The following is a 115,343-nucleotide window of genomic DNA, read 5'->3' on the forward strand; positions in this document are numbered from 1 at the left end:
GATAACAGAAGGAATCGGAGTGGATTCATCTGTCTGAACCTTCACGCGAACGCGCAAGTTCTGAACGGGGGAAAGCAGGTGGTACACAACGTCGAAACGTTTTTCCCGAGCTGGCCAGTCCACACCGCAAATATCAACCAATGCTACAAAGCCGCACCGCGCGTCATCGCGCAGGAAACGCAAAACATTGATAATCTGATCATGGGACACATTAAGAGCCAGGTCGCCATAAGCAACCGACCAGCTCTTAACTTTGTCTCCAAGCGTTAGCTCGATAAATTCACCGAGTTCGCTAAGCGTCTCGTCCATTACCTTGTTTCCTATAGGTTGGACATCTCACAAATGGCAAGGAACCCCATGCCAGCAATGTCGATAAGGCCGCGCACCACGAAAGTGCACGACCTGTAATTTATCTTTCAATCGTACCCGTGCGGCGGATCTTCTTCTGCAGCAGCAGCACACCGTAAAGCAGCGCTTCAGCAGTTGGAGGACAACCCGGCACATAGATGTCAACGGGAACAACCCGGTCACATCCGCGTACAACAGAATAGGAATAGTGGTAGTAACCGCCGCCATTTGCACATGATCCCATGGAGATCACATAGCGAGGCTCTGGCATCTGGTCGTAAACCTTACGCAGCGCAGGTGCCATTTTGTTGGTCAGTGTTCCTGCAACAATCATCACGTCAGACTGACGTGGGGAGCCACGAGGAGCAAAGCCGAAACGCTCTGCGTCATAACGCGGCATCGACATCTGCATCATTTCCACTGCACAACAGGCAAGACCAAACGTCATCCACATGAGTGAACCGGTACGTGCCCACTGAATCAGACTTTCACTGGAAGTAACCAGAAAACCTTTATCAGAAAGCTCGTTGTTCACATTCATGAAGAACGGATCATTTTCGCCCACCGGGCGACCTGTGTTGGGATCAATGATCCCTTTTGGAGCTTCAGAGACAAGAGGCTTGGAGCCGTCAGAGATCAATCCCATTCTAGCGCTCCCTTCTTCCATTCATAGATGAACCCAATCGTGAGCACGCCCAGGAAGATCATCATGGAAACGAAGCCAAACCAGCCCAGTCCGCCATAAGCAACAGCCCACGGGAAGAGGAAAGCAACTTCGAGATCAAAGATGATGAAGAGGATCGATACCAGATAAAACCGGATGTCGAATTTCATACGCGCGTCATCAAAGGCATTAAAGCCGCACTCGTAAGCGGAGAGCTTCTCAGAATCTGGATTCTTGAAAGCTACGATAAACGGGGCAATGAGAAGCGCGAGGCCAATAACGAGGGCAACACCGATAAAGACGACAATCGGGATGTACTCCCTGAGGAGGTCTTCCATTTGTATATCCGTCCCTGGACGTAACAGGTCATGCGACCAATAAAACTCTTGGTGCACTGCACACACGGCAGAAAGTAGGGCGTAAGATTTGGAAGGACACCCTAGGATCCGGTGTATCTAGTCGCACCGCAACGCACGATTAGCTTAGCCCCACCATCTGCGCAAGACCTTACAACGGAGTAAATCGGGTTGGAAAGAGTGCCTTACGCCGCGAGAAGGTCACATTCTCGAGAGGCGGGCACTAAAAAGCCGCTAAAAACCTAGAGATATATATTATGAGTAAAATACTCATATTAAAATAGAAAAATGACGTTTTCTAACAATTGCTTGGGAAAACTACTCAAGACTTAAAATCGGACAATAAAATTGGTGCATTTTCCTGCGTAGTTCTGCGTAAATAGTCAAAATGTCTCAATTGAAGAGTCGCGGGGCAATACCCATGAGCCTGCACTACTTGCTACATTTTAAGTCCATGCCCGCAAAAACTTGTCCGCTAAATCCGCGATTTAAGACAGCTCCCCTACCCTAATTATAAGACAGCAAAGCTTTGGCAAAAGACATGGGCAGATAATGCAATAAAGCCCAGAGAAGATGAGCCAGAATACACGAAAGCACGGTGCGCTATTTAAAGCGAACACCGTGCTTTTCGTAGTAAATGAAAGTGGCGCGAGTGACGGGACTCGAACCCGCGACCTCCGGCGTGACAGGCCGGCACTCTAACCAACTGAGCTACACCCGCAACTCTCATTTATGTGTTTGTTATAGCAGCTACTTCTCAAGGAGAAGTGGCGCGAGTGACGGGACTCGAACCCGCGACCTCCGGCGTGACAGGCCGGCACTCTAACCAACTGAGCTACACCCGCAGCTATAACAGTTTGCTTGGACTGAACATCTCTTCCCAAGGGAAGTGGCGCGAGTGACGGGACTCGAACCCGCGACCTCCGGCGTGACAGGCCGGCACTCTAACCAACTGAGCTACACCCGCTCAATCCAAACTACCTTCAACAACACTTTGCTTTCCTGCGCCGCTTCTCCTAAGGAAAAGTGGCGCGAGTGACGGGACTCGAACCCGCGACCTCCGGCGTGACAGGCCGGCACTCTAACCAACTGAGCTACACCCGCTTGGGTCAGCAACGTTGTGTCGTTGTTGGTGGCGCTGATTTACGGCGGGGGCGGGTCCAAGTCAAGCGAAGTTGGATCGACTTTGCGAGTTTTTCCTGAATAACTTGTTTTCACTGTGAAAATCGGCCTCGAAATGCGTTCAGATGTGGAAAACAGGACTGCATATCACCCATTTTATCCCCTTCTGGACTCAAGGACTTTTTGGCTAGCCCTGAAAAAAATCTTATTCGCCATCAATGAAAATTCGAAAACCGCCTCAAAAAAGTCAAATCTCGTAATTCTACTTAGCGCGGGGCGGCTCCTGCGATAAAGTCAGGAACAATCATCTCAATCAAAATACAAAAAAGTCGACAGTCCAATTCATTTCAAGGACCGGTTTTATGGGCACATTTTTCAAAGCGCTTGCTCTCGTAGCAACAACAGCTGTCGCAATCCCCTCACCCACTCGGGCTGATACAGGGGACTTCATCATCGGGCTCGGTGTAAGAGCGATCGGAAACACGATCATAGATCACACCGCAGCTCAACAACCGACCCCACATGTCGTCACCGCACAATCGCAGCAGGCGCGCAGCATTCCCCGCATCGCAACTCAGCATACAGTGGCTCTCAGTCGCATTCAGCTGAAGGACGTCCAGTATCGCCTCAACCTGCTCGGCTACAACGCCGGGTTTCCAGATGGTGTAGCTGGTAAACGCACCTTGCGCGCAATAGGCAGGTTTCAAAGCACCCTTGGTTATGTGGCAACCGGGCGGCTTACACAGTCTCAACTGGAAGAGCTTTACACCCGCACGCAAAAGAAACGCTATCAGAAAACCCAGATTGATCAGGCGCAACCAACACCAGCTCAACCGCCCCTCCCCCAATCCAATCCCGGCGGGTACTCGGAGGCGGAAAAAGCAACAGTCAGGATCCCAAAAGAAAACAAGCTTGCGCTAGACCCCAAAAATCCACCTAACATTTATGGTCTGATCACTGGCATGCGCAGTGACGAAACTGCGGGCTTTCTAAAAACAGAAGGCTATGAGGAATGCGTAGAGACAACCGGACTGACCATCTGCAAGAAAGCAACCAAGAACCTTGAGGAAACCGTCAGCGTCAATAAGGTTGGAAACATCATCTACGGACTGAGCCGCACTGTGAGCTTCAAGACTGCCGCTCCAAGATCTGCAGTCCTAACCAAACTGGCAGAGGCCTACCCCAACCTCACCCGCTTCAAAAAGATGGCAACGTCCAGCTCCAAAACCTGCTTGGAGCACCACACTGGCGATGGGGCTAGTTTATTAGCACCTGCAGAGGCCAATCCATCCGACCCTGAAACGCTTCTGACACTTACAGAAAACTGCCGCAACTTCTACGCCATTGAGCTAGAAGGCACCCGCAACCTCAAGACCATGCGCATCACCCTCTACGACGGCCACCCCATCCAACTTGCAGAAGAAGAGCAAACCGGCATTTTCCAAACCAAATCCGAAGCCGCGGATGAGCTAAAGTTCTGATCAGCCTATGCCTTTGTATTGGCCTCAGATAATTTGGGGCCAATACAGCAGATGCCTCCAACCTCGTCAGGATTCACTCCCCACAAGTGAGAGATTATTCCTGCTACATACACAGTTAAAGTAGCCTCAAAAATTCATTTCTGTTCACCCGCAAATTTGTCCTTTTGGGAGCTCCAGAATGTTCAAAGCAAAAGCGCTCGCCCTGCTGGCTGCACTGTGTCTGTGCGCAACATCAGCCACTTCAGCCTCACTGCATAAACTCGAAGAATTCAAACCTCACGTCTCGTATGAAAAGACATCCTATACCTTTCCGTTTCTCGCCAAAGAAATTGAAGCGGCAAGCTATGATGCTAACGGATCTCTTGGATACATCCTCGTCGCATCAGACTCAGCAGATAATCTCGTTATCTCTACATGGCAGTCCAATGTCACAACACCAGTAGATCTGGTCAATCGAGGCAAAGCGCGCAGTGTTTCCGTCGCAAAGATCGACGACACCCACTTCATCACGCCCGTCATTGATGGAGGCAACAAGCTCAGGGTCATTCTCTGGAAGATCACAGGAGACGGCACGATAACTTATCGTAGTTTTCTTCTAGGGCCAGAGGTGACAGAAGTCACCTCTGCAAGTTCCGGCTCGGCTGCCATGATTGTTGCTCAACGCAAAAATGGCACTTTGTTTGCCAGAGCCTACAAGTTGAAAAACGCCAATAATTCGCCGGAAAAAGTACTAGACGAAAAAGGAACATACAACTTCGCAGGCGCAGCCGACCAACTCACCTTAAGTGACGGAACTGCAAATCTCCTCGCCTTCCGCGATGGTGATGGAAAACTGAGAGTTACCCGCCTTCGCAAACGCCAGAACGCATCCGTAATTGAACGCGGACCAACACTTGTAAGCATGGGCCAAATTCAGAAAGCCGCAATTACTGCTGCCGATGGCACTCCGAATGGCCGATGGATCACCCTATCAACAAGCAAAGGCCCCAGCGAGTTCAAAACAGGGCATAAATGTTTGGGCCAGACCATACACAAAGAACCCCATGGGCGTGGCAAGCTAATCGAATGGGATATCGGAACCGACGGCACCCAGTACCTCCGCCGAAGGGCTGAGCGTGAGTTTCAGGGCAGCGGAGGCGTCGCGAAGGAAGTCGCCGTAGAAGTGATCGGCAATGGCAACTATCTGGTCAGCAGCCACCTGGGCTTTGACACCTTCTGCAAACGAAACCCAAAAAACCGTGGCAAGCAGCGAATGGAGGTCCACTTATGGGATCACGCTGGCACCACCTATGACAAAGACGTCTCAGGCCGCATCAACGGCAAATACTACGACGTCGCCATCGCTGAGTTTCGCCCCATTCAGAACTACAACGCAAACTTCGTCGTAGCCCTCATCGGCGAAAACGAACAAGTCAAACTGACCATCTGGGGTGTGAAGTAGCTCAATCCTGAACCATCAAGGCAATTCAAGAGCTACCAGACAAAGAAGGCAGCCTCTTCAGGGAAGCTGCTTTTTTGTGCATCAACAAGTCTCCAGGGGTTTGCTTCAGTGCCTTTTCAGAGTGCCAACACCTTAAATCATTGCCTGAAACAAACCTTCTCGCATGAAGTACATTCACGGAAAGCTTACAAGAAACATCAGATAGGCATCGAACTTACCCGCATACCCAAAAATATCAGCATTTAAAAATCTCAACCTAGGAGTGAAATAATTAATTTATTTCAACTTACATTTTTTAGAGTTTGAGATAAATTTGCTGCAAGCGGATCTTTCCCGTCTTTCTTTTGATTTTATAAGTGTGCAAGGCAACAAAATGCGCAAAATGACTAAGCTTACTTCTGCTCTCTGCCTCTCTTTAGCAATCAGCACCACCGCCGCCCGTGCAGGCTCTGAGGATTTCATCTTCGGCCTCGGTGCAGGCATTATTGGTAGCGCTATTGTAAACGGTGCTAAAAAGAGCGCCCCAGCTCAGACGCAGAAACGAACAACACGGAAAAGAAGTAGTTTTTCAGCTGAGACACAGGACATCCAGCTACGCCTGAGCATGCTGGGCTTTGATGTGGGCACACCAGACGGCGTTTCAGGCCGCCGCACACGCAACGCCATACGCCAATTCCAAATTTCCATCGGCGCTTATGCAAATGGTAAGCTCGATAACAGACAAATTGCCAAGCTCTATGAACAGACAACACCACAACAGCCAGCAGCGCCAACACCTGTCGCAACCTCTGCCCCAGCGCCGGTTGCAGCCACGGCCCCAATACCTGTGGCGATCGTTGCACCAACGCCAGTAGTAGCACCAGTTGCAACAGCCGCACCATCGCAGCAAATCAACATTACAATACCTGTCACCCCCGGTTCAAACGCAACCAACAACGCTCAGGTGGTAAATGTCACTCCAAACGTGTCTCCCAAAAACGAGACACAAGTCGCGGTGACCACCTCGAAGCATCCCGCTCTTGATCCGGCCAATCTCCCGTCAATTCACGGCTTAACCGTTGAGCGCTTTGAGCATGACGTGCAAGGCCTGCTGGAAAAAGTCGGATACCAGGGGTGCGTAGTGGATGAAACGAAGACTGTGTGTTCACTGGAGAAAGACACACTCTCTGAAACCGTAAGTGTGCTTACTCAGGATGAAAACATCTACGGCTTGCAACGTGAAGTCAGCTTCAAAAACCCGGCTCCCCGCGCTGCAATCATGGGCAAGCTGCTGGACGCCTACCCGGTGCTCACGCATTTTGAGAATATGACTGCCACACAGGATAAAACCTGTCGCATTACTTACGTCAACAACAGCGGCGAGCTCCTGAAGCAGGCTCTGGAGAAACCATCCAACGCAGAAGCGCTGCGCCAGCTGTCAGACAACTGTAATGACTACCACAGCCTGGAAGTCTTTGGAGAAGACACTGTGAGTGGCATACGCCTCGTGTTTTACAGCAGCAAGCCAATCAAGGATGCGATTGAAAACCGCAAGGGTGCGTTCCAGATTTCCTCAAAGCCAGCACAAGACCTGACCTTCTAATGCTCCATCTAAGCTGAGCACCAATACGACACAAGCCAAACAAAAAAGGCAGCTTCCTCAGGGAAGCTGCCTTTTATTTTGCATCAAAGCTTTAAGAAGCTCACCAGTCATGGCGAATGCGTACGATCAGGGCGGTCATGAAGCCAAAGAACGCTGGAAGACCAGCATGTTCCAAACCAAACCAGGAGCAGCCAACAAGCATCTCCTTTTGTAGGCCTTTCAAAAGTTCCAAAAACAGGAAAAATCGACCCTCTGCACAACAGCATTAGAAGCTCCTCAAGATCTGATTTCACAATTGCGTGTCAAATCGGCCCTTCGGGGAGCTTCTTGCGTTTGGATTGGCCCTCCTCCTGCAGCACTCACTACGCATTCACTGCTCTGCCAATATTCGAGTCACTTGCGGCACACCCAACGCGGCCACGAACGCTTAAGACAAAAACTGAAAACCAAATCATGCAGCTGCAAAGCAAGGCATGCTTTACCAAGAACAATGAGGGATTCTGCGATGAAAACTGCCACAAAATTTCTACTGGCTACGACAACAAGCTTGTGCCTGCTGACCACACAGTCAAACGCCAGTGAGGAAGATTTTCTGCTCGGTCTTGGCCTCGGCGTTGCGGGCGCAATTGTGGCAGATGAAGCGATCAGCGATGACGTCTACGTGGAGGAAGTCTATATAGAAGAGGTCTATATAGACGAACCAGACCTCTATGTTGATGACAACGGAGATATCTATGTCGACGACTACGATGACTTCTATGAGGAGGATATCTACGTAGACGAAATCTATGTAGAGGACGTTTATATAGAAGTGCCGCACGTTGTAATCCCTCAGGCCACTCCCCGTCACCAACCCGCACAGACCCAAACACGCAAGCCATCCCAAAACCAACGCAAGGTCGGTTCACCTCAAACTCGTGGTATTCAGGTTCGTTTGAATAGTCTTGGATACAACGCAGGGAAACCCGATGGCATTCCTGGCAAAAAAACACGCAATGCGATCTCCCGCTTCCAAACCTCCCTCAATCATCCCGCCACAGGAAAACTAACTAACGTAGAGATTGCTGCTCTGGTTGAAAAAACTTCGAACCTCAATTCGAAAAAACAGCCTCAGAAAACTGACCAGCCAGCAAAGGAAGCAAGAAAAAAAGATCCTGTGAAGACCGCTGGAAAAATGCCAAGCATTCACGGGATGACCACAGGCGCTCCATTTGCAGGAACTGCGGAAAATCTGACAAAGAAAGGCTACTCCAACTGCCAGATTAAAACTGGCACTGTGAGCTGTACCCGCACAACAAAAAGTTTGAAAGATCAGATCACCGTCGGTTCAATTGACGGATCTGTCTATGCAATCCAGCGTTCCGTTCATTTTATTGAACCTGTTCCGCGGAAAGAAATTGAACATAGAATAGCCTCTGCTTATCCAAATCTCATCAATCAAAACAACATGATCCAGGCAAGCTCAGCCCACTGTCTCACAAACTATCAGCAAAGTCCTTCATCTCTGGCTCTGTCAACACTGAAGACACCACGGGAAGTGCAGCAACTTTTAGCCGCAGCAAAGTCATGCTCTTACCTCTATGCAATCGAGATTGACGATAAAGACCCGGCGAGTAGATTGGATATTGTGCTTTATTCAGCCAAACCAATCCAGTCCGCCCTCCATAAGAAGACAGATATCTTCGGTGCAACGACCGAAAAAACCAAAGACTTGACCTTCTGACAACATCCTTGAAGCCAAAACTGGCTTAGACACAAAAAAGGCTCTGATATTTTCATATCAGAGCCTTTTCTTAGTTCAGCTTAAAACTGCCGTTACCAGCCGTGGCGAATGCGCACGATCAGGGCGGTCATGAAGCCAAAGATCATGTGACCAACCAGAGACGCCCATGTCAGCTGAATGAAGCCGAGGAACGGTGGAAGACCAGCAAAGATGTGCGCCATGATGTAAAGCGCGAACACCCAAAGACCAACGCCATAGCAAAGACCAACAACCCACCATGGCAGCGGCGGAATGATCACACGTGCCAGCGGACGAGCAATATAGAGGTATCCGATAGGATAAAAGACGACGCCAACGACGGCGTGGATGACTTCAGCCCAGAAAAGGCTTCTGAAACCAAAGACCGACTGCACAAGTGCAGCTGGCTGTAGTGGACCACCAACCCAGAACGGCGTGATATAGCGCGCCCAGATCTCCCAGCTTACATCTGCAACGATGCCTGCCAGAAGGATGGTGACCAGAGTGTGCCACACAAGTGGCGGACAGATAGGGTGCTTATGACTTGAACCACTCATACGGCGCATGCCTCCACGTAGTTATACTTGATTGCCACGCGGAGTTAAAAACGATCTCAGTCATACAAGCTGTTATCTACGGCACACTTAGCAGCGCAATAACGGCTCTTGAGCAGGTCCTACACGATTGTTTCCAACCGAACACCAGGACTTCACTCATTTAAGGGCAAAGCGGCTCTCAAAAAGTTGACAAAACGAGAGCACGCTAAGCGAATAAGCTCCACAGGCTATTGCAGCAAGCTTAGCTATAAGATCCTGAGATCACCCTTTGGTTTTCGCTCAGATTAGCACCCTGCCCTACAGCCTTGAGAAACCAATTGCCGAAACGCCGCCTTAAGCTTAACAGCGCCGTCCTCGGTAATTTTCAGGAGAGTAAACAACAAAAAAGCCTCCGCGGATCTCCGGGAGACTTGAAATCCTCTAAGAGGAATGGTGGGCGATGAGAGACTCGAACTCCCGACATCTTCGGTGTAAACGAAGCGCTCTACCAACTGAGCTAATCGCCCCCGCAGGGTGGTACGCCGTGTGGCGTGGGGAGCTATTTAGCCGCCCTCCCTACCCTTGGCAAGGCCTGAGATTGAAAAAAACGACATTACCAGCAAAAAACTTGGAGCTGCCATCCATCCTGTGAATTACCTGATTAAACAAAGGCTTGTCGTCACAGTAAAAAACCGACAACCCATCAGAAATGAGCGCATAAAAAAAGTCCCTGCCGCTCCAATGAACAACAGGGACTTTTAAACCCAAAACGAACAAGCCCAATTAGGCGTTGACCGCGTCCTTCAGGCCTTTACCAGCTTTAAATTTCGGCGTCTTGGAAGCCGGAATCTGAATGGTTTCGCCTGTGCGTGGATTACGGCCTTCAGTTGCCGCACGAGCGGAAACGGAAAAGTTGCCAAATCCGATGATCCGAACTTCATCGCCGCTCTTCAGGGTTTCAGTGATTGCTTCGAAAGATGCTTCTACTGCTTCGCCTGCCTGTGCTTTGGTCAAGCCAGTTTTTTCCGCAACGGCCCCGATCAGATCATTCTTGTTCATGACAGTCCCTTTCTAAAATAACGTGGGGAATGCTTTAGATTCGCGCTGCACTCCTGAATCGGACATTCGTGCGAAATTGCGTTCAAATCAAGCCGCGAACCGCAGAAAACGGCCATTTTCTGTGTAGTATCAACCAAAAAAAGCCCCGGAACTTGTCCGAGGCTTTTGTATCCACAAGCAGACGCTCTGGTTCAGTGTGCGACGACCCCTGAACCCTTGTCATCTTTGACCAGTGCTTCAGAGCTGGACTTTTCTTCCTCTTCGCTCCATTCGATGGCTTCAGGCATACGAACAAGAGCATGTTCAAGCACTTCGTCCATGCGAGCGACTGGAATAATTTCCAATTCATTCTTCACATTGTCAGGAATATCAGCCAGATCCTTCGCGTTATCCGCTGGGATCAGAACCTTCTTGATGCCACCACGAAGAGCAGCCAGAAGCTTCTCTTTCAGACCACCGATTGGCAGCACGCGGCCACGCAGTGTGATCTCACCTGTCATCGCCACATCACGACGAACCGGAATACCGGTCATCACGGAGATAACAGTTGTCGCCATGGCGATACCAGCAGATGGACCATCCTTTGGAGTAGCTCCTTCTGGAACGTGAACATGCAGTTCGCGCTTTTCGAAGAGCGGAGGCTCAATGCCGAAGTCTTCTGAACGGGAACGAACGTAAGAGGCAGCAGCCGAGATGGACTCTTTCATCACATCACGCAGGTTGCCGGTTACGGTCATCTTGCCCTTACCTGGCATCATGACACCTTCAATGGTCAGCAACTCGCCGCCCACCTCAGTCCATGCCAGACCGGTGACAACACCAACCTGATCTTCGTCTTCAACCTGACCGAAGCGGAAGCGAGGCACACCGAGGTATTCCTCAATCAGCTCTTCATCCACTTTGATGGTCTTCTTGTCGTTGACCAGAATGTCCTTCACAGCCTTACGGGCCAGAGTGCTCATCTCACGCTCAAGGTTACGCACACCAGCTTCACGGGTGTAAAGACGGATGGTCTTCTGCAAAGCGCCATCAGACACTTCGAACTCACCATCCTTCAGACCGTGGTTCTTCACAGCCTTTGGCAACAGGTGACGACGGCAGATCTCGATCTTCTCATCTTCAGTGTAACCAGCAATACGGATGACCTCCATACGGTCCATCAGTGGACCCGGAATGTTCAGCGTATTGGCTGTGGTCACAAACATGACGTCGGATAGGTCGTATTCCACTTCGAGGTAGTGATCCATGAAGCTACCGTTCTGCTCAGGGTCAAGAACCTCAAGCAGAGCAGAAGACGGATCGCCACGGAAATCCATACCCATCTTGTCGATCTCATCGAGCAGGAACAGCGGGTTGGACTTCTTCGCTTTCTTCATTGACTGAATGACCTTACCCGGCATAGAGCCGATGTAAGTGCGGCGGTGACCGCGAATTTCAGCCTCATCACGCACGCCGCCAAGAGACATGCGCACAAACTCACGTCCGGTTGCTTTCGCGATAGATTTACCAAGAGACGTTTTACCTACGCCTGGAGGGCCAACAAGACACAGGATAGGACCGCGCAGCTTATTCGCGCGCTTCTGCACTGCAAGGTACTCCACAATGCGTTCCTTGACCTTCTCAAGGCCAAAGTGGTCGGTATCCAGAACCTTCTCAGCAAGCGTCAGATCATGCTTGACCTTGGACTTCCTGCTCCACGGAATGCCGATCAGCCAGTCAAGGTAGTTGCGAACCACAGTCGCTTCCGCAGACATCGGGCTCATCTGCTTGAGCTTCTTCAGCTCAGCATTCGCCTTCTCGCGAGCTTCCTTGGACAGCTTCGTCTTCGCAACGCGCTCTTCCAGCTCAGCAAGTTCATCACGACCATCTTCACCATCGCCGAGTTCTTTCTGAATGGCCTTCATCTGCTCATTCAGATAGTACTCGCGCTGGGTTTTCTCCATCTGGCGCTTCACGCGGGAGCGGATGCGCTTTTCCACTTGCAGAACGGAGATCTCGCTCTCCATCATGCCCAGCACCTTCTCAAGGCGCTCGGTAACAGCCACAGTGCCAAGCAGTTCCTGCTTGTCCTGGATCTTCACAGCAAGGTGGGATGCAATGGTATCAGCAAGCTTCGAGAAGTCGTCAATCTGATTAACGGCGCCGAGAACCTCAGGAGACACCTTTTTGTTCAGCTTCACGTAATTCTCGAACTCGGAAATCACTGAACGGCCAAGAGCCTCGATCTCAACTTCGTCACCGCCAGCTTCATCAAGAATAACGGCTTCCGCTTCATAAAGGTCTTCGCGATCAGTGAACTTGCCGATTTCAGCACGAGCCCCACCTTCAACCAAAACCTTTACGGTGTTATCTGGCAGCTTCAGCAGCTGCAAAACTGTTGCAAGGGTACCGACTTTGTAAATCTGATCGGTATCCGGATCGTCATCCGCCTCGTTCATCTGGGTCGCAAGCAAAATCTGCTTATCAGACTCCATCACCTCTTCCAGAGCACGGATCGATTTCTCGCGCCCTACAAACAGCGGCACGATCATATGAGGGAATACGACGATGTTGCGCAGTGGGAGAACAGGAAAAACAGAGTTTTCTGTCTCTTCTTCCGGGCGCATTTCATTGTCAGCCATCTCTATTCCTTTCAAATTGCAGCTTTCCAACGAAAGCTACGAAAAAGCGCAACATAAAAATCGACTAAGGCCCTTAGGGCATTCGTAGAATTTCGAGGGCCGAATTCACTCGCCCCAAAACGGGCACAAACAAATTCGCCAAGCTGCGAACTAGACCTATTAGGTGGAGACACCGCCTCCAAGTGTCAAGCACTCCGCTTCCAAGTCTTTCAGCGATCTGTTGATATTATAAGCTTTTTTCCTGTTATCAGGAGCGTATAACACCGTTTGGTCGCCCTCACACTTAAGCTGGAACACCATCCTTCCCGGTCTTGGTTCGCGTTTACGCAGAACACTCATACGCATCATCATGCTAGACACATGAGACAAAAAATGGGCGGCACTTTTTTCAAGAAGTTACCGCCCAAATTAAACTCAATACCCGTGAGCGAAGCCTACTGGCTCATCAGTCCCCATCGCCTTACGCGCTGGTTGCTGAATTTTCCGCACGATCCTCGTAAATGTACAAAGGACGCGCATCGCCGTCGACCACCTCACCGGAAATTACAACTTCCTTCACACCCTTAAGGCCAGGAAGCTCGTACATGGTTTCCAGCAGAATTGCTTCCAGAATAGAACGCAGTCCGCGAGCACCGGTCTTACGTTCAATCGCACGTCGGGCAACTGCCTTCAGAGCGTCTTCATGGAAGGTCAGCTCTACGTTTTCCATTTCGAACAAACGCTGGTACTGCGCAACAAGCGCATTCTTAGGTTCACTCAAGATGGACACCAAAGCGTCTTCATCCAGATCTTCAAGAGTTGCAATAACCGGCAAACGGCCAACAAACTCAGGAATAAGACCAAACTTCAGCAGATCTTCTGGCTCAAGCTCAGAGAACAACTCACCGGTCTTGCGATCTTCAGGTGCAAGCACAGAAGCAGCAAAGCCGATAGAGGTTTTGCGACCACGGTCAGAAATGATCTTGTCCAGACCAGCAAATGCACCACCGCAGATAAACAGAATGTTTGTTGTATCCACCTGCAGGAATTCCTGCTGCGGATGCTTACGACCACCTTGCGGCGGAACAGAGGCAACAGTCCCTTCCATGATCTTCAGCAGTGCCTGCTGAACACCTTCACCAGAAACGTCACGGGTGATGGATGGGTTTTCTGCCTTACGGGTAATTTTGTCCACCTCATCGATGTAGACAATACCGCGCTGCGCACGCTCAACATTGTAGTCTGCGGACTGAAGCAGCTTCAGAATAATATTTTCAACGTCTTCACCAACGTAACCCGCTTCAGTCAGCGTGGTTGCGTCAGCCATCGTAAACGGAACATCCAGAATTCGGGCGAGCGTTTGTGCCAGATGGGTTTTACCACATCCGGTAGGACCAACCAGAAGGATGTTGGACTTAGCAAGTTCAACATCGTTGTTCTTGGAAGCATGATTCAGGCGCTTGTAGTGGTTATGAACCGCTACAGACAGAACCTTTTTGGCTCGGCCCTGACCAATCACGTAATCATCAAGAACACCACGAATTTCCTGAGGTGTCGGAATCCCATCACGAGACTTCACAAGCGAAGATTTGTTTTCTTCGCGAATAATGTCCATGCAGAGTTCGACGCACTCATCGCAGATGAATACGGTCGGACCCGCAATCAGCTTACGGACCTCATGCTGGCTTTTTCCGCAAAACGAGCAGTAAAGCGTATTCTTGCTGTCGCTGCCGCTGGCTTTGCTCATGAGATATAACCCCGCATCGTTTCAAGGGACACAGCCCCTGTTAGAATTCTTAGTTCGACAGCGATACTTTCGCCGCGACGTTCTACTGACTTATCGCGTTTTGTGTTCCGCTTCCAGAGGGAAGCTTTGGAAATCACTAATAGCCATTCTCTTATGCGATATTTGGCTCGCAATAATCAACATTCCTTTAAGCCTCGCACGCAAAGTTCATTCCCTGTTAAAAAAACTTGCGCGCGAGTTACTTTATAAAACCGGCTTTAAGCTGGTTCGATAACGTTCAAGCTCTCGCGATTTTCGATAACGTTATCAATCAGACCGAACTCTTTCGCCGCATCTGCACTCATAAAGTTATCACGTTCAAGCGCTTCTTCAACAGCGTCAAGAGTCTGACCTGTATGAGAAACATAGATCTCATTGAGGCGACGCTTCAGCTTCAGAATTTCCTGTGCATGCAGCATAATGTCTGCCGCCTGCCCGCGGAAACCGCCGGAAGGCTGGTGAACCATGACGCGGCTGTTTGGCAAAGAAAAGCGCATACCCTTTTCACCAGCAGCCAAAAGCAGGGAACCCATGCTTGCAGCCTGACCGATACAAAGAGTTGAAATCTTCGGACGGATAAACTGCATAGTGTCATAAATAGCAAGACCACTGGTCACAACACCACCCGGGGAATTGATATAAAGTGCAATTTCTTTGTTCGGGTTTTCCGCTTCCAGATAAAGCAACTGGGAACACACCAGTGTAGCCACAGTATCTTCCACAGGACCGGTCAGGAAGATAATACGTTCCTTCAACAACCTTGAGAAGATATCATAGGCCCGCTCACCCCGGTTGGTTTGCTCTACAACCATTGGCACCAGGCTGTTCGTGAAATACTCAACAGGATCGGTCATGCGTCATCCATTTTAAATATGCAGAAAGCTTCGTGAAGCTCGGTAACTTATCCGGCATTCCGGTAAGCCTGCAAGAAACTTATGTCGAAAAAAGCGCCACGCCCACCCACGGGATGTCGCCCTTGTCTTAAAGGCACTTGCCAAAAGGTAAAGCCACAAGGTTTATGGAGTGTTTCCATAAGACCCGATAGTCTTATCCCAATTATAAGGGAGCTTAAAGACCACATTGGGCCTATGCACTTAAGACGGCTTCAGATATTTCGGCTTTCCACCTCAAAATTCAAGATGTCAAAAAAGAAAAAGGGGGCACAAGGCCCCCTTTCCGAAATTCTTGGGTAATCCCAACAATTATGCTTCGTCTTCGTCCTGAGCCATCAGCTCTTCTTTAGACACAACTTTGTCGGAAACTTTCGCGAGTTCCAGAATGTAGTCCACAACCTTCTCTTCGTAGATTGGGGCACGCAAGGAAGCGAGAGCCTGTTCGTTGTTCTTGTAGAATTCGAACACCTGCTGTTCCTGACCTGGGAACTGACGAACGCGGTCGAACAGAGCCTTCTGAACTTCTTCGTCGGTAACCTGAACTTTGTTCTGCTCACCAACTTCAGAAAGAACCAGACCAAGGCGTACACGACGCTCAGAGATCTTGCGGTATTCAGCTTTAGCTTCGTCTTCGGTTGTTTCTTCGTCTTCGAAGGTTTTACCGGACTGCTGCATGTCAGCTTCAACCTGCTTCCAGACACCGTCAAATTCTGTTTCCAGAAGTTTCTCAGGCAGCTCGAAGGAGTACTCTTCGTCCAGCTTGTCCAGCAGAGCGCGCTTTACTTTCTGACGGGTAGCTGCACCGAACTGGCTTTCAATCTGGCCACGAACGATTTCTTTCAGCTTCTCAAGGGATTCAAGACCCAGCTTGGTTGCCATTTCATCATCAATGGAAACTTCGCCAGCAGCTTCAATGCCTTTAACGTCGATGTCGAAGGTAACTGCGCGACCAGCAAGGTTTGCGGCGCCGTATTCTTCAGGGAAGGTCACGTCGATGACTTTTTTGTCACCGATTTTCATGCCAACGATCTGCTCTTCAAAGCCAGGAATGAACTGACCAGAACCCAGAACCAGCTGACCGTTCTCATCTTCACCACCTTCAAATGGCTCGCCGTCAAGCTTGCCGAGGTAATGCATGGTAACGCGGTCACCGTCTTCAGCAGCAGCACCTTCTTCGCGCGCTTCAAATGGACGGTTGCTTTCTGCGATCTGCTTAACCTGCTCGTCAACTTCGTCTTCGGAAATTTCAACGATTGGGCGTTCAAGTTCAATCGCAGAGAAATCTACGATGTCGAACTGTGGCAGAACTTCATAGGAGATGGTGTAAGCGAGATCTGCTTCACCAGCCAAAACTTTCTCAGCATCATCGTCAGAAAGATCGATTTCTGGCTGAAGAGCTGGCTTTTCTTTGCGCTCTTCAATGGTCTTAGCAGTGGTTTCGTTGATCAGGTTACCGATCAGCTCACCCATTGCCTGACGGCCATGAACTTTCTTGAGATGAGAAACTGGAACTTTACCCGGACGGAAGCCGTTAATGTTTACCTTTGACTTCATGTCATTAAGATATTCATCGAGGCGGGTCGCCAGATCCGTCGCCGGGATAACGACTTTGAGTTCGCGCTTTAGGCCCTCGGCCAGGGTTTCTGATACCTGCATGGTCTTTGCTTCGTCCTTGATTTAGGACGCGTACCGACAAACCAATATGGTTTGTCCCAGCACGGTAAACATAACACCAATTTCGAAGGGGGGAAAACGCTTCGGGAGAAAATCCCTCAGCTCTTATCCGCCTGACGAAAAGGTGAGCATAAACCGAACCTCGACAACGCCCTCAACTTTTCCGTTTCCGATAAGCTACGGTCGTTTATTTATGCACCGTATCACCGGGGATATGGTGCGGCTGGAGGGACTCGAACCCCCACGGTCTCCCGCTAGAACCTAAATCTAGTGCGTCTACCAATTTCGCCACAGCCGCGTTGGAGGGGTAGCTAAATGGGAACCTAAGAGAAGTCAACCACCTAATACGCTGTTTATGCCCAGTTCTCGGTTTTCCACGCCATTTCTACCTATGAAACTGTGCATTACGACAATCCGGGGCTTATTTCTCACGGAGGAGATCGCATCACATCCTTTTTCTTTTCTGGCTCGTGCATTGCCAGCCAGCAAGCCACTCCGCTCACTCACAAAGTGGCGTCAGAACCCGCTGCATAAAAGCCGCGCCTTTTTCGGTCAGATACAACTCCCGGCGGCGACCATCCGTTTTATCCGCCTCAACACGGGCATAGTTATGTCCGCCACGCACATCCTTGTGCCCTTCGCACCAGTAATAGATGTTGCGGGTCGCAGTTCCTGATTGGTAACCAATCTTCTTTTGAAGGCCATGAGGATGGATCGTCACCCCCTCCTCCTGATGAACGGCAATTTCAAGCAATGTCAAAACCGTCGAGACCTGCATTTTAGCATCATGGTCTTTAAACGGTGCCAGCGCCTCGATGATCTGGCGGAGTGCTGCAGAGTGCTGTGTCGTCTTGCTCATAAGAATATCCGTAATATCGTCCCGAAGGCGAAGACGATCACACGTTTTACGCGCAACCCTCCCCCTTCTCTCGTCTGCCTATCGCATTGCTTGTCTCACTAAATGATACGCATGACGTTTCGTAGATCAATTATCACAAATATTGATGATTCCCACCAGATATCTCAGCAGCTAAACCCATCCCTTGGGCGGGGAAGCTTTAAAAATCACCCAAAAATTGAACCAGCTCGGTGAGCACATCCGGAATATGCGAAACCAGATCTTCCGCAATAAGCCCGGCTCCGGCAATTTCAGCGGCCCGGCCATGCACCCAAACACCTTTCGCAGCGGCCTCATAGCCACCAAGTCCTTGCGCCAGATATCCGGCAATCACACCCGCCAGCACATCACCAGACCCAGCTGTTGCAAGCCAGGGTGTGCCACTGGCATTGATGGACACATGCCCCTCAGGGTCTGCAATCACCGTATCCGCCCCCTTCAGCACAACCACAGCACCAGCCTGTTTCGCGGCCTTCTTGGTGCGCTCCACTTTGCAATCTGTGGACGTGGGATCATACAAATCAGGAAACAAACGCCGGAACTCACCCTCATGAGGTGTGAGCACAACACGCCCAGCGCAGTCAGAATCCGCAATGTAGGCAAACAAGTGCTCCGGCTTTTCCTCAAAGGACGAAAGCGCATCCGCATCCAAAACCACACCGCGCGCTCCGGAAAGACACTCAGCAACCCGCTCCTGCGTCTCGCGGCCAATACCGGCTGCCGGTCCGATCACCACGGAGTTGAGCCGCTCATCTTCCAAAATACGTTCAAAGTCGGCAATACGCTCAGCCGGGCGGATCATGATACTCGTCAGATGCGCTGCATGGACCAGAGCCGCCTGCTCCCGCGCCACCACAGTCACAAGCCCGCTGCCCGCCCGCTGTGCGCCCAGCGCAGCAAGACGGCTCGCACCAGTGGCAAACTTGGGACCACTCACAACAACAGTGTGCCCCCTGTTATATTTATGCCCTGCCACAGCTGGCTGATCGGGAAGATCTCCCCAAATCTTGTCGCAGTTGTAAAAAGCGGTTGGCCCAATCTTCTCTAAGACAGCATCCTCCAGCCCGATCTGCTCAATAACGATCTCACCGCAATGTCCCCGGCCCGGATAAAGGTAGTGCCCCGGCTTGGCACGAAAGAACGTCACTGTCATATCTGCATGCACTGCCTCACCCAGCACAGCGCCGCTGCGGCCACTCACACCGGAGGGCAGATCAACTGCGACACATTGCGCCGGACTGTCATTGATGTGCTGCACAAGCGCCAGAACTTCATCATCTAAAGGACGAGAGAGACCCGCACCAAACAAGGCATCAACAATAACGTCGTCCTCACCCAGCTCTTCCAGCGCGGCCCGCATGTTATCCATTGAGGTTAAATCAAGATCCATCTCATCATAGGCAAGCTCCGCATCGCCTTCGAGAGTCTCCGGGTCACACACCAGCCCGACAGAAACATTAAAGCCCTCATTGTCCGCTAGCTGCGCAACAACAAAGCCGTCTCCGCCGTTGTTTCCCGGGCCGCAAAACACAAGAACCCGCGAATAGGGATGCAGAATCTGGCGCATCACCTCAAACACAGCCTTGCCTGCATTATGCATCAACTCAATACCGGGAAAGCCACCCTCGATGGTCAGGCGATCTGCCTTCTTCATCTGCAATGGTGTCAATAACTCATGCATAAAGCTCTCCATTTCCCTATTCGTCAGGCTCTGAGAAATTTATTACCCATTATCCCTAAGAAATTGGTTCATCATTACCCAGCTGCCGCGACGTTTTTTCGATCACGAAAAATCACAAAACATAAGCTAGTGCTAAAAGGCACAGATTTAAGAGGCACTTCCTGAGTAAATGTTGATACCAGCGCACCACTTTGGGAAAACTACGAAAACATGCACGAGAGACGAGCCCACTACGACCAGCTAATGACTGCTTTCGCACGACGTCTGGGTATGGCCACCCAGCCTGATACTGGACTATTTCTTATTGAAGAAGCAAACGGAAGTCGTTGGTCGGTCGAACTCAATGAAAGCTCGGATCTCATTTATATAAGCACCAGCCTCCTTCTTGCAGAAGATAAAAACACACTGAAGGCGGCTTTGGAGCTCAATCAGGATGTGGACCTCCTCCGCGGAGCGTTCCTCGGACTGTCTCAATCTGGTGACTTGCAACTGAATGCTCAGGCCACACTCCGGTTCACAGATGACCTTGCACTGGAGAACACACTGGTCAACCTGATGCAAATTCGCGAGCAGGTATGCGCACGGCTTTCTGAAACGAAATCCACCCAAACCTCCAAAGCCGTAGAACCGGACTGGAGCACGACGTCTATTCGCCTGTAAAGGTCTCTCACCCATGCATTCCGTCAACTCTCCCAAGCATACTCCAGTTGATCAGAGCCAACTCCAGAACGACGTAAGTGCACAACAAAACTCTGCGCCAAAAAAATCAGAGAAGTTGGAAGCGCGCGGCGTGTCTGTTGAGACCCAAAAGGGCTCAACACCGCCAACAACAAGCAATACGAAGCCCCTCGACACCGCTTCAACTGAAACGCTCGCAAACCGGATAAAGCCACCGAGCCAAACCAGTTCAGAAAGTGTAACGCAGGAGGCGACCGCCCCTTTTGAAGCAGACCGCACCGCGCTTGAGCAAAACGCCAAGCGCCTTGGTGCTGGGGCCAATGGTGACGTTTATCTTGTCAATCAGGACGGCAAGTCCTTCGCGTTTAAAGTCGCAAGCACCGAAGCCGGTTGGCACGCCCTGCAGCAAGAAGCACAGGTCTACAGCAAACTTGCCCAGATCGGCCCTCACGATAATATCGTCAAAAGCATGGGCATCGTCGAAGTTCAGGGCGTACAGGGCCTCGCCCTTGAGCATGTAGAAGGCTACGAAGCAGGCAAGCTCTTCACCACTGCCGAAAAGCTTTACACAAACAACAAGCTCAGCCATTCCCAGTACTGGGGCACCGTGCAGTTCATTATGCGCGACGTTTTGAGCGGCGTGCACCATCTGGCACAGGCAGGCATCAGCCACAGCGACATAAAGGGTGGCAACCTCCTTTATGACAAGGAAAGTCAGGCGATTAAAATCGTCGACTTTGGCAGCGCTGCAAAAATCGGTATTGATCCTGTCACTATTGGCACTCCGGACCATTCAGCTCCGGAAGCTCTTTTGTCTCTTCCACACAAAGATGGAGACAAACCACGCGCCAATGAGAAGCAGGACACCTTCGCCGTTGGTCAGATGACCTACCGCGCAGGCGAACATGCCGAGAATTTATTTGGTGCACAAAATACTGGTGAGCCAGCCGCACTTGGCTTTGCAATGCATTCCAAACTTCGAGATATCGAGCGCCGCGGTGAGACCATTGAGTATCAGGCGCTCAATCAGGCCGATGACCCAGCCGTTGCAGGCACACCGGGCCATTTCGGCAAGGGCGGCGAAACTGCTTATGTTGAGTTCGTCAATATCTCAACCCTGCTGGACATCGATGTGCGTGGCACCGCAGAAGAGCTCCTGAAGACCAACTTCATCTCTGACCCTTTGTGTCAGCCAGACGAAGCCCGTCAGGTGATCTCAGGCCTCATGACCAAGATGGAAGAAGACCACAAGGCAGAACTCGCAGCTCTCATGCAACAAACCTGATCTGCTCCTTGCAATGATAACCATCAGAAAGCCGGCCTCGTGGTCGGCTTTTTTGCTGCACCCCTTCAGGGACATTTTAATCACATCTCTCCATTTCGATACACCTTAACAACATCGCCTCTGTTTACAGTGGAGTGAGCAAACGATCGCAAACAGCTCAAGACCTGTAACATGACAAAGTCGCCTCGCCCTCTTCAGAACCCGTCGAATGATCCATCAACTCAGGATGCCCAGATCAGCGCGTGGGCAGACAATGTCATCACCCTGCTGGGCCTGAGTGAAAGTTCGGCAGAGGACGGCCAGACAGAACCAGATTTCGACCATCCCCACATGGCCACCAGCAGCCGGTTCACCGTCAGCGACGTCGAAGAAATCAGCTTCTCAGAAGACGAGGAGAGCGATAACGAGCTGGAGCAACCACCACTCACCGCAGTCCCACCCGTCAACAGGTTCACAGTCAGTAGCGTCAGCGAACCAAGCTTCTCCGAGGATGAAGAGAGCGACACAGAGCCGGAACAACCACAGCCCGCCGCAAGCAGGTTTGAAGTCAGCAATGTGGACGAGGACAGCCCCTCAGAAGATGAGCTGGAGCAACCACCAACACCCACAGCCCCGCCTACCAACAGATTCACAGTCAGCAGCGTCAGCGAACCAAGCTTCTCCGAGGATGAAGAGAGCGACACAGAGCCGGAACAACCTCAGCCCGCCACAAGCCGGTTTGAAGTCAGCAATGTGGACGAGGACAGCCCCTCAGAAGATGAGTTGGAGCAATCACCAGCGCCCACAGCTTCCCCCACCAACAGGTTCACAGTCAGCAGCGTCGACGAGCCAAGCCTCTCCGAGGATGGAGAGCGCGCGGAAACACCAGCAGCAATGCCTCTCCCCTCCGACAATCTCAAACGCGCCAAACGACTGGGCGCAGGATCTTTTGGAGAAGTGAGTTTGTACACGGACGAAAAAAGCGGAAAATCCATCGCATTCAAGACCGCACGGTCACAAAAAGGCAAAGACGCCTTGCAAAAAGAAGCCCAGATCTATGGGAAGCTGATGGCCGCAGGCCCGCACAAGAACGTTGTACAGTGCTACGGAATACACGAGATCGACGGCGAAACCGGCCTTGCCATGGAATACGTGGAAGGCTGTGAAGCAGGTGACCTCTTCGAAGGAGCCGAAGAACTCCTCCAAGAGAACAAGCTCAGCCACTCTCAATATTGGGGCGCCTTACAGTTCATGGCGAATGAAGCGATTGACGGACTGAAGCATGTCAACGCGGCAGGCATCAGTCACAACGACATCAAGGGAGGCAACATCCTGTTCGACAAGAACAGCCAATCCCTCAAGATCGCTGATTTTGGTTTTGCAGGCACCATTGGAGAAGACCCACTGGACTTCGGTACCCCGGAATATTCCAGCCCGGAAGCCATCGCCGCTGCATTCAAAGACGCAGAGGATCGTGACCGCCTGGACGATAAACAGGACGGTTATGCCATTGGCCAGATGGTATATGGCGGAGGTGAAGGTGAAGCCAATCTTCTGGGCGCGCCGGATTGCGACAGCCCTTATGCATTCGCCCTCCATGTTGTGCGCAAACTGAGCAACTCAAAATCTCAAACCGGCGAAGAAAACAGCCCGGAGAAAGCCCTCACGCCAACAGATGATCCTGATCTGGCTGGAGAGCCTGGTTATTACAACGAGAGTTACGAGTCCGAGTACGCCCGCTTCGTCAACAATTCCATGCAGATCGATCCGAAGAAGAGAAGCAGCCTGGACGACATGCAGCAAAGCCAGTTTTTACAGGATCCGCTCCTGCAACCGGACGAAGCGAAAAAAGTCCTCGACTACATCATGCAGCAAACCAGCTCCAAATCTGCATAGGATAAAAGCTAGCTTCATACGATCAGAGCTGGGCAACACGCCTAGCGATTGGACTTTGGCGGCTTCTTCTTCACATTCCTGGCAGCCTCCCGCTCATCACTGGCAATCACCACATCCTGAGGCTGGGAAAGCTCAATCAGGTTGCCGTCAGGGTCGCGAATGTAGACAGACAGGATCGGCGAACTGGCACCTGTGCGGAACACAGGCCCCTCCACAATCGTCACGGCAGCAGCACTCAGCCGCGCAATGGCCGAATCCAGACTCTCAACCAGAAAGCAGAGATCTGCGGTCCCCGGCACCTGTTCCTGCGCGATCGGAGTATGATCCACATCGATGGGCTGAAGGTTGATCTTCTGCTGCCCAAAATGCAGGGCCCGCCGCCCGCCTCCGAATATGATCTCCTCCATACCCAGTACATCCTGATAAAAACGACTGGTACGTTCAACATCATGAACGGTAAGCACGACATGGTCGAGAGAAACCAACCTCATCACTCGCTCCTTCAAGCGCATGCCAAAAACTGACTGTCAGCTTCCATAGGAACGCGCAAAATCTGCAACAGCTTTTTCACGACCAACATAACCCTGCCTTGCACAAGGAACCAACTCCTAGTTTCAGGCGAGATGAACAAAAGGTACACTGCCTATTTTTTAACCATTATGCGCAGTGTTTGTGCACCAGATATATTTCAGATGCAGTTTCCCATTATTATTAAGGGAGCAAACTGCCCGCTTTCGCGGCTTTTTAAGAAAATTTCAAAACTGGCACGGTTTCTGCATTCATATTTCCGTAAGTTTTGAATCGCGAACTTTCTGCACACGCGCTGATCATTTTTAAGAGCATGCCAGATCAGCAGCGCACGCAGATACAAGACGAACTGAGAGTGTGAAGACCATGAAGAAAATTGAGGCGATCATTAAGCCGTTCAAACTGGATGAAGTGAAAGAAGCACTTCAGGAGGTTGGTCTTCAGGGGATCACCGTTACCGAAGCAAAAGGATTTGGCCGCCAGAAGGGTCATACAGAACTCTATCGTGGCGCCGAGTACGTGGTGGACTTTCTGCCAAAGGTTAAGGTGGAAATCGTACTCAACGATGATCTTGTAGAAAAAGCTGTAGAAGCCATTCGCGACGCCGCACAGACTGGCCGCATTGGTGATGGCAAAATTTTTGTCTCCAGCATCGAAGAAGCAATCCGTATTCGTACGGGAGAGACGGGCGAAGACGCTGTTTAACCCAGAGTTTCACTAGGAAATCACGAGGACTGAATGAGTTAGGGGCAACGATCCCACACGCTTGGTCTTCCAGTTTACAACACTGCGCCACTGGCGATTTTAATAAGAGGAATAGGAAGTTATGACAACCTCCGCTGATGTCTTGAAAGAAATCCAGGAAAAAGACGTAAAGTTCGTAGATCTTCGTTTTTCTGATCCGCGCGGCAAGCTGCAGCACGTCACCATGGATATCTCCCAGGTGAACGAAGACATGTTCGCAGAGGGCGTCGCATTTGACGGTTCTTCTATCGGTGGTTGGAAAGCAATCAACGAATCCGACATGATGCTGATGCCAGATCCGGAAACAGCTCATATCGACCCATTCTTCGCGCAGTCCACCATGTCCATCTTCTGTGACGTTCTCGACCCACGCACAGGCGAAGGTTACAACCGTGACCCACGCATGACAGCCAAGCGCGCTGAAGCCTATGTAAAAGCATGTGGCGCTGGCGACACCGTATTCGTTGGCCCGGAAGCTGAATTCTTCATCTTCGACGACGTTCGCTTTGCAGCAGACCCGTACAACACCGGCTTCAAGCTGGATTGTTCCGAACTGCCATCCAACATGGACAGCGAGTACGAGTCCGGTAACCTCGGTCACCGTCCACGCACAAAAGGCGGCTACTTCCCAGTACCACCAATTGACAGCGCGCAGGACATCCGCTCCGAAATGCTGACCGTCATGTCCGACATGGGCGTTAAGGTTGAAAAGCACCACCACGAAGTGGCAGCAGCTCAGCACGAACTCGGCATGCAGTTCCAGACCCTGACAACCTGTGCTGACCACATGCAGATCTACAAGTACGTGGTTCACCAAGTTGCACACGCTTATGGCAAGTCCGCGACCTTCATGCCTAAGCCAGTCTTCGGCGACAACGGCACCGGCATGCACTGCCACTTCTCCCTATGGGAAGACGGCAAGCCAACCTTTGCTGGCAGCCAGTATGCTGACCTTTCCGAGAATGCTCTGTACTTCATCGGCGGCATCCTGAAGCACGCGAAATCTCTGAACGCATTCACCAATGCGTCCACCAACTCCTACAAGCGTCTGGTACCGGGCTACGAGGCTCCAGTTCTTCTGGCATACTCTTCCCAGAACCGTTCTGCATCCTGCCGTATTCCATTCACATCTTCTCCAAAGGGCAAGCGTGTAGAAGTTCGCTTCCCGGATCCTTCTGCAAACCCATACCTGGCGTTTGCTGCACAGCTGATGGCTGGTCTTGATGGCATCAAGAACAAGATCCATCCTGGTGATGCAATGGATAAGAACCTGTACGATCTGCCAGCAGAAGAACTCTCCGAGATCCCAACTGTTGCAGCATCTCTGCGTGAAGCTCTGGAATGCCTCGATGCAGACCGTGAATACCTCAAAGCAGGCGGCGTATTCGATGACGACCAGATCGACGCATACATCGAACTGAAGATGGAAGAAGTCATGCGCACAGACATGACCCCTCACCCAGTTGAGTTCGACATGTACTACTCCGTCTAAGTTATGAAGGGACTGCTTTAACTCCAATGCACCTATGGCGTATCCATAAGACGAGCTTCGGCTCAAATCAGGATACGCCTTTCAAAAGCAGTCCTCTCATCTAGGCACAATAAAACCCCGGCTGGTCTCAGTCGGGGTTTTGTTGTTCCATCACCCGGATCTCATCTGGCGATACAAACCTGCATCAGCAAAGCAGAGAGCTTACCAGCCGCCCTCTCTCATCTCCGCAGAGATCTCAAGACGCACGCGATCACTGGTCAATGGCGCAAACTTACCAACACCAAAGTCACTGCGCAAAATCGCTCCCTTGCCCTCTACACCGATCCACTGCCCCTGATAGTAATCAAAGTAGCTTCCCAGCGGATGCGGGCCATTGTGTTTGAGCTGAAAGTCCAGTTCCACCGGATGCTTTTGGTCCCTGATGGTCAGATCCCCCACCAATGTCACAGCTGTTGCTCCGGTTTGTTTGACGGATGTGGAAACGAAGGTGATTTCAGGAAATTTCTCCGCGTCAAAGAAGTCAGAGCCTTTCAGATGCTCATCCAGCGGCTCAACACCCGTATCCACGCTTGCCGGATCAATGGTCACACTGACTTTCGTTTCTTCAATCTTTGCCGGATCAAACTCCACTTCCCCGCCAACAACCTTCCACTCACCAGATTGTTCTGTCAGTCCCGCATGATTGTAGTAAAACCGAACCTCGGTATGGGTCGGATCAAATTTGTAGCTCGCGGCCTGCGCTGACGCTGTGAATGCAAGCGATGCCGCAACAACGGCGAATTTCGTGAAATGCCTCATGCTTTTCCTGCCTCATATCCCTGTTTGTCACATAAAAACTGCAGTTTCCTGCAAATACACATTCATTAAACTATTGATTTTTATCATGTTAATATATATGCATGTATATACATCTAAATGAATGAAAACCATTTTCAAGAGCGGAATGCGCAAATAACGAGGATGTGATGTCTGTCAGCAAAGAATCAGTTTCTCTCTGGATCGCTCTCAACAGAGTGCAAAAGACCATCTACACCGATATCGAGAGCGCCTTCAAAGCAGAGCGTTTCCCCCCTCTCTCCTGGTATGACATCCTCTGGGAACTGGAGAACGCACCCGATGGCCTGAGGCAATTCGAGCTGGAGCAACGCGTCCTCTTCCAGCAGGCCAACCTCTCACGTGTTATCCAGTCGCTCACCAAGGCTCAGCTGGTCGAGAGCAAACCCGCCCTCAAGGACAAGCGCGGCAAGACCCTCTTCATCACCTCAAAGGGAAAAGATCTCCGCGCCCAGATGTGGCAAACCTATGAGCGCATGCTGGAAGAAAAACTTGATACAAAAATCAGCAAGGAAGGCGCGACCCAACTCGTAGCAGCCTTAAAGGCGCTAGTTTAGATTATTTCATCGACCAGTGGGTCGTGACAGTAAACAATGGCTTTACGCGCAACACAACGCCTCTACACAGCAACGCAAGAAAACACGAAAGAACGCAAACCAACGCACATTAGAGCGCAAAGGGGATATGTCATCACCACGTCACGAAACTGCGTTTAAGTGCAATGAGGTTATCAGTATCTGACCGTGCTGATTAGACCCGCATACTCTTCAAAGGCGATCCTCTCGGATCGCCTTCTTTTTTGCGCTTTCTTGGAAAAATGGAGCGTCTTCACTAAGGCAGCACTAACTATTTTCTCCCCCATCCCTTGAAAGAAAACCCAAGCGTTCCTAAGTTAGGTACAGGTCAACAAAAGGAGAGCCAATGACTCCACCGGACCTGCATGTTGTACGGTTTTTATGAAGGCAATTAGGTACTTATGAAGACCCTCTGCAAGATGCTACAATATAGCAAGACTACAGAACGGCCTGAGCGACCGAGCGTCATCAGACGGTAAGCACGGATCGAACCCGGACGTACACGGGCGGAAATCATATCAAACGCCCCAGCATATAGCCTTGAAACGGTAAATCGCGGCGATCCGACTATAAAAGCAAAACCCCGTTTAGACCTTCGAGAAGGACGCGGGGTTTTCTTTTGGCCATTGCAATGTAGTCCGCACCCTCTAAAATATACCAATTACATTCATATTTTAGAGAAAACAATGACTGCAGCAGCCGACACAATTGAACTTCTCCCCACACTTCCTTCCCTCAACATTCAGGAAACAAAAGCGTTTTACGCAGACAAGCTCGGCTTTACCAACGTCGTTTACGAACAGGACGACTTTCTGATTCTGCGTAGAGACACTTTAGAAATCCACTTCTGGCTCACCACAGAAAAGCACTTGTGCAACAACAGCAGCGTTTATTTCCGTGGAGGGCCCGTCGTCGACCTTCACGAAGAATATCGCAAACTCGGCCTTCCAGAGGACGGCAAGAGCGAACCCCGCTTCACGCAACTCACCAGACGCCCCTGGGATATGGAAGAGTTTTACATCCACGACCCTCACGGCAACCTGTTGAAATTCGGTCGCATTCCGCTCTGAGCCAAACAAGCAGGAAACATCCTTGCATTCTGGTGATGCCATCCAGCAAGCCCAAGTGCCAAATTCTCAGCGCAATCCCAAATCCGCAGCATAGCATTTGGGCTTTCCAGAAAAAACGAGTGAATCCCGCTGAAAACTCAGGTATAGACCTTTCAACTTGGAAATACTCAGTAATTTGAACAGGCTTGACCAATGAGCTCATATAAATCCGAATTTATGCGGACAATGGAAGAACGCGGCTTCCTGCACCAACTCTCTAACGCCGAAGGTCTGGACGAACTTTGTGCGAAAGAGACCGTAACCGCATATATTGGCTTTGACTGTACAGCCTCCAGCCTGCACGTTGGCTCCCTTGTACAAATTATGATGCTGCATTGGTTCCAGAAGACCGGCCACCGTCCGATTACCCTCATGGGCAGCGGTACAACACGCGTTGGCGACCCGACCGGTAAAGACGAGAGCCGCAAAGTTCTGACCGATGAAGACATCGAAGGCAACAAAAACGGCATCAAACAAGTCTTTGAAAAGTTTTTGCAATTCGGTGACGGCCCATCTGATGCAATGATGATGGACAACGCCGACTGGCTGCTCAAACTCAATTACATGGACTTCCTGCGTGATGTTGGCCGCTATTTCTCCGTCAACCAGATGATCCAGCGCGACAGTGTGCGACTGCGTCTGGAACGTGAGCAGCACCTGTCCTTCCTCGAGTTCAACTACATGCTTCTGCAGGGCTACGATTACCTCGAAATCCATCGCCGCACAGACTGCCGCCTGCAGATGGGTGGCTCTGATCAGTGGAGCAACATCCTCTCTGGCGTAGACCTTGGTCGCCGTCTTGCAGACAAAGAACTGTTCGCCCTCACCACCCCGCTGCTCACCACAGCATCCGGCGCAAAGATGGGCAAGACCGCAGCAGGCGCAGTATGGCTCAACGCAGACATGCTCAGCCCCTACCATTATTGGCAGTTCTGGCGCAACACCGAAGATGCTGACGTTGAGAAGTTCCTGAAACTCTTCACCATTTTGCCAATGGACGAGATCAAACGTCTGGCAGGAATGGAAGGCGCTGAGATCAACGAAGCCAAGAAGGTGCTGGCAACCGAAGCCACCGCCCTGCTCCATGGCCGTATCGAGGCTGACAATGCTGCTGAGACAGCTCGTAAGGCGTTTGAAGAAGGTGCCAATGCCGCTGGTCTGCCAACCATCGAGATTGCTGCTACAGAGCTGAAAGAAGGCCTCGGCATCCTCAACGCTTTCGTAACCGCTGGCCTGTGTTCTTCCAACGGAGAAGTCCGTCGCAACATCAAAGGCGGCGCTGTACGCATCAACGATAAGGCGGAGCAGGATCATAACCGCTCTATCACCGACGCTGATCTGACCGATGATGGCGTGATCAAGCTTTCCCTTGGCAAGAAAAAACATGTTCTTGTAAAGCCTGTCTAACAAGCTGACATCACAGTGATTTTAACAAGGCCGGGTCATGCACCCGGCTTTTTCTTTGCCTGCAAAACACTGCAAGTTTATGCAATTGCAGCCAGTCAACTGCACCTCGAACTAGCCCTGATAGCCTAAACTGCTGCCCTTGTATTCAGGAGCAGCCCCATGGCGATGCAGGATTGGAACGCACAGCAATACTTGAAGCACGCAGCCTATGTCGCAGGCTTTGGGCAAGACGCACTTGAGTTGCTCGCTGTGCAGCCCGGAGAAAGCATTTTGGACCTGGGATGCGGTGAAGGCACGCTGGCCCAGGAAATTCAAAATCGAGGTGCAATCGTAACCGGCGTCGACACAGCAGAAGACATGCTCCTGCAAGCGAATGAGAAAGGCATCAAGACCTGCCTCATACCTGCGGAAAACCTCAATTTTGACAAGGAGTTCAACGCAGTTTTCTCCAACGCAGCCCTTCATTGGATGCAGGATTACAAGGGCGTCATCCGCGGTGTTGTGAAAGCTCTTAAACCGGGAGGTCGGTTTATTGGTGAAATGGGATGCGATCGAAACTGCCGCATCATCCGGTCTGCAATGGAGAACGTGTTCGCCGAAAACCCTGCTTTCGGCCCCTACAAGAGCCCCTGGATTTTCCCACCACCCGAAACGTACATGCGCGCGTTGAAAGAAGCAGGTTTCTCAGTCACCTACCATACAGAAATCGAACGCAGGACACCGCTGGAAACAGGAATGAAGGGATGGTTGCAACTCTTTACCAGCAGCCTCACAGAGCAGCTGAGCGAGACCCATAAGAAGCGATTTTACAAAGAGACTATCAAGCATCTCAAACCGCTACTTTATTCGAGAAGCAGAGGATGGGAAGCAGACTACGTTTGCATGCGCTTTGCAGCCTACCTCCCTGTGGCCTCTACTTGAATTCAAAGATACGGCGGAACACACCTGGTGCGATTGCAGAGACTGGATTAACCTGGAACTTAGGCTTCTCAAAGGTGCCATCCAGCTTATAGGTCACTCCAAACAGCCCTTCATCAGAAGAACCTCCACCCAGGATGAGACCAATCACCGGCAGTTTCGCAAACAGGTTGTTCAAGGCATAGGCAGGAACAAACGTACCAGCCATATCCAGCTGACGGCTCTTCAGATTTGCATTCCCGCTAAAGGTCCCACCAATGATAGCACCGCTCAACGTTCCCTTGGAAACATTCAGAATGTCTCCTCTGCGCGAAAACTGCATGCGCATCTTTTGGAAAGACGCCTCACCAGAATTCACTGCAGCAGAATACACTTCACTGTTCCGCGTTCCGCGGATTTCCTTCGGCTCGATCCCTTTCAGCGCTTTAATCGCAGGATCTTCGGTGATGGAAAAATCATTTACAGTCAGCTGACCAGCCCAGTTGGTATCAGTCGGCATCTGGATATCCAAACGCCCGTTACCACCGCGCATACGAGGGAACAGATCCATAAATCGCAGGAATTCACCGGCATTGTTCAGCTTGCCTTTTGCAAAGCGATGCTTCCCCTCACCGCCAACAGTGAAATTGAACTGACCACGGCTTGAAGTTGCGCCCGAAACAGCAAGATTAGCAGCGCTTTGCCCACGAAAGAGCCCATCAATCCGCACGTTTTGAGCCTGTACACCTCTGAAACCGATCAGGCGCCTGAATGTCAGGTCAACCGCAATCACATCTCTTTTGCGCTTTGCCGAAGCAGCTGCATTATCGGCCCCAAACGAATCCAACAGGGCACGGCCATCAAAACGGTCCGCATTCATGACAACCTGATACCCACCACCACGGCGCGGACGAATGGTCATCTTGGCTTTGTCATTGGGGCGCAGATTGAACGCGGAGAAGTCAGCAAGCGCAAGCTTTCCATTGCCATCAATTTTTAGATTGCCACGAACTTCAACACCTTCAGAAAGGAATGAGAAGTTATGGAGCGTCCTGGCATTGCCATTTTTTGTCACACGGAACCTTGCGGTTGCACGTACACCAGACGCCTTGCTCCAGCCAACCTCACGAACGTTGATGGCAGCTTTTGAAAGGTCCAGTTCAAACACCTGCGCGCCGCCACTGTCTTCATAGCTGACTTTCACAGAGCCTTTGACATAGCCCTGAAGATCAACACCGTAGTCTGTCAGATCCTTGGCATTGGCAACAAACGTCACGCCCTGACGGTCTTCAGCTCCACTGCCATCGCGGCTGGTGCTCAAATCAATCTCAGACTGGAAGCCATTCAGCTTCCCCTTGCCGGAAATCTGGGTTTGCTTTGTATCCGCCTGAACGATCAGGTTTGCATTTTCGATGGTCTGGCCTGAGATTTTCGCTTTACTGCTGAAGTCCTTCAGATCCAGATTGGCGCGCCACTCAACATCCTTAACCTTGAGATTCTTGAGGAGCGGGAACGAGGCTTCAACACGGACTTCACCCATGCCAGAAAGGTCTGCTGGCACGACACTGAAACCCTCTAACGCATTTATAGGTTCAGCGTCAGCTAGCACACCCAAATCATCGGCACGCCCCGTCAGTAGCACAGACAGTTCAGCAGGCAGAGCCCCTGGTGTTGCGATATTCTTGATCGCAAACTGAACCTCTGGCACCTTAACGATGTTCCCGTCTTGCATACGGAAATGACCATTGCTGCCGGAGATCGAAAAATCTTCATTCTCGATCTTGCCGGTCCCGGTGAGATCCCGCACCACAGGCAGAGTTTTGAGTGCTTTGACTGAGCCATCAATCACATCAAAGGACGCCGTAAGGCCGTCTCCCTGCCACGCAGGCGTACTCCGGTCGCCATCAAAGGCTTCCGGCCCAAGCGCCAGATCTAAGGCAATGTTATCAACCCGGCCAGGGCCGAGGTGATCAATCAACCAGTTTCGGGTTTTTGGTGCTGTAACTGTCGGCCAAACCTGCAACACTTCGCCAAAGCTCAGGCTTGGGCTGTAAACGGATAGCGCAAGGGACGGTCCCGGTTTCCCGTAGTAGAACGATCCAGCAACATTAATGTCAGCATCAAGCCCGACAGCACGAGCTCGTTCAATAGAAATCAGGGAGTTCGTCGGATCAAACGTGCCAGATGCATAAGCATCAGGGAACAGCAGCGGCGGCGACTTTACATCAGCAGGCGCCAATACGATCTCTCGGGAACCAAGCGAATAGTTCCACTCAGCGCCTTCAGTTACAGGTGGCTGCACAACCCCACCAAACACAACGCGTGTGTTTTTACGGCGCAGATAAGATCGTCCGATGATAATATCGGGATTATCGCGCTGCAAATTGAGATCCAGGAATGCTTCGTCGACGGTAATAGAATTATCTGGAGCAGTGCGGATGAAGATTGGAGAGGTACGAACATTCATGTCCGCACCAACAAACTCACCAGTCGCCCAAAGTTCAGCATTCGCTTCAACAAACAGACGCGTATTCGCCAGCTTGTCATCACGAGCAAAACTGTGTGTTGGCAATAAATCTCGCAGCGAGGCATCACGCAGATTGACGGAAATGTTTCTCGCACCAGTTTCAGGTGTAACAGTGCGCTTCAGATCCCATGACCAGTCCCCTTCACGACCCACGATCTTAGCATTTACTGCAAAGGAAAGATCATCCAGCAGCACGGCATTTGCATCAATACCATCAGCGACAAACTCTTCACCCTGCGCGTTGATCACCAGTCGACCGTACTCAATAGCAACTTTCTCAAGGTGCCAGCGCTTGAGCTCCTCAACAGCAATCACACTAAACTTGTCGATCGCCACCACGCGGTTTTGCACCCGAGGCAAAGGTTCTGACCCACTCGCCAGTTTGATCGTTGCAGAAGGCCGTTCCAGCGCGACACTGGTGATTTCCAGATCACCGGTCAGCAGCCCTGACAGATTGATGCCGATTTCGGCTCGTGGGAGCAACACAGTCGCAGCAGTGCGACCTTTGACGCGAATAAGAGAATCTTCCAGGAGAATACGGCTGCCGTTTTCACCAAACAGATCAAACTGCGCACTACCAACGGTAACGTTTAGCGCTTTGCTCTCAAACTGTTTGATTGCCCAATCCACGAGATAGGGAACAGAAAACGGGCCACTCATCACCCGGTAACCGCCAAAACCAAACGCTATAAATAGAAAAACGCAAACAACACCCCATATTACGCGTCGCTTTAAACGACGTGTAACAGGAGAGCTCTCAAGCTCTGCTGTATTCCCAACATCAACAGCCAGAATCTCATTCCCTGTTTTAGTGGTACGTTCGATTTTGACCGAATCGTAACCTGCGATAGCATCGCGTGATCACAGGTGCTCTGCAAGATTAATTGCTTATCTACACCATACTCAAAAAAACGGCGTCCCAAGAGACCAAATGGCACCCCAGGAGCAAATAAAGAATGCCTGATACGAAAGATGCGACACCTTCCTTACCGCAGGAAAGCATGCTGGCACCGGATTTTACCTTAGCCACAGATTCGCAAGGACAATTCACTCTATCAGAACAAACTGGCCAGTCGGTCGTCGTTTATTTTTATCCAAAAGATGACACACCAGGCTGCACAAAAGAAGCAATTGCCTTTACCGAAAATGCGGCTGAGTTTGAAAAACACAATGCTGTTATCATCGGCATTTCGCCCGATACACCACTAAAGCATGACAAGTTTAAGGCGAAACACGGACTTAACGTCACACTTGGGGCAGATATCGAGAAAGAAGTTTGTCAGGCCTACGGGGTCTGGGTGGAAAAAAACATGTACGGAAAGAAGTACATGGGCGTTGAACGCTCCACATTTCTCGTTGATAAAGAAGGCAAGATTGCCAAGATTTGGCGTAAGGTCCGCGTTCCCGGCCACGTCGAAAAGGTCTTGGAAGAATTACAAGGTCTGAGCCAGTAAAGAATGCCAAAACTTCCGGGCAACAATGATGCGGATGCGTTTGCAGGGCAAGCGCATCTCACCCTCCCTAAAAACACCAGCGTAAAGTCTCTTAGAGACGGCGCCCACCAAATCCTCGAAACACCTGATTTGGACCTAAAAGTCGCGCTTGCGTATTACGTTGCAAATCAATGGTTCAATGGAGCTTTGTCCATTTCCCGTGGCACAGGCGAAAGGCCTATGCCGGACCGTCCTGGCCGCCCGGAAAAACCTGAGCTTCTTCCACCGCGAGACATGCCCAAACGCGCAGTTGGAGGGAAAAACGGCAAGATCGCCCTGCTCCATTCTCTGGCACACATCGAACTCAATGCCATCGATCTCACCTGGGATCTGATCGGCCGCTTCACCCATGTGCCCATGCCACGTTCCTACTATGACGACTTTGTCCGCGTTGGGTTGGAAGAGGCAAAACATTTCACACTCATTCAAGAACGCCTTGCAAAGCTTGGGCACGCCTATGGCGATCTGCCAGCACATGACGGTCTTTGGCAAGCAGCCCAGTCAACCGGCAAGGACCTGATAGCACGTTTGGCAATTATTCCACTCGTGCTCGAAGCCAGAGGCCTCGACATCACCCCATCCATGATCGAGAAGGCTAACGCAACTGGCGATGAAGACACTGCCAGCGTGTTGCATGTGATCTATCACGATGAAAAAGGGCATGTTGCCTATGGAGCGAAATGGTTCCGCTTCATGTGTGACAGGCACCGTGTACGCCCTGAGCCACGTTTTCAACAGCTCGTAAAACAGCATTTTAAAGGACCACTGAAGCCCCCGTTTAATGACAGAGCAAGATCTGAAGCAGGTCTCACTCCGGGCTTCTATCGACCGCTCATCAAATTGACCCAATGATACACTGCACTTAGACTTTATTAACCATAACTAACTTTAATTGAATTTAACAAATCATTTCCAGTAGGCAAACTGAGCAAGTGGTCATCCAATGAAGCTTTCCAGGTGCAGTGAGTTTTCCAACAATTACAACCAATTGAAATTGGATGGCCCAATGTGGCTTTCGCGCATCACATCTGAGCTGCGCGTAATACCTCCGATGGCTTATTGGATTTCCGGTCTTGCAGCAACGGCAGTCGTCTCCGCAGTTTTGGCAAGCAGCTTTCAACAGTCTCTCAGCGAGATGCGGCTTAATTCAACATTATCCAGAGAATTGGCGCTCCGTGAAAACTATGAAAGCGAAATTCGGGATCTCAAATTTCAGCTCGGCGAGATGCGCGGACGGTTGGATCAAGACACATCAGGTCTAAATGCTCCCGCTCGCAAGCAGCAAGCGCAGCTATTGCGGCAGTTTCAGGAGATCGAAGCCCTGGTTACGCTGGCGGAGCAATCAAACCTTGTCCTCTCCGCCATCCCGCCCTCTCCAAAGCGCAAACCTCTTCAAAGAGATGTCAGCGCGACCAATACCAACAAACTATCGTTTGCATCACAAAAAAGCGGTGCTCCACTCGATATTCTGAAAACACTGTCGGGCAAGCAGTCCACCGCCCCACAGCCAGCTGCCCCTCGCAAAGACTTCTATGCAAAGCAAGCGCAAGGGCAACTCTTGCTCACTGCTTACACACAAGCGGCTATAGACGACATTAAACGTGCAAACACGCTGCTTAAGAAAGCCGGCGTTGCACAGCCTGTCTTTGTCACCCCAAGTTCATCTGCTGGCGGCATCTATCAGGACATTGGGTCTGCGGACTTGGACAGCAGTATGATTGCAGCGCGCCGGATCATTGAACAACGCATTGAATTAAATACCAAAGTGGATGCCTTGCCATTTGGCCGCCCACTCTCCAGCTTCAATATCTCCAGTGCGTACGGAGCCCGAACAGACCCGTTCCTCGGCAAACCTGCGATCCACACTGGTCTGGATTTCAAAGCACCTCGCGGAACCTCAGTCAAAGCAACCGGCACCGGCATTGTTTCACTCTCACGATACAACGGCGGCTATGGCCTTTCCGTGGAAATCGTACACGACAACGGCCTCGTTACCCGCTACGCCCACATGCACAAGCTACTCGTCAGCGAAGGTCAACGCATCAACATGGGCGATGTCATCGGGACTGTAGGCAATACAGGCCGCTCAACAGGCCCTCACCTCCACTACGAGGTGCGCCTCAACGGCAAGCCATTCAACCCAATGCGCTTCATCCGCACCGGCGACAGGCTAGCAGCGATTTTCAAGCCCAAAAAACAAACCAAAATCGCACTCAATCTGCCGTAATGCTCTAAAGCAACTCCTTTAATGTCGCTTCACTTGCAATACACATGAGCTAACATAGGTTAGGTCCATACTTAGCCTATTTCTTCAACCGTTACCTTGAGTGTATTTTTCATGAGATTTAAGTTTGCACTTTACCTTGCCCCTCTCCTAATACTCGCATTACCAAACAATAGTGACGCCCGCGCAATGGTCACAACCTTTTCTAAAGCTTCTCTAAAAGACCTAAAACCTCTAATAGAAGATGGAGTGCTAAAAGCAGAAGATGTGGGGTTCATCAAAGTTCATACGACCTACTCCCTACAACTTTTTCGCATCGAGGATACAGAAAGATGCGATGGTTACTTATGCGAAGGCATTCTGGTCGCTCCGCATGGAAAAGGTAATTTCTATATCAATCTTCCGGTTTCAAACCAGATACTCAAAAGCGATCATCTGCAAGAGAACGCAAGTATCTCTGGTATAATAGACACCATATATCTGATCAGCGAAGATGGCTGCTATAAAACAACGGTTAGCTACGCACCTCGACAACCACTTAAAGTTAGGCAAAACCTTCCAGACAAACATTGCTTGCAACACAAAAAGCCCCGAAACTAAGTTCCGGGGCTTTTCTAATTCACTAGAGAAGATAAGGCTTAATCCAGATCTTCAACCGCAGCAGGCGCGTTGCCGAATGCACGGTGAGCCAGTGTTGCTTCCATGAACTTATCCAGATCACCATCCAGAACGTCAGAAGGCGCAGTGCTTTCCACGCCTGTACGCAGATCCTTCACAAGCTGGTACGGCTGCAGAACATAAGAGCGGATCTGATGCCCCCAACCGATATCGGTCTTGGAAGCAGCATCCTTGCTCGCCTGATCTTCACGGCGCTGCAACTCAGCCTCATAAAGACGTGCACGAAGCATGTCCCACGCAGTTGCGCGGTTTTTATGCTGTGAACGCTCACTCTGACACTGCACCACAATACCTGTTGGATTGTGCGTAATACGAACAGCAGAGTCTGTCGTGTTCACGTGCTGACCACCAGCACCAGAGGCACGATAGGTATCAATGCGGCAATCGCTTTCGTTGATCTCGATATTGATGCTGTCATCAATAACCGGATAAACCCAGACGGACGCAAAGGACGTATGGCGACGAGCATTGGAGTCATATGGAGAGATGCGAACAAGGCGGTGAACACCTGCTTCGGTCTTCATCCAGCCGTAAGCATTCTCACCCTTAACAAGCAAAGTTGCAGACTTGATGCCCGCTTCTTCGCCGTCATTGTATTCCATCAGCTCGACCTTATAGCCGTGCTGTTCACCCCAACGGCGATACATGCGCAAAAGCATGCTGGCCCAATCCTGACTTTCAGTACCGCCCGCACCGGAATTGATCTCGATATACGTATCATTTCCGTCGGCTTCACCAGAAAGCAAGGACTGCAACTGCAGCTTATTGACCTGTTCCAGCATAGCTTTCAAAGCAGCTTCAGCCTCGTCAACAACGGACTGATCCTCTTCCATCTCGCCCATCTCAATCAGTTCCTGATTGTCAACGAGATCCTGCTCAAGCTTGCGAACACCGCCAATGCTGTCATCCAGCTGCTGACGTTCACGCATCAGTTTTTGCGCATTCGTCGGGTCATTCCAAAGATTTGGATCTTCAGAAAGCGCATTGAGTTCATCTAGACGGACAAGTGCAGTGTCCCAGTCAAAGATGCCTCCTCAGCAGGCTTATGGCCTGCTTGATTTCGTCGACGATGGCCTCCATTTCGGCGCGCATCGGATACCTCACTTTTTTGAAAAACAACTGTGCAGTCAATAACACTGCGTCGGGTGCGAACATAATCGCAGCAAACGATTTCCGCAATCAGCCAGACCACAGAAACTGTGGGCTGGTCATGCAGTTAGCAAGACCAGCCCATGAAGTTTTTAGTAAAGTCCGCCTGTACCGGACATAACGGCGCGCCCGGCTTCCGGAGACAGATCCTGGCGGATACCAATCTCATCCTGGAAGCCAATGACAGAGTAACTGTCTGGTGGCGATGTGCCTGGCTTGAAGGATTCCAGAATTGTACCCGGAGCCCCGGCACCGGCCCGCAGACCAGTACGGCGGTTGATAGATACCAGACGCAATCCGTTTGGAACACGGAACTCCAATGGAGACGCATCCTTCAGAGCATCCTTCATGAAGGCCGTGAAGATTGGCGCAGCAACCTGACCGCCAGTCGCACCGCGGCCCATCTTGCGCGGAGTATCATATCCAACAAACACACCCACTGTCAGTTCTGGTGTAAAGCCAACGAACCATGCATCACGCTCATCATTGGTGGTACCAGTTTTACCAGCAACAGGACGGCCAACAGCTTTAACACTCGTCGCCGTACCGCGCTTGACCACACCTTCCATCATGGAGGTGATCTGGTAGGCGGTCATAGGATCAAGCACCTGCTCACGAGTATCAATAAGCTCAGGTTCTCCCTGATTGCTCCAATACTCTTCGGAGCAGTCTGTGCAAACAAGCTGATCGTTCTGATAGATAGTCTCACCATAACGGTTCTGGATACGGTCAATCAGAGTAGGCTGCACTCGGCGCCCGCCATTGGCCATCATGGAATAGGCCGCTGTCATGCGCATCACGGTGGTTTCGCCTGCACCAAGAGACATGGAGAGCACCGGCATCATATTGTCATCAATGCCAAAACTGCGTGCATATTCAGCAACCAGATCCATGCCCATGTCCTGAGCAAGACGAACAGTCATCACGTTACGGGACAGTTCAATACCCGTACGCAGAGTAGACGGACCATAGAACTTGCCACCATAGTTCTGTGGCTTCCAGGGGTCCTGCCCCGGTCCTTGCTCAATCTCAACAGGCGCATCGAGCACCACTGAAGACGGCGTATAGCCATTATCCAGCGCAGCCGCATAGACGAACGGTTTGAACACAGAGCCCGGCTGACGCCAAGCCTGCGTCGCGCGGTTAAACTGGCTTTCGGCGTAGCTGAAACCACCAACCAGCGCCACAACGCGGCCAGTATTCGGGTCCATAGCAACAATGGCGCCTGAAACCTCAGGCACCTGCCGCAGCACATACTTGCCACTCGCCTGACGCTGAACGTAAATGACATCACCCGGGCTTAATACTTCCTGCACATTGCGAGGAGCACGCCCATTGACGCGAGCCCATTTCATATCACTCAGAGAGAGATCTGCACGGACACGCTCAGTAGAAAGCTTCCGGTTTGCCATGCGCTTTGGACGAAGACCTACAACGGCTTTCTGATTACTCACAGACAGAACCACCGCACTCGTCCACTCAGGAACATCGTTCAGCGTCTGAACTTTGGCAAGCGCCGCGCCCCAGTCGCTGGAGGTGATTTCAATCGTGCTGATCGGACCGCGCCATTTCCCGCGCTTATGGTCAAAGTCAACCAGGCCGTCACGCAGTGCCTTACGCGCCTTCAGCTGCATGTCAGGATCAAGGGATGTACGAACGGACAGACCGTCCTCATAAAGCTTCTCTTCACCGTACTGACCGGCCAACTGGCGTCGCACAGCCTCAGAGAAGTACTCAGAGCCTTTCACGAGGTTACCGGTTGGACGCAGCTTAACATCAAGAGGCTTAGCCTTCGCTTCAATACCTTCCTGAACTGTCACGTAACCGTTCTCAACCATACGGTCGATAACCCAGTTCCGGCGCTCAATCGCACGGTCTCTGTAGCGGTATGGGTGATAGTTGGACGGGCCTTTAGGAACCGCAGCGAGATATGCAATCTCTTCAAGCTCAAGCTCGTGAACAGATTTATCAAAAAGGATCAGGGAAGCAGCGCCAACACCGTATGCGCCAACACCGAGATAAATCTCATTCAGATAAAGCTCAAGGATCTCTTCTTTCGTAAACGCTTGCTCGATACGCAAAGCAAGAAGCGCTTCTTTGATCTTGCGCTCATACTTCTGCTCACCGGTCAAAAGGAAGTTCTTTGCAACCTGCTGCGTAATCGTGGACGCACCAACAAGGCGGCGACCAGACCCACTGTTACGAACGTTGGTGATCACCGCACGGCCAATGCCCCACGGATCGATCCCGATGTGTTCATAAAAGTTCTTATCTTCAGCAGACAAGAAAGCTTGCTTCACACGGTCCGGAATAGCTTGAATCGGAATAAACAAACGCCGTTCACGCGCGAACTCATACATAAGATGACCATCAGCAGCATGCACACGTGTCATGACTGGCGGCTCATAATCCTTCAGCGCGGTGTAGTCCGGCAGATCCTTGGTTATGTCATTGAGATAAATCCACAATCCGGCGGCTGCAATCAGCCCCAGAACAACTGAAATCCCAAAGAGATATCCAATGAACTTTAAAAATAATCTCATATTCGGGCTCGTTTGCTTTCCCGCTAAGAATGTTCGTGTCGTGAAGCCAGCATTCCAGAGCCAGTTTCAAACGCCGTTCCTGATGCATTTCCCGTTAAGGGTCAAGAGGTCTCGCCCTGAATGAATGCAGCAGAATCGAATCCAGACTTCACTGTTACAGTTTGGCACCCAATCGCTTTTCATTATGGCAAAGCTGAGGCAGGAACTTAGTCTTTATCCCACTGCAGCAGCGACATATACGCACCCGAAAAACAATCACACCAAACAGCTATTGCTGCGCAATTCTAGCCCGAAAGAAACCGTTCGTCGCTTGAACAATCGCATCCGACACGCGTTCCCGCCACTCATCAGAACCTAACATTTTCTCATCCAGATTATTGGAAAGAAATCCAAGTTCAATCAAAACAGACGGAACATCGTGGCTTTTCAGCACTTGAAACCCCGCAGAACGAAGAGGATTTTTAATAACTGTTGTGGCGCTTTTAAGTTCTTCAACCACCAACCGTGCAAAATGAATGGAAAAATTCTTGGTCTCACGGCGGGTGAGTTCAACCAAAATATCCGTAACCTCTTCAGGTTCATCAGAAAAATCGACCCCGCCAATCACATCCGAATAGTTTTCACGGCGCGCCAGCGCAGCCGCCATCCGGTCAGACGCTCGCTCTGAAAGAGTGTAGATTGAGGCCCCACGCGTCGTCTCTGCCCCATTTGTGATCGAATCCGCATGAATGGAGATGAACAGATCAGCCCCTTTCCCACGCGCCAGCTTGGTCCGGTTCCCCAAAGAGATGAATTTATCATCATCACGGGTTAGATAGACCTGATAGTAGCCAAGTTTATCCAGTTTCTCTTTCAAAAACCGGCCAAAATTCAGAACGATCGCCTTTTCAAGCGTGCCATTACTGCCAACTGCACCAGAATCAACACCGCCGTGTCCCGGATCGATAATGATCACGGGCAGATCGTTTTCAGTCGCTGCAGCTGGCTCTTGAGTGTCTTGCTTTGGAACAGACGCCGTCGCCCCTACTGGCTGCGCATGAGAGGTGGCCTGACCAACCGCAGCTTCAAACTCATCAGGAGAAGATTCGGTCAGATCAATAACCAGCCGTGTTGGTTGATCTTGTACGCCAGGCAGCAAAAAGGTTTTATCCAGAGCGACTGGAGAATTGAGATCAAGAACTACCCTGGAACGCCCTTTGGAGATGGAGCCATACCGCCAGGACCGAACCAGCCCCCGCCCTTTTGGCACGAAATCTCTTGGAAACTGGAAGGTGACAGACGGCAGATCAATCACCAACCGATAAGGGTGAGACAAGAATGAAAGGTTATATCCAACCTCACCATCCATATCCAGAATGAAGCGCGTCCGTGCCAGATCTCCGGCAACACGTGCATCAGAAACGACCGAAACCGCGTTTTGCGCCGATACAGCATTACTCATGGCAACAGTTGCAATGAGAGAAAACGCGACACAATAAAAGCTGAGAGCACAGAACCTGAATGCATGACTGATGCGGCTCACCTTTTCACTCCCCTATAGAAACACTGGCAATTTAGTTTAAATCAAGTTGAACGATTAAAACACGATTAAGCGAAAGTCACCCCGCCAAACCTATCATTAAGCATTGATTAACAACTGCAGCTTTCGTAGCAAGACATCGCCAGATCGATTTTCCCAAGCTTGCCAAGCGTCTCGAGGGATCGTAAAAGGTTTACTAGGACTTCGATTTGGAATTGTTCCGTAAAGTTGTGAGCCATATTTTTTGAAGCTGATATCCTGAGATTTTCGCAGTTTTCAAACTGATCGAAATGTTTCAAAAAGCCCATATGAGCCATTTGTGCCGTTTCCGGTTTGTTGATGAGGATACGGTATAAACCAACTGGAAGAGCAGTCTGCTCGAGAGCCAAGACAGAGTTTTGCCGTGACATTTTCGGTCATGGCGGGTTGTGAACAGATTTTCTGTCGCTTTGGATAAGTGCTTTATCCCCGAATTTTCGGAGAGATACGGCAGCTAGGCGCAGGAACAGACGTTTACAGATTGGAAGCCTGAAGAAGCGCTTCCATTTCAAGCATACCGCCTTATGGCGGTCAAAAGAGATCATTAAGGGCGAACGGTTTGTCAAAGCTACGCGCAAATACAAATGAACATGAGTTAAGAAGCAGTGCGCCGACGTGTCAGTCGGTCCCTTCTTGCCGTGGTCATGCGCGCCGCCGTCTCTCCTTTTCTACTAGCAACTTACATAACAAGTTGACCGACCTGACGATGTACAAATCTCAGCGCCACTCGCGCCGTCTTCAGTGTTTGGTCCTAAGGAACTCACTTCATGGCAAACAAGATGCTGATAGATGCGACCCACCCGGAGGAGACCCGGGTTACGGTCGTGCGCGGGAATCGGGTTGAGGAATTTGACTTTGAAGCCGCAAACAGAAAGCAGCTTCGCGGAAATATCTACCTAGCTAAAGTCACGCGAGTAGAGCCATCACTTCAGGCCGCTTTTGTTGAATATGGTGGCAACAGACACGGGTTCCTCGCCTTCAGCGAAATCCATCCGGATTATTATCAGCTCCCGAAAGAAGATCGGGAGGCCCTTGAAGCTCAGCTTGCAGCCGAAGCAGCTGCAAACCAGCGTGAACGTGCCCGCAGAGAAAAAGAAGAAGCAAAGCGTGAAGCCGAAATTCAGAAGGTTGCTGCAGCGAAAGCCGCAGAAGCCTCTGAAGATGTTGTTGCTGAGCTGATCGAAGCTGAAACCAGTGCTCTGGAAGCAGAACACGAGGCCGAAGCTCTTGCCAGCATGGATGCTCCTTTCCAGGATGACAGCATCGAGGATATCGAGGCGGAAGCTGCGGAAGAAGACGAAGCTGGCAATTCTACAGCGCAAAAAGCAAGCGCTCGTGATGCAATGGCTGCCAAGCCTTCTTCAAAAGAGCCTGTAGCTGAGGCTGATACTGCTGAAGACACAGAAGCTTCCGACAAAGCCGCATCAGAAGACGCGACTGAGGAAACTGCAGAAGAGACATCTGAAGCTGAAGAGCAGGATGATAACGAAGAGGGAGCGGAAGGAGAAGTTACCGCACGCCCTCGCCGTCTGCGCGACAACTATAAGATTCAAGAAGTCATCAAACGCCGCCAGCTGCTGCTGGTACAGGTCGTGAAGGAAGAGCGCGGAAATAAAGGCGCTGCTCTGACAACATACTTGTCCCTCGCTGGCCGTTACTCTGTTCTGATGCCAAACACCGACCGTGGCGGCGGGATTTCCCGCAAGATCACGAAGCCAACAGACCGCAAGCGCTTGAAGCAGGTTGCTGGTGATCTGGATGTGCCGAACGGCATGGGCGTTATCCTGCGTACAGCAGGCGCAAGCAGAACCAAAGCAGAAATCAAGCGTGACTTCGAGTACCTCCTGCGTCTTTGGGAAAATGTCCGCGAACTGACCCTTGATTCAGCAGCCCCTACCCTCGTTTACGAGGAAGGCAGCCTGATCAAGCGCTCTATTCGCGACCTGTACAACAAAGACATTGATCAGGTTATGGTCTCTGGCGAAGAAGGCTACCGTGAAGCGAAAGACTTCATGCGCATGCTGATGCCAAGCCATTCCAAGAATGTTCAGCCTTATCGCGATGCAACGCCAATCTTCACCCGTTTCGGTGTAGAAGCCCAGCTCGACGCAATGTTCTCACCACAGGTGACGCTGAAGTCCGGTGGCTACATTGTCATCAACCAGACAGAAGCTCTTGTTGCGATCGATGTGAACTCCGGGAAAGCAACCCGCGAACAGAACATTGAAGACACAGCTCAGGCAACCAACCTGGAAGCCGCAGAAGAAATTGCACGTCAACTTCGCCTGCGCGACCTCGCCGGTCTTGTGGTTATCGATTTCATTGATATGGAAGAGAACCGCAACAACCGCGCTGTTGAACGTCGCCTGAAAGAATGCCTGAAGTCTGACCGCGCCCGCATTCAGGTTGGCCGCATCTCACATTTCGGCTTGCTCGAAATGTCACGTCAGCGCATCCGCACCGGCGTACTCGAAAGCTCATCAGTTGTTTGCCCGCACTGCCATGGTTCTGGCATCGTGCGCTCAGTAGAATCTGTTGCTCTGCACATCCTCCGCTCCCTGGAAGATCAGCTGCTGCGTGGCTCTACTCACAACTTGAACCTGAGCACGCCAAATGAAGTGGCGATGTACATTCTCAACCAGAAGCGCCATCACTTGATGGATCTGGAGCGTCGCTTCGGTCTGGAAATCTCTATTCTCGGAGACGACACCGTCACCGAACAGCACTTCACTTTGGAGCGCGGCGAGCTTGCAACACCAAGCGAGCGTACGCAGCCTCTGCCAGCTACAGTTCAGCCGGACACCATCTTCCCCGTTGAGGAGGAAGAAGAAGAAGACATCGTTGAAGAAGCTGTAGAGGAAGAGAAGCAAGAAGCAGCTGATGAGGACGGCAATGATCGTCGTCGTCGCCGTCGTCGTCGTCGTCGTCGCACTGGCAACGAGAAAGACGAAGCTGAGCAGCAGGAGACAACATCTGCGAGCGCTGAAGAGCCGTCCGCTGAAGAAGACGCATCCTCTGAAGAAAAGTCAGCTGACGCGGACTCTACTGAGCTAACAGACGAAGAAGAAGATCGCCGCCGCAAGCGTCGCCGTGGTCGCCGTGGTGGCCGCCGCTCTCGTCGCAGAAGCGCATCTGATGAAAACGGCGAGAACGGTGAAAGCTCCGAGGAAGCAGAAGGCTCAAAAGAAAGTTCTGCGGACAGCGTTGAAGAGATCATCGCAGAAGCAAAATCTGAGACCGCAGATGAGGCAGTAGCTGTAGAAGACACTGCTACTCCTGCAGAGCCGGTAACAGAGGCTGTAGCTGAAGAAGAGCCGAAGAAAGAAACCCGCAAGCCTCGCCGTCGTCGCAGAGTAAAACCTGCACCTGAGGAAACAGCTGAAAAGGAAGCTTCTACAGAAGTAACCGAAGCCCCTGCCCCTCAGGCAGAAGAAACTTCAGACGTCGCGGTGAAAGAAGCTCCAGCAGAAGTGGCAGTACAAGCAGAGCAACCTGCGGAAGCTCCGGCAGAACCAGTGAGCAAGCCTGCAGAACCGATTGCTGAGCAGCCTAAAGAAGAAAAGCCTGCGGAAGTCGCTAAGGTTGAAGTGAAGGAAGAAGCTCCGGCTGTCGAGGCCCCTAAAGCTGCAGAAGCAGAAGTTGAGGCCGAAGCACCAGCGAAACCGAAAGCGCCAACCAAACCGGTTGTGACATCGCATAAGGTTGTTGAAGGGGAAACCGTTGCCGTTGAAGGCGATGATGACTCGCCGCGCCGCACAGGCTGGTGGCAGCGCCGCTCTTTCTTCTAAGAAGAAACAAGTTCAAAAAAAGCCCGCTCAACTGAGCGGGCTTTTTTATTGCCTGTTACTTGAGCCAGTTTTCCAACCGCTCCACCGCAAGCTTGATATCAGGCCCCTTCCCCGCAAAGGAAAAGCGCATGTATTGTTTCCCGCGCGTCAGATCGAAATCTACGCCGGGTGTTGCCGCAATGTGTGTCTCTGCCAACATCTTCTGACAGAACTCCATAGAATCGTTGGTGAGCTTTGAAACACCCGCATACACATAGAACGCGCCGTCAACCGGCAGCACATCAAAACCAAGCTGAGGAAGATGATCAAGCAGCACCTGCCTGTTGGCAGCATACCCAGCCTTGATCTTCTCATAATCCTCCGTCGCATCAAAAGCAGCAGCTGCAGTCACCTGCGCCAGCTCTGGGGGCGAAATGTAAAGGCTCTGCGCAATCCGCTCAATCGGACGTACAAGCACTTCAGGCAACACCATCCAGCCAATACGCCAACCTGTCATGCAATAGTATTTGGAAAAGCTATTGACGATGATCGCTTTGTCCGTAAAACGGAGCGCCGTCTCCTCCTCCATATCATAGGCAAGCCCGTGGTAAATCTCATCGGAGATGAACCACAAATCCATAGCCTCGCAAGCCTCAACCAATGCCTTGAGAGCATCAGGAGACATCATGGTCCCGGTTGGATTCGCCGGGCTGGCCACAAGCACGCCCTTTAGCGGCTTCTCCTTATGCACTGCCTCAAGAATCTCAGGGGTAAGCGACCAGCGCGTTTCCGGGCCGACCTCAATCTCCACACACTCCAGCCCTAACACCTCAATAATATTGCGGTAGGCCGGATAGCCCGGAGATGTAATTGCAATGCGGTCCCCTCTGTCAAACCCGGCAAGAAACGCAAGGTTAAAACCGGCAGAAGAACCCGTAGTTGCAAAGATGCGAGATTCTGGAACCTCTAATCCGAAGGTTTGCTTATAGTAGCGAGCAATGCTCTTCTTCAGCAACGGAATGCCCTGTGCTTCCGTGTATCCCAATCGGCCAGAAGACAGATGGTCATGTGCAACCTTCAAAACCGTGTCAGGAACAGGCGCTCCCGGCTGCCCCACTTCCATGTGCAGCACATGTTCTCCGCTTTGCTCAAGGCGGTTGGCAGCATTCAGCACTTCCATAGCTTGAAAAGGCAGGACTTCACTACGTTTTGATCCCATTAATACTGACAAATGCATTCCCTCTTATTTCTTCTTCTCAGAGCCTGTGCTTTAATTTTTCGGGCTACCTAGCAATTTTGCCTAATAACTGCCTATCTTGGGTGGTTAAGGCTTATTTGAAAGTCTATGTAGTACTTTAAGTGCGAACCGCTCTGCGCCTGCCAAGCCAATTAAGGGGACTTGACGTGCAATTTAAGAACAATGCATTGAAACGTGTGATTGAACCAGTCAAATCACAAGCAACAAAGTTTGCGCGCAAAATTCTTATAACAGCAACCGCACTTTCACTGGTTGTACCTAATGTGGCAATCACCACAGCTCAAGCTCAACAAAAGAAGGGGCTCCCCCTCGTTCGCGATGCAGAAACTGAAGATCTGCTGCGCGAATACGCCAAACCGATATTCCGGGCAGCTGGACTTCCTGCCAATCAGGTTGAGATCATTTTGGTCAACGACAAGAGCTTTAACGCCTTCGTTCCAGACAGCCGCAGGATGTTTATCAACCTCGGCGTCATTATGGATGCCAAAACGCCAAGCGAAGTGATCGGCGTGATCGCACACGAGACCGGCCATATTGCAGGCAACCATCTGGTTCGCATGCGCCAGGCAGCGTCAAACGCACAGATCATGTCTGTTATCGGCATGATCCTGGGTGCAGGCGCTATGGCAGCAGGTGCAACCACGGGCAACAGCTCTATAGCCCGCGGTGGTGCAGCAGCCGTCTCCGGCGGCGGAGCGCTCGCCCAACGAAGTTTCTTGTCCTATCGCAGATCTGAAGAATCGTCAGCTGACCAGGCAGCCCTGCGCTACCTCGATCGCATCGGCGTTTCTGCCAAGGGCATGCTCACAACATTTGAACGCATGGCGGATCAGGCCTTGTTCTCAGCTCAGTATGTAGATCCATACGCGCTCAGCCACCCCATGCCGCGCGCCCGTTTCAACGCCCTTCAAAACAGGGCTCAAAAGGCGAAGCACTTTAACAAGAAAGACCCTGAGCGCCTTCAGCTGAAGCATGACATGGTCAAAGCCAAACTACTTGCATTCACCAGTCACAGAAACTCAGTTTATCGTGCCTATCCGGAAAGAGACAAAAGCCTCCCTGCGCAGTATGCCCGTGCTATTGCCAGCATGAGGTCCGACAAAGCGTCAAAAGCTGTTAGAAAAATTGACGCCTTGATCTCAAAAGCGCCGGAATATCCGTATTTTTATGAAATCAAAGGACAGGCGCTGCTCGAAGGCGGCAAGCCGAAAGCCGCAATTGCGCCATTCCGTAAGGCGCTGGCGCTTTATCCTGGCAATCCGCATTTTGAAATCTGGCTGGGCTTCGCAATGGTCGCATCCGATGACAAGCGATACCTGAAAGAAGCAAAGAGCATTTTGACCAGAGCTCTGCGAAAAGACAGATATTCCATGAACGGTTATGCGCAGCTTGCAATCGCGAATGCCCGTCTGGGCGATATCGCTGGAGCAGATCTGGCAACCGCTCAAAGCCATATGACCCGCGGCGATGTTCGCAGCGCACAGCGCTACGCAAAACGCGCTCAGAAAAAATTGAAAGTCGGCTCACCCGCCTGGCAACAAGCTGACGATATACTGTCAGTCAAAGTGCCTCAGCTCAGACGCCGCTAACAAATCAGACTGATAAAAATCAAGCACCCGAACAGGGTTACAGGAGACGTCATGAACAAACTCATTCGCAGAGCTGCGATCACATGTGCAGCAACGTTCGCCCTGCTGCCAGCAACTTTTTCTGCACAAGCAGAAACAGTGAACCGCGCTGAAGTCGAAACAATCATCGAGGAATACCTTGTCGCAAATCCGGAAATCGTGCTGGAAGCGCTTCAGGAACTTGATAAGCGCCGCCTCGCAGAAGAAGAAAGCGCACGCAAAGGTGCTATCTCCAGCCTCTCTGATGAGATCTACAACAGTGACTACCAGATTGTCCTCGGCAACCCGGATGGCGACGTAACGCTCGTAGAGCTGTTTGATTACAACTGCGGTTACTGTAAGCGCGCACTGTCTGACCTTGTTCGCCTCGTTGATGAGGACAAGAACCTCCGCGTTGTCTTGAAAGAGTTCCCTGTTCTAGGCAAAGCCTCTCAGGAAGCCGCACGCGTTGCGATCGCAGTTGCAGAAGTTGCACCTGATAAATACGAGGATTTCCACCTCGCACTTTTGGGTCAGCCTGGCCGCGCAAACCTCGCCAGCAGCCTGAAAGTTGCAAAGGACCTTGGGATCTCTGATGCAGATCTTGAAAAATCAATGAAGTCCAGCCGCGCAGCTGAAACCTTCCAGGAAGTATTCACGATTGCTGAACAGCTCGGCATCACCGGAACCCCTTCCTATATTTTGGGTGAAGAAGTGATTGTTGGAGCCGTCGGCTACGACACTTTGAAGGAAAAAATTGCAGCTGAACGCGAGTAGATTGATCCCAATCGCGCATATCAACGCATTTTCGCAGCTTTATCCTTAAGAACTCAACTCAGAGCGGACAAAGGTCTTTTCCTTGGTCCGCTCTGACCATATAAGAGGGCCAGTTATGTTTATTTGCCTGGCTACACTTTACCAATACGTCAAGTAAACCTAGCTTATTACACAGAGTTTTTGAGAACAGATTGGTTGCGTAGGCGCAACTACATTTGTGTACTTCTGAGTAAATCAAAGCGTTATGTGCCTTTCTGCGCTAATAAACATGATATTGCCTTATGCGCAGCCTAGGCACTCCGGATGCATACTTTTTAAAAGACAGCATCTCGCAAATAGAGAATTAATGGCTATCTAAGCAGTTAATAACCAACTGCTTGCGTAGTTCATTCAGTCAGAAAATCCATAGTTTGCTCTGAGCAATTGGATTTTCACAGATTATTAAAGGCCATCCTTGCTGCACAATCGCTTTGGGGGCCAAACCGAAGGCTCCTGGCATTAGTCAGGGCATTTCGAACTGGACGATGAAAACGATGACGAAAGAAACTAAGTTTGATCAGGAAATGATCCGCCAGCTTGCAAATGTGCTGGACGAAACCAACCTGACCGAAATCGAAGTGGAACAAAAAGATCTCCGCGTTCGTGTCGCTCGTCAGCTGACAGTGGGTGCAGTGGCACCAGTAGCAGCACCTGCTCCTGTAGCTGCTCCAGCACCGGCACCAGCAGCACCTGTAGAGATTGCAGTTTCTGCAGATGCAGCAAACCATCCGGGCGCAGTTACTTCTCCTATGGTTGGCACAGCATATCTGGCAGCAGAGCCAGGTGCGTCAGCCTTTATTGAAGTAGGTAAGTCCATCAAGAAGGGTGAAACTATTCTGATCATTGAAGCTATGAAGACCATGAATCAGATCCCTTCACCAAAGTCAGGCACTGTGACTGCAATTCTGGTTGAAGATGGTCAGCCAGTTGAATTCGGCGAACCACTTATCATCATCGAATAACAGGCGAAGTCTCTATGTTCTCAAAGATCCTCATCGCAAACCGCGGCGAGATCGCACTCCGCATCCTTCGGGCATGTAAAGAGCTTGGCATTCGCACTGTAGCGGTCCACTCTACTGCCGACGAAGACGCAATGCATGTGCGCCTTGCTGACGAAAGTGTTTGTATTGGTCCGCCGGTAGCGCGCGACAGCTACCTCAACATCCCGCAGATTCTGGCAGCCTGTGAAATCACTGGCGCCGACGCTGTGCATCCCGGTTATGGTTTCCTTTCCGAAAATGCACGCTTTGCGGAGATTCTTGAGGCGCACGGCATCACCTTTATCGGCCCTACCTCAGAGCACATCCGTGTGATGGGCGATAAGATTCAGGCGAAAACCACGGCAAAAGAACTGGGCATTCCAGTTGTGCCTGGTTCTGATGGTGGCATCACTCCTGAAGACGACGTCCATGCAATCGCTAAGGAAATCGGTTATCCGGTTCTCGTAAAAGCAGCAGCAGGCGGCGGTGGCCGCGGCATGAAAGTCGCCCTGACAGCTGAAGATCTGGATACTGCGATCTCAACCGCACGTTCCGAATCCAAAGCAGCCTTTGGCGATGATGCTCTGTACATGGAAAAGTACCTCGGCAAACCACGCCACATTGAGGTGCAGGTACTGGGCGACGGTCAGGGCAACGCAATCCACCTCGGTGAGCGCGACTGTTCTTTGCAGCGTCGCCACCAGAAGGTATTCGAAGAATGTCCATCCCCTGCGCTCAATGAAGAGCAACGGATGGAAATCGGCGAAGTTTGTGCAGACGCTATGCGTAAGCTCAAGTATCGCGGTGCGGGTACAATCGAATTCCTCTATGAAAACGGTGAGTTCTACTTCATTGAAATGAACACCCGTTTGCAGGTGGAGCACCCTGTAACCGAGATGGTAACTGGCATTGATCTTGTGATCGAACAGATCCGCATCGCTGGTGGCTCTACTCTGTCAATCAATCAGGAAGAAGTTCGCTTCTCTGGTCATGCGATTGAGTGCCGTATCAATGCAGAGCATCCTCTGACCTTCGCACCATCTCCGGGCACAATCACCTATTACCACCCACCAGGTGGCTTGGGCGTGCGCGTAGATTCCGGCGTTTATCAGGGCTACAAAATTCCCCCACATTATGACAGCCTGATCGGTAAGCTGATCGTTCATGGCCGGACCCGTGTGGAATGTATGATGCGCCTGCGTCGTGCTCTGAGCGAGTTTGTGGTTGATGGCATCAACACAACTGTTCCGCTCTTCACAGAGCTTCTGGACAATCAGGATATCGCCAACGGCGCCTATGATATCCATTGGCTTGAGAAGTTCCTGGAAGCGCACATCGCAGCACAGAACTCCGAAGAAAACTGAGGAGATTTAGGGAGGTCAAAAGCAGGCCAGCATGGAATTTAAGATTACCCCACAAATTCTGCTTAAAGCATACGCTTGTGGCATCTTTCCAATGGCTGAGACTGCTGACTCTCCTGATCTTTTCTGGATTGATCCCGAGCGGCGAGGTATCTTGCCGCTCGATTCATTTCACATCCCCAAACGGCTCGCCAGAACCGTCCGCTCCGACAAGTTTGTCGTTCGAGCCTCCCGTGATTTCAAAGCAGTAATCTCTCACTGCGCGACAACCACCTCAGAGCGCAAAGAGACATGGATCAACACTGAGATCCGCAAGCTCTACACTGCACTTTTTGCCATGGGGTATTGCCACACAATCGAGGTCTATAACGCCGCTGACGAGCTCGTTGGCGGCCTTTACGGTGTATCACTAGGCGGTGCCTTCTTTGGGGAGAGCATGTTCTCACTGGAGCGGGATGCCTCCAAGGTTGCCCTTGTGCATCTGTATGGCCGTCTGCTCTATGGAGGCTACAGGTTACTGGACGCTCAGTTCGTGACAGAACATCTGGAACAGTTCGGGGCGACAGAAGTTCCCAAAGAGCAGTATGGCAAGTTGCTGGAAAATGCGCTGATGGTACTCGGAGATTTTCACGCTCTACCGCAGGAAAGCTCTGGCAAATTAGTGCTGCAGATCATCGAGGATATGCGCCCTGCTCCACCTAAAACCAAAAACGGCCTCATCTGAGAGGCCGCATCATTTACCGCAGTGTTGCAACAACCTTCGGTCGTGGCACCGGAATTTCCCCTGAAGAAACAAAGTCTTTCCCAGCTAGATCATCCTCTTCGGAAACAAGATCAACAGCAGGACCAGCGTATCCTTCTGGTGGCGGTACAGAAGTCGTTTTCTTACAGTTGATCAGCCAGATGTCATAGACGCTGTGCTCAACAGCGTGCACACCAGGGTTACTTGCGAACATCCAGCCACTGAAAATCCGGCGAACTTTACTGTCAAGCGTAAGCTCGTCAACCTCAATAAACGCAGTGGTTTGAGAGGCTTCTGTCCGAGGCCGGGAATTACAAACGCGCGGCGTTACCTGAAGTGCGCCAAACTGAACTGTCTCATCAATATAGACATCAAACGTGGTAATGCGGCCGGTGATTTTATCCAGCCCTTTGAACACTGCAACCGGGTTTTTAATTGGTGTCTGAGCTTGTGCAGGCAATGCCAATGCTGCCCCACCGATCAACGCAGCAAGTGCGCAGGATGCAGCGCGCCCAAGATATTTACGCATTGTAAAACCCATAAAACTTTCCAGCAGCTAGTGATTCAAACGCCCAAGCTGTAAAGGGCTTAGCACTGGAATGCTACGGGGAAAAGGCCAGAACGAGGCAAACACGCGGCAATCGCTGAGGAATCTCAGCTAACCCACAGGCGTTGCGCGAAAGCCACGATAACCCACCGGCAAATTTTACTTAAATAACAAGGCGTGGATTGTCCAAATGGTCTTGAGTGGCTGGTTTCATAGAGCAGGAAGCAGCCAACAACCGAGACCTCAATGCAAGCAGAGCAATCGCACTCGATAACCCAGCAACAACAGCCACACCGGGCCTCCAGTGTACTATGCGTTGGTTTGCGTTATTTGTGCGTTACACGCGTTTTTGCTGCGTTTTTTTGCGTTCTTTTGTTCCTGGCACTCTCGAGCCAGGCTCCCGCCCAGTCCCTCTACCAGAAGTACATCAAACAGCAGCAAAAGGAGATCCTGAAAGCTCCCTCAGAAAAGCCAGAGATGCCATCTGACGAAAACGGCATGCCGGAGACACTACGCATGCCGGCAATGCCTTTGATGGAGTTTCGCGCAAAAGACATCATCGGCATGTTCCCTCTCGCACCTGCCGACACCAGCTCTCCAAGAGCAACGCTGGACAGCTTCCTCGATATCATGGAGGAAACAAACCACCTCATTCAGGAAGCTTACGAAGAAAACACAGGCATGGGTGCGTTCTCCATGGAAACGCTCGGTATGAGTAAAAATCATGAGCACATCCAGAACCAGATCCATCTCGCCGAGATTCTTCTGGAGCGTGCCAGAGGCTGCTTTGATCTTTCCGGCCTCCCGAGCGCAACACGCCAGCAAACGTCACTGGAACTGGTCCTGCAGCTCAAAGAGATTCTGGACCGCATCCCACTTCCCCCCTTCCCGGATATCCCCGGAACAGCAGCAGGCACCTACGACTTCAATCAGGCCGATTTGGAGAGCTCCTGGACGATCCCATTCACCCAAATCGTCATCACCAGGATGACTGAGGGGCCGCAGCAAGGAGACTATGTCTTCTCAGCAGAAACAGTGGACCGGATCCCGGAGTTTTATGAGGAAGTCAAAGCACTCCCGTCCCGCTCCTCCATTCCGCAAGACCTTTACCACTTCTTCGCCAGCAGTCCCGGGCACCTGCTTCCGCCAGCCTGGTTCTCGTTGATTGAAAGCCAACCTCCATGGCTACTGGAGCTGTATTATGGACAGGCCGTCTGGCAATGGTTCGCGCTGATCCTGATCACTGCAATTGCGGCAGTCATTCTTTTCTTCTTCGTCACCACCATGCGGCGCTTACCAGATCGCAAGAAGCCGGTTCGGCGGCAAGTACTCAGCATCATCACCTCCGGCGTCATTGTCGGCTCTCTCATTTTCCTGCGTTATCTGGCTGATTATCAAATCAACATCGGTGGCCCGGTTCTGCAAGTCTATGACCTGACCATCGAAACGCTCGTCTGGATTGGCGGCGCAGTCATCATATACAAGGTCCTCCGCCTCATGAGCGAGCTGGTGTTGCTCAAGAACCGCGGCGTTGCCTCCATCGACCGCAGCATCATCCGCACAGCAACGCAGTTCTTCGCCATCCTGTGCGCTCTCATTTTGCTCACGTACGGCGCGACCCGCCTGAACATCCCGCTCTACGGCATCATCGCAGGTATCAGTGTTGGCGGCCTCGCCATCGCCCTGGCCGCTCAACCCACGCTCGAAAACCTTCTCGGCGGCCTGATTCTCTATGCAGACGGCATTGTCCGTGTCGGAGATTATTGCGAGTTCAACAAGGTCCGCGGTCACGTAACATCCATCGGCATGCGCTCAACCCGCATCAGAACAACGGACAGAACGCTGGTCACCATCCCCAACGCCGACCTTGCCAAGATGAACTTCATGAACTTCACACTGAAGGACCATTTCCGCGTCGTTCTCAGATTTGCATTGAAGTACGACACCAGCGCCGAGCAACTGGAAAAGCTCATCTCCAAGATCAAACGGATGCTGGCCAAACATCCGCTGTCTCAACCCGATGCAGCAAAAGTGAGGCTGGAGAACATTGATGAAAACGGCATTGTGATCCAGATCGAAGACAGTGTTCAGGCAGCAACCCGGGATGAGTATCTCGCTATTCAGGAGAGCATCATCATCCGCACCCTGAAACTCATTTCAGATCAGAACATCGAAGTCGCCCACCCCTTCGTCACCAATTACGGTGAAAACAGCAGCCTCCAACCGCCCGAAACTCCAGTTGCCCCGGCTGTGAAACCTAAGCAAGAACCCAGCCCAAAAGCTGAGGACAAACCCAAAACTAAAGCCCGGAAAACAAAGAAAAAGAAGGCTTGAACAAAAAACGCGGCCCAGAAGAGCCGCGTTTTGCAAAATTCAAAAGATGAACAAGCCTTAGCCCAAAGCTGCGAGGCGCTCCAAAGCGGCATCCATCTTTTCCTTGCGCTCAGCAAGTTCAGCCACTTTTTCTTTCTCAGCAGCAACGACATCTTCCGGAGCTTTTGCAAGGAAGCGCCCGTTTTCAAGCTTCTTGGAGATCTTGGTGAGTTCACCAACGATCTTGTCCAAAGACTTGCCAAGACGTGCCTTTTCCGCATCCAGATCAATGACACCAGCAAGCAGCAGGCAAACGGTCGCTTCGCCAACAACAATCTGAGCAGAGCCCTGTGGGATCTCATCAGCAGTGGTGACCGTTTCAGCACGCGCGTTCTTCATGATCGCCGCTTCGTGGATTTCCAGACGGGCTTTGGTCTGCTCAGAAGCACCACACAGAACAACAGGAACCTTCGCTCCAGCTGGAACGTTCATTTCAGAACGAACAGAGCGGATCTGGACAATCATGTCGATCAGCCAGTTGATCTCAGCAGCAGCCTCGCCATCTTCACCAATGGAGGTCGGCCAGGCAGAAAGCGCCAGAAGCTTCTCGCGCTTGTTCTCGCCATCTTCAACCGTACGCATCCAAAGCTCTTCCGTGATGAACGGCATGAACGGGTGCAGAAGCTTCAGGATCTCATCACGAGCCCAGGCTGTTGTGGCACGAACTTCTTCCTTGGCCGCTTCATCATCGCTGTAGAAGATCGGCTTGGTCAGCTCAACATACCAGTCACAGAATGTATTCCAGACAAAGCGGTATGCACCACCAGCCGCATCGTTGAAGCGGTATGTATCAATCGCCTCAGAAACTTCGCGAATAGCGCGGCTGGTTTCAGTCACGATCCAGCGGTTCACGGTCTGCTTAACAAGCGCAGGGTCAAAGCCATCTACAGCATGACACTCATTCATTTCCGCAAAGCGGCAAACGTTCCAGAGCTTGGTGGTAAAGTTGCGATAACCAGCAACGCGAGACGTCGCCAGCTTGATATCGCGGCCCTGTGCAGCCATGGCTGCCAGAGTGAAGCGCAGAGCATCCGCACTGTACTCTTCGATCAGCGCCAGCGGATCAATCACATTGCCCTTGGACTTGGACATCTTCGCGCCCTTCTCGTCACGGACGAGCGCGTGAATGTAAACCGTGTCGAATGGCTCGGTCTTCATATAGTGCTTGCCCATCATCATCATGCGGGCAACCCAGAAGAAGATGATGTCGAAGCCGGTAACAAGAACAGACGTCGGGTAGTAGCGTGCAAGCTCAGCGGTTTTATCCGGCCAACCCATAGTCGAGAACGGCCACAACGCAGAAGAGAACCAGGTATCCAGAACGTCTTCATCGCGGTACATGGCAACAAAGTCAGCCTCGCCTGCATCATGTGCAGCTATAGCGTCGTTCTGCTCCATCAGCTTTACAGGCTTACCATAGAACTCCGCAGCCGCAGCCAGTGCTTCTTCTTCGCTCTTTTCAACGAAGAACTTGCCTTCCGGGCCATACCACGCAGGAATACGGTGTCCCCACCACAACTGACGGGAAATACACCACGGCTGGATGTTTTCCATCCACTCGTAATAGGTCTTGTCCCAGTTGGCAGGAACAAACTTGGTGCGACCTTCACGGACGGATGCAATAGCAGGCTGTGCCATGGTTTTGGCATCAACATACCACTGGTCAGTCAGCATAGGCTCAATCGGAACGCCGCCACGGTCGCCATGTGGAACCATGTTGACGTGATCAACAACCTCATCCAGCAGACCGCGCTCTTCCAGCATGGAAACGATCAGCTTGCGTGCCGCAAAGCGCTCAACACCTTCAAGTGTTTCCAGTGTTTTGCTCAGCTCATCGGTCAGTTCCAGACCATCCATAAAGCCTTCTGCTTCACGCAGAACAATGTTGGCTTCACGGTCCATGATGGAAATCTGACGCAGAGAATGACGCTTACCAATGTCAAAGTCATTGAAATCATGCGCAGGCGTAACCTTCATCGCGCCTGTGCCGGTTTCAAGATCAACATAGTCATCAGCAAGGATTGGAATACGGCGGCCAACCAGCGGCAGGATAATGTCTTTGCCCTGCAGCTCTTTAAAGCGCTCATCATCCGGATGAACGATAACAGCCGTATCACCCAGCATGGTTTCCGGGCGAGTGGTCGCAATCACGATGTAATCACGCGTCTCAAACTCGGTCGCCTTGCCGTCTTCATCAAACGCAACAGGGTGCTGGTACGTCACACCATCCGCCAGCGGATAGCGGAAATGCCACATGTTGCCCTGCATTTCCTTCTGCTCAACTTCCAGATCGGAAATCGCAGTCAAAAGTTTAGGATCCCAGTTCACAAGGCGCTTGTCCTTGTAAATCAGGTCCTCTTTGTAAAGAGAAACAAACACTTCCAGAACAGCCTTGGAAAGGCCTTCGTCCATGGTGAAACGCTCACGGGACCAGTCACAAGACGCACCAAGGCGCTTAAGCTGGTTAAAGATCATCCCGCCGGACTCACCTTTCCATTTCCACACACGTTCAATAAACGCTTCACGGCCAAGGTCACGACGCGTGACATTGCCGCCGTCAGCAGCCATCTGGCGCTCAACGACCATTTGTGTCGCAATACCTGCGTGGTCCATACCCGGCTGCCACAAAACGTCGCGACCGCGCATACGCTGGTAACGAACCATAATGTCCTGCAAAGTGTTGTTGAGAGCATGGCCCATATGCAGAGAGCCTGTCACATTCGGCGGCGGAATCACGATTGAGTAGGTCGCAGCTCCATCTTCTGCGCCCGCACCTGCCTTAAAGGCCCCTGCCTGTTCCCAAGCGTCGTAAATCCGCGGCTCAACAGAGGCCGCCTCATATGTTTTATCCAGCATACCTAAAAGCTCTTCCACTTATGGAGTTTGTCTGGTGTAAATCGGATGCACTCGCCTAAGTCAACCTTTCATGCAGTTACAGAGCATATTTGAGCGACAAATACCCAAACAGCCCACACCACAGATCAGTTTTGACACGGTTTTCTTAGAAAGAGTAGCAGAGAGCGGATGTGTGAAGGGGAGAGCTTCTCCCCTCACATCCAGAGGATTATTTGCGTGAGATGCGATCGATCTCTTGGCGCACAAGCCGCTCCACCACGCTTGGCAGATGCTGGTCGAGCCAGCCTTTCAGCATTGGGCGCAGCATCTCAGCCACAAGGTCTTCCAGTGTACGGGCGTTCTTGGACAGCACCGTGTTGGCAAGACCGTTAAAGGCGCTGGACACAACTTCGTCCGTCGCGCTTGAGATAAGTGTTTCCGCCGGACTTTTTGCAGCTGAAGGCTCAAGAATGTCATCTTGCCCCATGCTGCCCAGCCCAAACGCTTCAGGACCCGGCTGATCAAGAAAAGCGATGTCTCCATCCTCTTCCTTGTCTTCATCAGCAAGACCTTCGATAATTTTCAATGAGGAGGATTGCTCGTCGATCTGCTCTTTTTGCGTCAGCTCCAGAACGTCTGGTTCCGCATCCTTCACCACTTCTGGCTCAGGAGTTGGAGCAGGCTCCATTTCCGCTGGCGCATCATCAAAGAGTTTATCTAGATCGTCCTGTGATAATTCGCGACCCGCGTCCGCGTCACTCAATGCAGCATCTGTCATCTGTTCTGCGCCACTTGCTTCGTCATCCGAAATAATCTTGCGGATCGAGCTCAGGATATCCTCCATGGAAGGCTCGTTACCCTGTGAGACAGCTCCCATGTATGTGCTCCACTTCTAATCGCGTCTAATCCGCCGGCTTTCCGACTCAGTTCATTAATAAATACTTACTTAAATATAAGAGAAAAGCGGTCCCGCCTGACACCCGCATATTCTGCAAAATGCCAATTCCCACAAGGAAAACGAGCAATTTTGAAAATGCGGCAACAAAAAAGGGAGCCCGTGAGGCTCCCTTCTCCAAAATTTCATTATATCAGAGGAGCTTAACGCCCATCCGGGGTCCGCAGACCAATCCACTTATCACGTACCAGACGGTAGTGTTCAGTTGGGTCATAACGCGCACCGGTCAATGCCAGGCTGTTATAGTCGAGACGACCAACAGAGGAAAGAACCGCATAAGCAGCAACCACACGGTCACGCTGCGCTGTCACCAATGTTACACGCGCATCCACCAGATCACTCTGTGTATCCAGAACATCAAGCGTGGTCCGCTGACCAACACGCTGCTCTTCAATCACGCCTTCCAAAGCAAGACGAGCCGCAGCAACCTGTGCTTCAGCTGCCGTAATGGAAGCGATCGATGCATTCAGCTGCCCCCAGGAGGAGATCGCCTGAGCACGGATGCTATCACGGGACACATCAACCAAAATCTCGGTGCGACCCAGATCTTCTTTAGACTGGCGCACAACAGAGTATTCGCTACCATTCTGGTAGATAGGAACAGTCACACGACCAAAAATAGATGCTGTTCTGGTCGGCTTTCCAGACACGCCAGGAAGGTTGTTGTCGCTATAGGACAATGTTCCCTGAACATCAGCAGTCGGAAGCAATACACCCTCAGCAGTTTTCACTGCAAACTGAGCGGCATCAACCAGAAACTGAGAAGACTGGATCGCAGGATGCTCTTCCTGACCAATAGAGATTGCAGAAGAAACAGTCTTCGGCAACAAGCTTGTCACATTGGTGCGAGCGCTCAGGTTTTTGGGATCAATGCCAATCACCTGACGGAAAATCGCACGACTTGTGTTCAGGTTTGCCAGCGCTGTGTTCAGTGTGGACTGCGCACGAGCACGACCTGATTCAGCCTGAGAAACATCCGTCCGCGTACCTTCGCCCACATTAAAGCGATCTTTAGAGGCCCGAACCTGCTCTTCCTGGAATTTCAAATCACTCCGACGCAAAGACACAAGCGCGGTATCGCGAATGACGTCCATGTATGCGGTCGCAGCTTGGAAAAGCGCAGTCTGCTCTGCTGTACGCAAATCTTCACGCTGAGCACGAACAATAGCTTCAGCCTGACGGGTAGAGTTCACAGTCCGGAAACCACGGAACAGCGGCTGAGTAACCTGCAAGGATGCTGTATACTCATTACGGTTTCGGTTAGTGCCCTGTGTCTCCTGCCACTGGTAACCATAATTACCACTGGCAATAATGCTTGGGCGCCATCCGGCCAAAGCCTGTGGCACACCTTCATCTGTCGCACGAAGCTGAGCGCGTGATGCGTTTAATGTCGGGTTATTCTGATAGGTAGCAGCCAATGCCTCTTTAATTGAAAGAGCATTCGCGCCTTGAGCACTCACAAGCAAGCCGACTACTGCAACTGCACCCGTTAACGTTTTCCGAGAAACCACTTTATATGCCTCAAACAGGGTCAATCTTACGAACCGCAAACCCAACACACTCGCCGAAATGTATATCTTATTCGGCGTTTTCCGAAACCGGCGATCAAGCCGATTTTGGAAAAAAATAAATACTGCGACGAACAGGCAACATCTTATCGATACAATTACCTAGACCAATCACAGAATATCATTCCCCGGAGGCACACTAATAGAACCATTAAGTTTTTACTACCGTTTTTTCACCCAATGATTGAAACGTGGATATCTCTACATCATTGATAGAAAAGACAACAGCAGCAACCAGTTCTCATTTTACCCCACCAGAGTCTGAAGTGCTTTAAACCAGCATTGGGACAAAACTGTAATTCACATCACGAAAACGGAAATTCATCACAACACTTCACAGAAAACAAAAAAAGGCGAAGGTTGCCCCTCGCCTCACATCTCAGTACCTGCATCGCAAGCGTTTAGAATTCAAAGACTTCCGGCTTCTCAAAACCTGGAAGCGCACATGCATGCGCATTAAACGCAAACACAGAACTCACATTGCCGCCAGACTTGGTGTAAAGCCGCGCAACGCCCGCATTGCTCTCCCCCTCAACCACAACAAGACGCCCCTCGTCTTTCAGCTGAGCAGTCAAGGCTTCCGGCAGCTCTTCAACGGAACCGTTCACCAGAATAACATCATAAGGCGCATCAGCCGCATAACCCTTGGCCAGATCGCCATCAATCACAGCAGCATTTTCAATGCCCAACTGTTCAAGATTCGCTGAAGCCGCCTCAGACAGCGCCACATCAACTTCCAGACCAACAACAGCCTCAGCAAGATAGGAAACGATCGCCACGCCATAACCAGAGGCAGCACCAACCACCAGAACTACATCCTTGGCAGTGATATCAGCCAGCTGAACAAGACGACCAAAGATGTGCGGCTTGAGCATTTTACGCTCGCCTTTTTCATCAACGGCTACATCTTCATCAATATAGGCCAGCTCCTGCAGGTTTTCCGGAACAAACTTTTCGCGAGGCACCTTGCCCATAGCACCAATAATGCGCAGGTCTGTAATATCATTGGTCCGCAGCTGATTGTCGACCATCAGTGTTCTTTGTTCCGCGAAGTTGACCATCCTGTCCTCACTGTCTCGCAAGATTCTTTGGCTGAGAAATATCGCTCATGCACCACAAACACAAGCTGCCAGATCCGTAAAAATAAACAGTTCCCTCTGTTGTTTTTCTATTTTTGAACTTTACGGTGCAAATACGAGCTTTTTCTCCATGCAGGAAGAAAAGCCGTGCCTCATCCAGAAAGCTACTCACTTAGGTAAACCCCATAGATTTCGGTGTTTTACACAAGAGTGATCGTGGAAAGTGAATTTGCCCGCTTGACTATCCGCCCCAAATATCAGAAAAGCCCCTCACACCACAGCGGGGCCTCTTGGCGGAGTGGTGACGCAGCGGATTGCAAATCCGTGTACGCCGGTTCGATTCCGGCAGAGGCCTCCACTTTCTTTTCCTGACATTGTTATTGTTTATATTTTGGGGACTTTTCCCTCACACCTTGTGTGACGGAACCGAAGTGAGGGATTTTTGCCCTCAAAATGACGCCCTAATACTCTCCAAAAGCTGCAGTTTTGATGATGTAAATTTCTTGTCGTTTGAATGTAAGCAAGCACATCCAGCTTCAACCAGTGCGGTAAGTGACAAGTAATCCAGTCGCATTGAAAAAATCTAAAAAAACACAATGCATCTGAGCGCACTGGCTTGGCAAAGGCCGTCGAATGAACTGTTTGCGCATGCCTTTCTTCCCACATCGCTCTGACAGATCACGAGAAAAGAGAGATCAAGAGATTTGGTATCTTGTGACCATAAGCTGACATTCGACCTAAATTCAGTTGCTCACAGTCAGTTCGTAATTTCAACCATAAGTCGATTTTGGTCAGCTTGTTGATGAGTGAACATTGCTGCCGTTCGCCTTTGTATTGGGCACGCACCGTTTTTTTGCCTTTGCCATTTCTGATTGTGTGCGTTTCCAATAGACCTAAGGTATGAAAGGCAACCCACTTAAGCGCGGTCCATGTACCCTGTGCGGGACATAGCTGCTGTGGACGGGATACCGTGCAATTAGCGGTTCTAGGTCAGTTTCGATCAGTGAGCGAACCATTGGCAGCACGATTTGTTTGCCCCCAGAAATGATGACATACTGATGTGAGGCCGAATCCGGCACCCTTTCCTCAGTCGTTAGTATCTATGGAATATTGCATGGAAGATAAAGCTAAGTATTTTCTCAACCGAAAGGAAACAAAAACCTATATCTCGAAGCTATTCCAATACGACGCACAATCAGAGCCGTTGCGAAATGTGCAAATGGTGATGGAAGGCTCAGATATTGTTCACTTGGGGGAAATCGAAGGTGCGATGTGTCTTCGTCTAACTGGAAAAGTTCGAAAAACTCAAGTAACTGCTGTAGTCTCTCAAGATGACAATGAAGTTCGGCGTTTAACCTTTCAAACGTTCCAGTCCCGCAAGAACGGTTCTATTCAAGGTTATGATGAGCATAGTTTTACATTTCGAGATGACGAATTTTATCGTCTACTAAACTTCTTGGAACAGATAAAATTCACAAATCTGACGAACCATGCGAAATTTCAGATTGAAGACATTTCAACTCAACCTGGCCCCAAGGCCATAATTGATTCTTCGGAACGCGCCATCGTTGAGCAAATTAGAGAGATGGATCCGAGGAAGCGGGATTCAGTAATACAAGGTCTCAGTGGCTCCCTCACCAGCGAGGAAATAAACGTCCTTCTTGGCCGAAAAAACGGCCTTCAAGAATTTGAAAAACAGTTTGCAGTCAGCGATTGGTCGGAGCCTAAATGGCAAGATTTTTTTGAACGGAACCAGTGGGTCTTTGGTTACGGCCTTGATTATCGTGTAATGCATCCATTTGAGAGAGAAGCGGTAGTTGGTCGAGCCGGAACAGACAACAAAAACAAGCCAATCGTGGATTTCCTGCAAACGTTTAAGGATTACACCGTGCTGGTAGAGATAAAGCGCCCTGACACCCGAATATTTAAGTCGGCAAAGGGAGGACGTGCAGGAACTTGGGAGTTTAGCTCCGAGTTTACCGGAGCTGTTTCACAAATACTGCAACAAAAGGCTGAATGGTTGGCATGCGCTCAAGGTGGTGATCACTGGTCGAAGGACGGAACGCGGAAACTTGAGGCACGCACAAGAAACTCGAAAACAATACTAGTTGTTGGTTCTCTTCAGGAGTTTGAAGAACCCGACAATGCGCGAGATACCCAAATTAAGCGGGATACTTTCGAGTTGTTTCGGAGAGATCTCAAAAACATTGATATTTTGACTTTTGATGAGTTGCTTGAACGCGCACGCTTCATCACAAGTAATACTTAATGAGTACTCACTCCAGTTGCCTGCGAGCCAATACGTGGGCCTTTTCGGCGCAATAAACCGCTTGACAATAATTATCAGTGGGGAGTTGCAATCAGCCTTCGGGTTATTAGTTGGTCCAACCAGGTGCGAAAGTGTTTAAGCTGTTTTATAACCTGAATTGTTACGAAGGTTTCCGATGGAAATTCATTGCGATGGCATTGCTATCATTGAAAAGAATGGTTCGAAAGAAAAGTTTGAAGTCTTTGCAGACGAACTGGATTGGGAGGTAACGGGTGGCGAAGAACGCGGAATGGGACCCTCGACTACCTTTGAAGCAATTGTAGACCATGACGATCTTGGTCGGTTGAGTTGGGTGTTAACTGAATATCCGGTAGGTGCTCAGAATTACAACAATACTGATGTGGGGAAACATCGCCTAATTCAAGATTTGGACTATAGGCTAGAGCATGAGCCTGAACTAGATTTCGATTCTTTATCTGAGACAAAACATAAACCGAGTGACGTTGATATTGCACTTGTAACGCCTGATCATCTTCTACAGTGGTTTAAACAAAATGCCCACATTGTTCGATCCATCCCGTTACATAAGGTTACTGACGCAATCGAATCGTGGTTCCATCATTACTATGAGGGACCTGAAAACGAGCTCTTCTATGACAAAGAAGATGGATACATATACATCTACGGCGGACCTTACGGTGCCGAAGAAGAGATCCGCGACCAATTCGAAGAGTTCGTAACTGACGAGGTTATCAAAAGCGCTGTTTCATCCTTAGAACGTGGTGGAACTGTTGATTGGGCTCCGTCACCAAACCATCCCAATCAGATTGCTGCTGCTAGAGAAGATGAAGCAGAGCAGGAAGATCTTGATTCAAATTCTACGCAAGGTGCCGGAGTTCACTTGAAAAGGGAACCCGAGAACCTCGTCCTTAACTCAGACCGCTTCGCATTGTCTCTAGCCCACCTTTTCCGAACCGCAAAAGGTGAGTTTTCACTAGCTCTTTTAGGACGATGGGGTAGCGGAAAAACTTCAATAGCAAAGCAAATTTGCGTTTATTTACAAGAGCATAACAGCTATAAAAGCACATATATGAAAGTCTTTGGCGAGCAAAGTGCGCAGGGGCTAGAAGAAGTTACCTATGATATTGTGAAGTTCAACGCATGGCGATACAGACAAAGACCTGAGCTATGGATCTGGTTGTATGAGAGCTTTATCAATAGCTTTCTCTCCAATAAGAACCACATTTATGTTCTTCGAACAATGCGTGCGGGAATTGAGAAGAACGGGTTTATCAATACACTTCTCACGCTTGTGATCTTGGCCTTGTCAGCAGTCCCCTTTATGTGGCTTTCTTTACTAATACCTCATGGCGTAGCGTTGTTTGGTGTGACTGGCGTTGTGGGCATGTTTATATTGATCCGCAAGTGGTCTGCATCCCTTCGAAGCCTTTTTGACCGGTATGGGATCGTAACCAGTCATCGAGAACATTTAGGTATGCAAGCTTTGATTGGAGAGGATTTGGCCATTCTCATCAAGGCGTGGACAAAACAAACTCAATTCACTTGTTGGCAAAAACGTTTATTTGGGTTCGTGACATTCACCATCAGTTTGGTTTGGCTTGCATCCTTCACTTGGTGGAAAAATGTTTGGGTGATTGAAAGCCTGAGAGCAATGGGGATTGATGGTTTTGCCCTCTACACCGGTGCCGCATCAATTACTTCGATTACTGCATGGATTTTATGGACATTGCTTTGCATAGCTTTTGGGTGCGCGATCTTTTCAGAGAGTGGGAGAGTTGACCGTATCTTTCTAGTCGTAGATGATCTTGATCGCTGCCCTGATGAGGAGGTTGTCGACCTTATTGACGGTGTAAAACTAATGATCGATGAAGAGCAGATTGGCAAGTTTGTTCAAGCGATGATTTTAGCGGATAACACGGTTCTTGAAGCAGCAATCCTAAAGCGATTTTCGGATAGTTCAAACGAAAAGAAACAGGAGGATACTAAGGGAAAGGCCGCCATAAGAGAGCATATGGAAAAGGTGTTTCTTTGTCATGTCTGCCTACCGCCACTAACATCTCAAGGGGTCGGTGAGTTGGTGAACGTATTCTCCAAAGAGTTTGGGCTTGAACCCCCAAAAACTAATGAAGAGAAAAAGCATCGTTTCTCCGAAGGCCAAAAGAGAGAAACTGGCCAGCATTCCACAAAACCATCAAGTGAGCAGAAAAAAGTAGACTTTATTTTATCGATAGCTGAACGAAATCAAATTCGGATCTCGCTATCCAATAGTTTTAAGAGCTCTGGCGAAGTTGTGACGCCTCGTGCAGTTCGATCTTTTTTCTTTAAGTATCAACTAGCTCGAATGCTATTGCACTCAAATGGAGTGACGCATAGCAGTGAAGATCTCGTCGAAAAGCTATGCAAATGCGTTGCAGATGCGCGAATGAATGGAAGAGTTTCGGAAAAAGCTCAAGATGACGATCCCATTGGTCAGGTTGTAAGTCTCATCGCCTAGGCATGATACGTAGTATGTTTTCATAAATTATCAGTTTTACGTAGCTAAAGACGTATAGGGCTCAAAGGGGCGTGTTCCAATTAATTCTCATGCAATAATTGGGGCGAGTAAAGTTCGACAAGCAGAGACCACTACAGCAGCTCTCTCAGTTTGTCTCAACCTATGATAGAAACACCCGAACGGCAGTTCATGACCCTGCTTACAGGTATGCTGCCGAGTGACTAAAGCTGACATAGACCTAGCTACAGATCAGCCTAATCTAGAGCGAAGCGTCACCTTAGGATTGGTTTGATCCGCTTGAAGCAGAGGACCAGTAGCGGACTTTCGGGCGCTTCCATAATGGGTTGAGACAGGAACGCCCGAAGGCTTCAACAGTCGCTTTTATGAGCGGACTAGGATTACTCAAGCGGCCCAATGCGGCCGTTCATCAAAACCGTTGCTGTTGGCCACTTCGCGTTATAATTGTGGACACAGGAGTTCTAGTGATTGATTCTCAAATGCGGAGCTCTTAGCGGCTAAAAATCGGTGATCTCCAAGCCAAATATGTTTTTACCGCTCGGAACTTTGATTGTTAGGTACTTATGAGCGAACGCATTGTAGCACTAACAAACTGGTTGGCGGCACGGCTCATTGGTTTGGCGGACTTATTGGAAAGTATGGGTAGCTCGGCGGCCACGCCGCCCAAGTTCGTAAATCTCGCGCCAATCGATCAAGCCGATAAAGACGGTGTATATTCCGAAGCTCTAGACTTCGCCACGACCGACCCGAAGGTATACAATATTGCGCTGACAGGCCCCTATGGGTCGGGAAAAAGCAGCATTATCCAATCCTTCCTCAAAAAATATCCTGGGTCGAGGCTTCACGTATCTCTCGCGGCATTCGCACACGAAGCGGCTCCAGTTGATGGTGACGAACGACGCAAAAGAATTGAAAGAAGCATACTGGAGCAGATGCTTTACGGCGCCGACGCCAACAAACTCCCATTATCGCGCTTTAAACGAATTCAGTCGCCCGGCGTTCTATCGATATTGAAATCGCTGTACATCACGATCGGTCTGGTTGCGCTTTGGTACGTTTTCGCAATGCGCGAAGTTATTCTAGACGGCAGTTTCTTCAGTCCGTTCGCTCTGAGCAATTGGCTTAATCTCGGAAGCTTCGCCTTCGCAGCGCTATTTCTCTGGGCAGTGCTGCATCACTTTTATGTGGCCAGCTTCGGGTTATCATTGAAGAGTTTCTCACTGAAAGACATTGAGATAAGGCCGGCATCGGATAATCAGGATTCCATCCTCAACCGCCACTTAGATGAAATCATCTATTTCTTCCAATCGACAAAATATGATCTCGTCATCATTGAGGACTTAGACCGCTTCGAAGACCCCGAAATCTTCGTAACATTGCGTGAAATCAACAGCTTGGTAAATGAGAACGCGGGCGTCGATCGAACCATCAGGTTTCTTTATGCCTTGCGCGATGACGTATTCGCCAACACTGATCGAACCAAGTTCTTCGAATTCATAATTCCAGTGATTCCTATCATTAACGCATCGAACTCGATCGATATGGTTTTGGAGCAAGGAAAGAGGTTGGCGCTCGACAAGCGTCTTGGTCGTCAATTCCTTAGAGAGGTTTCGCGCTACCTCAACGACCTCAGGTTGATCCAGAATATATTCAATGAATATGCTATATACGCTGCTAACTTGGAAACCGACGACGAGAATGTGCTTAACGCCGATAAGCTGCTGGCAGTCTTGATCTACAAGAACGTTTATCCCAGAGACTTTGAACACCTGCATCGCAGCGAAGGAAATCTTGCTAATATCTTGAGCCGCAAAGATGAACTTATCATGCAGGGTGAGGCCGCGTTTCGATCCGAGATCGCGGATCTCGAACAGAAGATTGAAACTGCTGAGCGACAGACCCCCTCGGACCTAAAAGAGTTACGCCAGATCTACGGAATGGCTCTCTTGGAGATGCTACCGGAAAATGCCTCCGGTGTCAGCCTAAATGCACGGTCTTGGATTACGTTTAGGCAGTTGTTAAACCAAGAGAATTTTGAACAATTTATCGGAGCTGAACATCTCTATTATCGGCTATCCAATGGCTACAACACGAGTGTGAATATCGCCAGTTTGCAAGACAATGTTGATCCTTTGAAATCTTATTCGCAACGCAAGTTGGAAATAGAAAACAAGGCGTCGGCCAAGAAGGAAGAGAGCTTGCGTCGAATTCGGGATCTAAGATCAAGGATCGGGACGCTTCGAACTACTAAGTTCAATGAGCTCGTACGTTCAAGCGCCGAGCGTGTAACCGATCTTTTCGACGGGTTTAGCGAGAAAGGAGATCTGGCTCGCTTCCTAATTTTGGAAGGTCATCTCGACGACACTTATTATCAGTATACATCGCTCTTTCATTCTGGCCGACTGTCGCCCAATGACAACAAGTTCCTCATTCAGATACGTGCGTTCGCTACACCCGATCCAGCCTTTCCAATCGACAACCCAAAAGAGGTCATTGCGGCGATGCGCGATGAAGACTTCGGTCAAAGTTATGTCCTTAACGTCAAACTGGTCGACAGCCTTTTAAGCGAGACGATCCGTTATACCGACCAAACTCAGAGGCTCTTCGAGTTCATCGCGTCCAATTTCGATAGCTGCGCAGCTTTCTTCGAGGCCTATTACGCCACGGGACGCGACGTCTCCGGGTTACTTTCCGGCCTGATCAACAATTGGGAACAGTTCGTTCCGACGGCTATCGCTAGCAAGCGCAATCTCTCCCATGTCACGCAGTTGTTGACGAACCTTCCTGGAAGGACGCTTGCAACAATGGCAAGCAATGGCGACGGATTCCCTGAATTCGTAGCGGCGAACCTTCCCGAAATTCTGGCACTTGCATCTGACCTAGCACCCGAACGCCTGGAGAGCATTGGCATCGAGGTTCGGGATCTTCCGGCCATAGGGACACACACCGGCACTGCACGCTTCATGGTAAAGAAGGGGTTGTTTGAACTCTCGATAGCGAATCTTGAATATGTCTATCGAAAGGTTCTGGGGGAGACCAATCTCACTGCGTTTCGCGAGCGCAACTACACCACAATACATTCAATCACGGATCCGACATTGTTGACGAGGGTTGAACGCGACTTCGACCTCTATCTTAGCGACGTGCTTCTCGAGCTTGACAGCAACTCCGAAGAGGATGTCGCGGCCATAATAGATATCCTGTGCCGCAAGGAAATTGACGAAGACAATCTGCGCACGTTTCTCGGACGACAAACGGCTCTCCTGCCAACGCTGGATGGAGTTCCGGAGAGATTCCACGCCATGGTGTTTGAACTGCGACGTATCGAGCCAACATGGGGAAACTGCATCGCGTTCATGGGAGCCAGTGGTTTCGCGACTGATATCTTAGTCGCTTATCTTGATCGGGAAGATGTGCGCGCGGCGATACTGAAGTATCCTCTACGGAGTGATCCGGAGAGTTTGCCGCTACGCCAAACCCTCGTTAACGCGGATGCAATGAGCGACGAAAGCTACCGGGAATATGTCCGAGCATTGCCCAACCTATTCAAAAAATTCCCCAAGCAGCTAGCTTCCTCGAAGCTCACCATTCTTATCAAAGAGCATAAGATCACTTTTTCAAAGGAAAACCTCGACTCGCTAGAAGTCGAGACGGACTTGCCAGTGCTTTTCGTAGCAGAAAACATCGAAACTTATCTGGCGAATCCTGACACGTTTGCGCTTGACGACGACTTCCGCGAAAAGCTCTTAAGAGGCGACACAAAAGATGGCGACAAGCGCGCCATCATTGACCTAATGGATATGAGCACGCTCATAGAGTTTCCAGATCGAGCAGCACTCATCGGTCCTATTCTTGATCGCACCGATGTTAGATTGCCTCACCTTGACGTTGCTGCAGCACGATCACTTATCACGAAATCAAAATCCATTGGAACGCAGATTTCTCTCTTTAACAAGGTTCACTCGACCATGACTGTAGAGGAAGCTCGTCAAGTCCTCGCGTCGCTTCCGAAACCGTTTTCTGAGATCACGACGGGATATCACACTCCAAGATTACCAAACACAGATGAAAATCGCTTGTTGGTCCAATGGCTTGATTCTCGCGGTGTGATCTCTTCATGGAGCGAGGGAGGCGGTTGGCTCCAAGGTAATGACATACGTGTGAATCTCAAAAGGCGGTAACGAATTGGTCGGAAACATAGTCCGTTGAGCGATAGCAGGTCGCAATGATCCGCTATTTCTCTTTGGAATTATTATCGGCGGCGGCCTATCTAGTAGGGCGCACCCAAAAAAGGCTGTTCTTTCGTTTCAGGTATCTTAAACATAGCCATCCGGAAACGGTCTCATTCCTGTCATTCGTACAGACCATGGCAAACAGAGCAACCTCGACCCAAAATTAAAATCTCGTTTAGGCAGGGATGGCCTTGCATCAAGGCCAATGTCAGCAATGGTCACTCAGCAACAGGCAGACTAAAATCGACCTATGGTTGAAGTTATGCGCTGGCTAGAAGCTCCTGGAATTAGGTCGAATGTCCGGAATTGGTCAATCCAATCGCTACGCCCATGAGTTCCAACACAACGTTGATTGGCATCTGAACTAATCATCATCCTCCCAAATGGAACTAGCTAGACGCGAGGTACGTCTCACCCGAAGAGCTGCCCAAAAAGAGACTAGGCAGCCAATGAAGCCAGTCCAAGCAATCAAGAACTGCGCTCCATTCGCTTCAGTCGCCGCTTCATATGCGAAAAGAAGACAACAGATGGAGCTCGCGGTCACCAAAACAACAAAGCAGAACCAAGCATGCCTTGTTACACCGTAAAACCGATTAGATAGATGAGGAGCAAAAACACTGGTGTTTCGAAAGAATGAGTTTTGCATAGTGCCCCCCTAATAAATGCCCTACTATTACTGTGAGATGCACTACTCAAAAAATAAACCCATAGATTTCATAAGATATACTTTATGCCCACACTACAATTTGTTAATATTTCAACAATATTCACATTTACGTTATTTATATAATATATAAATACACAAATAACACCAAATCATAACTGACCACCAATTATCAGATAAACTTAATTAGATTAGGTTTCTGCATGAATTAATGCTATCCCCGCCGCTGGATAGCGCTTTATTTAAATAACTACAATTGCGCCATTTCTTAAATTCAATGCACGACTTTCTTTGTAGATGATTTGATCACATGCTTGCTCTGTTATCGGCTTGACCTCCAAATTATTGCAAACATGCACACTCTCCTCATAAGACAGTTCTCTCAGAATGACCAAGGCATGATTGATTGCCTCTTCTTCATTTGCCCCAAGTCCCAGAATAGACGTTCTATAAACTGCAACAAACATGAAAAACTCCTATAAATAACGTGTAAAAAATTTCACACGTATGCATTAGGAACTGATCGCGGTCATTAAGTTACTGGTGAGAATAAGAGGCGAGATAGGGCGGATTCATTTGCTCTCTATTTTGATAGACACTAATCCGTTTCCTCAAATCACGTCATGCGAGTTATTCAATACATCACAACCTATGAGATTAATTGCCCTTAGCTATTATTTAGCGAAAAAGAGCAGCTTGCGATAATTGGTTCAGACCAACATTGTCCGATCAAACGTCATCACCTTTGAGGTCAATTATGTATAACTTCACCAGACCAACTTGTGCGGCGACTGCAATCATTTATCTGGTTGAATTACATCAAGCAGACTTGATGTTTCATGCTGATGATAGCCCTCAAGAGTGCGTATTTGGCAGAGAAATCGCATCAGAAACACTAGAAGTGATGGACCAGTATATGCAGAGAACCCATACATATTTGGAAGATCCGCACGTAATCATCTATGAGCTAAGTAGATCGCCGGACGATTACTGAGACACGATCCAATTCACCTCTGGCTCTTTAAGCAAACATGCGATTTTAATCTTTTTTGTCAATCCTCCAGCCGCATATCACAGCGCCAACCAAATGGAATTGTCTCATCTCTTTTTTAGAACTCTCGGATCTCCAGTAAGGACGATCAGTACCGCTCGGTCAATCAGCACACGACTTATCGCGTTCATAGTCTTGCAGTTGCTTTCGTTTCATGCGGTTGTCCAAAACTCGGTTCCACACCATGAAGAACGCAGCAACCACAGTCAGGATAATGAGCAGTGCCTGAAAGAACGGCTCTAGGAAGTTGGCCCAGTTTTGGGCTATCCAAGCTGCTAGAAAGGTCAGTGCTGTGCCTGTCTCTGATTTCTGCATCTTAGCCTCATTCAAGGATATGGATCTTCTGGTGAGTAAACTGTGGTCACAACTCCAAACTAGAACGCCTTAAGCTTCGTTAGTCGAGACAGCGCCCTCACGCTGCACAAACGCCTGTTCTCCCTGCACGGGATAGCTTTCCGGCCACCGGATATCCAAGAGCCGCCGCTTTGAGACTTTCGTGATCGTGACTGCGTTGGACTGGTTCCCACCCAGCACGTGATAGTGCCCTGCACTCTCGGAAACATAGAAACCGACATGCCCTTTCCAGCCGCGAGGACTTCCACGCCAGAACACGAGAATAGAGCCTAGTATCGGCTTATCTAACCGCCTGCCGTATTTCGCCCATTGGCGAGAGCCTAGAGGATTGGCGGGCGGGCGATCAGAAACAAGACTCATGCAATGAGCAACAAACAGACCACACCATGGGGTTTCATCGCTCTGGTAGGAGATGCCTAGTTTACTCGCCCAGCCCATAATCATTGGATTGTGCTTTGGTCCCGAGATTTCCTTGGTTCCCAGCAGCCGACGCGCCTCAACCAGCCATGGTGGCTCACTGCTTTTGATCGCCTTGATTTTGGAGCTGAGCCAAGCCTGATAAGCAGCTTCAGATAGCCTGCCCCAATCTCCATCTGGTTTGCCGGGATTGAACCCGAGATCCTGCAGCATTTCTTGAGATTCAAAGTCTGGTATCCGTCCCATGATCACCTCACAAAAAAGGCTCCCTATGGGAGCCGTAGCTGCGCATGTCGCGCTGTTTCAGAAAGAGATTTTTTGATTAGTTGGCGACGCGATAAACAATCACATCAAACCCACCAGACAGACCGCTTATGCTTCCCGCGCTGTTCAGCCTCAAACCGTTGAGCGAAAAACTCGCCTTGGATTTGACGTTCATCCCAACAATGTTGATGTAACTCAAGTTACCTTGGGTGGTTCTTTGACCGACCACCTGAACGACATAACTTGTATCTGGCTGAGGTGTTCCGAAGGTGTAGGTTGCTCCAGAGCGAGTAAGATTAAAGGACGCATCGTCCTCGATATTGGAGTACAGCGCCACGACCTGAGGCTTGCTTACAAGCGTATTCAATTTCGCAGAGTTTAGTTTGGGATCTGTGACAGCCTTGCTCTTTAGCTTGCCAGTGCTCACTGAGCTATCAGTCAAGTCATTCATGCCAACTTTTGATGAGGTTGCAAGCGCTCCTAACCCCAAATTGGATCGAGCTGCTGATTTACTCGAAACATCACCAAGGTTGTTTGCCTTATTGAGAAAATCGCTTGTGTCTGGTGTCGCCAAGATCCAATCACTGTCATCCTCTGAATAGACCTTCATCTTCTTCTCGACAGAGTGAAAGCAAAGCATACCGTCTTTGAGTGGACCACCTTGATTGTCGGTAGATGGATTCACATTGAACGAACCAAGATAGAGCTTGTTGAACCGCTGGAACGCTAACTCGGAAGCCTGCTCGACTGCGGCCTCAAGGTTGCTCAATGCCTCCTCAGCAGCTTGCTTTGCTGTTTGAGCCTGATTACGAGCAGCTATTGCAGCTTGCTTTGCTGCCAGCACCACCGCCTCGACATTAGCCGGGTTGAGAAGCACGTATCCATCCTGCCCCGGAAACACCGCGACCATTGCTGGGTAACCAGCTTGCAGATCATCTTCGCTCAGCTCATTACCAAGGCCGTTGCGAACTGACTTTTCGACGCCCTCAACCGTGATTGTTACAGCGCCAGTATTATTGTGTGCAGGCACAAAGAACGCCAACTCAACCGCTGACAAACTGACGCCCAAACGAAGCTCAGCGGTAATCGCGTTACCGGTCCCCCCGATATTGACCAGTCTCGTGATACTGTCGGCTAGGTCGCGCACATAGTTCCAAGTGTTACCGAGCCACTGGTAGTAACCACTCAAAGCTTGGTTTGGATCTCCACCCACAATAGCCGGGGTGTAATCCGGCTTATTAGTGACCGTATCCAACTCAGCTTTGGTTTTTACAATCACCGCACCAAGCGCTGCGGCGATTTCCATTTGCCCCAGGTAAGCAATGATTTCTTCTTTTTTGGGCTTGTGCGGATCTGTGCTTTCAAGTCCGAGAGTCTCACGCGCACGCCAGACGAATTCCTTGGTAAGGAAGTTCATTGCCAACTCCATTTTGAGAGGAAATTAAACCGCAGCTATAAGAACAGTTGAGCTAGACCAATCGCTATTTTGCCCAAAAACAGAGCGTGTGCGCATGCGGAAGCGATATTCAACACCCGATGTGAGGCTGTCGGTTTCAATGGTCTCTTCGCCATCATTGGCCTGCGCATACTTGGCAGCACCACCGCTGGTTTTCACATATTCCAGCTCATAGGTGAGCGCCTCGGAGAGCCGTGTAAAACTTGCTTCCGCGATAGTACTTTGCCCCTGCTGCTGCATTTGAATTGAGAAGCTATCAACACTCGGGATTGCCTCAGATGCAATACGCTTGGGAGGATCACCTTTTTCGCCCTCATCTTCAGGCTCATAGGCAAACGGGTCTCGCGGAATAACCATCGCCTCGAACACATGCTGGAACGTATCCAGATCCAGAGTGGGAGTACCGTCTAACTCAAGATAAGCATCGATAAGATGTGGTGGATCACTGATCTTGATGAACCTTCTTAAAGGCACCTCTTGGGATGCGAAGTAGTCGCATTTCACACGCACACGAGGTGCATTCACTCGGATAGCTTTGAGCGCTTGCAAGCGCCGCATGTGATTATGGCGCTGCACGCAGTCATTATCGACAGTACGCGACCTGGGATCGTCTTCCTGAACATATGGATCGCCTTCAATGACTGCATCATCTTCAACATAGTGAAGCTCAGGATTGACCCAGAGACCACGCACCGCCTTGACGCTGGAGGCTGCATTGCGGTTTGGCAAGAACTCAATATCAACGATATCATCTGTTTTCAGGTGAATATCAGGCTCGACCCATTCCCCAGCATGAACGGCAACCTTTCCATCTGCATCGGTATATAGAAGCAGCTCGCCTGCCTCATCAAGCATCCGGCCAACCTGAGTTGGATCGTTGTTTTCGCGGCCACGGAATCCGCCATGATAACGCGGCTCCATATCACCTTTGATGTTCTCAACCTGCTGATCGCAAACGTCCGCAGCATAAGCCCAACTATCAAGATTGATCTGCGAGATCTTCAAAGCATTTCCATAAGGGGCAAGAAGATAGTCAAGCCGTATGAGAGCAAGGTTTTCGCTAAATCTGACCTGCCCATCTCTGGGATCGAAAATCTTCTTTCCGCGAATGGTAGAGGATAGTGTTGGGTAGCCATGCGGGTAAACCGTTCGATGACGCCGGGCACTCACGCTCTTACACATCATCAAAACACTGGCGATATTGTCGCCGCGATGATCCTCACTCCAGATATCATCGAACTTGTCCACTAGCTGCGAATAAGGAACACCGACCTGCGTCCCAACGCGCTCAATAAGCATCACCTTGGCATCACCACCAAGACGATAATACTTGGATGCATCCTCATCATTACTCAGCGACTTGGTGACATTGCCATCTGCATCAATCTCTACAGGATCATCACTCAGGAAGTGCGCGACAAAGCCATCAATCTCATGGGACGCATAGGCAATCACCATATAAGCCGTACCGCTGCGCTCTTCCAAAAACGTCATGTCGCCTGCAATACGCACAGTGCCATATTGATAGGACCGCGATGGCACATTTTGCTTTTGCACCACCTTGCCATCAGCTGCACTTGGAATAGGTGCAGCATTGTCTTTTCTCTGCTGACTGCCAAGCAGGGCATTCACACCCAGCCCAATACCAGCGGAAAGGCCAACTCCAATAATCCCAACACCAATTGAGGACACCGCAGCCCCCGCAAGGATCGCTTGCGTTGCAACAGAGGCCCCAACGAAGGCCGCGCCATTTGACAGAACAAACGCAACAGCAAATGCAGCAGTAGCAGGCATCAGACACTCCAGATTTTAAGAGCAGGCGCGTGAATAGCTTCAAAGCCCGAGTTCCAGTGAACTTGCCAGTGCTCACCATCCCAGATCGCACCCCACTGCCTGAGAGGGGAATGAAGGCTGCCGATCACGCCAATATCGCCAGTCTTTCTGGTTTGGACCTCATTCAGGCCCGCAATATCTGCACACCTGCCAACCAGCTCTAAAGCACCGCCAGCTTCAATAATCAGCTGTTTCATCTGCTTTTCTGTTGAGTAAGTGCCACGCAAATGAACGGCCCCATCAGGGTATCCATTGGCACTCACCCAATCAGCAAGAACGAGGCAACAGTCAGCCGTGCCCGGATCAAAAGACAAGCTTTGTCGATCTGCCAGCCAAGCCTCCAAAAGACTTATGATCGCGGCCATGGGATTGTCTGCTCACTCATCAAAGTAATGCGCTCACACGACAAATCAGGCGGTAGATCTGGATTGACCTTGAGCGAATAAGCTCGTTGATCAGAATCCGATAGCACTGCGTTGCGCCGTGATTTACGAGCATGAAAAGCATTGCCCACGACCAAGGTCACATTATGCAGAATTTGAGGCTTGTCTCGATCATTCACCGCCCGCTTGCGGAACTTCAGGTCGATCACCTCGCCCGTGAACTTGACGATTGCTCCTGGAGGCAAAGGCTGGAAATATTGATCACAACTCTGGAGCAGGATTTGCACCTTTGAGCCGATGACATCACTCTCCTGCGTCTCCTCATAGGCCAGATCGGCAATTTGCTGATCGACACCGGACAGCCCCATGTCCATCGTGGTCGCCTCACCAGAAAACGCATATTGGATCGTTGTTAAGGCAGAGGCCGGAAGCACCCCGGCAGGTCGCCAGTGATTTCCATCCCTATCAACGTAAGGATGAGAGCCAAACCAGAAGCGAGCTGTTCCAGTTGGAAAATGCATCGCCACAAGGATCATGATGCTTCGAAAGGTCATGGAGCAGACGCCTCGTCCCAATAATCAATAGCCTCGACAAAGTGCACGCTCTTTCTGGTGAAGCTTGAGCTACCGAAGTTCAGATCCAACTCACTGTCACTGGCAAGCTTCATGAGGCAGCTCGGCTCTGCCACATTCAGCAGTGCACCCGCCGGGATCTTTGCTCGTACAGCCGGGAAAATAGGTACCCGCACCACATTACCTTCAGCCTCAATAATCGGCCCAGTGTTATAGAGCGCATGCAAATAACTGAAATAGATCCCGGACAGCCTCAACCCACTTTGCAGTCCGCGAAGCTTAAGCACTGTTGCCCCTAAATATGCCTCTTCTTCCAACTGCACAAAAGCAGGTTCACTCTCATAGGAAGTTCCATCGCTGAACTCCGTTCCATCGGCATGAGGCACATAGGACCGCGCCTGCTTTGCAAGTTTTTGTACCCGTGAAGTCACATGAGAAACAGAAACGATCACAAGTCCCACTTGCCCTTGCAAGGCGACCTCAATCCCGTTCCAAGCTTCTTCTTGGCGCAGATCACGCCTGCGCAACACGATATTGGGGATGACAGCTCTCCAGAAACCCAAGTCCGTCCGTGTAACCAACTCACGCCCACCAAGTGTCATCCCACCAGTGTTGGTAGTTGGTCGTTTTCTGAAGGTTGTCTTTCCTTGGCTGGGAAGCAGAGAATGGGGCCAATGGATCACATTAGTCACGGAAGCCACCTCCCCGTTCCTGCTCATACATACTGAAGTCACCGACAGTATATTCACGGCTATTTTGGGTCGCCGCTTCAATGATCATAGGTGCCGCTTCCTTGACCACGTTTCCGGACACACTCTCAATCCGAGCTTCCAGATCAGGGGTAACTTCAAGGATCACGCGAGAAACCATCTCACCGCCCCCACCGCTAGATTGAGGGAGCTTGTGGAACGGAGTGATTGTTGCCGGACCTTCGATCAGCTCAGGAACACCGCCCTCACCCGCAATCCCCCATTTACCAGCCCCCAGGTTGCCCCCTTCCGCAAAAAAACCACCAAAGCTGGAGAGCAAGGTTGAAATGATCCCACCAATGTTGCCGCCACCGCCAACTGAGCTGGTCATGCTGGACACAGAAGACTGCAGCAGCATCTTGGCAATCCCCTTGCCCATATTCCCAAGCACATCAACAAACCGCTCACCTTCAAAGATGACATCTGTTAGTGAGTTGGTGATGGATTGATTGACGCTTGCCATCATGCGGCTATGCCGTGTCTGCTCTTCAATCTTGCCTGTTAACTGGGAGACTGATTTTGACCGTGCCTCGATCTCTTCGCGAAGCGTCAATCCGGTTTTCACAGAACGCTCATCGAGATCCAAACCTTGCTGCTTTGCCATATCAAGCAGTTTGTATTTTGTGGTGAGCGCTGCGACTTCCTCACGCGTACGACCAAGCATCTCAATCCGGCGCTCAAGCACTGTGACTTCCTGATCACCCATCCCAAGAACATCCGGCCCCTTGTTGGCTGCTGGCCGTAAAGCCTCCTGAAGCCGAGCCTGTTCGCGAGCCATGCGGATGTACTCTTCGCGCTCTTTGGCAAGCTGAGTTCCACCTGTTGGCCCGACCTGCTGTGCAAGCGGATTGACAGTGCGATCAAATTCCAGAGCGGCCAAAGCGCCAGCCCGAGACACCGGATCATCTTTGTATTTTAAGCGCACCTGAGCGTCTTCTAGCGAAGTCAAACCATTGAGCTTCATGGTCTCCATCGCATCCGCTGCACGGCTGATCTCATTGGCCATTGTGGTTGCATCTGTCGCGAGGTCTTTAAGTTGCACGCTGTCAGCAGCGGCTTTGAGGCGCTTGGTTGTGTTCGCTGATTGGCGAGCAAGGCTTTCAACCTTCGCTAGCTCCAAGCCAACTTTTGCGATCTTATCATCAGGAAGCCCCGTTAATATCGCACGCATCTTCGCAAGCGATTCAGCAACCTGTTCCATGTTGCCGCTTGCCCTTGCCCCATCAAGCGTAGCCATCTCAGCAGCCCAGACCTTGACGAGATCAGAAGATTGTTCCAGCTCTGCGTTGAGCTCTTTCAATGTGTTCTCGACACCTTCAAGCCCGATAGCGTCAATCGACCGGGACTGACTGAGTGGGTTGCTCAGCTGCTCAATGCGATGCTGAATAGCCTGATACTTCTTAAGCTGAAGATCCAGCTCTGCAAAAGCTGCATCTCCGCCCAAGAAGTCCTCAAAGAAAGTATCTAAAGCCGTGTTGGTCTTAGATTGAGCGGTTTGCGCATCCAGCTGAGCCAATGCCCCGACCAGATTAAGCACAGCGCTTGTGACCTCACCGTAAGTGTCTCGCAGGTTCTCCAATCCATTCTTGGAATAATCAGAAATGGTACTCTTCGCTCGCGAGATCGCGCTTTCTGCTTCATTGAACGCCTTAGTGAAGGCATCAACTTTCTTGCTGGCGTTTTCTGCATTGTCGCCCATGCTCAGCAGTATGCCAGCAAGAGGGAAACCAATCCCAGCAATCACACCCAGAACAGGCATTAATAAACCAACAGTGCCAGTCAAAGCTCCAAAACCAGCAATCAGCTGCGGAATCTGTTGCCCCATAACCCGCATAGGGTCAGTACCCATCTCGAACTGCACCGCCATATCAGCAACCTGATTTGACGTGTTCTGGATTGCGAAGCGGCTACCTTTGGAGACGTTAAGGAAGCCCTGCATCTCCTTACCAGCACCTTGAGAGGCTTTCCCGATCTTGCCAAAGTTATCGTTCATCCCGCCAGCAGATGCCTGAAGTTTCGCAAATTTCTGTTGCGTTTGCTCCAGTTGCTTCTGAAGCTTTTTATTCTCCGCAGCCATCCGATTGGCCGACTTCACTGCAGCAGCCTCGGAACGAGACAGCTGATCGTGAAACTTCTTATATGTGACTTCAAGAGGGACAGTGAGGCCAGAATTCTTTGCCATCAATCAAAACCCTTCAATGCCCAGTTCCCGCAGATCTTCATCTGAAAATTCATCGCTGGGGCTCCCAGATTTGCCGCCGTGGGCCTCACTGTAACCCTCAACACAGGCCACATATTCCCACAGGCTCATCTGATCGATTTCTCGTGGAGTGAAGCCTATTACGGCCCCTCGTTTGTAGAACTTGGAGAACTGCCAGAGTTCTCCTCTAGCTTCACCCCCGCCTGCTCCCCCACGGGATCATCATCCTCGCCCACGAGTGCATTGGTCAGAATCTCAATCGCAACAGGTTTGAACTCCAACACCCCGTGCAACTCAAACAGGTGAAAAACCATTGGTCCCGCCTCTTTGTTTGGCATTCCCGCACCGATCAAGCCTTGGCGAATGGTCTCAATCAGATCATCAATAAACCAAGTCCCAGTCGTGATGCGCAGGAGGATGACTTCAGGGCCAGCATTGCAGTTTTTCTGCAACGCACGAAGCTGACCGATGTTCAGCACAAACTCGTGCTGACCACCAATCCATTCAATGCTTTTGGCTTCCATGGATTAGCCTCAAGCTTTGTTTTCGATTTCAGGAGTACCAACCATGTTGATCGCAACGGTTTGCGTCACACGACCTTTGCCATCAGGACGCGCCTGATCGAGCTGCGACAAGATCGCCGGAGCTTTCTCCCATTCAGGATCACCAGAAGCAGCCTTCAGGTTACCTAGACGCACAGGCAGATGCTTTGCAGAATAAAACCAATTCAACATCTTGCCATGAGACTCTTGTGCCCAGGTTCCTTCTGCCGAAACCGAAACCTTCACAGAACGTACATCACTCAAGATCTCATTGGGCTTGCTTTCGTCATCACAATCCACGACCTCGGTCTCATCAACATTCGCCTGCCGCTGGATCGTAACTCCTTTAAGGCCACAAACCCTGGCGTAATTGCCATCTTCTGCAAAATCGATTTCAAGGACCATTTCCTCAAAACGCTCTGTTGTCGGCTTAGTCATGACAAACCCCTTTCGTTAGTGAACTTGGATTTCGAATGTGAACTGCAAAATTCCGTGCGTTACGCCCTCTTCAGGATCTGGAACAATCCGCTGAAGCTCTAGCTCTGTAAGCACGTTACCAAAGGAAGGAAGAGGAAGCTCAGCACCGCTGAGTACATTACGCACCGCTCGCAAAATCTGCTTTGTGTGCACTCTGCCGGGTTTCTTTGACCAGCAGTCAATTTGAAGTGTGATTTCTTCGATGGTGAAACAGTCGTGATGATCCTCAAGCTCATCTTCAGGACCAAGGCTCACATAACCTTGCTGCTCTCCCCAAGGCGCTCCATCAGAGGAAGCTTTGGTGCTGTCATAAACACCATGCACCACCTCCATGAGCGCAGCGTCTCCCTCTAAAGCAGCAATCACCGCCTGCTGAAGCTCCAGATCTGGATTAGCCATCATTCAGAACCTTGATTGCCTTGTTGATGCGACGGGTAATCAGTGACTTCGCCGCCCGACGCTGCGAGCGGTAAACGGGATAGAAGAAAGGATTGGCTTTACGACCTTTGGTCCCAAACTCTTGGATCAAAGCATTTTGGAATTTTATGCCACGCTTATTGGTGACCATCGTGGTGTTGTTACCCGCGTAAATCACGACGCGAAGACCGCGTTCGGATGACCTCACTTCGCCAATCGCCATGGCTCCTTCTGGAGGTTTACCCCACGTCCAACCGATACTCGCCAGCAGTGCCCCCTCATCTTTGGGAACCATTTGACGCATATGCTGGGCGATACGTTCTGCGGCTTCCTCCATGGCTTGCCGAGCTGCGTTTTTGACGGCATCAGGCAAGATCTTGCGCATGAACCGCCGAAACTCCTGCTCGCCTTTAACCATCGATATCACCGCTCTCACAGGTCAGCTCAAAATAGAGTTGGTCATCTGTCGGGATCTTGCTGCGAATTGCGTAGATGGTACCTGAGAGAAGATCTTTCATACGCCAACTGGTTTGGATCGCCTCAGTATCTGGAGAGCGCCAGATAGTAACCACAGTCGGCTGAATACCTTCGAGGCGGGCACCGATCACACGCTCACCGCCGCGTAGAAACTTGAAGTGCGCACGCTCTTCAAAGCGCGGCTCGTAATCAGAGACGTGGTTGCCATAACCATCAGACTTCGACACCAAAGCATCGAACGAGACGACCTCCCGCATTGATTTACTGGTCATCCGGCAAGGTTCCTATAGGGGGTCATCATGACTTCATAAGCAGGAGGTGGAGGAGCATCACCACCCCGGCTGGTGTAGAGCGCAAACACATGCATGCTCAAACACGTCTTGATCGGCTCAGGAAGTCCATCGGGAAAATCGACTTTGAGATCCCGCCGCAGATGTTGCGCAGCAAACACCTCAGCCGTGCGAATAAACGTCAGGAGGAGATCGTCATCATGACCATGTGAGATGGCCAGATGACGCTTCGCCTCTTCCAGCTCGATCAAAGGCAAAGTTAGTCTCCATCCTCTTCGGATTCTTCCTCCCCTGCGTCTTCATTCGCAGGTCCAGTCAGATCGAGATACTTGATACTTTCCGCCTGCACTTGCTTGGCAGTCAGTCGCTTCAAAGGCGCATCATCACCTTCCATCAATGGCTTGATGACTTTTCGGGTTTTGGCGTCTTTTTCATTGACCTTGTAGACACAGCCAAACCGGAAGGTACCAAGCACCGTATGGCGTGTTGAGTTCACTTTGAGGTACATGCTCATTCTCCTGAAAAAGGCTCTGCAATCAGAAGATCGCAGAGCCAGTTGGTGGCCTCGGTTATTCCAGATTACCCGAAGACAAAGTTGCCCTTCACCATCGCCGCAGCACGTTTGATTGCCAGAGCAACCCGTTTACGACCCTTCATGGTCAGCATGTCTTCAATGAAGTTGGTGTCGTGCTCGGAAGAAATGAGCACTTCGGTTTCCTGACGGTCATAGTAAGTTCCCGCCATCGCCAGATCGCCAGTCAACCACTCGCCCGCAGACATGGTGTTGGATTCCACCACATCCTTACCCCAGAGCATTGGAGTGCTCATTGAACCTGGGTTACCGAAGATGTATCGGTCCTGACTATCTTTCAGGAGGTCAATTGCCGCCCAATCAGTCGGGTTCATCACAAAGGATGTTGAAACGTAATCCGCCAATGCGACCTGCAAAATAGCAAGACGCAGACGATCAATCCGCGTGGCATTGGGTAGGCCAGCAGCAGCAGCAAATGCCACAGCCTCAGTCAAAAGCCCCTTCAGGTTTTCACCCTGCCCATCACCAGCAAGGATCTGCTTTTCTTCTTCCAGATCCAGACCATAACGAAGCTCGGAGTCGATCTCCGTTTGCAGGAAGTCGGAATCTGCCAGAGCTTCTTCTGTGATATTGGTAACGTGGGCAATCTTTTTGACTTCAGAGGTGGCCTTCTCCCAACCAAAGCTGGATTCTGGCATTGTCCCCTCTTCGGCAACCATCGCCGCCTTATTGTCACGAACTACCTGCTTGCGGTACTTTACCAGATCAGAACTGGTTTTGCCCTTGGTCAGCAGATCCCGGATAAGCAAGCGACGCCGAGGCATACGGATCGGATCACGTTCTTCTTCATGGTAGATCAAACCACCAGCCGAGCCTGCAGCAGTGGTGATTGCATTCGAGACGGTAATTCGCAGATTGCCTCGTGCACCACCATCGGCAAACGCTTTGATCCGGTCATCTTCTGCCACGAATGCCTGACCAAGTGTCATCACCGGGGTAGAGCCGCCGCCTCCAATCCCCTCAGCCACTTGCTGTGAGATTTCCAGTGTCTGACTCTGGATGCCTTCCAGAGTATTTTTCAGTTCAGTAACCGAGTTGCTCAAAGCCGTCTGCTCAGTCAAAAGCTTGTCGGCCTTGTCTTTGGTTTCCTGAGAAACCTCACCAGAGCGCTTCGCTTGCTTCAGAGCCTCTTCCGCCGTGCCCTTAACGTTATCAGTCACATCATCCAGCTGCTGACTAACTTTTTTCAGCAGGTCTTCTGTCGTCATGTTGTCATTGCGTACCGACCCGACAACAGCATCAGGGCGAGCAAGAGCAAGTGCCGCCAAGCAAATGGCGGGCATGAGTGATTTCGTTCTCATGAATGTTCTCCGATTTACATGGAATCCAATTTATCGAGGAGGCTTTGCACTCCTGCTCGAACGGCAGCGCCAGACTTGCCGGATGGAGCAGCGCCAGACGTGCTCCCTTTCAAAGCCGCACAAAGTGAGCGACGTTTTGATTTTGGTACGTTGAGACGCGCAAGGAGGATATCAAGCTCCTTCTGCGCAGCATTTGGTGAGGGCTTATCGGAAGCTTGGCTTGGAGCCTGCTCAACTTCATCACTTGGAAGAAGCGCATCTGCAAACCCTTGTTCAACAGCACTCTCACCATTGATCCAGGTCTCTTTGTCGAGCTGGTTGCTCAGCTCTTTTTCCGAGATCTTGGTGCGTGCGTGATAGATGCTGACTGCCGCATCATCAAACGGCTTTAGCCAATCGGCAACCTCAAGGAACGCATGGCGATCACCGCATGCACAAACCCATGTGTTATGGATCATCAAGAACGCCGCTCGCCCGATCTGGATTTCATCTGCTGCCATTGCAATGACAGAAGCTGCCGATGCTGCTAACCCCAGCACCTTCACAGTTACCTTTGCCTTGTGCTCACGCAGCAGATTGTAAATCGCCAACCCTTCGAAGAAATCACCACCCGGAGAGTTGATCGAGACAACCACATCCTTCTCACCAATATTGCGCAGCGCCGCTGAAATTCGCTTGGCAGTCACCCCGTCATACATCCAGCTCTCGCCAATTGGATCGAGGATGGAAATGGTATTCTCGCCGTCCTCACCAGCTGCTGCCTTGATATCGGGATTCCAGCGCTGCTGTACGCTTTCAGCAATCGCACTTTGAAGACCTTTCCCAGCCAGTACCGGGACATTTGGCAAATTGCGGATGCTCATTTGTCTTCCTTTCCTAGCAAGTCGACCAGTCCCATAGAGGTTTGAACAACTAGCTCATCACTGTTGCCGCCACGCCGAGGCAGATTGAGCTTGTCGCGACCTTCATCGCCAGACATGAAGCCGCCCATGCGCATTTTCAGGAGGAAATCACCCTTGGCTTTACTGTCCATTTGCAGCATGGCTTCACGGTTATATTCCGCGTACCAGCGCTTTCGCTTCTCAATCGGAATGAGGTCTTTCAGGATGCGTTTTTCATACTTGACCAGCAGTGGATTAATTCCGAGAGTCAACCACGACAACATCACCGCTTCTACGCCACTGCCCCACATTGTTTGGCCCTCTGCTGAGTGACCAATCACAATCGGGGGAACACCAAACCATCTGCAAACATCTTCAACGCTGTAACGCCTCGTTTCCAAGAGCTGTGCATCTTCTGGGTTCATCTGAAGCTGCTTATAAGCAAGGCCAGCCTCCAGCGTTAGAATTTTGCCCGCCTTACTCGATCCTGAGAATTTTGTGAGGATCGCCTGAAGCTGGTCTCGCTGCTCCGCATTAAGGCTATGATCAGAACTCAAAACACCCGCAGCCATCATCGCATTGGAGAAAACACTGCCTGCTGTTTCGTCGGCAGCTATCGCGGCACCTATCGAGTTTGCTCCGTATTTGATCGCTGACATGCCAAGCCCATCACCAGCACCAAAGCCGCGCAAGTGAAACACCTTCTCAGCAGGCAAAGTGCTATGCTTGCCCCGATCACAAATGTCGTAAACCAGCTCACTAGCTGAGTTCCGCTTCGGGGTAATGTTCAGCAGGGGCTTCAACCCAACTAGCCTTTTCCCTAAGAAGATCTTCTCTGCGCAGCCATTGCCGCGCAAAACTGCATGAGCAGTCATCCCCTCCCAGAATTCAACAGCGGTTTGCTCACGATTTGGGGTTTCACAGAGGATCTCACACAAGTCGTCTTCAACCTTCACTCTGCTGTCGCCCTCACCCTTCTCATAAATCGCGAGAGGAAGGGTTGAGACCACCTGCGCAGTTTTGCGAACGCAGTCCCAAACCGCAGAGACAGCCAGAGCTGTAGTGGCATTGACGGTTTTGCCCGCAGCAGAAGAGTGCCCGCCAACAGACCAAGGGTCCCCTCCGCTGAAATTGACCCACCCGGACTCACCTGCACGCAACTCTTGCTTAATGCCGCGAGCTGCTGCTTTTAGAAATCTGATCATATAACCATCACCGGATTGTTGAGGAAATCATCCAGGCCATTATTACCTTCAGCCACCGGATGACGACTCATAAGATCGAATGCATTGAACGCTGCTGTAAGCGGGTCAATTTTCATAACCCCTGCGGCTTGCTTGGTCACATAGTCAGCGTTGCCGCGCCTTTCGGTTTTGGCGTTGGAAACACACCACGCCATCATCCGCGAACCGCCGTGAACCAGAGATTTGTCTGCGAGTTTTCGTGCCATGCCTTTGGTTACACCTGAGAGCTTATAGCCTTGAGGCACACCAACGACCTGCTCTTGTTTGACCTCCCGCTCAATCAGTTCATCAATGATTGTTGCAACTCCAACCGGATCCAGCCCGATTGCGTTCTCTTTGGGAAACAGGCCACGGTCCAGAACTTGCTCCATGTAGTCGGCAACAATTAGAGCATCGTCCTCCGCATTCTCGCAGATGAACAGATCACCATCTTTCGCAAAATCCAGAAGAGCTGTTGCAATCTGCTTGCGTTTTTCCAGCACACTGTTGTGGCAACACGCACAAGCCCAAAGCAGCCACCTGTTCTTATCCCTCTCACTTTCTTTTTCACGCCCGATAAAACAAAGCCCTAAAAGGTCATCCATTCCACCGCCATCAACCCCAGCAGTCACGACTTCACATCGATCCAGAAACTCTTCAAAATCCCGGATGGCAGTGAACTCAGCATCCCGCCAATAGTCGGCCCCAGCCCATCTATCTCGCCGCAGGTTCATGCCGATTGGCACATTCAGATGCTTGGCAAGGAAGCTCTGCTTGTCTTCTTCACCCGTTCCATCCATGGCTTCACGAAGTTTGGATTCCAGCCAATTCTTACGAACGGAACGCCCTAGATTGGGATTGGTGATGTAGTAGTTTTCCGGCTTCAGGTAATCCTTGTTCTTGAGCATTGCTTTTGGGAACTCGTAGAGAACTCCCAGCCGCTCAGGATCGTGAATTTTCCCGTCGCGTACATCGCGGTAATATTCAAGTTTACTCTTCCACACCCCTGCTGGCGGCTCATCGGAATGCGTGGTCAGGTAAACAACAAACCCTTCAGGACGAGCGATCAATCCGCCAGTGGCCTCCTGCAGCATGGCAGCAGCCTTCGGCTTCTTGCCAAACAACCACAGCTCATCAACCAGAACGAAGCCAGCTTTTTTGCCAGATAACGTGTCGCTGTCAGCCGCCACAATCTTGAGGTTTGAGTTTGTGGTCTCATGTTTGATTGTTCGCTGGTGCGTAATCACCTTGAGGATGCTTTTGAGTTCTGGATCGTAGGAAACCATCGCCGCAGCAGGATCAAAGCAATTGTTGGCGACCTCAATTGTAGGAGCCAACAGCAGCAGCTCATTGAGGTGACGCCAGTTGCGAATAAGCGCTGTCACCATAATCCCTGCTGCTATGGTGGACTTAGCGTTCTTCTTTGAGATCAGGAGCAGGAACTCGCTGATCAAACGCTGCCCTTGTTCCGCGTCATAGGCTCCAAAGATCGCACCAACAAAATCAAACACCCACTGGTCACAGCACTCACCAAATGTCGGCATTCCCGGAACATCAACCACCTTGAGCGACTTGAAGACATTCAAAGCCGCCTCTGCTTCAGCAGAGAACAAAGGATCGAAGGGAATGAGAGATTTCCCTTGAGCAATCCGTTGTTCCCAATCCACGCAGGCTGTTGACCAGTGCTGAGGTTTCAAGACAAATCTTTCTTCAGTTGATCAGCTGAGGAGCTTGGGGAGGTGCATACTTCCCGTCATAGGTTTCTGCTGTTTTCTTGCGCTCTTCTTTTTTGCCAAGCGCTTTTTCAGATGCAGCAGGAACACTCTTTCCGCGGTTAGCAATCGCCTCTGCAAGCTTGTCACGATCAGAACTCTCAAGCCGTGAGAAGATCTCTTTGATCGCTGACACTTTCCCGGCTTCAGCCATGTCCATGAGCTTGCCCAGAAGCTTGGCTTCTACCCTCGCCCGCGCATCATCCTTGACCTTGAGCTGACGAAAATAATTCTTGCGCAAAGTAGGAGCTGTGATCCCTAAAGCTGCTGCAATTTCATCCTGAGTTTTCCCAAATGCCAGTAACTGCATGACAAGTCTACGCTTTTCGTCTGTCACCACATGAGGCGGACGCCCTCGTTTTCCAAATCCTTCAGGGATTGGATCGCCTAGCAGGTCAAAATCGAAGTCGGCCAAAAAAAAATCTCTCAGTTATAATGGGGCGGGTAAGGGCCATTCAGCCCCCGGACTTTCACCCCACCCCCCATTTTCCCTTTAAAATCAACGACTTGGCAGTCCAGCCGCTAAAGCCTTCACAGCCGTCTCAGAGGCGCTCAACAGCTCCCGAGCAACTCATCCAAACTGAATTTCACTTTATAAATCAATGGCTTCGCAACGCATCCGCCGCGCCTTTGCTGTCTTCCGGTTGTGGCACCACGTGCAAAGGCATTGGATGTTGCCCGGATCGAGGTCAGCGCCGCCATCCTTGCGCTCGACGATGTGGTCAGCGATGAGCTTGTGTTGCAGCTTCGAGAAGTCCTTGCCGCACATCTCGCAGACATAGCCGCGCAGCTGCTTGATGTACTTGGCGAGAGCCTTCCATTCAGCCGTGAGGTAGAACGGATCGACCGCCTTCGGCGCTTTGCGCAGCGTTGAGCCCAATGTGTTCAGGCGTGGTGTGATGGATTTGAGTGGCAACGGAAGCAGCCTTCAAACAGAAAAAAGGCCCGCTTCTCAGCGAACCAGTTAACGCACTCCGCATGCGTGTTAAAATTCCATAGAAACTCTTCGCGCCAACTCCGCCTCTCGGCGTCTTATGTTGACTGGGTCTCGTGTCTGGGTCGCTTCTGTTTGGTGTAGCGGGTTCTAGCCGCTCAGGCCCCAAGAGATTCACGTGATCGTCCTAGGGCTCATCATGGTTATCCTTGCGTAAGTTTGTCAACTGTCACAGTTGCCTTAACCACTCGCCCGAATGCTTCAACCTCCACATCGACCAGCTCACCGCGCTTCCTAACATCGCGCACCACACCCTTCAATTGAGCACCGGTTCCAGCTTCCAACAGAATATCACTGCCAATGCTAAGCAGCTGACCCTTAATCAGTTTACGTCCAACCTCAGCATCGCAAGCCGTATCAATGACACGAAGCATTTCTCGCACCGGCACGCGATGTGGCGCTCCCTCTGGAGTGCTCGAAAGAATTTTTTCCACACCATCACATTGTCGAACTAAATCGCAGGTCTGGCCAACATTCGCAGCCAACCCTACGAACAAGTAACGAGGGAACATCAGACAACTCACGGCGATCCGTTTCTTCCTTGTCTTCGATTTCCGATCATCAGTCATCATCGGCAAGTAACCGATCAGACCAGCAGCAGTGATACCCTCGAAAGCACGGTCCTCGCATTTCGGATTGGTTCGCACCACAATCCACTCAAGCGAGCTGCTTCTGATGAGCGAACGCATGAACTGATAGTTGCGCTCAAGCGCTCGTCTTTCCTCGTTGGGAGCAGTCTTCGTCATTCAGCAGCCTCCTGAGTTGCCGTTGTGGTGTTGGTGACTTGATTGTGCGCTGCTTCAAAGCTCTCGAGAGCTGCTGTCACAGCCTCAAGCAAAGTCTCGTATTCATCACCAACAAGTCTCGGCATCCAGACCCACTCTGGCAGCGCATGATCAGGAGCAAACCTAGGCCAGCCGCGCTCCTGGTGAAGCTGCTTCCAAGCCTGCCAGATCTCGCTGCCAACCTTCACAACTTCAAACTCATCACCCAACGAAGACAGCTCACTCGGGACTGTTCCACCACTTCGCTTTCGTTCGGCAGCTTGATGCATGAGAACAACCGAGTCCCAACCGTATTTCGACAATCGGTCCAGCTTCTCTTGCTTCTCGATATCTCCCCCAGCCGTTAGTCGCCCTTGGATTATTGAAGGTGGTTTCGGAAAGTGCTCAGGCGCAAGGGGAGGCTTGAGCAGTTCGGAAAACCGATAAGCTCCCCAAAGCTTGCCATAGGGCTTGGCTATCTGCACCTCACCGCCCTCATTTCCAGAGCCTTTGGGCAGCAGCTCCCACCGCTTTTCCTTGAGATAAGTCAGCAGAGAGCAAATCTTGGTGCGACCTAAATCCCTGATGTGTTTCTCGTAAGATTTCGCCAGCTTTGCAGCTTGATTGCGTTCCTCCTCAGTCAGTCCAAACCACAGCCGCTCAGCAGCTTCCACACTGTCGCCTGCCCCTGTCGACCAGCCAGCATGAACCTTTTTCAGCCTTCGAACCCACGTTTCACGAGAGACTTTGCCTTTATTGTCATTTTTTACATTCTCGCTCTTACACGCGCCATCTCTCTTCTGGACTGGTATTGGATTGTTAAATGGACTGTTCTTATCTTGGTGCACGTCGTGCACCACCTTAGGTGCATCAGGTGCACCACCTTCATGCACCTCGTGCACCACCTTTTTTGAGTGAGCTGGTGCATCTGGTGCACCGCCTTCCTCCTCAAACTCGGTAGTTTTAACCATCCGCTCAGATAAGCTGGGCGCAACTAAATCACGCTCAGGCCACCGCGCCACGTACTCATGGCGCTTCCATCTTTGCCCTCTGAAACCATGTTGGCTGACCTTGATCCAACCAGCTGCACGAGCCGTCTCGATATGGTTGAGAACTGCCCGCTTGCTCAGCCCGCTATACTCCATCAAATCTTCAATTGACGGATAGCAGCTCTCCCCCATCGTGTTCATGAACATGCTCAAGGTTTGCAGCACATGCTTTGTGGTCGCCGGAAGTTCAGACTGGCAGAAGGCTTGCCGCCAATTCCATGCCTTTCGGTCTCCGCTCATGTCCAGCCCTCCATTTCCATTTCAGGAGACTTGAGCATGTAGTCGTTTCGCCTGAGTTTTGCGCCCGTCGCATCAAAGCGCCGTACACCAATCCAGCCAGCCCGTTGTGCCCTCTTGAGGTGCTTGGTCACCACCGGTTTGCTCAAGTTGGCCCGCTCTGCCAGATCGCTAACGGGCACCGTAAAAACCTCACCAACGCCGCCGACAAACAAGCTCAGTGTATGCAGTACTAAGCAGGTGCCGGATTCCATATGGTATTGCGAGAACTCGCGCCGCCACTCTTCAATGTTCCGAAATTCACGCACTGCAAGCCTCCATTGGCTCAAGGTGAGAAAAGAGCGGCCCTGCATCATCATCTGCCGCTGATTGATGGGATTTTCGTTCTGCTGGCCCCATCCAGTCTTGTTTGATGCGTTCTTGCGCAATCGCTGCATATTCTGGATTGAGCTCAATCAGGATCGCTTGCCGACCAAGGCGTAGCGCGACTAAGCCAGTCGTGCCAGCACCACCAAACGGGTCCAAAACAACACCATCTTTCGGACAACCCGCTTCAATGCACCGCCGCGCTAATTCAGGAGGAAACGTCGCAAAATGAGCACCGGGGAATGGGCGCGTTGCCACATTCCAAACTTCAAGCGGAGCAGGCTCATAGTTGCGAAGATTGCGCCCATTCGCCTGCTGTTCCTGCTTGGTCATCTGGTCCCAGCGGCCATCAAATCCGGCGTGTCGTTGCCTGTGACCGCGCTGCTTATCCGATACAAGCTTGTTTCCTACGCTCTTGCGCTTCCCTGCAGAATTAGCCGTGTAGGAACCACCTCGGAAGCCATTTGCATCCTCAACACCGACGCGCCCTTGCCGGACCGCAGCAGCATCGTAGAAGTAGCGTGGGGACTTTGTGACAAGCCAGATCTTCTCATGTGCGCCTGCTGGTCTGTCCCGTACGCTTTCCGGCATAGGATTAGGCTTTGCCCAAATGATCTCACCGCGTACCCACCACCCCGCATCTTGCAAGGCAATTGCAAGCCGGTTTGGCACCATGCAAAGGTCTTTGGGCTTCAAACTGCCTTGAATGGTTGAGAACGGTTTTTGGGTGAATGTCCGGTCGTCTTTTCCTGTTCGGATCCGCCCGTCTGCATCAGACTTGTGCCCTGCCGGACTGGTTGCGTAGCAGTCGCCGTAATTGATCCAGCAAGTACCTTCTGGTTTCAGCACCCGCCGCACTTCCTCGAATACTTCAACCATCTTATCGAGATGTTCTTTCAGCGTTGGCTCAAGCCCGAGCTGCCCCTCAACTCCATAATCACGCAGCCCCCAATAAGGAGGGGATGTGACGACGCAATCAACTGAGTTGTCAGCCATTTCACGCAAACGGTCGAGCACATCCCCCAACCGGAATTCGCAAGGTAGATCGCCAACAAAGATGTATCCAGGAGAGGTCATGCAGCAACCCTCCCGAGGGATTCCGCAGATCGACGCTTAGGCGAATGCGTGTTGCAATCGGCATCGCAAAAAGATGCAGAGAGCCTTGCCGGATGCGCCAACATGGCAAAGCCCTCTGCGCACACTGGCGGGAAAGGAACAGCCAGCATGGGTGATGATGAAAGTTGGGAACGTCGCAGACGAAATCTCGCTGCACTTATCGCGTATAAACGCTTGAACCCGGCACAGATTTCAGAAAAAGCGGGTTTTAGCAAAAACACCATAGGAAAGTTTATTAGAGGCGAGACCCATTCTTTACGCTGGGATACCCTTGACGCCATCTGCAAGATACTTGATCTACCAAACGCAGATCGGCTTAACAGCGAAAACCCTCTTTCAAGTTCCAAAAATGAACTCCAAAAGAGAATAGAAGCTATGTCTGAGGATGAAGCCGCAGATCTATTAGAAGCACTCAATAAATAATTTTGCTGGTTCCGCCCCCTCACCTCAGATTACTCCTTGCTCTTCAGAACGCGAACGAAGAGCACAAAGCCCGTGAATAACTTCTTTGATGAGTTCAATTTTGGCGTTGCAGTAATCACTGTCATTCTCAGCTAACGACTGAGTGAGAATTGCAACTAAGTTCAATAGCTTTTGCGATAAATCGACAACTCCCAAGTCTAGGGCATTTGTCTTTTGACAAACCTCAGGAACCGGAACAAATACACCACCACCCAGTTCACAAAGTTGCGCTAAGAGCGGAGCAATTTCACCTGCCTCTCTTCTGTCTAAGATCATATCGGCCAGCACATCAACAGGCATGAAAACGTCTGTATGCCTAGGATTACCCGTGTTCCCGTAGTCACTCAGAGTTTTCGGGTTTACACGAGTGATCATCGCAGCACTCTCCTGCCCACCACAAAGTGCGGTTGTCCGATGAGTTGCTTGCTTAATTGCGCGACGATCCTTGTCGCCCGTTGGTCTTTCAAGCTTCATTCTCAACTCCCCAATTTGCAGCCTTATTGGGGGATGACGCGACTTCACTTAACGCAGAAACTTCTGTGCGTAAATCGACAAGTCGTTGACTCTGCTCTGGAGTGAGCGTGACAGTCTCAACAGTGTGAGGGATATCATGAATAGCACAATGAACGAGTATTGGAAAAACGTATTTCCTTGGAATTCCGCCGTTTGTTCCGCCTCTCTCGGCAGGAACACGCCACTTTTTGACAGTATGTTCGCTTGTACCGAGCAGTCTTGAGACAGCTCTCAAACCGCCCAAATCTCTAATTACAGTTGTAGCAGGTTCCATAGATCATGCCCAATTTGTGCGATAACAGCCCAAACAGAACATATATGTTCGATATTAGTCAATTGGAAAATGTTTCGTATTGGTCTAAAAAAGCACAAGACAACAATAACAACAGAGTGCATAACATGATTATGCCTACAACTACCGCAAGTGAAATCCTAGCCAAGTGGCTTGCAGATGCTTTGGACAAGGCCGGAAAAAGCCAGTCTGACCTTGCGCGCGATCTCGATCTAAGCTCCCAAAAAGTTAACCGCATGGTACAGGGAGCTAGAGAGATTTCTGGCGTAGAGCTTATCAAGATATCGGACGCGCTAAACGTACCCATCCCATCCCTCTCAGACACCAATGCGATGAAAGAAACCGCGCCTACGCCCCTCGATGCGAACGACACGCAAACCCAGAGAAGCGCAGCAGGTAGTTTCAGTGAAGAAGCTTACGACAAAGCCTTCACAGCAGCTCTAGAGATTGAGAAGCGCGAATTTGGCGGCAACATGCCCCTGCAGGACTTCATAAATGCTGTGACCATCGGTCTCAAACGCCAAAAGAAGTAAGTCCTGTACCGCACATATATATTGCTCATAAATGCAAGTTGTGCTCAGATATCACCCGAGAGGGCTTGTGACATGGACAGTTTTAAGAATTTCCCTGATCAGTTAATTAATGTAAATAATCAAAAAAAATCCAGTAACTTTGAAAAACTAACCTATCTAGCAAATGTTATAGACTGCAATCATATTCTTCAATGGGAATGTATACAGCAATTCGGCCACTGTGACTTTGAAAACCTTAAGTCACTTGATCAAGAGTTACTCTACTTCAAAAGCCGAAAAGCTATCATCAGAGAACTTGAACGCATCAAAGCATTTGCATCATGAATTACACAGAAGAAGTCCCAATCAACTTGGTTGAACGCGGACTTGCAAACTCCCGCGCTCAACATCTTTACAGGATCTGGTCATCTGAAAGGACGAACCCAGGCCTTCCTACAGATCTTTTGAAACAGAGCCCGCACTTACTTTTAATGTCAGGCGAAGCCCCAAAAGGTGACAGCCCAGAAATACTCTTTGTCGGACACAAAACACTATTAGGAAAACTCATTCCCAAAACGCTTGAACCAGAGGACAGCACCCCAAAAGCCCTTATTGAGCCCAACTTTCGCCACCAAGTGCACCCTGGCTTTCTTACCGCCATTTCGGGTGATCCAATTTACGAAGTCATTTCTTCCCTCTGCTATCCGAACGGCAATGCAACCCAACTGGTTTACGAACGCATTCTGCTCCCATGGAGACTCCACAACGGCCTCGTTCAAATAGTTAGCTATGTGATACCAAGGGGAATTCAGCAGCTAGAGCATCCATCCAATCCAATGCCCACTCGCGGCGATTCAACGCCATCACGAGATCACTGTCAATCGTTGAAGGCTTCTCATCCCACCGAACACCGACTGGATGAACCGCTGAGAAACCATAAGCCAGAGGGTATCGCTTACACCACATCTTTGGCCTCACCCAACAATACAACCAGTCCGGATTCCATCGCTGAAGAGCAATTGCCATAGCCAAAGGGGAGAAGTGAATATGCACTTTTTTCCCCTGCCATAGCCGCGCTACCCACAGCTCTCCCAAATAACAAACTCGCCCAGACACCTCCCTGAGGTATCTTGGTTGATCTGTTGCCAGCGTTGCTCCATTCCCAAGCTCCCCCGGATAACAACGCTTCCAATACTTAGCCAAATGCCGATCAAGCGTCTGAGCACCCAGCAGATCCAAACGCACCGCACCTAGCGCGATAGTTTCCCCCTCCTCCGTAACAGCCCGCAACCAAAATGCATTTTCCGGCGTATAGGTATTTAGCGCCACCTGAAAATGCTCCGATAAAGCGCGCTTATCCGTCGCTTCCGCAAAGCGCTCAAACTTATCGAAATCGCTTCCGTACTCCATCCTCAAACCGAGTTGAAATAGACGGCTTTCCAAGCCGCAAATCACACGTGCAAATACACTCGGATTACCCTCACCAAACTCGACTTTTCCATACATCTCCATAGATACCTCCATGATATTCGACATGCGTATGGTCTTTTTTCGCACAATTTTAATTGACATATTGTGCGAATTATGCACAAACTCTATGCGATGATACTTCGATAATCGAAGATATTCACAACCATAGAGTGAGTTTTGTGAATAAATCTCACTCATGTGCATCGACGTTAGGTGAGTTTTTTCGACGTTTTTAGGAGGATTTCTTGATGCATAGCGCCACAATCATCCAATTCCCTGCGATCAAACAGAGCTCAGCTCAAACACTCTCCAAAACCGTACAGCAAGTCGGCGAAGAAGCGCTCGCCCAGACGAAGGACGCTCATAGAGACCTCTGCACGTTCCTCTCTGACTTGAGCTTCATGGTCAAAGAGACCCCACAGGATCGACGCGCGATCAGCGCTCGCATCCTCGCCATGCACGAAACTCTCACCAACGCCGATATCGCGCTGGTGAAGATGCTTCAGCAAATGGAGGCCGCAACTCCAGCAGGTACTCTTTAGAGCCTCCAACACCTCACCTCTTCGCTCCCCTCAATCACGAGGAACAGTCCCATGAATAGCATTGAGAAAGTCGTATCTAGTAATCTCTGCCGCGAGATCCTGTTCCACGTGAACGAGGCCGCGAAGCTATCCGTTCTGGTGGTCTTCGCCATAGTGCTGCTGCTCCTCGCCCCCGCCCTTGATGAAACAGTAATCGAGGCAAAACAGAGCATCTCCTCTGAGTTCATCAGCACCCAGCTTTCCTCTTTTGACGTCCTAAACGAACGCTAGAAGGTTCATGCGCCTATGAAACGTAAAGCGAAATTCCAGACTGAAGCCGAGATGTGCTCAGTGTTCCTAAAGAACTTGCCGGAAGGCTGGACCGCTTACCCGGAATGGAACAATTGGGACATTGTTTTGGTCCGCGACTGCGATGGCTTTCAAATCGGCATAGAAGCCAAGCTGCGCTTAAACGCCAAGGTCGTCACTCAAGCTGCAGAACGCGCCTATGAGATCACCAAGCCGGGACCAGATTGCCGTGCGATCCTCATTCCCGAGGGCCACAGAAACGATCTGGCCTTCATTTGCGGACTACTCAATCTGCAAATCATCGAAGTGCGCGACGAAGTGAAGAGCCCCAAATACGACGAATGGTTCTCGCCATCGCTCCCCGTTCTTGATCAATACAATTTCACGTATTTTCCTGAGTTCTTTCCTCTTTCCAGAATGCCATTGCCTGAGATTGTTCCAACTGTAGAAGCTGGCAAACCCTGCCCTACTCGCCTCACAGATTGGAAGATCAAAGCGATCAAACTTTCCATTCTGCTCGAAAAGAACGGATTTGTGACCCGCAAAACCTTCAAAGAACTGGAGTTGAGCCCGACGCTATTTATTTACGCGGGCAAGAATTGGATGGAACGAGGCTCCACCCGAGGACACTGGCAGAAGACCGGAACCTTCCCCGATTTTCGGAACGGCTTTGAAGCGAACTACGCAGAGCTGGAACAGCTCTTTCCTGATTGGTCCCAACAGTTGAGCCTTTAACATGCAAGCAGAACTCTTCAATCTTTCCGCCAGCCGGACCTCTCACGAACTCATCGCAATGGAGGAAGCAGCATGACCTTCCTTCCCCTCATCTTCACTGTAAACACCCTCCGCATGTGGCAGCTCTACTGGTTCGGAATGGAGCCGGCTCGCTATGGAACAGCCCTAGAGCAGGAGAACGAGCAATGAAGTGCCCTAGCTGCGTTGGAACCGGACGCGATGACTATTTCCACCTTGCATTAAGCGAGTGCGAACGCTGCAACGGAACCGGCTCTCTCCCAATTGAAGACCTCAATCCGTCTGCCCTGAAGACTGCTTCGAAAGCTTTTTGGGAAACTCAGTCTACGAGCAACCAAGTGCCTTTCGACGAACTCACCCTGAGCAATCAAATGGACCTCTCTTGGCACGCTGCGAAGATCATTCTCGCCTACCAAGAACGCGACGAAGAAACACGGAGCTAACCATGCCAGTCTTAGCACCTAAAGCCACAGCGTCAGCAGTCGAGACCATCAAAGAAACAGCCAGAACCGCTGGCTACTCTATGCCTGCATTCAAGCGGATCATTGAGGAGTTTATCTACCCTCTTCGCTGGTCAGAACGGCAGTCTCGCCCGTCTCACGATCCTTACTTTAAGACCTCCGAGTTCTACTCAAAGCCACCTCTTATGCTCTACATGATCGTGCGCAGGGACTGGTATAACGGGAAAACCGATTGGCTTGCATACTTCCAGCGCTCCAACGGCATCTATTCTTCAGACAACAAACCACACAGCACATTCGAAGAAGCAGAAGCAGCCTGCAACAAGTTCCACCGCGACCACGTCTTGAAACTTATCGACCTGGAGGCAGTTTGCAGCGAGGTCTTTGAGATGGTGGCGAACATGCTGGAAGCCCAAACCGGCACAGCCGACAAAACCCCGTGCCCCTCCTGCTCTGGCAACGATGCAAACCGTTGCGACTGCGTAGAGGATTACTGCACCTGCACGCTCCCTCGCACAAATTGCGACCATTGCAACAACAAAGGCTGGCTACCCCAAACACCCGCCAGCAACCTCCTCACTGAAGAGGAGGGCAAGCTGGCAACATTCCAGCACGTTACCCACGCCCATTAGCATTGCCGAGGTTACTCCTCCCAAGCGCGAAAGCGTCGCCTCGGCATGAGCGGCTCAGGAAAGGCGCACCTGAGCCGCTACCCACCCTTCTCAACACTGGTCGCAACCTAAGCTCAAAGAGGCACAGCAATGAGATTGGAAACAGAAGTCAACCCAATTCATATCGGCATTACACTGACAACCAAACCGGAAGCCTTAGCAGAGCTACTCACCGCCGTTGCTGTTAACGCTCCCTCTGAGCTTGCCGAGCAAGTCAACGAGCATATGCCGGAAGCCCTACGCGACCGCACATCCAACCTGCTTGAGAAACTACTCATCGCAATCTCAACCTGAAACCAATGAGGTGATAAATGTTAGATGGCAAAACCAATCCGTTGAACTTCCCGCCTCGCGGTTTAGGTAGAGTGGATGCCGCCAAGTACATTGGCATAAGCGCAAGTCTTTTCGATGAGCTGGTTGCAAAACGTTTGATGCCTGATCCTAAAATGATGAACACCAGAAAAGTCTGGGATATCCGAGAGCTGGACAGAGCTTTCGATGAGCTCCCGCATTCCAACCAATCAGCAACAACAAACAGCAACCTACCAAGCGACTTCGTGTAACCATGAGCACAACAAAGTTCAAAGGCGTTCATACCGAACGAGATCGACACGGAAAAATTCGCAGGTACTTTCGCAAAGACCGACAGTCACGCAGAATCCGCCTTAGAGAAGAGCCCGGAACACAAGCTTTTCTTGATGAGATCGCCCGCGCTCAGCTTGGGTTAACAAAGCCTGCACCCCTGGCAAAAGATAAGCCGAAGAAGACTATTCGAAAGGTAAAAGGAACATTCGGCTGGCTGGCAGAGGAGTATCTCAGTCGAGTAGGACCCACCTTTGCAAAGTCAACAGTAGACCAAAAACGCCGAGTGCTCACCGCTATTGGCGACGAAACGTGCTTGAGCGCCTCTGCGTCTGCTTTGCGAGATATGGACTATCGCGGACTAACCAAAGCACACGTCACTAAACTGCGCGATCAAAAAGCCGGTACTCCTGAAGCAGCAAATCACCGTGTGAAAGCTCTATCAGCCCTTTTCGAGTGGGCTTGCGGAGAAGCTGAACTTGCAGAAACCAACCCCGTCCATGGGGTCAAGAAGTTCAAGTCAAACACGACCGGCCATCATACCTGGACACAAGATGAGATGGACCAGTTTGCTGCTCACCATAGCCCAGGTTCAAAAGCCCACCTGTGCTTCACAGTTTTACGCTACACCGGCTTGCGCATATCCGACGTTTCTCGACTTGGACCAAAACATCTCTACACTGATCGCGAAACAGGCTTGCTTCACTTTAAGATTGCAACCAAAAAGAATGAGAACAACACCTCGAAGGTGATTGATATGCCGGTACTCCCGCCACTAGCATTGGCTATCAAAGATCTCGATGAACAGGCAACGTTCGTCCAGACACAGTGGGGAAAACAGTACTCCATAAAAAGTCTTGGGAACCGCTTCAGCACTTGGTGCAATCAAGCAAATCTTCCTCATTGCTCCGCTCACGGAATCAGAAAAGCTGATGCCGTTCTGGCTGCTGAACAAGGCGCAACCGCTCATGAACTACTGAGCATGTTCGGCTGGGAGAAACTAAGCACCGCCGAAATCTATACGCGAAAAGCAAACGCAAAAAGACTGAGCCAAACAGGCTCTTCAAAACTGCTAAAAAAGTGAGGGAAACCAATTTGCTAAGTCTTTGATTTTTAGTCCTTAGACTTTCCCTCACCTACCAACTAACAATATGATTATTCAAATATAAATCGCTTCGGCAGAGGCCTCCATTTTTCTTCCTTTGCATTGATAGTAAAAATCTTTTCGCCTTTGGGGCCTAGAAGAATTGCGCCTTGCAATCAGTCTTGCCTCACGTTTTACAACACCGGTGGCGCGTCTATTTTTACGCGACCAATCTCCCGGTGATGGCTCGGTTTTCCTGTCAGCTTGCTCCTGAAATTCAGATAACCCGAATAAATTTCCGACTGACGCCCTTTTACACCCGGCAGTGAGCGCAAGTCTAACCCAGGCCATGGGAAGTAAGGTGATCGGCGCAAATCTGCGAAAAGGCCGACACGAGCACCTGGGCGCGTTGCAATCCCGCGGCGGTGGAACCCATGCGTATCAGCAATCACCAGTGAGTTTGCCGGCACATCAAAGCAGACGGGTTCACCATATCCCATCCTCAAAATATCTTCCTCACTGGCTCGAAAAGAACCCGCTGCATGCATGCCATCTGGATGCTGAACCGCATTCAAGCTCTGTTCAAACTCCCAGGCAGTCCGCTCCGGCGTATAACGATGAGACCCCGGCACGTAATGAAAAGGTCCATCAGCAACATCAACATCGCGCAAAAACAACCACGCTTTCGATGTGGCGTGGAATGTATCCATATGAAAATCAGTTTGCGGGTCTTTCCTCGTTTTTTCCAAATCCCACAAAACGGCATGCAAAAACACAATGGGATCCGCATTGTAAGACGCCACATAGCGCATCGCATTTTGCAAATAAGGATCGCGAACTGCCCTGCTCAAACCCGGTAGGTCTTTCAGCACCGAAGGCGGCAACCCAATGAACCGCGTCACCGTTTTCCCCTGCCGCATTTCACTTGCGGCAAACGCATTCGTGGCAATCTCATCCTGAACTTGCGCAAAAACATCCTTGGAGAGGAAATTCTCTTTCACTACGTATCCATTACGATGAAAAAACGCTTTATCTTCCTCTGGCAGAAAGCGCACCATCTGACGACGGCGCAGTGCAGCCATTTTTTCAGCCCACGCCACACGCTTCAGATAAAACCCACGCTCATTTAACCAGCGACTTCCGATAATCGGATTTTTCTTAAATGACTTTTGTCCCATCAAGGCATCAAGAGCCCAGATAGGACTTTTTAAAATTCGCAACACACGAGCCCCCACTCCTCTGACAAAACGGCCAGAACCTGTGCAGTAACAAACACACTACGTATTCCTGTGTCCATTTGCCATTTAAACTCATCAAGCAGGCTATTGCAGCACTGATGATTTAAAGGGCAATTTCCGATGAGCGATACACTTGATCAACCAACTAAGCGCTCAGCTCCCAAACGCCGCAAAAAAAGGCGTCGCAAAGCCGAGTTTGCCTCCGAAAGCGACATGTGCACCCATTTCATCAACAAGCTTCCCGAAGAGTGGGTCGCCTACCCGGAGTGGGGCAACTGGGATATTCTGCTTGTCAGGAAGAAAGATGGGTTTCAGGTTGGCATCGAGGCCAAGTTGCGCCTCAACGCAAAAGTCATCTCTCAATCTGCAGAAACCGCCTATCACTGCGACAAACCCGGGCCGGATTGCCGAGCAATCCTGATTCCAAAAGGCTCCAATCTCGACTTTCAACCGGTTTGCAACATACTATCTCTGCAGATCATTGAGATTGAAAGCGAAATCTCTAAAAGCCCAAGTACCGTCAGTTGGTATCGGCCCAAACTCCCCAATCCAGATCGCGCATCCCCAGCAGGAAACTTCAAAGAGTTTTATCCCTCCGAACGACTGGAACTCCCTGAAATCATTCCAATTGTTGCAGCTGGCAAGCCCTCGCCCATCAAGCTGACACCGTGGAAAATCAAAGCCATCAAGCTTGATATTTTGCTGCAAAAGCATGGCGTGGTTACGCGCAAACTGTTCAAAGCCCTCAACCTCAGCACAACGCTCTTCCTTCATTCCGGCAATGGCTGGATGTTGAAGGGATCAGAACGGGGTGCATGGACACGCGGCCCCAGTTTCCCCGATTTCAGAATAGGGTGCGAAGAGAACTATGACGAGCTGGAAAAGCGTTACAAAACATGGGTTAAAACCTTGCCGATGGAAGGCATCCTCGCACCGGAAACCGAAAAAGAACCTGCCTCATGAGCGAATGAGCAGCCCTTTGTTGTTGCATGCAGAACAAACACCCCGAAACAACAGAGTTTCACTTGACCTAAATAGCTGCTAGATTACCCTTAGGTAAACCAAGCATCTGGGAGGGAGCGATGGTTTTCAAAACGCAAGATGAGACGGGCACACTCAAAACATTCAGGGACGCAAAGCGATATTACTGGCTAATTGCTTATGCCAGCAGCAGTGTCACGCTCATCACAGTCGCGCTTTATGCCTACACGCACGTCACAGCAACTCTGTTCATTCCCCTCGTTTACTTCTTCATCGTCATTCCCGGTCTGGACGCTCTAATCGGCGAAGACCAGTATAATCCGCCTGATGATGTGTTGATCCAGATGGCAGAAGATCCTTATTACAGCCGGCTTGTGCGCTGGCTGGTTCCATATTCGTGGATCAACCTTTTTGCAGGCGTATGGCTTGTTGGCACCTATGACCTCCCTCTCTGGCTGATTGCTCTGTTTGCCTTTGGCAAAGGCTTGTTCGGCTCTGGCACCATCATGCTTGCCCATGAGCTCGGCCACAAAACCAACAAGACAGATCAGTTACTGGCCAAGTTTGCCCTCGCAGTTGTCGGCTACGGTCATTTTTGCATTGAGCACAATCGCGGCCACCACGTGTATGTGGCAACGCCAGAAGATCCCGCCAGCTCCCGCATGGGAGAAAGCATCTACGCCTTCGCTTGGCGCGAGATCCCCGGCGCGTTCGTCAGAGGCTGGCAAAACGAAAAGGAGCGCTTGCACAAGAAAGGCCTCAGCACCTTCTCAGCGAAAAACGATATCTTGCAAGGCTACGCCATCACCCTGATTGTCTTTGGCATTTGCACCGCCCTGTTTGGCTGGAAGGTTCTGTTATTACTGGCAATTCAAAGCGTGGTTGCTTGGTATGGCCTGACGCAGGCAAACTATGTGGAACACTATGGCCTTCTGCGCCAAAAGGACAAGAATGGCAGATACGAGCGCTGCCAGCCGCGCCACTCATGGAACACAAACCACATCTTCTCAAACCTGAGCACGTTCCACCTGCAGCGCCATTCAGACCACCACGCCAATCCGCTGCGCCCCTATCAAACCCTGCGAAACTTCCCGGACTTACCCAGCCTTCCCAGCGGATATCCCGGCTGCTTCGCACTGGCGGCCATCCCTTCACTGTGGTTCAAAACAATGGACCCCAAAGTTCTGGAATGGGCTGGCGGAGACATCAACAAGGTCAATCGCGTTGATGGGTATGAACCTGTTGCATACTCTGCGCCGAACATCTGTTGAAACACGCAGAATACCACTGCATTTCATGGCAATCACACAGTCGCCCCGCTAAAACAGAATCAAGTTTTGAAGCGGGGTTAGACCAATGCAACATGGTGGCGATCTTTCAAAGGCAATTGCTGAGTTTGGCGGCGAGATCAGCGACTGGCTGGACCTTTCCACCGGCATCAATCCTGTTGCCTATCCAGCAGCAGAACACATCACGTTCCGCGGTCTGGCAGAGCTGCCAAGCGAAAGAGCCGAAGTCGCGCTGATTGAAGCTGCACGAAAGGCTTATCAGGTCGCGCCGCACTCAGGCATCACAGCAACACCCGGCACTCAGGCAATAATCACCGCACTTCCGCATCTACTGGGTGCCAGTTCTTCAATCGCAATTGTCGGTCCAACCTATGCTTCCCACGAAGAAAGCTGGAGAGCTGCTGGTGCGACCGTTCAATGCATTTCCGCTCAAGAAGCCCATACCGCTGCGACTGACCACCTCTTGCTTGTGAACCCAAATAATCCGGATGGTCATCTTTTCTCAAAAACCGAACTTCTGGAACTTGCAGTTAAGAGGAGAAAAGGCGGCGGCTATCTGATCATCGACGAAGCCTACATGGATCTTTATCCAGAAACCTCGATCATTCCTGAGCTTAATAACCTTCCAATTCTGGTCCTGCGCAGTTTCGGCAAATTCTTCGGCCTCGCAGGTTTGCGCCTAGGGTTTCTTGTTGGTCCCAAAGCAATCACAACCAAACTACAGAACCAGTTGGGCAGTTGGGCGGTGTCGGGCCCCGCATTGGATGTAGGCTGCGCCGCTCTGTCGGATCTGAACTGGCAAGACGAAATGCGTGCGTTTTTGAAAACGGAAATGGCCATCTTCAGAGCGACATTTCAAGACCATGGTACATCAGTCATAGGCCACACCAATCTCTATCTGTTGATTGATCATCCTTCTACTCACCAGCTCCACACAGCACTGGCGAAAGAGAAAATCTGGACACGCGTGTTCGATTACAGCGAAAGCTGGTTACGCCTTGGATTGCCTGCATCTCAAGCCGCCCGAAAGCGATTTACGCAAGCTTTCGAAAGTGTAGTGCGATCGGTTGAAAATCATGCTGCTCTTTGAAAACACACTCTGGGTCGTACTACTTGCCATTCTTCTGGATGCAATCATTGGCGACCCAAACTGGCTGTGGTCCAGACTGCCGCATCCAGTCACTTTGATTGGCAAGCTGATCTCCTACATGGATCACAACTACAACAAACTCGTGCACCAACGCTCAGCTCGCAAAACCAATGGCATTCTAACGCTTGTCTTATTGATCAGCAGCGCCGGCTTTGCTGGACTTGCACTCCAGTATCTGCTCGATTTCCTGCCATTTGGTGGCATTCTGGTCGCGCTGATCAGCATGACCTTGATCGCACAAAAAAGCCTCTACCAACACGTGGCAAGAGTGCGAGATGCCCTGCGAAACTCCGGCCTTACCGAGGCCCGCAAGCAAGTCTCCATGATCGTTGGCCGTAATCCTGAATATCTGGATGAAGCTGGCGTCAGCAGAGCAGCCATAGAATCATGCTCGGAGAACTTTTCAGATGGTGTGGTCGCGCCCATCTTCTGGTTTGCCGTTTTGGGCCTGCCTGGGCTGTTCATTTACAAAGCCGTCAACACAGCTGACAGCATGATCGGCCATAAAAACGAAACCTATGAGGACTTTGGCTGGGCCTCAGCACGGTTTGACGACTTGATCAATCTACCAGCCTCTCGCCTGTCCGGTCTGCTGATCGTGCTCGCAGCGCTCATTTCCGGCAGAGCTTATAAAACAGCACTCTCCACCATCCTTAGGGAAGCAAAAAAACACCGTTCACCCAACGCAGGCTGGCCCGAAGCTGCTATGGCAGGGGCGCTCGGAATAGCTCTAGCAGGCCCACGGCAGTATGCTGAATACCGTATTGAAGATCCCTTCATGAACGCAGAAGGACGCAAAATAGCGGATGCAGATGATATTGATTGTGCGCTGAAACTGATGGCAATTTCCAGCGTCCTCCTAGCACTCCTGATCGCAGCAATTTTAGTTATCTAATGCGGCTTTGAGCAATTTCCCAAAGCGCATCCAGATCAAGATGCTGCTCCAGATGATCCGCCAGCGCATCCAGCGCCCGTTCCACGCGGTGCTCGTATCCCAATTGAGAAACAGCCCCAAACCCTTTCAGGAATGCTGCACGAAACGCATCTGAGCCAAAGACGCCATGCATATAACACCCTGAAATCTGGCCGGTTTTCGAGATCGCACCATCCACGTGGTCTCCAAGGTCAACAAAGGGACGTTCACAATCCGGGCCAGACGTCCGCCCCACATGGATCTCATAACCTGTGACACTCTCACCACTCGGGACATGCAACCCGGTCTTCTCCGTGGTTTCCTTATGGGCTGTCAAAACCGTTTCAACATCCAGCAAACCAAGCCCGTCAACGGTGCCAGCATCACCTTCAATGCCTTCAGGATCCGCGATAGTTTTGCCAAGCATCTGGTAGCCGCCACAAATCCCCAGCACTTGCCCACCGCGGCGGACATGACCGTAAAGATCAATGTCCCACCCCTGAGCGCGGAAGAAGGCAATATCACCGATGGTGGACTTGGTCCCCGGCAGCAAAACCACATCCGCATCAGCTGGCAGCACCTCACCCGGGAGCACAAACTCCAGCGAAACATCCGCTTCCATGCGAAGTGGGTCAAGATCATCAAAATTCGCAATTCGGCTGATGACAGGAACCACAACCTTCAACTTACCGCGACTGGTGCTCTCAGACAGGTCCAGCGCATCTTCCGCAGGCAGGTCCATCACTTGCGCAAACCATGGCACCACGCCATTGCAGGGCCATCCGGTTTTGTCCTCAATAGCCGTTACACCTGAATCAAACAGTGAGGGTTCACCCCTAAACTTATTGATTAAAAACGACTTTATGCGTTTTACTTCACCACTTTCCAGCACAGCATGCGTTCCGACCAACGAGGCAATGACGCCGCCGCGATCAATATCTCCACACAGTACAACCGGTACATCTGCTGCCTCGGCAAAGCCCATATTGGCAATGTCACCGGAGCGCAGATTGATCTCAGCCGGCGAGCCGGCTCCCTCAACCAGAACCAGATCAGCCATTGACTCAACTTCAGCAAAACTCTCCATAACGTACTGGATAAGCGTGCCTTTTTGCCGACCAAACTCCGCCCCGCGCAACGTACCAAACCGTTTGCCCTGCACAATCACCTGAGACCCACTGTCGCTTTCAGGTTTCAAAAGCACAGGGTTCATATGCACGCTCAACGCAACATTTGCGCCTCGTGCCTGTAAGGCTTGAGCGCGCCCAATCTCTCCACCGTCAGCCGTGACAGCAGCGTTGTTAGACATGTTCTGCGGTTTGAACGGCTGAACGGAAAGACCACGCCGCGTGAAAGCACGCGCCAGTCCGGCAACAAGCACGCTCTTACCAACGTTAGAGCCAGTGCCCTGTATCATCAGGGCTGGCTTTCTTTTCTGCGAAACAGATGACGTCACAACTTAAAACTCAATGCCTTCCTGCGGCTTCACACCAGAGCGGAACGGATGCTTGATCTGGCCCATCTCAGTCACAAGATCAGCAATCTCAATCAACTCGTCCTTCGCATTCCGACCTGTGATAACCACATGAACATCATCAGGTTTTTCATCACGAAGGAAGGCTACGACACCCTCAAGCGGAATGTATTCATAACGCAGCACGATGTTCAGCTCATCCAACAAAACCATCTTATGTTCACGAGAACTGATCAACTCCTTTGCAGCATCCCAGGCAGCGTGTGCAGCTGTGATATCGCGCTGACGATCCTGAGTTTCCCATGTAAAGCCTTCGCCCATGCGTTTGATGGTGACGAGATCGGAGAAACGATCCAATGCCATGCGTTCACCAGTCTCCAGGCGGCCTTTCACGAACTGTACGACAGCCACTTTATGACCATGACCAAGGCTGCGGAAAATCATGCCGAAACCAGCGGTGGACTTGCCTTTCCCCTTGCCGGTATGGACGATCAGCAGTCCCTTCTCAATGGTCTTAGTCGCCATGATCTTATCGCGTGCAGCCTTCTTCTTACGCATCTTTTCAGCGTGGCGTGCGTCCAGATCTTCTTCACTCATGTCAGCCTTGGTAACCATTCTTATTCCCCTCCATCCATGAGCGCGCGTCGCAGCTCTATTAAGTCCTCAAAGGCGCTGTTTCGTTTCGGCACCCACATATCTCGTTGAATGATCTCTAAAAATCGCTCTGTCATTTCCAAAAGCGCTGCAGAGTTCTTCTCTGCAATAAAGTCCCGCACCTCATCATCATAAAGATATGCATCATAGAGCTGATCAAAATGATGGTTAGAGACTGCATTGGTCGTCGCCCCAAAAGCAAAGAGATAGTCGACCGTGGCCGCCATCTCAAAAGCACCTTTATACCCGTGGCGCATCACACCTGCGATCCATTTTGGATTGGCAGCTCTTCCCCTGACAACCCGCCCAATTTCCTCAGAAAGCGTGCGAATGACAGGGCGTTCAGGGCGCGAATGATCGTTGTGGTAGACGTGCGGAGCATCGCCTTTGAGCGTTTCAACAGTTGCGGCCAGACCGCCCTCAAACTGATAATAGTCATCAGAATCAAGGAGATCGTGTTCCCTGTTGTCCTGATTGTGAACCACTGCATCAGCATGGGTGAGCCGGGTTACCAGATCGTCCCTGGCTTGCTCGCCTTCTTGCGAACGGCCATAGGCATAGCCGCCCCATTCAAGGAAGCTCTCCGCAAAATCCGCGCGTTTATCCCACAGCTTCTCGTCAATCAGCGCCTGCAGGCCAGCGCCGTAAGCCCCTGGTTTACTGCCGAAAATCCGGGTGGAAGACCGCTTTCGCGCCTGTCCTTCCTCAACGCCCTTGGCCAATAATTCCCCAAACTCAGTTTGGTACCGCGCCGCCAGAGGATTGGCATCATCAGGTTCATCAAGATCGCAAATCGCAGCAACGGCAGCGTCAAACAAATGTATGAGTTGTGGGAACGCATCTCGAAAAAAGCCGGAAATTCTGAGGGTTACGTCAACACGAGGGCGCTGAAGCTCGGAAAGTGGAACAATCTCGAATCCTGTCACGCGTCCAGAGGTGTTTTCCCAGACAGGACGAGCCCCAATCAAGGCCAGCGCCTGTGCGATATCATCCCCGCCGGTGCGCATATTTGCGGTTCCCCAGCAGCTCATGGCGATGCTTTGCAGCCACTCGCCGTGCTCCTGAAAATGCCGCATAATCAACGCGCTAGCGCTTCTCTCACCAAGCTTCCAGGCGACCTTTGTAGGAACTGAGCGAACGTCAACAGAATAAAAGTTACGCCCGGTTGGCAGCACATCAGGGCGACCACGCGACGGCGCACCCGATGGTCCGGGGGGGACAAACCGTCCGGCCAAGGAGGATAACACCCCGTCCACCTCAGCAGCGCCAGAGGCATCAACTGAGCGCGCAATCTCTTGTTCCAATGCCTCCAACACAGCGCAAGTCGCTGTAAACGCAGCCGGAACCACCCGCTCACCAGAAACATATGCCAGCGCCAGCGCCTCCAACCGCTCAACCGTATCCCCGCAGCTGCGCCACGGCGCATCAACAAGCTCCTGCAAAAGCACAGGCCGTTCACCAGCCCACGCCTGCTCAAAGGCACAATCCAGTGGATCAAACTCCACCAGATTCAAATCCTCAGCAAGTGCGCGTAACAAACTGTTCTCGTGAGGTTTTTCACCACGCGGCACGCGCAGCAAAGCCACCAGCAATTCGGCCCGTTGCTCTCCTGTTGGTGACTGCCCCAGAATGTGCAGCCCATCGCGGATTTGTAACTCTTTCAGGTCACACAAGTAGGCATCGAGCCGTGCCAAACGCGTGTCCTCATCCATCTGCGATGTGAGGCCGATGTCTTTGTCCATACCTTCACGCGCAGCAACGCCAAGTATCTCTTTTCCAAGCGCTTTCAGGCGGCGATGGTCCACCCCTGCGGCGATGTAATACTCATCCAGCAACGCCTCCAGCTCCAGCGCAGAGCCGTGGCTCTCAGCACGGGCCAGCGGAGGGGTAAGATGATCAATGATCACCGAGGATAACCGCCGTTTCGCCTGCGATCCCTCTCCGGGGTCGTTGACGATGAAAGGATAGATATTCGGTACAGGCCCAATTACGGCTTCAGGATAGCAAGCCTCTGATAAGGCTAATGCTTTTCCGGGAAGCCATTCCAGATTTCCATGTTTGCCAAGGTGAATAAGTGCGTCTGCCTCAAAGCTGTCGCGCAGCCACATGTACCAGGCAAGGTAATGATGCGGCGGAACAAGCGCCGGATCGTGATAAGTCTCTTTAGGATCAATATTATAGCCGCGAGCAGGCTGAATGCCGACGGTCACATTGCCGTAAGTCTTAAGCGCCAGCTGGAAAGAGCCGTCCACAATATGCGGATCGTCCTCCGGCGCCCCCCAGCGTTCCTCAATCCCCTCTCGCACTGCCAAAGGCAGCTGAGAAAACAACTGCTTATAACGAGCAAGCGCAAACACTTCCCCGCCTTTGCGTTGGTTTGCGTTCCTAAGGGAGTTGGTAGGACCAGCCAGCAGGTCGTCTATCAACGCCTCAGAAGATTTCGGCGCATTCTCAGCAACCCCATAACCTTCTGTTTTCATGGCGCAAAGAAGGTGCGCGCAAGAGGCAGGCGTGTCCAGCCCAACCCCGTTTGCTATACGCCCATCCTTGTTGGGATAGTTTGCGAGGATTATGCCGACTTTGCGTTGATTTGCGTTTTTGTGTTTCAGCTGCGCCCAATTGGCCGCCAACGCTGCCACAAACTCAATCCGGTCCGGTTTTGGTACAAAGCGAACAAGCGAACATTGGGTCCTGACATCACGCCCACCTTCCTCCTTAAACGAGATCGCCCGCGTCAAAAGACGACCATCAATTTCAGGAAGCACCACATGCATGGCAAGGTCACGCGGGGATAAGCCCTGATCACTCTCGGCCCAGCCTTCTTCCGAGGAAGACGACAGAACGATCTGCAGAACACATGCACCTGGATTGTCCAGCACCGTGCCGGAATGAACAGCACCCGCACTCGACAACGCAAAGGCTGTGGCATTCAAAACCACATCTGGCGGGCACTGCTCAAACACGCTGGAAACAACACCAGCGCATTCCGCTTGTTTCAGGCTCGCCACATAAAGCACCAGCGGGTTTATCCCCTGTGCCTCAAGCGCATGGCATAATGCCTGCACTGGCTCAATTGCACCGCTCTGGTACAGCGCCCGATAAAACACAATGGCCGCAACCGGACGGCTTGGGTCTTTCCAGCTCGCCCGCACATCATCTAAGGAGGGAAGCGAATGCCCTTGCAGCACCAGCCCGGCCCGCGGCAACGCCATTGGCTCCGATGGTGCCTCGACAGGCAACTCAACATTCTGCGCGGCATATAGCAAAGCGTTAGAAAGGTTCTCCGCCCCGCCCTCAATCAGATAGCGCCACAACATCTGCGCAACAGACAAAGGCACGGTGGAGCGCTTCGCCAGCTCTTCATCCCACTTGTCGTCACCGGGCAGAAGAACCAGCTTCACCCCGTCAGCGCGGGCAGCTGCTTCCAGCCGCTCAACGCCGTAACGCCAGTATTCAACACCGCCCAAAAGGCGCACCACAACAAGCTTGGAGTCCTGAATGGTCTGCTCAACATAAAGATCAACAGAGTACGGATGCGACAGCGCCAGAAAACTGGCAAGACGAAGAGAGTAGCCCTCATGCTGGGCATGCGCCGCCGCAAGCCCGGCAAGCTCTGTGTCTGCTGCGCTTAAAAACACAACATCCGCAGGCGCCTGCTCAAGGTCGACGGCCTCTTCTCCATCATCCAATCGGCGTGATTGCCCGACAAGTACGTGCATCAGGCCTGAACCAACTCAAATTCACTCAGCGCAGCCTGCACACTGTGCTTGTCCAGCCCCGCAAGGCCGATCACAACAAGTTTGGAGTGGCTTTCACTGCCAGCCGCAAACCAGGCCTCCACACGCGGCCCAACCGCCTGCACTAGCACCGGCGCGGTTTTGCCCTCAACCACCACACTGCCCTTAATGCGCAACACACCAGAAACCTTCATGGCCGCTCCCACCTGAGCCTTCACCTCATCAATTGAGACGAACCGGCGGGTTGGCAGTACAAAACTCTCAAAATCATCATGAGAATGATCGTGATGATGGTGGTCGTGGTCGTGGTCGTGGTCGTGGTCCTGGTCCTGGTCCTGGTCCTGGTCCTGGTCCTGAGCATGCTGCGCTTCATGGTGAGAAAGGCGCAAGTCCATATCATCTTCTGCACCAGCATCCCGCCCAAGCAAAACATCCAGCGCCAGCTCGCCATGAGAGGCAGAAACAATCTCAACCCCATCGCGAACACGGCCACGGATCGTCTGCTTCACCGCCGCCAGCTCTGCCTCGCTCAAAAGGTCCGCTTTGGAAAGCACAACAAGGTCAGCACAGGTCAGCTGATCCGCAAACAGCTCTTCCACCGGGCTTTCATGGTCCAGCGCATCATCCGCCGCCCGCTGCGCATCAACAGCCTCTTCATCGCAGGCTACTTTGCCAGCGGCAACAGCCGGTGCGTCTACCACGGTCACCACACTGTCAACGGTCACACGTGGCTTGACAGAAGGCCAGTTGAACGCACGCACCAACGGCTGTGGCAGAGCAAGGCCAGAGGTTTCAATCACAACCACATCCGGCACCTGCTCGCGCTCCAGAAGCATCTCCATGGTCGGCAGAAAATCATCAGCTACCGTGCAGCAAATGCAGCCGTTGGCCAGCTCCACCACTTCATCAGCAGAACAGTCCGGGTCAGCACAGCCATTCACCAGTGAGCCATCAAAACCCATCTCGCCGAATTCATTGACGATCAGCGCAATGCGCTTGTTCTGTGCCTTCATCAGCAGGTTGCGTACCAGCGTGGTTTTTCCGGCACCCAGAAAACCAGTGATAATGACAGCAGGGATTTTTTTAGAAGGTGCAGCAAAAGAAACAGTCATAGGGAAATCTCCGGTAAAACAGCAGGCTTCAGCTGCAAAGGCTGCCCAGCAGCCACAAACATCACAAAATGGCAGAGGTCGGCGATACGCTGGTTCAGGCGGCCAGCTTCATCTCGAAAGGCGCGGGCCATGGCGTTTTCAGGCACAATGCCCATGCCCACTTCATTGCCAACAAACACGACAGGGCACGGCAAAGAGCTAAGAACCGCCTCAAGCCGTTCAAGCTCCACGGTCCAGTCCCGCGACCCGTGCATAAGGTTGGAAAGCCAAAGTGTCAGGCAATCAACGAGGATCGCACGATCGTTGCTGGCATGCGTTTCCAGCACGCGCACAAGCTCCAGCGG

The 115,343-nt window shown here is 51.0% G+C and carries 100 protein-coding genes and 7 tRNA genes (2 of these 107 cut by a window edge); 43 read left to right on the plus strand and 64 right to left on the minus strand.

Going from position 1 to position 115,343, the window contains the following annotated elements:
* The 7 genes from PsAD46_RS19035 to PsAD46_RS19065 form a co-directional block, all read right to left on the minus strand.
* Window positions 1-309: the 5' portion of an NADH-quinone oxidoreductase subunit C gene (locus tag PsAD46_RS19035; RefSeq protein ID WP_063307610.1), read on the minus strand. The gene continues 294 nt to the left of window position 1, outside the view; the window shows 309 of its 603 coding nt (coding positions 1-309); it begins with the start codon at window positions 307-309; the stop codon falls past the left edge of the window.
* A gap of 100 nt (window positions 310-409) precedes the next feature.
* A complete protein-coding gene (locus tag PsAD46_RS19040) occupies window positions 410-994 on the minus strand; it encodes an NADH-quinone oxidoreductase subunit B (RefSeq protein WP_057465614.1) in 585 nt (194 codons plus the stop codon).
* The gene (locus PsAD46_RS19045; RefSeq protein WP_057465615.1) at window positions 985-1,350 is read right to left on the minus strand and encodes an NADH-quinone oxidoreductase subunit A; all 366 of its coding nucleotides are present in this window, start codon (window positions 1,348-1,350) and stop codon (window positions 985-987) included. Before PsAD46_RS19045 ends, PsAD46_RS19040 begins: the two co-directional genes overlap by 10 nt.
* Window positions 1,351-2,012: 662 nt before the next feature.
* A tRNA-Asp gene (locus PsAD46_RS19050) sits at window positions 2,013-2,089 on the minus strand.
* Window positions 2,090-2,136: 47 nt separating this feature from the next.
* A tRNA-Asp gene (locus PsAD46_RS19055) sits at window positions 2,137-2,213 on the minus strand.
* Window positions 2,214-2,258: 45 nt separating this feature from the next.
* Window positions 2,259-2,335, minus strand: a tRNA-Asp gene (locus PsAD46_RS19060).
* A 60-nt stretch (window positions 2,336-2,395) separates the two neighbouring features.
* Window positions 2,396-2,472 (minus strand) — tRNA-Asp (locus tag PsAD46_RS19065).
* 380 nt (window positions 2,473-2,852) lie between these two features.
* On the opposite strand from PsAD46_RS19065, the gene PsAD46_RS19070 reads away from it, so the two are divergent.
* The 4 genes from PsAD46_RS19070 (at window position 2,853) to PsAD46_RS19085 (ending at window position 8,717) form a co-directional block, all read left to right on the plus strand.
* Entirely contained in the window at window positions 2,853-3,971 is a 1,119-nt protein-coding gene (locus PsAD46_RS19070; protein WP_063307611.1) for a peptidoglycan-binding domain-containing protein, read from the plus strand.
* A 178-nt stretch (window positions 3,972-4,149) separates the two neighbouring features.
* On the plus strand, window positions 4,150-5,412 hold the full coding sequence (locus PsAD46_RS19075; protein WP_063307612.1) for a hypothetical protein: 1,263 nt from the start codon (window positions 4,150-4,152) through the stop codon (window positions 5,410-5,412).
* A gap of 382 nt (window positions 5,413-5,794) precedes the next feature.
* Window positions 5,795-6,994, plus strand: a complete 1,200-nt coding sequence (locus tag PsAD46_RS19080) for a peptidoglycan-binding domain-containing protein (RefSeq protein ID WP_193776972.1) — start codon at window positions 5,795-5,797, stop codon at window positions 6,992-6,994.
* Between the two features lie 505 nt (window positions 6,995-7,499).
* Window positions 7,500-8,717: a peptidoglycan-binding domain-containing protein gene (locus PsAD46_RS19085; protein WP_063292448.1), complete on the plus strand. Its 1,218-nt coding sequence runs from the start codon at window positions 7,500-7,502 to the stop codon at window positions 8,715-8,717.
* A 92-nt stretch (window positions 8,718-8,809) separates the two neighbouring features.
* Here PsAD46_RS19085 and PsAD46_RS19090 read toward each other — a convergent pair whose 3' ends face one another.
* The 10 genes from PsAD46_RS19090 to PsAD46_RS19140 form a co-directional block, all read right to left on the minus strand.
* On the minus strand, window positions 8,810-9,292 hold the full coding sequence (locus PsAD46_RS19090) for a hypothetical protein (protein ID WP_057461782.1): 483 nt from the start codon (window positions 9,290-9,292) through the stop codon (window positions 8,810-8,812).
* A 430-nt stretch (window positions 9,293-9,722) separates the two neighbouring features.
* A tRNA-Val gene (locus PsAD46_RS19095) sits at window positions 9,723-9,798 on the minus strand.
* A gap of 256 nt (window positions 9,799-10,054) precedes the next feature.
* Window positions 10,055-10,330, minus strand: a complete 276-nt coding sequence (locus PsAD46_RS19100; protein ID WP_008546789.1) for an HU family DNA-binding protein — start codon at window positions 10,328-10,330, stop codon at window positions 10,055-10,057.
* Between the two features lie 191 nt (window positions 10,331-10,521).
* Window positions 10,522-12,951 (minus strand): endopeptidase La, encoded by a 2,430-nt coding sequence (lon, locus tag PsAD46_RS19105; protein WP_063307614.1) that lies wholly within the window; start codon window positions 12,949-12,951, stop codon window positions 10,522-10,524.
* A gap of 460 nt (window positions 12,952-13,411) precedes the next feature.
* The gene (clpX, locus tag PsAD46_RS19115; RefSeq protein WP_057461785.1) at window positions 13,412-14,677 is read right to left on the minus strand and encodes an ATP-dependent Clp protease ATP-binding subunit ClpX; all 1,266 of its coding nucleotides are present in this window, start codon (window positions 14,675-14,677) and stop codon (window positions 13,412-13,414) included.
* A 257-nt stretch (window positions 14,678-14,934) separates the two neighbouring features.
* Window positions 14,935-15,570, minus strand: a complete 636-nt coding sequence (gene clpP / locus PsAD46_RS19120) for an ATP-dependent Clp endopeptidase proteolytic subunit ClpP (protein ID WP_063289033.1) — start codon at window positions 15,568-15,570, stop codon at window positions 14,935-14,937.
* A gap of 348 nt (window positions 15,571-15,918) precedes the next feature.
* Complete coding sequence (tig, locus tag PsAD46_RS19125) at window positions 15,919-17,265, minus strand: trigger factor (RefSeq protein ID WP_063297429.1); 1,347 nt, start codon at window positions 17,263-17,265, stop codon at window positions 15,919-15,921.
* A gap of 233 nt (window positions 17,266-17,498) precedes the next feature.
* A tRNA-Leu gene (locus PsAD46_RS19130) sits at window positions 17,499-17,581 on the minus strand.
* Window positions 17,582-17,782: 201 nt separating this feature from the next.
* On the minus strand, window positions 17,783-18,142 hold the full coding sequence (locus tag PsAD46_RS19135; RefSeq protein ID WP_063289035.1) for a hypothetical protein: 360 nt from the start codon (window positions 18,140-18,142) through the stop codon (window positions 17,783-17,785).
* Window positions 18,143-18,341: 199 nt separating this feature from the next.
* Window positions 18,342-19,862, minus strand: coding sequence for an NAD(P)H-hydrate dehydratase (locus PsAD46_RS19140; RefSeq protein WP_244273228.1), 1,521 nt, complete (start codon window positions 19,860-19,862; stop codon window positions 18,342-18,344).
* A gap of 210 nt (window positions 19,863-20,072) precedes the next feature.
* On the opposite strand from PsAD46_RS19140, the gene PsAD46_RS19145 reads away from it, so the two are divergent.
* The 3 genes from PsAD46_RS19145 to PsAD46_RS19155 all read left to right on the plus strand — a co-directional run bounded on the left by PsAD46_RS19145 (window position 20,073) and on the right by PsAD46_RS19155 (window position 23,700).
* Window positions 20,073-20,522 (plus strand): type III secretion system chaperone, encoded by a 450-nt coding sequence (locus tag PsAD46_RS19145; protein ID WP_208981924.1) that lies wholly within the window; start codon window positions 20,073-20,075, stop codon window positions 20,520-20,522.
* A gap of 130 nt (window positions 20,523-20,652) precedes the next feature.
* Window positions 20,653-21,825, plus strand: a complete 1,173-nt coding sequence (locus PsAD46_RS19150) for a protein kinase (RefSeq protein ID WP_208981925.1) — start codon at window positions 20,653-20,655, stop codon at window positions 21,823-21,825.
* Window positions 21,826-21,996: 171 nt separating this feature from the next.
* On the plus strand, window positions 21,997-23,700 hold the full coding sequence (locus PsAD46_RS19155; protein WP_063307618.1) for a protein kinase: 1,704 nt from the start codon (window positions 21,997-21,999) through the stop codon (window positions 23,698-23,700).
* 41 nt (window positions 23,701-23,741) lie between these two features.
* Here the strand turns inward: PsAD46_RS19155 and PsAD46_RS19160 are convergent, their stop codons facing one another.
* The gene (locus PsAD46_RS19160; RefSeq protein WP_063292442.1) at window positions 23,742-24,191 is read right to left on the minus strand and encodes a VOC family protein; all 450 of its coding nucleotides are present in this window, start codon (window positions 24,189-24,191) and stop codon (window positions 23,742-23,744) included.
* Between the two features lie 403 nt (window positions 24,192-24,594).
* On the opposite strand from PsAD46_RS19160, the gene PsAD46_RS19165 reads away from it, so the two are divergent.
* Both PsAD46_RS19165 and glnA read left to right on the plus strand, forming a co-directional pair.
* Window positions 24,595-24,933: a P-II family nitrogen regulator gene (locus tag PsAD46_RS19165; RefSeq protein ID WP_057461792.1), complete on the plus strand. Its 339-nt coding sequence runs from the start codon at window positions 24,595-24,597 to the stop codon at window positions 24,931-24,933.
* A gap of 121 nt (window positions 24,934-25,054) precedes the next feature.
* Window positions 25,055-26,464, plus strand: a complete 1,410-nt coding sequence (glnA, locus tag PsAD46_RS19170; protein WP_057461793.1) for a type I glutamate--ammonia ligase — start codon at window positions 25,055-25,057, stop codon at window positions 26,462-26,464.
* A gap of 201 nt (window positions 26,465-26,665) precedes the next feature.
* Here glnA and PsAD46_RS19175 read toward each other — a convergent pair whose 3' ends face one another.
* Entirely contained in the window at window positions 26,666-27,262 is a 597-nt protein-coding gene (locus PsAD46_RS19175; protein WP_063289040.1) for a YceI family protein, read from the minus strand.
* Window positions 27,263-27,429: 167 nt separating this feature from the next.
* On the opposite strand from PsAD46_RS19175, the gene PsAD46_RS19180 reads away from it, so the two are divergent.
* From PsAD46_RS19180 to PsAD46_RS19195, 4 genes are all read left to right on the plus strand, one after another.
* A complete protein-coding gene (locus PsAD46_RS19180) occupies window positions 27,430-27,855 on the plus strand; it encodes a MarR family winged helix-turn-helix transcriptional regulator (protein ID WP_063307619.1) in 426 nt (141 codons plus the stop codon).
* A 704-nt stretch (window positions 27,856-28,559) separates the two neighbouring features.
* Window positions 28,560-28,943, plus strand: a complete 384-nt coding sequence (locus PsAD46_RS19185) for a VOC family protein (RefSeq protein WP_063307620.1) — start codon at window positions 28,560-28,562, stop codon at window positions 28,941-28,943.
* A gap of 192 nt (window positions 28,944-29,135) precedes the next feature.
* On the plus strand, window positions 29,136-30,389 hold the full coding sequence (gene tyrS / locus PsAD46_RS19190) for a tyrosine--tRNA ligase (RefSeq protein WP_063307621.1): 1,254 nt from the start codon (window positions 29,136-29,138) through the stop codon (window positions 30,387-30,389).
* Between the two features lie 159 nt (window positions 30,390-30,548).
* Window positions 30,549-31,310, plus strand: coding sequence for a class I SAM-dependent methyltransferase (locus tag PsAD46_RS19195; protein ID WP_063305314.1), 762 nt, complete (start codon window positions 30,549-30,551; stop codon window positions 31,308-31,310).
* Here PsAD46_RS19195 and PsAD46_RS19200 read toward each other — a convergent pair.
* Complete coding sequence (locus PsAD46_RS19200) at window positions 31,303-34,473, minus strand: AsmA-like C-terminal domain-containing protein (RefSeq protein WP_063307622.1); 3,171 nt, start codon at window positions 34,471-34,473, stop codon at window positions 31,303-31,305. The genes PsAD46_RS19195 and PsAD46_RS19200 overlap by 8 nt on opposite strands.
* A 296-nt stretch (window positions 34,474-34,769) precedes the next feature.
* Here PsAD46_RS19200 and bcp point away from each other — a divergent pair, with 296 nt between their 5' ends.
* The 4 genes from bcp to PsAD46_RS19220 all read left to right on the plus strand — a co-directional run bounded on the left by bcp (window position 34,770) and on the right by PsAD46_RS19220 (window position 38,130).
* A complete protein-coding gene (bcp, locus tag PsAD46_RS19205) occupies window positions 34,770-35,267 on the plus strand; it encodes a thioredoxin-dependent thiol peroxidase (RefSeq protein WP_057461800.1) in 498 nt (165 codons plus the stop codon).
* Window positions 35,268-35,270: 3 nt separating this feature from the next.
* Window positions 35,271-36,158, plus strand: coding sequence for a ferritin-like domain-containing protein (locus PsAD46_RS19210; protein ID WP_063307623.1), 888 nt, complete (start codon window positions 35,271-35,273; stop codon window positions 36,156-36,158).
* A gap of 154 nt (window positions 36,159-36,312) precedes the next feature.
* Window positions 36,313-37,533, plus strand: a complete 1,221-nt coding sequence (locus PsAD46_RS19215) for a M23 family metallopeptidase (protein ID WP_063307673.1) — start codon at window positions 36,313-36,315, stop codon at window positions 37,531-37,533.
* A 111-nt stretch (window positions 37,534-37,644) separates the two neighbouring features.
* Window positions 37,645-38,130: a hypothetical protein gene (locus PsAD46_RS19220; protein ID WP_063307624.1), complete on the plus strand. Its 486-nt coding sequence runs from the start codon at window positions 37,645-37,647 to the stop codon at window positions 38,128-38,130.
* Between the two features lie 38 nt (window positions 38,131-38,168).
* On the opposite strand, the gene prfB is transcribed toward PsAD46_RS19220, so the two are convergent.
* The 3 genes from prfB to PsAD46_RS19235 form a co-directional block, all read right to left on the minus strand.
* Window positions 38,169-39,300 (minus strand): peptide chain release factor 2 gene (prfB, locus tag PsAD46_RS19225; protein ID WP_153040788.1). Its coding sequence is split into 2 segments (ribosomal slippage): window positions 38,169-39,230 and window positions 39,232-39,300, totalling 1,131 coding nucleotides; the frame shifts between segments, so codons are not numbered across the junction.
* A 149-nt stretch (window positions 39,301-39,449) separates the two neighbouring features.
* Entirely contained in the window at window positions 39,450-41,900 is a 2,451-nt protein-coding gene (locus tag PsAD46_RS19230) for a penicillin-binding protein 1A (protein ID WP_063307625.1), read from the minus strand.
* Window positions 41,901-42,168: 268 nt separating this feature from the next.
* Window positions 42,169-43,422 carry an N-acetylmuramoyl-L-alanine amidase gene (locus PsAD46_RS19235; protein WP_063292432.1) on the minus strand — a complete coding sequence of 418 codons (1,254 nt, stop codon included), beginning with the start codon at window positions 43,420-43,422 and terminating at the stop codon, window positions 42,169-42,171.
* Between the two features lie 803 nt (window positions 43,423-44,225).
* Here PsAD46_RS19235 and PsAD46_RS19245 point away from each other — a divergent pair.
* On the plus strand, window positions 44,226-47,246 hold the full coding sequence (locus PsAD46_RS19245; RefSeq protein ID WP_063307626.1) for a ribonuclease E/G: 3,021 nt from the start codon (window positions 44,226-44,228) through the stop codon (window positions 47,244-47,246).
* A 55-nt stretch (window positions 47,247-47,301) separates the two neighbouring features.
* Here PsAD46_RS19245 and PsAD46_RS19250 read toward each other — a convergent pair whose 3' ends face one another.
* On the minus strand, window positions 47,302-48,444 hold the full coding sequence (locus PsAD46_RS19250; protein ID WP_063307627.1) for an aminotransferase class I/II-fold pyridoxal phosphate-dependent enzyme: 1,143 nt from the start codon (window positions 48,442-48,444) through the stop codon (window positions 47,302-47,304).
* A gap of 185 nt (window positions 48,445-48,629) precedes the next feature.
* Between PsAD46_RS19250 and PsAD46_RS19255 the strand changes: the two genes are divergently transcribed.
* The 5 genes from PsAD46_RS19255 (at window position 48,630) to aat (ending at window position 53,971) form a co-directional block, all read left to right on the plus strand.
* Entirely contained in the window at window positions 48,630-50,072 is a 1,443-nt protein-coding gene (locus PsAD46_RS19255) for a M48 family metalloprotease (RefSeq protein ID WP_057464437.1), read from the plus strand.
* A gap of 51 nt (window positions 50,073-50,123) precedes the next feature.
* On the plus strand, window positions 50,124-50,867 hold the full coding sequence (locus tag PsAD46_RS19260) for a DsbA family protein (RefSeq protein ID WP_063307628.1): 744 nt from the start codon (window positions 50,124-50,126) through the stop codon (window positions 50,865-50,867).
* Between the two features lie 524 nt (window positions 50,868-51,391).
* On the plus strand, window positions 51,392-51,868 hold the full coding sequence (gene accB, locus PsAD46_RS19265; protein ID WP_063307629.1) for an acetyl-CoA carboxylase biotin carboxyl carrier protein: 477 nt from the start codon (window positions 51,392-51,394) through the stop codon (window positions 51,866-51,868).
* 14 nt (window positions 51,869-51,882) lie between these two features.
* Window positions 51,883-53,250: an acetyl-CoA carboxylase biotin carboxylase subunit gene (gene accC, locus PsAD46_RS19270; RefSeq protein WP_063289054.1), complete on the plus strand. Its 1,368-nt coding sequence runs from the start codon at window positions 51,883-51,885 to the stop codon at window positions 53,248-53,250.
* A gap of 31 nt (window positions 53,251-53,281) precedes the next feature.
* Window positions 53,282-53,971, plus strand: a complete 690-nt coding sequence (gene aat, locus PsAD46_RS19275) for a leucyl/phenylalanyl-tRNA--protein transferase (protein WP_063292427.1) — start codon at window positions 53,282-53,284, stop codon at window positions 53,969-53,971.
* Window positions 53,972-53,984: 13 nt separating this feature from the next.
* Here aat and PsAD46_RS19280 read toward each other — a convergent pair whose 3' ends face one another.
* On the minus strand, window positions 53,985-54,518 hold the full coding sequence (locus tag PsAD46_RS19280) for a DUF2155 domain-containing protein (RefSeq protein ID WP_208981933.1): 534 nt from the start codon (window positions 54,516-54,518) through the stop codon (window positions 53,985-53,987).
* 390 nt (window positions 54,519-54,908) lie between these two features.
* On the opposite strand from PsAD46_RS19280, the gene PsAD46_RS19285 reads away from it, so the two are divergent.
* Window positions 54,909-56,870 carry a mechanosensitive ion channel family protein gene (locus PsAD46_RS19285; protein ID WP_063292525.1) on the plus strand — a complete coding sequence of 654 codons (1,962 nt, stop codon included), beginning with the start codon at window positions 54,909-54,911 and terminating at the stop codon, window positions 56,868-56,870.
* Window positions 56,871-56,927: 57 nt separating this feature from the next.
* Here the strand turns inward: PsAD46_RS19285 and PsAD46_RS19290 are convergent, their stop codons facing one another.
* The 4 genes from PsAD46_RS19290 to PsAD46_RS19305 form a co-directional block, all read right to left on the minus strand.
* The gene (locus PsAD46_RS19290; protein WP_063307630.1) at window positions 56,928-59,765 is read right to left on the minus strand and encodes a valine--tRNA ligase; all 2,838 of its coding nucleotides are present in this window, start codon (window positions 59,763-59,765) and stop codon (window positions 56,928-56,930) included.
* A gap of 208 nt (window positions 59,766-59,973) precedes the next feature.
* Window positions 59,974-60,621: a DUF2497 domain-containing protein gene (locus PsAD46_RS19295; protein ID WP_063292424.1), complete on the minus strand. Its 648-nt coding sequence runs from the start codon at window positions 60,619-60,621 to the stop codon at window positions 59,974-59,976.
* Between the two features lie 221 nt (window positions 60,622-60,842).
* Window positions 60,843-62,210 (minus strand): TolC family outer membrane protein, encoded by a 1,368-nt coding sequence (locus PsAD46_RS19300; RefSeq protein WP_063292423.1) that lies wholly within the window; start codon window positions 62,208-62,210, stop codon window positions 60,843-60,845.
* Between the two features lie 458 nt (window positions 62,211-62,668).
* Window positions 62,669-63,328 carry a protein-L-isoaspartate O-methyltransferase gene (locus tag PsAD46_RS19305; RefSeq protein ID WP_057464431.1) on the minus strand — a complete coding sequence of 220 codons (660 nt, stop codon included), beginning with the start codon at window positions 63,326-63,328 and terminating at the stop codon, window positions 62,669-62,671.
* Window positions 63,329-63,630: 302 nt separating this feature from the next.
* Here PsAD46_RS19305 and PsAD46_RS19310 point away from each other — a divergent pair.
* The 4 genes from PsAD46_RS19310 to PsAD46_RS19325 all read left to right on the plus strand — a co-directional run bounded on the left by PsAD46_RS19310 (window position 63,631) and on the right by PsAD46_RS19325 (window position 72,329).
* Window positions 63,631-63,704 (plus strand) — tRNA-Cys (locus PsAD46_RS19310).
* 756 nt (window positions 63,705-64,460) lie between these two features.
* Window positions 64,461-65,615, plus strand: coding sequence for a Shedu immune nuclease family protein (locus tag PsAD46_RS19315; protein ID WP_063307631.1), 1,155 nt, complete (start codon window positions 64,461-64,463; stop codon window positions 65,613-65,615).
* Between the two features lie 175 nt (window positions 65,616-65,790).
* Window positions 65,791-68,130: a P-loop NTPase fold protein gene (locus tag PsAD46_RS19320; RefSeq protein WP_063307632.1), complete on the plus strand. Its 2,340-nt coding sequence runs from the start codon at window positions 65,791-65,793 to the stop codon at window positions 68,128-68,130.
* 581 nt (window positions 68,131-68,711) lie between these two features.
* The gene (locus PsAD46_RS19325) at window positions 68,712-72,329 is read left to right on the plus strand and encodes a hypothetical protein (protein ID WP_063307633.1); all 3,618 of its coding nucleotides are present in this window, start codon (window positions 68,712-68,714) and stop codon (window positions 72,327-72,329) included.
* 957 nt (window positions 72,330-73,286) lie between these two features.
* Here the strand turns inward: PsAD46_RS19325 and PsAD46_RS19330 are convergent.
* From PsAD46_RS19330 to PsAD46_RS19460, 27 genes are all read right to left on the minus strand, one after another.
* Window positions 73,287-73,511: a hypothetical protein gene (locus tag PsAD46_RS19330; protein ID WP_063289107.1), complete on the minus strand. Its 225-nt coding sequence runs from the start codon at window positions 73,509-73,511 to the stop codon at window positions 73,287-73,289.
* A 686-nt stretch (window positions 73,512-74,197) separates the two neighbouring features.
* Complete coding sequence (locus PsAD46_RS19340; RefSeq protein WP_063289109.1) at window positions 74,198-74,410, minus strand: hypothetical protein; 213 nt, start codon at window positions 74,408-74,410, stop codon at window positions 74,198-74,200.
* 69 nt (window positions 74,411-74,479) lie between these two features.
* Window positions 74,480-75,112 (minus strand): TIGR02594 family protein, encoded by a 633-nt coding sequence (locus tag PsAD46_RS19345; RefSeq protein WP_063307635.1) that lies wholly within the window; start codon window positions 75,110-75,112, stop codon window positions 74,480-74,482.
* A 76-nt stretch (window positions 75,113-75,188) separates the two neighbouring features.
* On the minus strand, window positions 75,189-76,547 hold the full coding sequence (locus tag PsAD46_RS19350) for a hypothetical protein (protein ID WP_063307636.1): 1,359 nt from the start codon (window positions 76,545-76,547) through the stop codon (window positions 75,189-75,191).
* Between the two features lie 24 nt (window positions 76,548-76,571).
* Window positions 76,572-78,380, minus strand: coding sequence for a fibronectin type III domain-containing protein (locus PsAD46_RS19355; RefSeq protein WP_063300692.1), 1,809 nt, complete (start codon window positions 78,378-78,380; stop codon window positions 76,572-76,574).
* The gene (locus PsAD46_RS19360) at window positions 78,380-78,784 is read right to left on the minus strand and encodes a hypothetical protein (protein ID WP_063289113.1); all 405 of its coding nucleotides are present in this window, start codon (window positions 78,782-78,784) and stop codon (window positions 78,380-78,382) included. The genes PsAD46_RS19355 and PsAD46_RS19360 overlap by 1 nt, the downstream gene beginning before the upstream one ends.
* Entirely contained in the window at window positions 78,769-79,356 is a 588-nt protein-coding gene (locus tag PsAD46_RS19365) for a hypothetical protein (RefSeq protein ID WP_063289114.1), read from the minus strand. The genes PsAD46_RS19360 and PsAD46_RS19365 overlap by 16 nt, the downstream gene beginning before the upstream one ends.
* Complete coding sequence (locus tag PsAD46_RS19370; protein ID WP_153039952.1) at window positions 79,353-80,066, minus strand: hypothetical protein; 714 nt, start codon at window positions 80,064-80,066, stop codon at window positions 79,353-79,355. Before PsAD46_RS19370 ends, PsAD46_RS19365 begins: the two co-directional genes overlap by 4 nt.
* A complete protein-coding gene (locus PsAD46_RS19375) occupies window positions 80,059-82,305 on the minus strand; it encodes a phage tail length tape measure family protein (RefSeq protein WP_063307637.1) in 2,247 nt (748 codons plus the stop codon). Before PsAD46_RS19375 ends, PsAD46_RS19370 begins: the two co-directional genes overlap by 8 nt.
* Before the next feature lie 3 nt (window positions 82,306-82,308).
* Window positions 82,309-82,434, minus strand: a complete 126-nt coding sequence (locus tag PsAD46_RS28755) for a hypothetical protein (protein WP_275496403.1) — start codon at window positions 82,432-82,434, stop codon at window positions 82,309-82,311.
* A 29-nt stretch (window positions 82,435-82,463) separates the two neighbouring features.
* Entirely contained in the window at window positions 82,464-82,847 is a 384-nt protein-coding gene (locus PsAD46_RS19380) for a gene transfer agent family protein (protein ID WP_063307638.1), read from the minus strand.
* A 9-nt stretch (window positions 82,848-82,856) separates the two neighbouring features.
* Window positions 82,857-83,303, minus strand: coding sequence for a phage tail tube protein (locus tag PsAD46_RS19385; protein WP_063307639.1), 447 nt, complete (start codon window positions 83,301-83,303; stop codon window positions 82,857-82,859).
* 15 nt (window positions 83,304-83,318) lie between these two features.
* The gene (locus PsAD46_RS19390; RefSeq protein WP_193776973.1) at window positions 83,319-83,741 is read right to left on the minus strand and encodes a DUF3168 domain-containing protein; all 423 of its coding nucleotides are present in this window, start codon (window positions 83,739-83,741) and stop codon (window positions 83,319-83,321) included.
* Window positions 83,734-84,177 (minus strand): HK97-gp10 family putative phage morphogenesis protein, encoded by a 444-nt coding sequence (locus tag PsAD46_RS19395; protein WP_063307641.1) that lies wholly within the window; start codon window positions 84,175-84,177, stop codon window positions 83,734-83,736. The genes PsAD46_RS19390 and PsAD46_RS19395 overlap by 8 nt, the downstream gene beginning before the upstream one ends.
* Window positions 84,170-84,508 (minus strand): head-tail adaptor protein, encoded by a 339-nt coding sequence (locus PsAD46_RS19400; protein ID WP_063307642.1) that lies wholly within the window; start codon window positions 84,506-84,508, stop codon window positions 84,170-84,172. The genes PsAD46_RS19395 and PsAD46_RS19400 overlap by 8 nt, the downstream gene beginning before the upstream one ends.
* Window positions 84,505-84,783: a head-tail connector protein gene (locus tag PsAD46_RS19405; RefSeq protein WP_063307643.1), complete on the minus strand. Its 279-nt coding sequence runs from the start codon at window positions 84,781-84,783 to the stop codon at window positions 84,505-84,507. Before PsAD46_RS19405 ends, PsAD46_RS19400 begins: the two co-directional genes overlap by 4 nt.
* Before the next feature lie 2 nt (window positions 84,784-84,785).
* A complete protein-coding gene (locus PsAD46_RS19410) occupies window positions 84,786-85,034 on the minus strand; it encodes a hypothetical protein (RefSeq protein ID WP_063290977.1) in 249 nt (82 codons plus the stop codon).
* 71 nt (window positions 85,035-85,105) lie between these two features.
* Complete coding sequence (locus PsAD46_RS19415) at window positions 85,106-86,419, minus strand: phage major capsid protein (protein WP_063307644.1); 1,314 nt, start codon at window positions 86,417-86,419, stop codon at window positions 85,106-85,108.
* Between the two features lie 14 nt (window positions 86,420-86,433).
* Complete coding sequence (locus PsAD46_RS19420) at window positions 86,434-87,282, minus strand: head maturation protease, ClpP-related (protein ID WP_063290975.1); 849 nt, start codon at window positions 87,280-87,282, stop codon at window positions 86,434-86,436.
* Window positions 87,279-88,505 carry a phage portal protein gene (locus PsAD46_RS19425; protein WP_063307645.1) on the minus strand — a complete coding sequence of 409 codons (1,227 nt, stop codon included), beginning with the start codon at window positions 88,503-88,505 and terminating at the stop codon, window positions 87,279-87,281. The genes PsAD46_RS19420 and PsAD46_RS19425 overlap by 4 nt, the downstream gene beginning before the upstream one ends.
* Window positions 88,502-90,220 (minus strand): terminase large subunit, encoded by a 1,719-nt coding sequence (locus tag PsAD46_RS19430; protein WP_063307646.1) that lies wholly within the window; start codon window positions 90,218-90,220, stop codon window positions 88,502-88,504. Before PsAD46_RS19430 ends, PsAD46_RS19425 begins: the two co-directional genes overlap by 4 nt.
* 13 nt (window positions 90,221-90,233) lie before the next feature.
* The gene (locus tag PsAD46_RS19435) at window positions 90,234-90,710 is read right to left on the minus strand and encodes a hypothetical protein (protein WP_063307647.1); all 477 of its coding nucleotides are present in this window, start codon (window positions 90,708-90,710) and stop codon (window positions 90,234-90,236) included.
* 177 nt (window positions 90,711-90,887) lie between these two features.
* Window positions 90,888-91,211 carry an HNH endonuclease signature motif containing protein gene (locus PsAD46_RS28665; RefSeq protein ID WP_063307648.1) on the minus strand — a complete coding sequence of 108 codons (324 nt, stop codon included), beginning with the start codon at window positions 91,209-91,211 and terminating at the stop codon, window positions 90,888-90,890.
* A 221-nt stretch (window positions 91,212-91,432) separates the two neighbouring features.
* Window positions 91,433-92,035 carry a transcription termination/antitermination NusG family protein gene (locus tag PsAD46_RS19445; protein ID WP_063307649.1) on the minus strand — a complete coding sequence of 201 codons (603 nt, stop codon included), beginning with the start codon at window positions 92,033-92,035 and terminating at the stop codon, window positions 91,433-91,435.
* The gene (locus tag PsAD46_RS19450) at window positions 92,032-93,342 is read right to left on the minus strand and encodes a helix-turn-helix domain-containing protein (RefSeq protein ID WP_063307650.1); all 1,311 of its coding nucleotides are present in this window, start codon (window positions 93,340-93,342) and stop codon (window positions 92,032-92,034) included. The genes PsAD46_RS19445 and PsAD46_RS19450 overlap by 4 nt, the downstream gene beginning before the upstream one ends.
* Window positions 93,339-93,647: a winged helix-turn-helix transcriptional regulator gene (locus tag PsAD46_RS19455; RefSeq protein ID WP_063307651.1), complete on the minus strand. Its 309-nt coding sequence runs from the start codon at window positions 93,645-93,647 to the stop codon at window positions 93,339-93,341. The genes PsAD46_RS19450 and PsAD46_RS19455 overlap by 4 nt, the downstream gene beginning before the upstream one ends.
* Window positions 93,640-94,782: a site-specific DNA-methyltransferase gene (locus PsAD46_RS19460; RefSeq protein ID WP_063307652.1), complete on the minus strand. Its 1,143-nt coding sequence runs from the start codon at window positions 94,780-94,782 to the stop codon at window positions 93,640-93,642. The genes PsAD46_RS19455 and PsAD46_RS19460 overlap by 8 nt, the downstream gene beginning before the upstream one ends.
* A gap of 48 nt (window positions 94,783-94,830) precedes the next feature.
* Between PsAD46_RS19460 and PsAD46_RS19465 the strand changes: the two genes are divergently transcribed.
* Window positions 94,831-95,244 (plus strand): helix-turn-helix transcriptional regulator, encoded by a 414-nt coding sequence (locus tag PsAD46_RS19465; protein WP_109315953.1) that lies wholly within the window; start codon window positions 94,831-94,833, stop codon window positions 95,242-95,244.
* A gap of 24 nt (window positions 95,245-95,268) precedes the next feature.
* Here PsAD46_RS19465 and PsAD46_RS19470 read toward each other — a convergent pair whose 3' ends face one another.
* Window positions 95,269-95,757 carry a hypothetical protein gene (locus PsAD46_RS19470; protein WP_063307654.1) on the minus strand — a complete coding sequence of 163 codons (489 nt, stop codon included), beginning with the start codon at window positions 95,755-95,757 and terminating at the stop codon, window positions 95,269-95,271.
* Window positions 95,758-96,114: 357 nt separating this feature from the next.
* Here PsAD46_RS19470 and PsAD46_RS19475 point away from each other — a divergent pair, with 357 nt between their 5' ends.
* Window positions 96,115-96,621 (plus strand): helix-turn-helix transcriptional regulator, encoded by a 507-nt coding sequence (locus tag PsAD46_RS19475; RefSeq protein ID WP_063307655.1) that lies wholly within the window; start codon window positions 96,115-96,117, stop codon window positions 96,619-96,621.
* A gap of 72 nt (window positions 96,622-96,693) precedes the next feature.
* On the plus strand, window positions 96,694-96,945 hold the full coding sequence (locus tag PsAD46_RS19480; RefSeq protein ID WP_063307656.1) for a hypothetical protein: 252 nt from the start codon (window positions 96,694-96,696) through the stop codon (window positions 96,943-96,945).
* Between the two features lie 438 nt (window positions 96,946-97,383).
* Here PsAD46_RS19480 and PsAD46_RS19490 read toward each other — a convergent pair whose 3' ends face one another.
* A complete protein-coding gene (locus PsAD46_RS19490; RefSeq protein ID WP_153040790.1) occupies window positions 97,384-98,268 on the minus strand; it encodes a hypothetical protein in 885 nt (294 codons plus the stop codon).
* A 50-nt stretch (window positions 98,269-98,318) separates the two neighbouring features.
* On the opposite strand from PsAD46_RS19490, the gene PsAD46_RS19495 reads away from it, so the two are divergent.
* From PsAD46_RS19495 to PsAD46_RS19530, 8 genes are all read left to right on the plus strand, one after another.
* Window positions 98,319-98,612: a hypothetical protein gene (locus PsAD46_RS19495; RefSeq protein WP_063307659.1), complete on the plus strand. Its 294-nt coding sequence runs from the start codon at window positions 98,319-98,321 to the stop codon at window positions 98,610-98,612.
* Window positions 98,613-98,663: 51 nt separating this feature from the next.
* On the plus strand, window positions 98,664-98,882 hold the full coding sequence (locus tag PsAD46_RS19500) for a hypothetical protein (protein WP_063305360.1): 219 nt from the start codon (window positions 98,664-98,666) through the stop codon (window positions 98,880-98,882).
* 15 nt (window positions 98,883-98,897) lie between these two features.
* Window positions 98,898-99,635: a hypothetical protein gene (locus PsAD46_RS19505; protein ID WP_063290962.1), complete on the plus strand. Its 738-nt coding sequence runs from the start codon at window positions 98,898-98,900 to the stop codon at window positions 99,633-99,635.
* A 185-nt stretch (window positions 99,636-99,820) separates the two neighbouring features.
* A complete protein-coding gene (locus tag PsAD46_RS19510) occupies window positions 99,821-100,096 on the plus strand; it encodes a hypothetical protein (RefSeq protein ID WP_063305361.1) in 276 nt (91 codons plus the stop codon).
* Between the two features lie 2 nt (window positions 100,097-100,098).
* The gene (locus tag PsAD46_RS19515; RefSeq protein ID WP_063305362.1) at window positions 100,099-100,746 is read left to right on the plus strand and encodes a hypothetical protein; all 648 of its coding nucleotides are present in this window, start codon (window positions 100,099-100,101) and stop codon (window positions 100,744-100,746) included.
* 129 nt (window positions 100,747-100,875) lie between these two features.
* Window positions 100,876-101,079, plus strand: a complete 204-nt coding sequence (locus PsAD46_RS19520; RefSeq protein WP_063305363.1) for a hypothetical protein — start codon at window positions 100,876-100,878, stop codon at window positions 101,077-101,079.
* A 17-nt stretch (window positions 101,080-101,096) separates the two neighbouring features.
* Entirely contained in the window at window positions 101,097-101,348 is a 252-nt protein-coding gene (locus PsAD46_RS19525) for a hypothetical protein (RefSeq protein WP_063289144.1), read from the plus strand.
* A gap of 2 nt (window positions 101,349-101,350) precedes the next feature.
* Window positions 101,351-102,451 (plus strand): tyrosine-type recombinase/integrase, encoded by a 1,101-nt coding sequence (locus PsAD46_RS19530; RefSeq protein ID WP_063307660.1) that lies wholly within the window; start codon window positions 101,351-101,353, stop codon window positions 102,449-102,451.
* 194 nt (window positions 102,452-102,645) lie between these two features.
* Here PsAD46_RS19530 and PsAD46_RS19535 read toward each other — a convergent pair whose 3' ends face one another.
* Entirely contained in the window at window positions 102,646-103,629 is a 984-nt protein-coding gene (locus PsAD46_RS19535) for a phytanoyl-CoA dioxygenase family protein (protein WP_084404484.1), read from the minus strand.
* A gap of 180 nt (window positions 103,630-103,809) precedes the next feature.
* On the opposite strand from PsAD46_RS19535, the gene PsAD46_RS19540 reads away from it, so the two are divergent.
* From PsAD46_RS19540 to cbiB, 4 genes are all read left to right on the plus strand, one after another.
* Window positions 103,810-104,652 (plus strand): hypothetical protein, encoded by an 843-nt coding sequence (locus PsAD46_RS19540; RefSeq protein WP_063292386.1) that lies wholly within the window; start codon window positions 103,810-103,812, stop codon window positions 104,650-104,652.
* Window positions 104,653-104,771: 119 nt separating this feature from the next.
* Window positions 104,772-105,941 carry an alkane 1-monooxygenase gene (locus PsAD46_RS19545; RefSeq protein WP_063292385.1) on the plus strand — a complete coding sequence of 390 codons (1,170 nt, stop codon included), beginning with the start codon at window positions 104,772-104,774 and terminating at the stop codon, window positions 105,939-105,941.
* A gap of 85 nt (window positions 105,942-106,026) precedes the next feature.
* Entirely contained in the window at window positions 106,027-107,049 is a 1,023-nt protein-coding gene (gene cobD / locus PsAD46_RS19550; protein ID WP_063307662.1) for a threonine-phosphate decarboxylase CobD, read from the plus strand.
* The gene (gene cbiB, locus PsAD46_RS19555; protein ID WP_063292383.1) at window positions 107,036-108,004 is read left to right on the plus strand and encodes an adenosylcobinamide-phosphate synthase CbiB; all 969 of its coding nucleotides are present in this window, start codon (window positions 107,036-107,038) and stop codon (window positions 108,002-108,004) included. Before cobD ends, cbiB begins: the two co-directional genes overlap by 14 nt.
* On the opposite strand, the gene PsAD46_RS19560 is transcribed toward cbiB, so the two are convergent.
* The 5 genes in view from PsAD46_RS19560 to cobU are tightly spaced (at most 42 nt apart) and all read right to left on the minus strand, a layout consistent with a single transcriptional unit that may run on beyond the window.
* Entirely contained in the window at window positions 107,997-109,439 is a 1,443-nt protein-coding gene (locus PsAD46_RS19560; protein WP_063289151.1) for a cobyric acid synthase, read from the minus strand. The two genes, cbiB and PsAD46_RS19560, sit on opposite strands and share 8 nt — an antisense overlap.
* Before the next feature lie 42 nt (window positions 109,440-109,481).
* On the minus strand, window positions 109,482-110,111 hold the full coding sequence (gene cobO, locus PsAD46_RS19565) for a cob(I)yrinic acid a,c-diamide adenosyltransferase (protein WP_063305369.1): 630 nt from the start codon (window positions 110,109-110,111) through the stop codon (window positions 109,482-109,484).
* A gap of 2 nt (window positions 110,112-110,113) precedes the next feature.
* On the minus strand, window positions 110,114-113,869 hold the full coding sequence (cobN, locus tag PsAD46_RS19570; RefSeq protein WP_063307663.1) for a cobaltochelatase subunit CobN: 3,756 nt from the start codon (window positions 113,867-113,869) through the stop codon (window positions 110,114-110,116).
* Window positions 113,869-114,999, minus strand: a complete 1,131-nt coding sequence (gene cobW / locus PsAD46_RS19575; RefSeq protein WP_063307664.1) for a cobalamin biosynthesis protein CobW — start codon at window positions 114,997-114,999, stop codon at window positions 113,869-113,871. The genes cobN and cobW overlap by 1 nt, the downstream gene beginning before the upstream one ends.
* On the minus strand, window positions 114,996-115,343 hold the 3' portion of the coding sequence (gene cobU / locus PsAD46_RS19580; protein WP_082830483.1) for a bifunctional adenosylcobinamide kinase/adenosylcobinamide-phosphate guanylyltransferase. Its footprint extends 213 nt past the window's final position; the window shows 348 of its 561 coding nt (coding positions 214-561); the start codon falls outside the window, past its right edge; the stop codon is at window positions 114,996-114,998. The genes cobW and cobU overlap by 4 nt, the downstream gene beginning before the upstream one ends.

It is taken from the genome of Pseudovibrio sp. Ad46 (assembly GCF_001623065.1).
Taxonomy (GTDB): domain Bacteria; phylum Pseudomonadota; class Alphaproteobacteria; order Rhizobiales; family Stappiaceae; genus Pseudovibrio.

What these genes read in the sequence shown, in the direction of transcription:
- PsAD46_RS19090 (WP_057461782.1), bottom strand. Translation starts at nt 9,292, where the DNA reads ATGAGTGGTTCAAGTCATAAGCACCCTATCTGTCCGCCACTTGTGTGG.
- PsAD46_RS19420 (WP_063290975.1), bottom strand. Translation starts at nt 87,282, where the DNA reads ATGAGCATCCGCAATTTGCCAAATGTCCCGGTACTGGCTGGGAAAGGT.
- PsAD46_RS19560 (WP_063289151.1), bottom strand. Translation starts at nt 109,439, where the DNA reads ATGATACAGGGCACTGGCTCTAACGTTGGTAAGAGCGTGCTTGTTGCC.
- lon (WP_063307614.1), bottom strand. Translation starts at nt 12,951, where the DNA reads ATGGCTGACAATGAAATGCGCCCGGAAGAAGAGACAGAAAACTCTGTT.
- PsAD46_RS19215 (WP_063307673.1), top strand. Translation starts at nt 36,313, where the DNA reads ATGTGGCTTTCGCGCATCACATCTGAGCTGCGCGTAATACCTCCGATG.
- cobO (WP_063305369.1), bottom strand. Translation starts at nt 110,111, where the DNA reads ATGGTTACCAAGGCTGACATGAGTGAAGAAGATCTGGACGCACGCCAC.
- tig (WP_063297429.1), bottom strand. Translation starts at nt 17,265, where the DNA reads ATGCAGGTATCAGAAACCCTGGCCGAGGGCCTAAAGCGCGAACTCAAA.
- PsAD46_RS19070 (WP_063307611.1), top strand. Translation starts at nt 2,853, where the DNA reads ATGGGCACATTTTTCAAAGCGCTTGCTCTCGTAGCAACAACAGCTGTC.
- PsAD46_RS19510 (WP_063305361.1), top strand. Translation starts at nt 99,821, where the DNA reads ATGAAGTGCCCTAGCTGCGTTGGAACCGGACGCGATGACTATTTCCAC.
- PsAD46_RS19410 (WP_063290977.1), bottom strand. Translation starts at nt 85,034, where the DNA reads ATGTACCTCAAAGTGAACTCAACACGCCATACGGTGCTTGGTACCTTC.
- PsAD46_RS19365 (WP_063289114.1), bottom strand. Translation starts at nt 79,356, where the DNA reads ATGACCTTTCGAAGCATCATGATCCTTGTGGCGATGCATTTTCCAACT.
- PsAD46_RS19515 (WP_063305362.1), top strand. Translation starts at nt 100,099, where the DNA reads ATGCCAGTCTTAGCACCTAAAGCCACAGCGTCAGCAGTCGAGACCATC.
- PsAD46_RS19295 (WP_063292424.1), bottom strand. Translation starts at nt 60,621, where the DNA reads ATGGGAGCTGTCTCACAGGGTAACGAGCCTTCCATGGAGGATATCCTG.
- PsAD46_RS19495 (WP_063307659.1), top strand. Translation starts at nt 98,319, where the DNA reads ATGCATAGCGCCACAATCATCCAATTCCCTGCGATCAAACAGAGCTCA.
- clpX (WP_057461785.1), bottom strand. Translation starts at nt 14,677, where the DNA reads ATGAGCAAAGCCAGCGGCAGCGACAGCAAGAATACGCTTTACTGCTCG.
- PsAD46_RS19475 (WP_063307655.1), top strand. Translation starts at nt 96,115, where the DNA reads ATGTTCGATATTAGTCAATTGGAAAATGTTTCGTATTGGTCTAAAAAA.
- PsAD46_RS19525 (WP_063289144.1), top strand. Translation starts at nt 101,097, where the DNA reads ATGTTAGATGGCAAAACCAATCCGTTGAACTTCCCGCCTCGCGGTTTA.
- PsAD46_RS19290 (WP_063307630.1), bottom strand. Translation starts at nt 59,765, where the DNA reads ATGCTGGATAAAACATATGAGGCGGCCTCTGTTGAGCCGCGGATTTAC.
- PsAD46_RS19375 (WP_063307637.1), bottom strand. Translation starts at nt 82,305, where the DNA reads ATGGCAAAGAATTCTGGCCTCACTGTCCCTCTTGAAGTCACATATAAG.
- PsAD46_RS19165 (WP_057461792.1), top strand. Translation starts at nt 24,595, where the DNA reads ATGAAGAAAATTGAGGCGATCATTAAGCCGTTCAAACTGGATGAAGTG.
- PsAD46_RS19195 (WP_063305314.1), top strand. Translation starts at nt 30,549, where the DNA reads ATGGCGATGCAGGATTGGAACGCACAGCAATACTTGAAGCACGCAGCC.
- PsAD46_RS19175 (WP_063289040.1), bottom strand. Translation starts at nt 27,262, where the DNA reads ATGAGGCATTTCACGAAATTCGCCGTTGTTGCGGCATCGCTTGCATTC.
- PsAD46_RS19245 (WP_063307626.1), top strand. Translation starts at nt 44,226, where the DNA reads ATGGCAAACAAGATGCTGATAGATGCGACCCACCCGGAGGAGACCCGG.
- PsAD46_RS19380 (WP_063307638.1), bottom strand. Translation starts at nt 82,847, where the DNA reads ATGGAAGCCAAAAGCATTGAATGGATTGGTGGTCAGCACGAGTTTGTG.
- PsAD46_RS19350 (WP_063307636.1), bottom strand. Translation starts at nt 76,547, where the DNA reads ATGAACTTCCTTACCAAGGAATTCGTCTGGCGTGCGCGTGAGACTCTC.
- cobW (WP_063307664.1), bottom strand. Translation starts at nt 114,999, where the DNA reads ATGACTGTTTCTTTTGCTGCACCTTCTAAAAAAATCCCTGCTGTCATT.
- PsAD46_RS19280 (WP_208981933.1), bottom strand. Translation starts at nt 54,518, where the DNA reads ATGCGTAAATATCTTGGGCGCGCTGCATCCTGCGCACTTGCTGCGTTG.
- PsAD46_RS19535 (WP_084404484.1), bottom strand. Translation starts at nt 103,629, where the DNA reads ATGGGACAAAAGTCATTTAAGAAAAATCCGATTATCGGAAGTCGCTGG.
- PsAD46_RS19505 (WP_063290962.1), top strand. Translation starts at nt 98,898, where the DNA reads ATGAAACGTAAAGCGAAATTCCAGACTGAAGCCGAGATGTGCTCAGTG.
- PsAD46_RS19200 (WP_063307622.1), bottom strand. Translation starts at nt 34,473, where the DNA reads ATGAGTGGCCCGTTTTCTGTTCCCTATCTCGTGGATTGGGCAATCAAA.
- PsAD46_RS19460 (WP_063307652.1), bottom strand. Translation starts at nt 94,782, where the DNA reads ATGACCTCTCCTGGATACATCTTTGTTGGCGATCTACCTTGCGAATTC.
- PsAD46_RS19425 (WP_063307645.1), bottom strand. Translation starts at nt 88,505, where the DNA reads ATGATCAGATTTCTAAAAGCAGCAGCTCGCGGCATTAAGCAAGAGTTG.
- PsAD46_RS19390 (WP_193776973.1), bottom strand. Translation starts at nt 83,741, where the DNA reads ATGGCTAATCCAGATCTGGAGCTTCAGCAGGCGGTGATTGCTGCTTTA.
- cbiB (WP_063292383.1), top strand. Translation starts at nt 107,036, where the DNA reads ATGCTGCTCTTTGAAAACACACTCTGGGTCGTACTACTTGCCATTCTT.
- PsAD46_RS19260 (WP_063307628.1), top strand. Translation starts at nt 50,124, where the DNA reads ATGAACAAACTCATTCGCAGAGCTGCGATCACATGTGCAGCAACGTTC.
- aat (WP_063292427.1), top strand. Translation starts at nt 53,282, where the DNA reads ATGGAATTTAAGATTACCCCACAAATTCTGCTTAAAGCATACGCTTGT.
- PsAD46_RS19155 (WP_063307618.1), top strand. Translation starts at nt 21,997, where the DNA reads ATGACAAAGTCGCCTCGCCCTCTTCAGAACCCGTCGAATGATCCATCA.
- cobN (WP_063307663.1), bottom strand. Translation starts at nt 113,869, where the DNA reads ATGCACGTACTTGTCGGGCAATCACGCCGATTGGATGATGGAGAAGAG.
- PsAD46_RS19540 (WP_063292386.1), top strand. Translation starts at nt 103,810, where the DNA reads ATGAGCGATACACTTGATCAACCAACTAAGCGCTCAGCTCCCAAACGC.
- PsAD46_RS19345 (WP_063307635.1), bottom strand. Translation starts at nt 75,112, where the DNA reads ATGGGACGGATACCAGACTTTGAATCTCAAGAAATGCTGCAGGATCTC.
- PsAD46_RS19490 (WP_153040790.1), bottom strand. Translation starts at nt 98,268, where the DNA reads ATGAGTGAGATTTATTCACAAAACTCACTCTATGGTTGTGAATATCTT.
- PsAD46_RS19250 (WP_063307627.1), bottom strand. Translation starts at nt 48,444, where the DNA reads ATGGGATCAAAACGTAGTGAAGTCCTGCCTTTTCAAGCTATGGAAGTG.
- PsAD46_RS19340 (WP_063289109.1), bottom strand. Translation starts at nt 74,410, where the DNA reads ATGCAGAAATCAGAGACAGGCACAGCACTGACCTTTCTAGCAGCTTGG.
- PsAD46_RS19415 (WP_063307644.1), bottom strand. Translation starts at nt 86,419, where the DNA reads ATGAGAACGAAATCACTCATGCCCGCCATTTGCTTGGCGGCACTTGCT.
- cobD (WP_063307662.1), top strand. Translation starts at nt 106,027, where the DNA reads ATGCAACATGGTGGCGATCTTTCAAAGGCAATTGCTGAGTTTGGCGGC.
- PsAD46_RS19500 (WP_063305360.1), top strand. Translation starts at nt 98,664, where the DNA reads ATGAATAGCATTGAGAAAGTCGTATCTAGTAATCTCTGCCGCGAGATC.
- PsAD46_RS19305 (WP_057464431.1), bottom strand. Translation starts at nt 63,328, where the DNA reads ATGGTCAACTTCGCGGAACAAAGAACACTGATGGTCGACAATCAGCTG.
- PsAD46_RS19040 (WP_057465614.1), bottom strand. Translation starts at nt 994, where the DNA reads ATGGGATTGATCTCTGACGGCTCCAAGCCTCTTGTCTCTGAAGCTCCA.
- clpP (WP_063289033.1), bottom strand. Translation starts at nt 15,570, where the DNA reads ATGACCGATCCTGTTGAGTATTTCACGAACAGCCTGGTGCCAATGGTT.
- PsAD46_RS19480 (WP_063307656.1), top strand. Translation starts at nt 96,694, where the DNA reads ATGGACAGTTTTAAGAATTTCCCTGATCAGTTAATTAATGTAAATAAT.
- PsAD46_RS19450 (WP_063307650.1), bottom strand. Translation starts at nt 93,342, where the DNA reads ATGAGCGGAGACCGAAAGGCATGGAATTGGCGGCAAGCCTTCTGCCAG.
- accB (WP_063307629.1), top strand. Translation starts at nt 51,392, where the DNA reads ATGAAAACGATGACGAAAGAAACTAAGTTTGATCAGGAAATGATCCGC.
- PsAD46_RS19385 (WP_063307639.1), bottom strand. Translation starts at nt 83,303, where the DNA reads ATGACTAAGCCGACAACAGAGCGTTTTGAGGAAATGGTCCTTGAAATC.
- PsAD46_RS19330 (WP_063289107.1), bottom strand. Translation starts at nt 73,511, where the DNA reads ATGTTTGTTGCAGTTTATAGAACGTCTATTCTGGGACTTGGGGCAAAT.
- PsAD46_RS19530 (WP_063307660.1), top strand. Translation starts at nt 101,351, where the DNA reads ATGAGCACAACAAAGTTCAAAGGCGTTCATACCGAACGAGATCGACAC.
- PsAD46_RS19230 (WP_063307625.1), bottom strand. Translation starts at nt 41,900, where the DNA reads ATGAGATTATTTTTAAAGTTCATTGGATATCTCTTTGGGATTTCAGTT.
- PsAD46_RS19180 (WP_063307619.1), top strand. Translation starts at nt 27,430, where the DNA reads ATGTCTGTCAGCAAAGAATCAGTTTCTCTCTGGATCGCTCTCAACAGA.
- PsAD46_RS28755 (WP_275496403.1), bottom strand. Translation starts at nt 82,434, where the DNA reads ATGAGCCTGTGGGAATATGTGGCCTGTGTTGAGGGTTACAGTGAGGCC.
- PsAD46_RS19320 (WP_063307632.1), top strand. Translation starts at nt 65,791, where the DNA reads ATGGAAATTCATTGCGATGGCATTGCTATCATTGAAAAGAATGGTTCG.
- PsAD46_RS19135 (WP_063289035.1), bottom strand. Translation starts at nt 18,142, where the DNA reads ATGAGCAAGACGACACAGCACTCTGCAGCACTCCGCCAGATCATCGAG.
- PsAD46_RS19220 (WP_063307624.1), top strand. Translation starts at nt 37,645, where the DNA reads ATGAGATTTAAGTTTGCACTTTACCTTGCCCCTCTCCTAATACTCGCA.
- PsAD46_RS19315 (WP_063307631.1), top strand. Translation starts at nt 64,461, where the DNA reads ATGGAAGATAAAGCTAAGTATTTTCTCAACCGAAAGGAAACAAAAACC.
- PsAD46_RS19325 (WP_063307633.1), top strand. Translation starts at nt 68,712, where the DNA reads ATGAGCGAACGCATTGTAGCACTAACAAACTGGTTGGCGGCACGGCTC.
- PsAD46_RS19100 (WP_008546789.1), bottom strand. Translation starts at nt 10,330, where the DNA reads ATGAACAAGAATGATCTGATCGGGGCCGTTGCGGAAAAAACTGGCTTG.
- PsAD46_RS19075 (WP_063307612.1), top strand. Translation starts at nt 4,150, where the DNA reads ATGTTCAAAGCAAAAGCGCTCGCCCTGCTGGCTGCACTGTGTCTGTGC.
- accC (WP_063289054.1), top strand. Translation starts at nt 51,883, where the DNA reads ATGTTCTCAAAGATCCTCATCGCAAACCGCGGCGAGATCGCACTCCGC.
- PsAD46_RS19395 (WP_063307641.1), bottom strand. Translation starts at nt 84,177, where the DNA reads ATGGTTAAAGGCGAGCAGGAGTTTCGGCGGTTCATGCGCAAGATCTTG.
- PsAD46_RS19355 (WP_063300692.1), bottom strand. Translation starts at nt 78,380, where the DNA reads ATGCCTGCTACTGCTGCATTTGCTGTTGCGTTTGTTCTGTCAAATGGC.
- PsAD46_RS19400 (WP_063307642.1), bottom strand. Translation starts at nt 84,508, where the DNA reads ATGACCAGTAAATCAATGCGGGAGGTCGTCTCGTTCGATGCTTTGGTG.
- PsAD46_RS19545 (WP_063292385.1), top strand. Translation starts at nt 104,772, where the DNA reads ATGGTTTTCAAAACGCAAGATGAGACGGGCACACTCAAAACATTCAGG.
- PsAD46_RS19470 (WP_063307654.1), bottom strand. Translation starts at nt 95,757, where the DNA reads ATGAAGCTTGAAAGACCAACGGGCGACAAGGATCGTCGCGCAATTAAG.
- PsAD46_RS19140 (WP_244273228.1), bottom strand. Translation starts at nt 19,862, where the DNA reads ATGCATGAGTTATTGACACCATTGCAGATGAAGAAGGCAGATCGCCTG.
- PsAD46_RS19085 (WP_063292448.1), top strand. Translation starts at nt 7,500, where the DNA reads ATGAAAACTGCCACAAAATTTCTACTGGCTACGACAACAAGCTTGTGC.
- PsAD46_RS19445 (WP_063307649.1), bottom strand. Translation starts at nt 92,035, where the DNA reads ATGACGAAGACTGCTCCCAACGAGGAAAGACGAGCGCTTGAGCGCAAC.
- PsAD46_RS19210 (WP_063307623.1), top strand. Translation starts at nt 35,271, where the DNA reads ATGCCAAAACTTCCGGGCAACAATGATGCGGATGCGTTTGCAGGGCAA.
- bcp (WP_057461800.1), top strand. Translation starts at nt 34,770, where the DNA reads ATGCCTGATACGAAAGATGCGACACCTTCCTTACCGCAGGAAAGCATG.
- PsAD46_RS19045 (WP_057465615.1), bottom strand. Translation starts at nt 1,350, where the DNA reads ATGGAAGACCTCCTCAGGGAGTACATCCCGATTGTCGTCTTTATCGGT.
- tyrS (WP_063307621.1), top strand. Translation starts at nt 29,136, where the DNA reads ATGAGCTCATATAAATCCGAATTTATGCGGACAATGGAAGAACGCGGC.
- PsAD46_RS19080 (WP_193776972.1), top strand. Translation starts at nt 5,795, where the DNA reads ATGACTAAGCTTACTTCTGCTCTCTGCCTCTCTTTAGCAATCAGCACC.
- PsAD46_RS19520 (WP_063305363.1), top strand. Translation starts at nt 100,876, where the DNA reads ATGAGATTGGAAACAGAAGTCAACCCAATTCATATCGGCATTACACTG.
- glnA (WP_057461793.1), top strand. Translation starts at nt 25,055, where the DNA reads ATGACAACCTCCGCTGATGTCTTGAAAGAAATCCAGGAAAAAGACGTA.
- PsAD46_RS19145 (WP_208981924.1), top strand. Translation starts at nt 20,073, where the DNA reads ATGCACGAGAGACGAGCCCACTACGACCAGCTAATGACTGCTTTCGCA.
- PsAD46_RS19160 (WP_063292442.1), bottom strand. Translation starts at nt 24,191, where the DNA reads ATGAGGTTGGTTTCTCTCGACCATGTCGTGCTTACCGTTCATGATGTT.
- PsAD46_RS19360 (WP_063289113.1), bottom strand. Translation starts at nt 78,784, where the DNA reads ATGGCCGCGATCATAAGTCTTTTGGAGGCTTGGCTGGCAGATCGACAA.
- PsAD46_RS19185 (WP_063307620.1), top strand. Translation starts at nt 28,560, where the DNA reads ATGACTGCAGCAGCCGACACAATTGAACTTCTCCCCACACTTCCTTCC.